This is a genomic window from Micromonospora sp. NPDC023869 (assembly GCF_055559695.1).
Genome location: NZ_JBVHKD010000020.1, coordinates 1 through 88,929, shown reverse-complemented (window position 1 = coordinate 88,929; position 88,929 = coordinate 1). Strand labels below are relative to the sequence as shown.

Sequence of the window (88,929 nt, the reverse complement as noted above, 5' to 3'; positions counted from 1 at the left end):
AGCTGGATCTGTGCGCCGTTGGTGGTGTTCCAGGCGTCGAGGCAGCGGCCGGATTGGACGCCGCTGATGGTGCCGTTGGTGTTGATGTTCCATTGCTGGTTGGTCTGGGTGTGGCAGGCGTAGATCTGGACGGCGGCGCTGTTGGCGGTGCCGGCGGCGTCGAGGCACATGTCGCCGTAGACGCGGAGTTGCTTGGTGGTGCTGTCGTAGGTCCAGGCCTGGTTGGTCTGCTTGTTGCAGTCGTAGAGCTGGACACGGGTGCCGTTGTCCCGCGAGGAGTTGGGGACGTCGACGCACCGGCCGGACTGCGAACCCACGATCTCGCTGGCGGAACCGGACGGAGGGTTGGTGGGCCCCGGCGTGGTGGGCGTGGGGGTGGTTCCGGGACCGGCGCTGTTCAGCGCGTCCAGGGTGGCCGTGTACGCGGCCTTCTTGTTGCCGCTGCCGTCGAAGAGCAGCGGGGTGCCGCCGGAACGCCACGAGTCGGTGTCCCGGATGCCCCACACCGTGATGCCGGTGCAGCGGGGGACCGCGAGACAGTCGTTGACCACACTGCGGTAGGTGTTGGCCTGCGAGGTGCCGGAGCCCTCGATGTCCAGCTCGGTGATCTGCACCTCGACGCCGAGCGCCGCGAAGCTGGACAGCGTGGTGCGGTAGTTGCTGTTGTACGCCGACTGGGCGTTGAAGTGCGACTGGAACCCGACGCAGTCGATCGGTACGCCCCGGTTCTTGAAGTCCTGGACCATCCGGTAGACGGCCTGGGTCTTGGCCCAGTTCCAGTTGTCGGTGTTGTAGTCGTTGTAGCAGAGCTTCGCGCCCGGGTCCGCCGTCCGGGCGGCACGGAAGGCCGCCTCGATCCAGTCGTTGCCGGTGCGCTGCAGGTTCGAGTCGCGCCGGGCACCGCTGTCGCCGTCGGCGAACGCCTCGTTCACCACGTCCCAGGAATGGATCTTGCCCCGGTAGTAGGTCGCGACCCGCGTGACGTGGTTCAGCATCGCGTTACGCAGCTGGGTGCCGGACATGTTCTGCATCCAGCCGGGCTGCTGCGAGTGCCAGGCCAGCGTGTGGCCACGCACCTTCCAGCCCCGGTTGAGAGCGTGGTTGACGATCCGATCCGCGTTGGTGAACGTGAAGTTGCCCTGCTGCGGCTCGGTCGCGTCGATCTTCATTTCGTTCTCGGGCGTGACGCTGTTGAACTCGCGGTTCAGGATCGTCGTGTACGCGCCGTCGCTGAGCTTGTTCGCCGCCACCGCCGCACCGAAGTACCGGCCGGACTGGTTCGCCGCCGCCGCGAGGGTGGTCTCGGCGGCGTGGGCGAGTGTGGGCAGCAGCGATGCGACGAAGACGGCGACCAGCGCGGCGGCTCCGGGAACGTAGAGCGCTCTGAGTCGACGCCTGGGGGGACGGGTCCGGGAGATCATGCTGATCCTCCACTGATGGGATAGGACGTATCTGTCACTGATCGGGTGCGCTCGCCAGAGCGCCCCGCAATGCCGGGTCCGCCGATCGAGGCCAGGACACACGACCGGCACCCGTGCGGTGGTGAGTCGTGTTCGGCTGTCTGATCGGCAGGTGAAGGGTGGCGGTGATCGAGTCCGTCGCCCGCCGGGACGTGGTCGTGGGCGAAGGACTCCGGTGTGGACGTGTCACCCGGATGGTCGGGCCTGGTGACGGTGCGAGACACCTCCCTGGTGAGGAAGATCAATGTTAGCGATCTCATAGATCGGTGCCTATCAGGCTGGCAGAATGTTCCAGGGTTTTCAACCGGTAGTTTCGGAAAGGTGGCGGAAGTGTTTCGGTGACCGGTCGGCACCGCCACGACGCGGGTCACCAGTGCCGAAAGGAACGGTCACAGGGGTCGACTACCCTCGCCGCCGTGGACACTGCGGAGATCGATGCCCCCGTCGTCGGCGTCACCGTCTATCCCGACCGGGCCCGGGTCACCCGTCGTGGCGGTCTCCGGTTGCCGGCCGGTCAGCACCGCGTACGCGTCGCGCCGCTCCCGCTCGGCCTGCGGCGCGACTCGGTCCGGGTCGGCGGTCGGGGCGCGGCCACCGTCCTCGGCGTGGACGTGACCACGTGGCGACAGGCCCGCAGCACCGACGCGCAGGTGGTCGCCCTGGAGCAGCGCCGTCGCGAGGTGACCGACGAGTTGGCCGAGGTCGACGACGCGGACGGCATCGAGGAGCAGCGTGGACAGTTCCTCACCCGGTTGGCCGAGCGGGCCGGTGGCACGTACGCCCGCGCGCTGGCCGCCGGTGACGCCGCGCCCGGCGACGTGGCCGCCTTCACCGATTCGGTGGCCGCTCAGCTCGCCGACTCGCGGGCCCGGCGACGGGGGCTGACCCGTCGACGCACCGAGCTGCGGGAGGAGTCGGCGGCGGTCGGGCGCGATCTCGACGCCCTGCAGGGCAAGCAACAGCCGGACCGGCTGGCCGCCGAGGTGATCGTGGCGGTCGAGGCCGACGACACCGACGTCGAGCTGGAGCTGACCTACCTGGTGGAGGGCGCCCGGTGGCAACCCTCCTACGATCTGCGGCTGGTCGACGAGACGATGACCGTGACATGGTTCGGGATGGTCAGCCAGAGCACCGGTGAGGACTGGCCGGAGTGCGACCTTCGCCTCTCCACCGCCCGGCCGGCGGCGACGACCGGCGTACCGGACCTGTCGCCCTGGTATCTGGACCGGCTCCGGCCGCCACTACCGCGCATGGCGCCGGACATGGTGGCCGGGATGCCGGCGTTCGGCGCTGCGCCGGCCGCCAGCTCGCCCCGTGCCGCGCCGCCGGTCCCGCAGAGGCTGCGGGAGAGCGTCGCCGAGGTCGAGCAGGGGACCATTGCGGCCACCTACCGACCGGCCCGGCCGGTGGCGGTGCCCGCCGACGGCAGCACCCACCGGGCCACCATCGCCGTGCTGGACCTGCCGGCTCGGCTGGACCATGTCACCGCCCCGGTCCGCGCCGCGGAGGCCCACCTGCGGGCCACGATCCGCAACACGTCGGAGCACGCGCTGCTCGCCGGCCCGGCCGCGGTGTTCCACGACGCCGACTTCGTCGCCTCCACCCGGCTGCCGATGTGGGCGCCGGGTGAGGAGACCGAGGTGGCGCTCGGGGTGGACGACCGGATGCGGGTGGAGCGCACGCTGCACCGACGCGCCGAGACCAAGGCCACGCTCGGGTCGACCCGGCGCCGCGAGGTGGAGTACCGGATCACCGTCGACAACCACACGTCCCGCCCGGCGACCGTCGAGGTGCGTGATCAGCTTCCGGTCTCGCGGGACGACGCGGTGGTGGTACGCGAGACGACCGTCGTACCGCCGCCGGTCGAGCGGACGGAGCTGGGCGAGGTGACCTGGCGGCTGGCGCTCGCGCCGGGCGAGAGTGGCGAGATCGCGCTGGGCTTCCGGGTGGACCTGGCCAAGGGGGTCGAGCTGACCGGCTGGCGGGAGTAGGCGCTGCCCGGTCTCACGGCTGCGGCCGTCGTCGCACGACGACCTCGTCGACGTCGTCGCAGGGCACCGTCGGCTCGCCGTGGACGTGCAGGTGTGCTCGGGTGTCGGTCTGGTCTGCCGCGAAGAAGTCACGTTCGACCGCGAGCCAGTCGAGCCACGCATCGCGGTGCTGTTCACCGTCGCGCGCGATGCCGCGCCGCAGCCGCGATGCTTCGGGGGCGTCCACCCAGATCCGGTACGCGTAGCGGTCCGCCACCGCGCGCCGGGTGGACGTGACGCCCTCCACGATGACCAGGGCGCCGGCGGCGGTCGTCACCCACTCGCCGGTGGCGACTCCTGCGGTGTCGGTGGCCCAGTTCCGGGCGCGGAAGTGGGCGTTCCGACCGCTGGCGAGGGGCACCAGGACGTGGTCGACGAAGTAGTCCCACCACGCGGGGTCGTCCCCCCAGGTCCAGAACTCGTCCACCTCGACCAGGACTGCGTCACCGAGCGCTGCCAGCCTCTTCGCCACGGTGCTCTTGCCGCTCGCGCTCGGGCCGTCGATCCCCAGCAGCACGGGGGCGCCGCCATCGGCATGGTCGCGGGCCTGCGACAGCACGTCGACCAGGCGGACCCTACGTGTCGTGACGTCGTCCAGGCGTTCCACGTCGGAGAGTCTAGGAGCCGCCGGGCTCAGGCGAGAAACGCGACCGCGAGGTGGCTGCTGAGTGCGAGCGCGGCCAGCCCCGCCAGGACACTGCCGACGGCGTTGGCGATGGCGCGCAGCGGCGCGCCGGTCTCGGTCAGACGGACCGTCTCGACGGAGAAGGTCGAGTAGGTGCTCAGCGTCGCGCACAGTCCGGGACCGATCAGGTGCTGCACGGCAGGGGGCACGGCGATCGCGGTGCCGACGCCGGTGAGGACGCCGAGGCCGACGCAGGCGAGGAGGTTGACGGTGAGGGTGCCCCACGGGAAGGCGGTGCCGAGCCGGGTCTGGACGGTGCGGTCGATCAGGTAGCGCAGCGGTGCGCCGACGAGGGCGCCGACGATGACCATCAGCCAGTTCATCCGGCGTCTCCGTCTCGGGTGGGGAGGGTCGGGACGAGCAGCCGGGTGAGCGCCGCCGCACCCGACACGGCAGCCAGCGCGGCCAGGAGGGTGACGGCGAGGTAGAGCACCGCGATGCCGGCCCGTCCGCCGTCGATCAGGTGCTGGGCGTCCAGCGCGTAGGTGGAGAACGTGGTGTAGCCGCCGAGCACGCCCGTGCCGAGGAAGGGCCGCACCAGTGGATGCGCGGTGCGCCATTCGGTGATCAGGACCATGAGCGCACCCATCACCGCGCAGCCGGTGATGTTGATCCAGAACGTCGTCCACGGAAACGCGCCGGGCGCGGTCGGAGACAGCACGACGGCGCCGTAGCGGGCGCAGGCGCCGAGCACACCGCCGGCCGCGATCACGGCGAGGATCTCGAACTGTCGCGGTACTCGGCCGGTGCCGGGCGGCCACGGGGGGACGTCGACGTCGGGATCGACCGGTGCGCGCGGCGTGCCGGGAGCGGCGGGATCGCGGTGGTGGTCACGCGGCACGGACACGGGCTCCTACCTGGTCGGTCTCCACGCCCGGGTGTGGGCGTGCACGAGGGTCATCAGGTAGGGACCGTTGGTGGCCGGGAACGGCACGGTTCGGGTACGGCGGGCCCCACCGCCGTGCGGCTGTCTCGGAAGACGGCTGCCCCTCCAGGCTACCGCTGCGCGCCACCGGGGCAGGGGCCACACGACCGGGAGAGAAGCCGCTTCACGATCAAGCGGCCGACACGGTGCGTGACGAGCTTCTCGTGTGGCGCTCTTGCCTGAGATTTCGGATTCGTCGCACCAAGTGGGTTGTTCAGGTACTCCATGGTCGCTATCTCCTCGGTGCCCGGTGAGCGCGACGGGACGTCCAGGGGGCTTTGGCTACTGTCTGTGTTGAGAGGCTGTCGCTCGCACCTCTTGACGTTGTAAAGCGCCTCACAGTAGCGTCCCATATTAAGCAACCGAGACCACAATATGAGCCGCTGAAGTCTGGGGTAGCCATGAGAATGCGCGTAACGGCCGCGGCCGCCGCCCTGCTGATGACCGTCGCCATGGCGGCGTGTTCCGAGAACCAGTCCTCCGGCGAGTCCGGCGGCGACAGCGCCGGCCCCACCCCCGCCGTCAACTTCGGCGTCGGCGTCGACCCGGCGTACTCCCCGATCTATCTCGCCGACCAGGAGAACCTCTTCGACCAGGCCGGGCTCGACGTGACCGTCACCCAGTACCAGGAGGGGACCGGCGGGCTCGACGCGATCCTGGCCAAGCAGGGCCAGGTCACCGCCAGCACCGAATCCAGCCTGCTCAACCGCGCGACCCGAGGCGACATCAAGGGACTCGCGGTCTTCTCGCAGTCGCCCAGCTTCATCAAGCTCGTCGCCCGCTCCGGCATCACCGACGTCGCCGGCATCAAGAAGTACGGCGTCGTCCCCGGCACCGTTAACGAGTACGCCACCAACAAGGTCCTCGACAGCCGCAACATCGCCCGCGACTCGGTCGAGTTCGTCAACGCCTCACCCGCCGAGATGCCGGCACTGCTGCAACGCGGCGACGTCGACGGCTACATCATGTGGGAGCCGTGGCCCTCGCGGGGCGTCGCCAACGGCGGCACCGTACTGCTGACCAGCGGCGAGATCGGGTACGTCTACAACCTCGTGATCGGCGTCGACGGCGCCTGGTACGAGGGCAACAAGGAGACGGCCAAGAAGGTCGTCGACACCATCGCCCAGGCCTGCGAGCAGCTCACCGCCGACCCCGCCAAGGCCGGCACCGTCACCGAGACCGCGATCAAGGTGCCCGCCGCCGAGGCACAGACCCTCCTCGAAGGCGTGCAGTGCCAGGTCCGTGACTTCACCGACGAGGACATCCAGCGCTACAACGAGATCGCCCAGTTCCAGCAGGACAGCAACATCGTCAGCCAGAAGGCCGACCCGGCGACCGTCATGATCAGGGGAGTGGCGTGAACCGTACCGGCTCCCCGGTGTCCGTGAGCGACGTCGACATCCGGTTCGGCGACTTCGTTGCGGTCCGCCAGGCGAACCTGGACATCGCCGCAGGGGAGTTCGTCTGCCTGCTCGGCCCCAGCGGCTGCGGCAAGTCGACACTGCTCAACGCGATCGCCGGCTTCGTCACACCCGTCGGTGGGGAGGTGACCTGCGCGGGTGCGCGGGTCACCGGCCCCGACGTCTCCCGGGGAGTGGTGTTCCAGAGCGCCGAAGCGCTCTTCCCGTGGTTGACGGTCCGACAGAACGTGGACTTCGGTCCGCGGATGCGCGGCGTCGCCAAGGCCCAGCGGGCCGCCGACGTCGACCGTTACCTGGCGATGGTCGGGCTCAGCCACAGCGCCGACCGGTTCCCCGGCCAGCTCTCCGGCGGTATGCGCCAACGCGCCCAACTGGCCCGGGTGCTGGCCAACGAACCGTCGGTCGTGCTGATGGACGAACCCTTCGGCGCCCTGGACGCCCAGACCCGACTGGTCATGCAGGTCGAACTCGACCGGATCTGGCGGGAGACCGGAGCCACCATCGTGTTCGTCACGCACGACATCGGCGAGGCGATCCTGCTCGGCGACCGGATCGTCACCATGACCGCCGGCCCTTCGGCGGCCATCAAGAACGTGTACCCGTGCGACCTGCCCCGACCCCGCGACCTGACCGATCCGGCCAGCGCCGCACTCTTCCGCGAACTCCGCGAGGACATCGGCGCCGAGGTGGCCCGCACCCTGCAGGCCCAGGGCCTCGACGACGGACACGACGGTCGGCAGCGCCCGACACCCGACGGCGCCGACAGGAAGGCACGACGATGAGCGTGGACCTGCGCGCGGTGCCGGAGAAGACCAGCCGCGACACGACCGGCCCGGCCCGCCGACGCACCAGCCGACCCCGGCTGACCCGGATCGGCCTGTCGGCCCTGTCGGTGCTGCTCGGCGTCGTCATCTGGGACCTGGTCAGCCGCAACTACACCGCCTTCTTCCTGCCCTCACCGCTGCTCACCTGGCGCGGTGCGGTCGAACTCATCCAGGACGGCACGCTGGCCAGCTCGATCAGCGCCTCGTCGACCCGGATCCTCACCGGCTGGGCGCTCGGCGTCGTCATCGGCGTACCGGTCGGACTGCTGATGGGCTGCGTACCGTGGCTGCGGTTGATGCTGGACCCGTACATCCAGTTCTTCCGGTTCGTCCCGCCGATCGCCTTCGTCACCCTGGCGATCATCTGGCTCGGACCGGGCGAGGCGTCGAAGATCGCGCTGATCTTCTACACCACCGTTTTCATCGTCGCGCTCAACACCCTGGCCGGCGTCCTGTCCGTCGACGAACTCCGACTGCGCGCCGCCCGCGCGCTCGGCGCCAACGCGGTACGCACCCTGGCCTCGGTGGTGCTGCCGTCGACCGTGCCCCACGTGGTGACCGGCGCCCGGCTGGCCATGGGCAACTCCTTCCTGACGATCGTCTCCGCCGAGATCGTCGCGGCACAGAGCGGCCTCGGATCGCTCATCTGGACCGCCCGCAACTACGCCAAGACCGAGTGGGTCTTCGTCGGCATCATCACCCTCGGCCTGCTCGGCTACCTCTTCGACTGGATCCTGCGGGCCGTCACCAGCAGGACCCTGCGCCGCTACGGCGTCACGTTCTGACCCGCCCGGACCTGACGGCGCGCCGCTGCCGGCCGCCGGAGCCCGCGCGCCCACCACTATCGAAAGGCTCGCCATGCTGTGCATCGGCGTCGACATCGGTGGCACCTTCACCGACGTCATCGTGTACGAGCCGGCCACCGCCCGGCTCGCCGAGGCCAAGACCCTGTCCACGCCCGACGACCCGGCCGCGGCCATCTTCGAGGGACTGGCCAAGCTCGGCGTACGCCTCGACGAGGTCGACCGCTTCGTCCACGGCACCACCCGGGTCACCAACGCGCTGCTGGAAGGCTCCGGCGAGCCGGTCAGCGTGGTCGCCACCGAGGGCTTCCGCGACGTCCTGGAGATGGGACTCGGGCACCGGCCGCAGCTCTACAGCGTCAAGGAGGCGGGACGTCCCCCGCTGACCCCCCGTCGCCTGCGGCACGTCCTGCCCGAGCGCATCGGCGCCGACGGCAGCGTCGTGCGGCCACTGGACACCGCCGCCCTCGACAGCGTGCTGGACCGGGTGGCCGCCGCCGGACCGAAGGCCGTGGCCGTCTGCCTGCTGCACTCCTACCGCAACCCGGCCCACGAGCGGGCCGCCGCCGCCCGCCTCGCCGAACGCTATCCCGACCTGGTCTGCACCATCTCCTCGGACGTGGTGCCGGAACAGGGCGAGTACGAGCGCTTCGCCACCACCGTGCTCAACGCCAGCGTCCGCTCCACCGTCTCCGACTACCTGCGCGGGCTCGGCGACACCCTCGCCACCGGCGGTTACGCCCACCCGCTGTCGATCATGACCAGCAGCGGCGGCGTGGTGTCCACCGAGGAGGCCGGCCGGCTGCCGATCAACCTGGCCCTCTCCGGCCCGGCCGGCGGCGTCGCCGCCAGCGTCCACGTCGCCGGCCTGGCCGGCTACCCGAACGTGATCACCTGCGACATCGGCGGCACCAGCACCGATGTCTGCCTGATCAAGAACGGCACCCCGTTGATGACCAACGACGGGACGATCGCCGGCTACCCGAACCGCACCTTTCAGGTCGAGATCAACACGATCGGTGCCGGCGGCGGCTCGATCGCCTGGCGCGACCTCGGCGGCGAACTGCGCATCGGCCCCCGCAGCGCCGGTTCCACCCCCGGCCCGGCCGCCTACGGCCGGGGCGGCACCGAGCCGACGACCACCGACGCCCACCTGCTCGTCGGCCACCTCGACGCCGAGGAGAGCCTCGGTGGCGAGGTACGCCTCGACGTCGCCGCCGCCCGCACGGCCATGCACCGCCTGGCCACCGAGTTCGGCCTCGACGACCTGGAACTGGCACACGGCATCCTCACCATCGCCACCGCCAAGATGACCAGCGCGATCAAGGAGATCTCGGTCGCCTGCGGCCACGATCCCCGGGACTTCGTGCTGATGCCCTTCGGCGGCGCCGGCCCCATGCACGCCACCGTGCTCGCCGACGACCTGGGCATCCGCCGGGTCCTCGTGCCACCGGTACCGGGCAATTTCTCTGCCCTCGGCTTCGTCACCGCCCAGGCCCGGCACGACTACGTCCGCACCGTGCTGGTGCCGGCCGACGAGAGCGGACTGCACGCCGTCCGCGCCGTGGTGGCCGACCTGCGCGACACCGCACGGGCCCAGCTCAAGGCCGAGGACGGCGTCGAGCCCGACCAGGTCACCTTCGGTCTGTCGGTGGGCATGCGGTTCCGGGGCCAGTCGTTCGACCTCGCCGTCCCCGTCGAGGACGTTCCGGCCACCGTCGAGGACCTGGTTGCGGCCTTCCACGCCGCCTACGCCGACCGGTACGCCTATGCCCGCTCCGGCCACCCGGCCGAGATCGTCAACTGCCGGCTGACCGCCTACGGTCCCCGACCCGCCGTCCGGTTCGCACCTCCGGCCGGCACCACCCCGCAGCCCGAGCCGACCCGCGTCTACGGCGCGCAGGGCTGGGTCGACGCCACCGTCCACCGCCGCACCGACCTGGCTCCCGGCCGCACGGTGTCCGGTCCGGCCGTCATCCGGGAGAGCGGCAGCACGACCGTGGTCGGCGCCGGGTGGACCGCGACCGTCGACGACCACGGAAACCTGCTGCTCGTCAAGGAGTGATCCGGTGATCCACGCCCTCGACGCCACCGTCCTGGAGCACGCCGCCCAGCACCCGGACCGCCCCCTGTACGCCTTCGACCTGGACCGGCCGGTGTCGGCGGGGGAGTTCGCCGACCTCGCCGGCCGACGGGCGGCCACCCTGGCCGCGCTCGACGTCGGCCGGGGCGACCGGATCGCCGTGTGGGCCGAGAACAGCCTCGACTGGCTGGTCCTGCTGGCCGCCGCGGCATGGCGGGGCGCCGCCCTGGTGACCCTGCATCCCGGGCTGAGCACCCCGGAGTTGACCACGGCACTGGCCCGCAGCCGTCCCCGCCGACTCTTCGTCGCCCGCCACATCCGCGACCGCGACGGCGCCGCCACCGCCGCCCAGGCGCTCGCCGCGCTGCCGGCGTCCGCCCGCCCGTACGGCTGGCACGTCCTCGGCCACAACCTGGCCGGGATCGGCGACGGCACCGTGCCCGTCCCCGCCGGCCACCCGGACGCCACCCTGAACATCCAGTTCACCTCCGGCTCGACCGGCCCGCCGAAGATGGTCGCGCTCAGCGCCCGCAACCTGATCGCCAACGCGCGGTGGACGGCCGACGCCGCCGGACTCGGCGCCACCGACCGGATCGCCTCACCGCTGCCCCTGGCCCACGCGGCCGGGCTCAGCAGCGGCGCCGTGCTGGCCCTGGTCACCGGGGCACTGTGGGTGTCGGTGAGCCGCTTCCGCACCGAACCGGTGCTCACCCAGATCGCCCGGCACCGGTGCACCGTGCTCCAGGCCGTCCCGACGATGGCCACCATGCTCGCCGACGCCGTCGAGGCCGTACCGGACCGCTTCGACCTCTCCTCACTGCGGGTCGGCTTCCTCGGTGGCGCGCCGTGCGCCCCGGCGCTGCTCGCCCGCACCCGGCGGGTACTCGGCCTGGAGCGCATCGCCGTGATCTACGGGCAGACCGAGGCCGGCCCGACGATCAGCGTCGACCCCGGCGACGGGAGTTGCGGCAGCCCCGGCGACACCGTCGGACGGATCGTCGCGGACCTGGACGCCGTCGTCGTCACCCCCGGCACCCGCACCGAACTACCCCCCGGCCACGCCGGTGAGCTGCTGGTCCGTGGCGAGTCGGTGACCGCCGGGTACGTCGACGACCCGACCGCCACCCAGGCCGCGATCACCTCCGACGGCTGGCTGCGTACCGGCGACCTGGGCGCGCTCGACACCGACCGGATCCTCACCCTCACCGGCCGGGTCAAGGAACTGATCATCCGAGGCGGCGAGAACATCAGCCCGGCCGAGGTGGAGGCGGCCCTGCTCGACGACGCGGCCGTGGCGCAGGTGTGCGTACTCGGCCTGCCGTCACCGCGCTGGGGCGAAGAGGTCGCCGCCCTCGTCGTCGCCGCCCCGGGCACCACACCCGACCCCGATCGGCTCACCGGGGCGGCCGCCGCCCGACTGGCCCGACACAAGGTGCCGACGCTGATCCGTACGGTGCCGGACCTGCCGTTACTGCCGTCCGGCAAGGTCGACCGGCGCGCCGCGCTCGGCCTGCTCACCGGTGAGGAGCAACGCTGATGCAGCTCGGCTCGTGTTTCCTGGACTCGTTGACCGTCACCAGCTTCTTCGGCAACGCCGAGATGCGTGGCGTCTTCAACGACCGCCAACTCATGCAGTCCTGGCTCGACGTCGAAGCGGCCCTGGCCCGTGCGCAGGCCGGCCTCGGCGTCATCCCGTCGGCCGCCGCCCAGGCGATCACCGACGCGGCCCGGCTCGACCGGCTGGACACCGCGGTGCTCGCCGCCGACGCCGCCGACACCGTGCACCCGCTCGTGCCGCTGGTGCGGGCGCTGACCGCCGCCTGCCAGGGCGACGCCGGCCGCTACGTCCACCTCGGCGCCACCACCCAGGACGTGATGGACACCGGGTTCGTGCTGCGCGCCCGGGCCGGCCTGGACATCGTCTCCCGCCAGGTCGACGAACTGGTCCGCATCCTGCGCCGGCTGGCCCTGCGACACCGGGCCACCCCGATGGCCGCCCGGACCCACGGCCAGCAGGCGCTGCCGACCACGTTCGGCCTGCGCTGCGCGGTATGGCAGAGCGAACTGCAACGGCACCGCACCCGCCTGGTCCAGATGCGCGAACGCCTGCTGGTGACCAGCATGGGCGGCGCCGCCGGCACGATGGCCGGCTACGGTCCACAGGCGTTCGCCCTGGAACGGGCCGTGGCCGACGAACTCGGTCTCGGCGTCGCCGACACCCCGTGGCACGCCACCTCGGACCGGTTCGCCGAGTGCCTGATGGTCCTCGGGCTGGTCGCCTCCAGCGCCGAGAAACTGGCCCGCGAGGTCTACTTCCTCGGGCGTACCGAGGTCGGCGAGGCCCACGAACCGCAGCGCGCCACCCAGGTCGGCAGCAGCACCATGCCGCACAAACGCAACCCGATCCGCTGCGAGGCGGTGATCGCCGCCGCCGGTACGCTGCGGGCCCAGGTGCCGCTGGCGATGCAGACCATGGTGGCGCAGGACGACCGCGACATGGGCGTCGGCATGACGCTGTGGAAACTGCTGCCGGAGTGCTTCATCCTCATCGGCGGTGCCCTGGAACGGCTGGTCGAGGTCTTCGGCGACCTCGGCGTCGATCCGGACCGGATGCGCGCCAACCTCGACCTCACCGGTGGGCTGGTGCTCTCCGAGGCGATCATGCTCCGCCTCGCCGAACCGCTCGGCCGGGAGCAGGCCCACCACCTGGTGATGCGGATCGTCCGCGACAGCCTGGAGCAGAACCGGCCGTTCGTCGACGTGCTGCGCGCCGACCCGCAGGTGGCCGCCGCCCTGCCCGGTCCGGAACTGGCCGGGCTGCTCGACCCGCTGTCGTACGTCGGCCACGCCGCCGCGCTCGTCGACCGCGCCCTCCTGACCTCGGAGTCACCATGACCACTGATCAGTCCGTCCTGCTGCACCGCTCCGGCCGGTTGGCCCGGGTCACCCTGCACCGGCCGCTGCGGCGCAACAGCTTCGACCTCGACATGCTCGCCCGCTTCGAGGACGTGCTGCACGACCTCGGACGCGACCGCACGGTGGAGGTGGTGGTGCTCACCGGCGAGGGCACCGCGTTCTGCGCCGGCACCGACCTGCGCGAGCTGGCCGACCTCGACCCCGAGACCACCATGCACGTCCAGCGGCGCACCGCCGACCTCGTCGAACGCTGGTACCGGCTGGACCAGACCACGGTCGCCGCCTTCAACGGCCCGGCCATCGGCTCGGGCGCCGTCCTCGGGCTCGCCAGCGACCTGCGGGTGGCCGCCGACAGCACGTTCTTCACCTTCCCCGAGGTGACCTACGGCATCCCGCTGACCTGGAGCGGCATGGCGATCCTCGCCGACCTGGTCGGCGCCGACCTGGCCAAGCGTTGGCTGCTGCTCGGCGAGCGGGTCGAACCCGCCGAACTGCTCGACCTGCGCCTGGTCACCCGGGTGGTCGCCGCCGACGACCTGCCCGCCGCCGTGGACGCGATCACCGACCGGCTGCTGGCCACCTCGGTGGTCGGCCGCACGATGACCAAGCGTGCCGCCCGGCTGGCCGGTCCCCGCTTCGACGCGGCGGCCAACGACTCCTTCCTCGGCGCGCTGAGCGTGGCATTGCGCCCGCCCGGCGGCTACCTCGACGGGGACGCGCGGTGAGGGTGTTCGAGGCGATCGCCGACGCCGTCGTGGCCCACGGCGTCGACACCGTCTTCGGTCTGCTCGGCGACGCCAACATGTACCTGGTCGCCGACCTGGTCGAGCGACACGGCGTCCGGTTCGTCGCGGCCCGCAACGAGAACGCCGCCGTGATGATGGCCGACGGGTACGCCCGCACCACCGGCCGCTGCGGCGTCGCCACCGTCACCCAGGGGCCGGGACTGGCGGTCGCCGGGGCGGCGCTGACCATCGCGCGGCAGGCCCGTACCCCGCTGGTCCTGATCGCCGGCGACACTCCGCCCGGCGACCCGCTGCACGTGCAGCACTTCGACCAGCAGCCGTACGCGCTGGCCACGGCGGGCACGTTCGTCCCGGTGCACACCGCCGGCACCGCGATGCGCGACGTCGGGCTGGCGTTCCGGGCCGCCCGCGAGCTGACCGGCCCGGTGGTGCTGAACGTGCCGATCGACCTGGCCGACGAGCAGGTCCCGCAGCACCCGCCCGCCCCGGCGCCGACGGTGCCCCGCGCGCCACGACCACTCGCACCGGACCCCGCCGACGTCGACGCGCTCGCCCACCGGATCCGTACGGCGCACCGCCCGGTGCTGCTCGCCGGCCGGGGCGCCGAACCGGCGGCGGCCGCTATCCGGGACCTCGCCGACCGCAGCGGAGCCCTGCTCGCCACCACGCTGATGGCCGCCGGTCTGTTCCGGGGGCACCCGTACGACCTCGGGGTGGCCGGTGGGCTGTCCCGGCCGCTGACCCGGCGGACCCTGGCCGAGGCGGACCTGGTGGTCACGTTCGGGGCCGGGCTCAACCGGTGGACCGCCGACCACGGTGCGCTCTTCCCGGACGCGGTGCTGGTCGCGGTGGACGTCGACCCGGCCGCGATCGGGGCCCGCTGGCCGGTGACGGCCGGGGTGCTGGGCGACGCGGGGGAGACGGCGCAGGCGGTGTCGGCGGTGCTGACGCCGGTACGCCGACCGCACTGGCGCAGCACGGACCTGGCCGCCGACCTGGCGGCCGCCGATCCGTTCGCGGGCCTGGACATCGAGTCCCGGCCGGGCCGGATCGATCCCCGGGCGTTCATCCGGATCTGCGCCGAACGCCTGCCGCGTGAGCGGACCACGGTGGTCGGCGTCGGTCACTTCGGCGGCTGGCCCAACCTGCTGCTGGACTCGGCCGCCACCGACCGGTCCTTCCTCGCCCCGTGGGAGTTCGGCAGCATCGGCGTCGGACTGCCGTTCGCGGTGGGCGCCGCCGTGGGCCGCCCCGACCGGCCGGTGGTCGCGTTCGAGGGCGACGGCAGCCTGCTCACCGGCCTCGGGGAGCTGGATACCCTGGCCCGGGTCGGTGCACCGGTGCTGCTGGTGCTCCTCGACGACGCCGCGTACGGCGCGGAGGTCCGCAAACTCGCCCCGCGCGGGGTCGACCCCGCGCTGGCCCGTTTCCCCGAGCGGGACCTCGCGGCCGTGGCCCGTGCACTCGGGGTGCCGGCGTGGACGGTCTCCGACGAGGCGGGTGCGCGGGCGGCCTTCGACGAGGTGCTGCCGTTGGCCGGGCCGGCCCTGCTGCACGTACGGGTCCGCCCGGACGTCGTGCAGGAGAAGTTTTGACCGGGTCAGTCGCCCCAGACGTCGCCGAAGCCGTACCCGAGTTGCCGGGACAGCTCGTCGGCGGTGCGGCGGGCCGCCTCGGCCAGCTGCGTCACCCGGGCCTCGTCGAGGCGGAAGATCGGGCCGGAGACGCTGATGGCGCCGGTGACCCGGCCGTGGCGGTCGCGCACCGGCGCGGCCACGACCCGCAGTCCCTCCTCGCTCTCCTGGTCGTTGAGCGCCCAGCCCTGCTCGCGGACGGTCGCCATCCGGGACACGAACGTCTCCAGGTCGGTGATCGTGTTCGCGGTCAGCGCGGTGAAGGGTGCGTCGGCCAGCGTGTCGCGCAGCGCGGCGTCGTCCTGGTCGATGAGCAGCGCCTTACCGGCGGCGCTGCACCACAGCGGGATGCGTCGGCCCAGCCGGGAGACGAGCTGCAGGTTGCGGGTGCCCTGCACGACGTGGATGGAGATCGCGTCGAGGTCCTCCAGGACCGACAGGTTGACGCTCTCGCCCTCCTCCTCGGCCAGCCGGTGCACCAGGGGACGGGCGAGGGTGTGCAGGTCCAGGCCGGCGAGGTAGCGCGCGCCGAGTTCGAAGACGGTGACTCCGAGCCGGTAATTGCCGTTGTCCTCATTGCGGTGCAGGAAGCCGGCGTCGGCCAGCGCGCGGAACAGTCGGCTGGCGGTCGACTTGTGTAGGCCGAGCTCGCGGCTGACGTCGCTGACCTTGCGTTCGGCGTCGTTGCCACGGAAGGCGAGCAGCACGCTGAGGGCGCGGTCGAGCGCCTGTGTGCCGGACTCGCGGGGCGTCGGCGCGTCGTCCGGGCTGGTCTCAGTGGCGTACGACATCTTGCTTCCCACCTTCTCGGTTGCTAGGTTTCATAATATAACCCTAGGACCACAATATGGTCCAGCGCGTTATGGTCCACCCCAGATGGCCCACCCACGGTGGCCCACCCCAGATGGTCCGTTCTCCCACCATCGGGATCGAGCCGGAACCAGTGAGGCATCCGCATGACTGTGAACCCGATCGACCTGGAAGTCGTCACCGAAGGTCTCATCTCGATCGTCCGGGAGATGCGACAAACGATCTTCCGCACCGCGCACTCGCCGGTGATCGCCGACGCGCAGGACTTCTCCTGCGCCCTGTTCGACCCCGAGGGACAGATGGTCGCCCAGGGCCGGGACATGCCCGGCCACGTCATCGCCATGCCGGCCTCGGTCGCCGAGATCTTCGCCGACTTCGCCGACCAGATGCGCCCCGGTGACCTGTACATCGTCAACGACCCCTACCGAGGCGGCAGCCACCTCAACGACGTCACCCTGATCAGCCCGGTCTTCGTCGACGGAGAACTCTTCCTCTTCCCCTGCGTCCGCATGCACTGGGCCGACATCGGCGGCATGACCCCGGGCAGCGTCTCCGGCCAGGCCACCGAGATCCTCCAGGAAGGGCTGCGGATCCCCCCGATCAGGCTCATCGAGCAGGGACGACCCAACCGGGCCGCGTTCGACATCGTCTTCGCCAACGTCCGGATGGCCGAGGAGCGCCGTGGCGACCTCGAATCCAGCATCGCCGCCTGCCACACCGCCGAACGCCGCCTGCGCGAACTCGTCGCCCGGCACGGCACCGACCTGATCCTGGAGTCGGTCGCCGCCAACATGGACCGCACCGAGCACCGCCTGCGCACCATGATCCAGGCGCTGCCCGACGGCACCTACCGCTACGAGGACTACCTCGACCTCTACACCGACGGACACTACGACGCCGCCATCGTGCGCTGCGCGCTCACCGTCGACGGCGACGAGATCGAGGCCGACTTCCGTGGCTCGTCGACCCAGGTCGCCGCCGTGGTCAACTCCTCGCGGGCGATGACCGTCGCCGGTGTCTTCATCGCCGTCAAGTCCGCCCTCGACCCCGGTGGCCTGGTCAACCACGGCGCCTTCCGACCCCTGCGGGTCCACACCGAGCCGGGCACCGTCGTGCACGTCAGCTACCCGGCCCCGGCCAACGCCCACAGCGAGGTCCGCAAACGCGTCATCTCGGCCGTGATGGCCGCACTCAGCCAGGTGGCACCCGACCTCATCGCCGCCGACCAGTTCGGCACCACCTTCCAGAACCTCATCGGTGGCGTCGACGAACACACCGGCCGGCCATACCTCTACTACGACTACCCGGCCGGCGGCAACGGCGGATTCCTCGAATCCGACGGCCCCAGCGCCATGAACCCCGTCGACCTCGGCGACATCTCCACCATCCAGTCCGTCGAACGACTGGAGACCGAGATCCCGATCCTCGTCGAGGCCTGCGAGCTGCGCACCGGCTCCAGCGGCGACGGCGCACGCCGAGGCGGACTCGGCAGCCGCCGCGAGACCCGTCTGCTGGCCAGCGGTGGCGCGTACTCGGTGCAGACCGACCGCACCACCGTCCCGCCCTACGGCCTGCGGCACGGCGGCCCCGGCGCGCCCACCGTGACCCACATCCGACGGGCCGACGGCGAACGCGTCGACTTCGCCACCCCCGGCAAGGTCGCCGGCTTCCCGATGCGCACCGGGGACCTGCTGGTGATGGAGTCCGCCGGCGGCGGAGGCTGGGGTGACCCGCTGGACCGGCTGCCCGAGCACGTCGCCGACGACGTCACCCAGGAGTACCTGACCGCCGCCGAGGCGCGACAGCGTTACGGCGTCGAACTCGACGCCGACGGCCGGGTCGACCCCACCGCGACCGCCGCCACCCGGCAACGGCTCCGCGACCAGCGACGCTGGCTGCGGACCACCGTCACCACCCAGCCGGCCTACACCGGCCAGCGCGGCCGGCGACGCCTGGCCTACGTCGCCCCCGACAGCGGCCTGGCCGAGGACACCCTCGTCGAGGTCCACGGCGGACATCCCGCGCCGCTGCGGGCCTGGATCCGACACGACACCGCACTGGCCGCCGACGAACTCGCCCTCGATGACGACGGGCTGCAGATCCTCGGCACCGCCCCACACGACCGCTCCCACGTGCGGGTACTACGCGGGGAAGGACGCTCATGAGCAAGGTCTTCCGGGTGCCGGTAACACCGGCCCGGGGCGGTGCCACCACCGCCGGACGCACCCCGCCACCGACCACCACGGCACGGCGATGCGGCATCGTCGCCGGCTGCCTCAGCCCGCACCCACCCCACCTGATCTATGCCGAGAACCCGCCACAGAACGAACCACGATCCACCGGTGGCTGGGAGACGCTGCGCTGGGCGTACGAGCGCCTGCGCACACGCATCCGCGAGGTCCACAAGCCGGACGTGCTGATCGTGCACGCCCCGCACTGGATCACGATGGTCGGTCACCACGTCAACTGCGTACCGAACCCGCGCGGCACCTCCGTCGAACCGATCTTCCCGCACCTGTTCCGCTACCACTACGACTTCCGCACCGACGTTGAACTCGGCGAGGCCATCGCCGACGAGGCCAGCGGACTCGGCCTGGTCACCCGCACCCTGCACGACCCGCGCGTCCGCGTGGACTACGCCACCATCGGCGCCCTGCACCTGGCGAACCCGGCCTGGGACATCCCCGTGGTCTCCCTCTCGGCCAACAACAACCCGTACTTCTACTCCGACGCCTCTCTGGAGGAGATGGAGGTCCTCGGCGAAGCCACCCGACGGGCCGTCGAAGCCACCGGCCGCCGCGCCGTCCTGCTCGCCTCCAACTCGCTGTCGCACCTGCACTGGCACGAGGAACCGGAGTTGCCCGAGGACATGGAACGGGAGCACCCCTACAACAACCACCAGTACCGCTGGGACATGAAGCTGCTCGAAGCGATCCGCCGCGGACCGACCGCACCGCTGCGCGAACTCATCCCCGAACACATCGAGGCCACCGCCAGCGAGACCAAGGCCGGCAGCCTCACCTGGATGCTCGCCGCGATGGGCTGGCCCAAGGTGGCGGGCGACGTCCTCGGCTACGGCACGATCATCGGCACCGGCAACGCGGTCGTCGAATGGGTACCCGAGGGGGGTCACCATGGCTGACCGGACCGGAGTCGTCGCCGGCGCGCTGCTGCCCGGCATGCCGCACCTGCTCGCCGGACACGCCGCACCGAGCTGGTCGGCACTGGCCGACGCCGCCCGCGACGTGGGCGCCCGGCTGCGGCGACTCGAACCCGACGTGGTGCTGCTGCTGTCCACCCAGTGGTTCACCGTCCTGGGCCACCAGTTCCAGTGCGACCCCAACCCGCGCGGCCAGCACGTCGACGAGAACTGGTACGCCTACGACTACGGCCTGCTCGACTACGACCTCCGCTTCGACGTCGACTTCACCGAACGCTGGGCCGGCCGGGTCCAGTCCGACGGACTCCAGGCCCGACGGACCCGCTACGACGGATTCCCGATCGACACCGGCACCATCGTCACCTCCGCACTGCTCGACCCCGAGCGGAAACTGCGCTGGGCACAGGTCTCCTGCAACCTCTACGCCGACGCCGACACCCTCGCCACCGTGGGACGCGCCGGTGCCACCGCCGCCCGCGACGCCGGACTGCGCGCCGCCGTCGTCGTGGTGACCGGGATGTCCTCCGGGCTCATCCAACAGTGGATCGAGCCCGACCAGGACCGCATCGGCGCACCCGCCCACGAGCAGTGGAACACCCGGATCCTCGACCTGCTCACCGCCGGCAAGATCGACGAAGCCCTCACCGTACGCGAGGAGTTCGCCCGACAGGCCCAGGCCGACAGCCAGTTCCGGGCCCTGGCCTTCGCCGCGGGCACCGGGGCGAGCACCGGCCCGGCACACCTGCACGCCTACGGCCCCATCTGGGGCACCGGCGGCGCCGTCCTGTCCTGGAACCTGCCCGACCACCACTAGAGGAGACAGCATGCGGAACACAGCCGTGGGCTTCGTCGAAGCCGAAGGCTTCACCCCCATCTTCGACGCCGTCGACGCGATGGTGAAGGCCACCGAGGTCGAGGTGACCAAGGTCGTCCGGCTCGGCGGCGGCATCATCGCCGTCGCCGTCCGCGGTGACCTCGCCACCGTCGAGGAGGCCGTCGACATCGGTGAGGAGACCGCCCGCGCCAAGAGCCGTTCGGTGCGCTCGATCGTCTTCGCCAGCCCCTGCGACGCCGTCAGCGCGCTGGCGGCCGACCCCCAACTCGTCGGCAACTGACAGCCGGTAAGGAGATCCAGACATGTCCTCCGACATCGCCATCGGCATCGTCGAGACCCGCGGCGTCGTCGCCCTCTCCGCGGGCATCGAAGCCATGATCAAGACCGCCGACGTACGCTGCGTCGGCGTCGAACGGGTCACCAGCGGCTACCTCGCCGTCGCCGTACGCGGCACCCTCGCCGCCGTACGTCAGGCGGTCGCCGCCGGCGAGGCCGCCATCCGCGCCCACGGCGACCTGCGCAGCTCGCAGGTCTACCCGAAACCGCACCCGACCACGGCGGCGCTGCTCGACAACCCGGAGACCGCCCGGATCCGCGAGGTCATGGCCGGCCTGCGCGGAGAAGCCTGATGGTGCTCGGCGAGGTCGTCGGCAAGGTGTGGGCGGACCGCATCCTGCCCTCACTCCAGGGCCGACGCCTCGTCCGGGTCCGGGTCCGGCCCGACGGCCCCGAGCTGGTCGCCGTCGACCCGCTCAACGTCGGCGTTGGCACCACCGTGCTGGTCGTCACCGACGAGGCAGCCGCCTCGGTCACCGGTGAGTCCACCGTCGACGCCGCCGTGGTCGCCCTGGTCGCCGAGTCCGGGACCGCCGAAACCCCCGACCCCGCGCCCACCACGTCCTGACCGAAAGGCACGCCTGTGATGACCGACGGGCTCTGGTCCCCGAGTCTGCTCGCCGGCCGACCGGCCGGCGAGCCGACCGTCCTGCCGAACTTCGTCGACGGCGTGTTCGACACGTCCGGCCGGCACTTCGCCAAGGTCTCCCCGGTCACCGGTGAGACCATCCGCCACGTCGCCGAGGCGGACCGATCCACGGTGGACGCCGCCGTGGCCGCCGCACGCTCGGCGTTGCGCGGACCCTGGGGACGGATGGGGGAGCGGGAGCGGGCCGCGGTGCTCTACCGGGTCGCCGACGAACTGGAACGCCGCTTCGACGACCTGGTGGCGGCGGAGGTCGGCGACACCGGCAAGTCCATCTCACAGGCCCGCACCCTGGACATCCCTCGTGGCGCGGCGAACTTCCGCGCGTTCGCCGAGATCGTGTCGACCGCCCCGACGGAGTCCTTCACGACCCTGACCCCCACCGGCGGTCGAGCCCTGAACTACGCCGTGCGCAAACCGGTCGGCGTGGTCGCCGTGATCGTGCCCTGGAACCTGCCCCTGCTGCTGCTGACCTGGAAGGTCGCACCGGCCCTCGCCTGCGGCAACACGGTGGTGGTCAAACCCTCCGAGGAGACACCGTCGTCGGCGACGCTGCTGGCCGAGGTGATGGCGGCGGCCGGAGTGCCCGACGGCGTCTTCAACGTGGTGCACGGCTTCGGACCCGACTCGGCGGGGGAGTTCCTGACCCAGCATCCGGACGTCGACGCGATCACCTTCACCGGAGAGTCGGCCACCGGACAGACGATCATGCGGGCGGCGGCCGACGGCGTGAAGGCGGTCTCGTTCGAACTGGGCGGCAAGAACGCCGGCCTGGTCTTCGCCGACGCCGACCTCGACGCCGCGATCGAGGGCTCGGTGCGTTCCTCGTTCACCAACGGCGGTCAGGTGTGTCTCTGCACCGAACGACTGCTCGTGCAGCGACCGGTCTTCGACGAGTTCGTGACCCGGCTGGCCGCACGCGCCGACGAGCTGACCTTCGGCTGGCCCGCCGACGAGGCGACGGCGAACATGCCGTTGATCTCCCACGCCCACCAGGACAAGGTCCTGGGCTACTACGACCTGGCCCGCACCGAGGGCGCCACCGTGCTCGCCGGCGGCGACATACCGACCTTCGCCGACGCCCGCGACGGCGGCGCCTACGTCCGGCCGACCGTCCTGACCGGCCTGGGGCCCGACGCCCGCGTCAACCGGGAGGAGGTCTTCGGCCCGGTCTGCCACGTGGCGCCGTTCGACGACGAGGACGAGGCGTTCGACCTGGCCAACGACAGCGACTACGGCCTGGCCGCCACCGTCTGGACCCGGGACGTGGGCCGCGCCCACCGGTCCGGCACACGCCTGGAGACCGGCATCGTATGGGTCAACACGTGGTTCCTGCGGGACCTGCGCACCCCGTTCGGTGGGGCCAAGGCCTCCGGTGTCGGCCGGGAGGGCGGCGTCCACTCCCTGAACTTCTACTCCGAACTGACAAACGTCTGTGTGGATCTGTCATGAGTGATGTCGCCCGGTCCGCCCGACTGCTGCGGACCGCCTACGAGACGCGTACCCCCGTCGCGCCGCTGCGCGGCGACCTGATCCCGGTCGGCGACGTCGACGCCGCGTACCAGGTGCAGCAGGCACAGGTCGCGCAGTGGGAGGCGGCGGGCCGCCGCCGGGTCGGCGCGAAGATCGGCCTGACGTCGGCCGCCGTCCAGCAGGCATTCGGCGTCTACCAGCCCGACTTCGGGGTGCTCTTCGCCGACATGGCGGTCCCGGACAGCACCGAGATCGACGTCGGTCGGCTGCTGCAACCCCGGGTGGAGGCCGAGGTCGCCTTCGTGCTCGGCACCGACCTGCCGTTCACGCAGGTGACACCCGCCGACGTCATCCGGGCCACCGACCATGTCCTGCCCGCGATCGAGATCGTCGACTCCCGGATCACCGGTTGGGACATCTCCATCGTGGACACTGTCGCCGACAACGCCTCCTCCGGACTCTTCGTGCTCGGCAACCAGCCCCGCACGCTGGCGGACGTCGACCTCCGACTGGCCGGGATGGTGCTCGAACAGGCCGGCGAACCGGTCTCGGTCGGGGCGGGCGCCGCCTGCCTCGGCAACCCCGTCCACGCGGTGGCCTGGCTCGCGCAGACCCTGGCCGGCGCGGGTACTCCGCTGGCCGCCGGGGACATCGTCCTGTCCGGCGCACTCGGACCGATGGTGCCGGTCACCGTCGGCGCGACGTACGAGGCGCGGATCTCCGGCCTGGGCTCGGTCCGGGCCTGCTTCAGCCCGGCGGAGACGGCATGACCGGGGTGGCCGTGATCGGGCCGGGGAACATCGGCACCGACCTGATGATCAAGGTTCTCCGCCTGTCGGAGTCGCTGCGGATGACGGCGATGGTCGGCGTCGACCCGGCCTCCGACGGCCTCGCCAGAGCCCGCCGGCTCGGCGTGGCCACCACGGCCGACGGGATCGACGGGCTGCTGACGATGCCGGAGTTCGCCGACGTCGGGGTCGTGTTCGACGCCACGTCGGCCGGATCGCACCGCCGTCACGCCGCGCTGCTGCGCGAGCACGGCCGGCTGGTGGTGGACCTGACCCCGGCCGCCGTCGGCCCGTACGTGGTGCCGCCGGTCAACCTCGACGAGCACCTCGACGAGCCCAACGTGAACATGGTGACCTGCGGCGGGCAGGCGACCGTCCCGATCGTCGCCGCCGTCGGCCAGGTGACGCCCGTGCACTACGCGGAGATCGTCGCGTCGATCGCCTCCCGGTCGGCGGGCCCCGGCACCCGGGCCAACATCGACGAGTTCACCGAGACCACGGCACGGGCGATCGAGGTCGTCGGCGGTGCCCGTCGCGGCAAGGCGATCATCGTGCTGAACCCGGCGGAACCCCCGATGATGATGCGCGACACCGTCTACTGCCTCTGCCCCGACCGGGACGTCGACCGGGCCGCCGTCGCGGCGTCGATCGAGACCATGGTCGCCACCGTCGCCGGTTACGTGCCCGGCTACCGGCTGAAACAACGCGTGCAGTTCGACCACGTCGACACGTATGTGCCCGCGCTGGGCACCCGGTTCACCGGCGTACAGGTGTCGGTGTTCCTGGAGGTCTCCGGCGCCGGGCACTACCTGCCCGCGTACGCCGGCAACCTCGACATCATGACCTCCGCCGCACTCCGCACGGCGGAACGAATGGTCGCACCCCGCGCCGACCGGGAGGTGCCGGCATGACCAGGCTCTATCTCCAGGACGTGACACTGCGCGACGGCATGCACGCCGTACGGCACCAGTTCACCGTCGACCAGGTCCGCGCGATCGCCGCCGCCCTCGACGCGGCCGGGGTCGCGGCGATCGAGGTCGCCCACGGCGACGGACTGGCCGGTTCGAGCGTCAACTACGGGCACGGCGCCGCATCCGACGCGGACTGGATCGCCGCGGCGGCCGAGGCGGTCACCACCGCGAGACTGACCACCCTCCTGCTGCCCGGCATCGGCACCATCGCCGACCTCAAGGCCGCCCGCGACCTGGGCGTGACCAGCGTGCGGATCGCCACGCACTGCACTGAGGCGGACATCTCCGCCCAACACATCGGATGGGCCCGCGACAACGGCATGGACGTGTCCGGGTTCCTGATGATGGCGCACATGAACGACCCGGTGGCGCTGGCGGCCCAGGCGAAGCTGATGGAGTCCTACGGCGCGCACTGCGTCTACGTCACCGACTCCGGCGGCCGGCTGCTGACCCGTGACGTCGCCGAGCGCGTCGACGCGTACCGCCAGGTCCTCGATCCGGCCACGCAGATCGGCATCCACGCGCACCACAACCTGTCCCTCGGCGTGGCCAACAGCGTCGCCGCCGTGGAGCACGGCACCACCCGGGTCGACGCCTCCCTGGCCGGGCACGGCGCCGGCGCCGGCAACGCACCCCTGGAGGTGTTCGCGGCCGTCGCCGAACTCCACGGCTGGGACCACGGCTGCGACGTGTTCGCGCTGATGGACGCCGCCGACGACCTGGTCCGGCCGTTGCAGGACCGGCCGGTCCGGGTCGACCGGGAAACGCTGAGCCTGGGCTACGCGGGGGTCTACTCCAGCTTCCTGCGTCATGCCGAGCGGGCCTCGCAGCGCTACGGGATCGACGTCCGCTCGATCCTCGTCGAACTGGGCCGTCGCCGCATGGTCGGCGGACAGGAGGACATGATCGTCGACGTCGCCCTCGACCTGGTCGCCGCCACCGACCGGACCACCGCGACCGGAGGAAACCGATGAGCACCACCGACCACCTCGCCCGACGCCTCGACGCCGCGGCGACCAGCCGTACCGCCATCCCGCAGCTCGGCACCGACACCGCGCTGGACGTGCCCACCGCCTACCGGGTGCAGCAGGCCGTGGTCGACCACCGGCTCTCGCGCGGCGAACGTCCCGTGGGACTGAAGCTCGGGCTGACCAGCCGGGCCAAGATGGCACAGATGGGCGTCGACGAGGTCATCTGGGGTCGGCTCACCGACGCCATGCACATCCCCGACGGCGGCACGCTCCGACTGTCCGCCCACATCCACCCCAAGGTCGAACCGGAGGTCGCCTTCCTGGTCCACGGCGGTGCGATCACGGCGGTCGCGCCGGCCCTCGAGGTGATCGACTCCCGGTACGTCGACTTCCGCTTCACCCTGCCCGAGGTCATCGCCGACAACACCTCCGCGAGCGGCTTCGTCCTCGGCGCCTGGCAACCGCTGCCGGACGGGATCGACAACCTCGGCGTACTGCTGGAGGTGGACGGACGCTCCGTCCAGATCGGATCCACGGCCGCGATCCTCGGCGACCCCCGCCGGGCGATCGCCGAAGCGGTCCGGCTCGCCGCCGCCAGCGGTGTGGACCTGGCCGACGGCGCGATCCTGCTCGCCGGTGCGGCCACCGCCGCCGTACCGCTGCGGGCCGGATCACACGTCCGGGTGACCGTCGACAAGCTCGGCACCGCGTCCCTGCGGGTCGCGTCGTGACCCCACACAACGAGAACGGCGCCCGACGCGACAGTCGGCCCGACGGTGTGGTGCCCGGCATGGCCACGCCGCGCGGCCGGTTCCCGCACGTCAAGGTCGCCGGCGACCTGATCTTCGTCTCGGGTACGTCCAGCCGCCGGCCGGACAACACGATCGTCGGCGCCGCAGCGGACCCGATGGGCGTCACCGACCTCGACATCCGCGCGCAGACCCGGGCGGTCATCGACAACGTCCGCGACATCCTGCGCTCGGTCGGCGCCGACCTCGACGACCTCGTCCAGATCACCACCTACCTGGTCAACATGAACGACTTCGGCGGCTACAACGAGGTCTACGCCGAGTACTTCGACGAGACCGGCCCGACCCGCACCACCGTCGCCGTGCACCAGTTGCCCCACCCGCACCTGCTCATCGAGATCCAGGCGGTGGCCCGACGACCGTCCTGACCTCGACCCGGGTGGGTGACCTCGTCGGGCTTGCCGGGCCGGCCGTCCCGCAGCCGGCCCGGCACCCGAGCGGTCAGGCGAGGGCACGGCGGGCCCAGGTGCGGAAGTCCGTGGTGGGCAGGCCGAGGACAACGCAACCGCGCGCTGATCGTCACGGCGGCCAGTGGGGCGGTCGCCCGGGACGGCGCGTACGCGTTTGGAGGAGATCGCCCGAACCGCCGGTGTGGGCTCGGCGACCCTGCACCGGCACTTCCCGAGGCCGCGGGCGTTCAGGCGTTCATCAGTGAATCGCGCAGATATCGTACGGCGTAATGGGCGCGCGACTTCACGGTCCCGGCCGGAATGCCGAGCGCGGCGGCGGCCTCGTCGATGGAATGCCCATGCACGTACAGTTCCAACAGGACGGACCGGTGGGTCGCGCCGAGTTCACCGACGGCGCGCCGCAGCGTGAGCGACGCGATCGCCGTCTCCGCCGCCGCGTTGACCGGGTGCGCGAGGTCCGCCTCGGCAAGGCCGACCTCGACGGGCCGTCTCTGCCGTCTGCGGTACGCGTCGATCGCGAGACGCCGGGCGACGGTGAACAGCCAGCGCCGTTGCGGCTCGGGACCCGGGGGCATCTGGTCGAGGCTGCGCCAAGCCCGCAGCATCGTCTCCTGTAGCAGGTCCTCGGCGGTGCAGGGGGACCCCGGTGGTGTCAGCCTCCGCAGGTAGTGCAGCAGCACGCCACCGTTGTCGCGGTGTAGTTCCCGCATGAGATCCTCGGTCGCGGTGACTGTCGACATCGAATTCCCCGTCCGTTCCCAGCGCGTCCGGAGAAGCCTACGAGTGGCCTGTTAATTTCTACTGTATTGTCATTCGATCATCCTCTTTGCTGCTCGGGTAATTGCGCGGAAAGGGCGTCGCGCAGTCCCGCTCGCGCCGTTATGCCAAGCTTCGGGAAAATGCGATAGAGGTGGGCGCCGACCGTGCGATGGGAGATATAGAGGCGCTCGGCGATCTGCTTGTTGGTCAGGCCGCCGGCAGCCAGTCCGGCGATCTCCAGCTCCTGACTGGTGAGACCGGCGAGACCGACTGTCGACTGCTCCGCGACGACCGGCCGGTAGCCGGTGGCGCGCAGCTCGGCCGTGGTGCGGGCGAGCCACGGCTCGGCGCCCATGGCGGCGAAACCGTCGCGGGCGGCGAGGAGATGGGTGCGGGCGGCCGACGGATCCCGATGGCGGCGCAGCTTCTCGGCGTAGGCGAGCCGGATCCGCGACGCCTCGAACAACCAGCGCTCGGAGGCCGGGTCGTCAAGGGTCTGCGCGAGCCGGGCACCGGCGTCGTCGCTGTCGAGCACGAGCGCGTCGACGCCGTGCTGCAACAGCGTCATGCGGCTCGACAGGGCGGCCACGTCCGCCTCGCGCATGGCGTCGGCGTGTGCCCGGGCCTCCGTCATGCGCCCGGTGCGGACGGCGGCCTCCACCAGGTCGAACATCAGATAGGTGCAGTTCGGCACGTACCGGGCGAGGACACCGGGAGGACTGGAGGCGGCGGCGTGCCGGTACGCGGACTCGAAGTCGCCCTGTGCGGCGGCGGCCAGCGTACGCGGGTGATGGGCGATGGCCGCCGCTCCCGCGACCCCGCGCGGCAGCGCCCAGTGGGTGATTTCGTCGGCCAGCTCGAAGGCTTCGCCGGACCGGCCCCGGCCGGCCGCGACGATGGCCCGGTTGTACAGGAAGTACCACGTCAGGAACACCAGACCGCTGTCGCCGCAGACCTGCTGCGCCTCGACGGCCAACGCCTCCGTCTCGTCCCACCGGCCGGTGAGGAAGCCGTCCAGGCAGAGATGCATCATGGCGGCCAACTGCCGCCGTGGCGCCCCGCCGTCGCGTCCCTGCCGCACGAGCCGCCACGAATACTCGCGGTTCTCGCCCAACCGGTCAAGATAGACCGAGGCGGTGCCGATCCGCATGGCCCGGGTCAGATCCTCCTCCTCGGGCAACGACGCGATCAGCGTTTCCAGGTCCGGCAACGCCGCGGCCCCGGTGCGTACCGGATCGGGGAAGGTCCTGCTCAGCACCGAGAGGATGTCGGACGGACCCGGCCTGAACATCCCCAGCAGCCGATGGAAGACGGCCCAGTGGTCGGGACTGCCGGCGTACCAGGACAGCAACAGCAGCGTGTGCATCGCCTCGTCGAGCGCCGCATCGTCCGCCCGCCAGCCGTGCTCGCCCGTCTCGATCGCGCCGGCGAGCAGACGGTGTGCGGTGTGCACGTCGCCGTCACCGTTGATCATCAGCAGGGCCGCAGCGCCGGCGGCGTGCAGCGCACCGGCCGAGCCGCCGCTCATCTCCCGCGATCGGGCGAGCAGGCTGGTCGCGTCACCCGAGCCGCCGGCCTCCGCGCCGATGTACGCCGCCTGCGCCAGTCGTCGTGCGGTGCTCTGCGGAGTGGCGCTCAACTCCGCCGCACGCATCAGGGCGGCGATGGCGGCCAGCGAGTCGCCCCGCTGCATGACGCGATGGGAGGCCCGCTCCAGTTCTGCCGCCACTGCCTCGTCCGGACCGGCGGCGGCTGCGGCCAGATGCCAGCTCCGACGTTCCGGATCGTCCGGCAACGCCTCGGCGATGGCCAGATGAGCCCGGCGCCGCTCCTCGTGCGTGGACGACGCCACGATCGCGGACTGGATGAGGGGATGCCGGAAGGTGATCCGCCCGGTCGCGTCGTCGACCCGTACCAACTGGTGTCGCTCGGCCGGTGCCAGATGGGTCAGGTCGGTCATGCCCCGCAGGGTGCGGACGTCACCGCTGCCCTCGAACGTGGCGAGCAGCAGCAACAACCGGCTGGGCTCGGGCAGACCGGCGATGCGGTGGGCGAAGCCGGCCTGGAGCCGGTCGCTGAGCGGCACCACGTCCGTGATCGTCGAAGGCTGCGCCGGACCGGCCAGGGTCGCCGGCAGTTCGACCAGGGCCAGCGGGTTGCCTCGGGCGAGGTCGAGCAGGCGTCGCCGGGAACGCGGCGTCATGGTGGGGAAGTGCGAGTCCACCAGCCGGGTGGAGGCTTCGGTGCTCAGCGGCTCGACGGTGACCTCGGTGAGGCCACGGCGGTCGAGGAAGCTCTCGGTGCCGGTCCGGAAGGCGGCGATCACGCCGACCGGTGACCTCGCCACCCGTCGGGCGATGAAGCCGAGCGCGACGGCGCTGGACCGGTCGACCCACTGCACGTCGTCCACGATCAGCAGGACGGGCGCCTTCTTGGCGACGGTGGTGAGCAGGGACCGGGCGGCATTGCAGACCAGTAGCGCCGCAGGCGTCGGGCCGGAGCCGAAACCGAGCGCGACGGTGAGCGCGTCGCGCAGCGCCGGGGGCAGTCGCCGAATCTCGGCGTACAGCGGCAGCAGTAGTTGGTTGAGCGAGGAGTAGCTGACGTCCGCCTCGAACTCCGAGCCGGACGCCCGCAACACCTGCAAGCCGGCCGCCTCGCCCAGGTCCGCCGCCGCGTCCAACAACGCCGACTTGCCGACACCGGGCTCGCCGCGAACCAACCGGACATCCCCGTCGCGTCGCACCGATTGCAGGAAACGGCCGATGCACGCCAGCTCCACCTCGCGTCCAAACAACAGCTCATGCGATGACGTCACACCGGGCACTACGACTGCGGGCGGTCAGGGTTCAGTCGCGTCGCCGACAGACGAAGACCCGGTGTCACGAGGCCCTTAAGCTGAGAGTCGTGATCATCGACCGCTCGCGATGCTGATGGGTTCCGGAACTCCGAACGACGGTCCGCTCGTACGCTTCGCCGTGCTGGGGCCGGTGCGGGTCTGGCGCGGCGATCGCGAGGTCGATCCGGGCTCACGCCAGCAGCGGCTGATCCTGGCGCTGCTCCTGGCGCGGGCCGGACGGCCGGTCGGCATCACGGACTTCGTCACGCTGCTGTGGGATCAGCGACCACCCCGTAGCGCGGTCAACATCGTGCACCTGCACCTGGGCACCCTCCGGCGGCTGTTCGAGCCCGGCCTGCGTCCCCGCGCACCCGGACGCTGGATCGCCGGTGACGCGGCCGGCTACCGGATGACGGTCGACGCGGACGGGCTGGACCTGCTGCACTTCCGTGACCTGGTACGACTGGCACGGGCGGCCGACGACCCCGCACAGGCGGTGACGACCTACGTGGCGGCACTGCACCTGTCGCGCGGGCCGTGCGGCGGCGCACCGGACCTGCTCAGCCGTCCCGTCGCCGACTTCGAGGCGGTGGACAACGAGTACGCGGACGTGGTGGGCGAGGCCACCGATCTGGCACTGCGTACCGGCACGGCCCGACTGGTGTTGCCGATGCTGCGGCGCGTCGCCGCGCAGCGCCCGCTGGACGAAGCCGTGCAGGCCCGGTTGCTCCTCACGTTGTCCGAGGTCGGGCAGCAGGCCGAAGCAATCACTGTCTACCAGGAACTCCGCAACCGGCTCTCCGACGATCTCGGGATCGATCCGGGTCGGGAGCTCCAGGAGGCGTACCGGACGGTCCTGCGGCACGGTGCCGCCGACCTGTCGCAGGATTCGCCGTCCGACGAGAGCCCGTCGGCGGACGGCTTCTTCGTCAGCCCGGCCCAACTGCCACCGGAACTGCCCCACTTCACGGGCCGCCGGGAGAGCCTGCGCCGGACGTTGGCGCTCATCCACGGCCGGGCCGCCGCCGGTGCCCTGCGCATCGTGGTCATCGAGGGCATCCCCGGCGTCGGCAAGACCAGCCTGGCGACCCACCTCGCCTACCGGTTGACCGACGAGTTCCCGGACGGCCAGCTCTACGCCGACCTCAGGGGCCTGGACCGGGACGCCGCGTTGCCCCCGGGAGAGGTGCTGCAGGCGTTCCTGCACGCGCTGGGCGTCCGCGGCCCGGATATCCCGTCCAGCGACCTGGCCCGGTCCGGGCTCTACCGCAGCGTCCTGGCGGAGCGCCGGGTGCTGATCGTCCTGGACAACGTCCGCGACGCCGACCAGGTCCGGCCCCTGCTGCCCGGTGCTCCGGGAAGCCTCGTCCTGGTCACCAGCCGGTACTGCCTGTCCGGTCTCGCCGCGACACACGGGGCGCACGTGCTCGGGCTCGACGTCCTGCCGGACGACGAAGCGCGCGAGCTCGTGGTCTCGCGCGTCGGGGCGGCGCGTGCCCTGGCGGACCGGCAGGCACTGGACGAGATCGTCGAGCGCTGCGCGGGGCTTCCGCTGGCACTGGCCGTGGTGGCCGCCCGGACCCTGGCCCGCCCCGGACAGCGGTTGTCGGCCGTCGCGCGTGAGCTGCGCGACGCCCAGGGTGGCCTCGACGGGTTCGGCCTCGACGATCCCGACAGCGACCTGCGGGCCATCTTCTCCTGGTCCTATCGTGGCCTCACTCCGTCGGCGGCTCGTCTCTTCCGTCTGCTGGCCCTGCATCCCGGCCCGGACATCACACTGTCCGCCGCGGCGAGCCTCGCCGGCCTGGCCGTGCCGGATGCCCGCGACGTGGTCGAGGAACTGCTGCGGAGCAGGCTCGTCACGGAACGCCGGACCGGCCGGTACGGTGCCCACGACCTGATCGCCGCGTACGCGCGGGAGCTGCTGGCCGAGGCCGACTCCGACGTGGAGCGCGAGGCGGCGACGGACCGGCTGCTCCGCTACTACCGACGTGCCGCCCACGCGGCCAATCTCCACCTCAATCGGGAGATCGACGCGGATCTGCCCGCCGCGCACGACGGGGTGGTCGACGAGAACCCGACCGACGGCAGGGAGGCCTCCGAGTGGTTCGCCGCCGAACGCGAGGTACTCAAAGCCGTGATGCGGCAGGCCAACCAGACCGGCCGGGTGTACGACGCCTGGCAGTTGGAGCTCACGGTGCAGGGCTTCTATCAGCGCGACGGGTGGTGGCAGGAGTGGGCGACCGTGGTCCGCGAGTGCCTGGACGCGGCGGAAGCCGCCGGTGACTCGGCCGGTACGGCGAACATGCTGCGCAGCCTGGCCGGCGCGCGCTTCTCCCTCGGTGACAGCGCCGCCGCCCTGACCCTGCTCGAACGTGCTCTCGTGATCTTCGTCGACCTGGGTGACGCGTCCCGGGAATCGTTGACACTGCGCAACCTCGGCGAGGTGAGCTTCGCGGTCGGTGACCACGACCGGTCGGTCTCCTGTCTCCACCAGGCGCTACGGATCGCCGAATCGCTCGGCGAGCAGGTAGCCCAGGTGGATGTGCTGTCCCGTCTCGCCGACACGCAGTACGAAATCGGGGCACGCGCGAAGAGTTTCGAGACCATCGGCCGGGCCCTGGCCATGAGCGAGCAACTCTCCCACGGTGTCCGCCGAAGCCAATGCCACCTCCGGCGCGCGAACCTGTATCTGCGCGAGCGGCGGTATGCCGAGTCCCTGGCGGACTTCACCGCAGCCGACGAACTGGCCACGACCGTCGGCGGCCGCGTGCTCATGGTCAAGGCGAAGCTGGGCCTGGGGGACACCGCCTACGCGATGGACGACTGGCCCGCCGCCCGGGTGGCATGGCTGGCGGCGCTGAGCCTGGCCAACGACTCGGACCGGCAACAGGAGGCCGCGATCCGGCGCCGTCTGGCGAAGCTGAGCTGAGGTAAGGAGGGGTCCCCTGCTAACGCCTGGTGAATAGCAGGGGACCCCTCCTCACAGCTCCGGCCGCGCGATGAGTACCGGTCGCGCAGCGCCTCGGCAAGCGGTCAGAACGAGTACGCCCGGAAGGACTGGTACTTGCCGGGGGTGAAGGTCCGGAACGTGCCGAGGTTCCACTGGAGGCCGGTGCAGTTGGGCCCGCTGAACGCGCTGACCTGTTCGACGATACGTTCTCCGGTGAGCGACGCCGCGGTCGGCGGCATGGCCAGGCAGGTGCCGTCGGGCTCGGCGACGTGCAGCAGCAGCGTGGCGAACGTGCCCTCGAAGATGCTCAGGCCCGAGGGCGGTACGTCGACGGCGGCCTGCGCGGGCTGAGCGTGCAGACCGACCGTGGCGGCGATGCCGGCCACGGTCAGGCCCGCGACGGTACGAATTCTTCGGCCCATGGTGATGCCTCCCTGGATCGAGGTCCGTGTGGCGTGGTGTGGGTGCGCCACGGTCAGCTTTTCGCGGGCTCACGGGAGTCGGCAATGGTATGAGTCGATGACTATGTAGACAGAAAATGATGGTCACCTGCGTGAACTTCGTGCGGCGAGACACGTAGCCCGACCGGACGCCGCGCGGCGACGTGGGGGAACAGCGGCCGGCGGGGAAGCGTGCCGGGCATCCGTCGAATGACCTAACCGAGCCGTGCGCCGCCGCCGACCGTCGGGCGCGCGTGGGTGGGCCGCGCCGGTCGGAAGCAACCATCGAGAGCGGACAATCCCGGCGAAAGGCACGTCATCCTGCGTCTCTTCCGCGCCGCGCCGACGTCTACGGCAGGCGGATGACTGATTCGGCGAGCGGCCCGGAAGCCGATCGTGGATTCGTCAGCGGCCGCCGTAGAAGCCGCCACCGTCCACGTCGAGGAGACACCTGATGAAGCCCACCATCGTCCTGATCCACGGTGCCTTCGCCGAGTCCGCCAGCTGGAACGGCGTGATTAGTCGCCTGCAGGCTGCGGGACACCGCACCATCGCGGCCGCGAATCCGCTGCGCAGCCTCTCCGGGGACGCCGCCGCGGTGTCCGACCTGCTGGCCACGATCGAGGGCCCGATCGTGCTGGTCGGCCACTCCTACGGCGGCGCCGTCGCCTCGAACGCCGCGACCGGCAACGACAACGTCAAGGCCCTCGTCTACGTGGCCGCGCTGGCTCCGGACAAGGGCGAGAACGTGCCCGACCTGACCGGCAAGTTCCCGGGCGCCACCCTCGGCGAGCACCTCTACCAGGTGCCTCTGCGCGACGGCACCGCCGACGTCTACGTCCGCCCGGAGAGCTACCACGAGCACTTCGGCGCGGACCTCACGGCGGAGCAGGCCGCCCTGGACGCCGCCACCCAGCGGCCGTTCAACACCACCGCCCTCAATGAGGGGTCCGGCGAGCCGGCCTGGAAGACGATCCCGTCCTGGTTCGTCTCCCCGGAGCGGGACCTCGCCATCCCGATCGAGGTGTTCCGCTTCATGGCCGAGCGCGCCAACGCCCGGGAGGCCGTGGAGGTGGCCGGCGCCTCGCACGCGCTTCCGGCGTCGCAGCCGCAGGCGGTGGCCGACGTCATCCTCCGCGCCGCGGCTGCCGTCTGACATCTCGTCCAGACCCGACACCCGGCCTGCGGGCCGCATCCGATCGAAAGGTTCCACCCATGAAGATCAACCTTCCCTTCCTGTCGAGGCGCGTGGCCCCCTGGACGGCCGTCGCCGCAGGAGTGGCGGTGGCCGCGCTGGTCGCCGGTTCCGCGCAGGCGGTGGCGGGGCACCGCCCCTGGACCAAGCCCACGGTGGTGCTGGTGCACGGCGCGTTCGCCGACTCGTCGAGCTGGAACGGCGTCATCACGCACCTCAAACGGGACGGCTATCCGGTGGTCGCGGCCGCCAATCCGCTGCGCGGCCTGCACGCCGACGCGGAACACCTGCGCAGTGTGCTGGACAGCGTGCGAGGCCCGATCGTGCTGGCCGGTCACTCCTACGGCGGATCGGTGATGAGCGAGGCCGCCGACGGCGACACCGACGTCACCGCACTGGTCTACATCGCGAGTTTCGCCCCGGAGCAGGGGGAGAGCACCTCGGCCCTGGCCGCGAAGTTCCCGGGCGGGCAACTGGGCCCGGCCCTGGACTCCGTGCCGGTGTCGATCCCGGGCGCTGGTACGGGCACCGACCTCTACATCAGGCAGGAGCAGTTCCGGCGGGTGTTCGCAGCCGACGTCCCACGGAACGTCACCGATCTGATGGCCGTCACCCAGCGGCCGATCACCAGTGCCGCGCTGGACGACACGGCCACCAGGACGGCGTGGAAGTCCATCCGGTCCTGGTTCATGGTGACCACGCAGGACCTGGCCATCCCCGCCGACTCGATGCGCTTCATGGCCGAGCGGGCCGGGTCGCACACCGTCGAGATCACGGCCTCCCACGCGGTCACGGTCTCGCAGCCGCGTGCGGTGGCCGATCTGATCGACAGAGCGGCCCGCGCCACCACGCGCTGACCGACCGAGCCTGTTCGCGACACCCGTCCCCTGTCGGCGGCGCGCTGGGATCAGCGCGCCGCCGACGGCGTACTGGTCAGAACGTGGCGATCGGGTTGACCGGGCTGCCGGACGTCCCGGCCAGGCGGATCGGCGCGACGGCGAGCTGGAAGTCCCACTGACCGAGGTCGGTGGCGGTCGTCGCGCACGCTTCCAGGTCGCAGTTGTCGAGCAGCCACAGACCCATCGCCACGAGGCTCACGGCGTGCACCGGCATCAAGACGTCGTCGTATCCCGACGGCTGGACATCCTGCGGAGTGTCCGCGCCGATCAGTGCGACCTGGCGCTCGTGCAGCCACGGCAGGCAGGACGCGTGCCAGCCGGCCTGGGTGACACCGCCGGCCGTACCGCCCTCGTGGCGGACCCGGCCACGGCCGGTCCGCAACAGCACCGCGTCGCCGGACCCCACCCGTACGCCCTGCCGGCGCTCGGCCTCCTCGAGATCCTCGGGGAACACGGCCTGCCCCGGCTCCCACCACGGCACGTCCCGGGCCCTCGCCACGTCGAGCAGGACACCACGGGTGACGATCCCGTTCGCCGCCGCCGTGACGGCCGCCCACGCCGAACCCGTGGCGGCGTCCACCAACGCGTGCGACCGCCCGTTGTACATCACGCCGTCCCAGAAGATGTGACACGGCGAGTCGAGGTGGGTGACGGTGTTGCCGTGGAACGAGAGGCTGAGCCGCTCGGCCGAGAAGCCCCAGCGTCGGTCGGCGTGGAAGGCGGGCGGCATGTTCTCGGCACCCGGCATGTCGGCGGCGCACGGGCACGCCGTCGTCGACCGCTCCATCTCTCCCGGCACGGCGACCTCCCACGCGCACGACACGCTCCGGCCGTGGCGTACGGCCCGCGCCGCCGCCAACCGGACGTCGTCGGTGATGTGGTTGAGCGTGCCGAGCTCGTCGTCGTCGCCCCACCGACCCCAGTTCGACAGCCTGTCGAAGTACCCGAGCACGTCCTCCTGGGTCGGCATCGGCCGCTCTGCCGTCATCGAAGCATCGACTCCTCCGGTCACGCGCGGTCGCCGGACACCGCAGGCAGGCTATCCCCTCCCTCCCGCACACCTGCCACACCGCGCCGGGAGGGACGACTCATGGGACCATCCGGTGTCGTACGAACAGGGACGTGCCGGGTGCGCGAAGCGCTCTGGCGGAGACGCTCGCCGGTGTGGCAGCATCGGCAGCGGTCATGAGTGTCAGCGTCAAGGCCCCGGCCTGCTGACCGGCAACCCTCGTACATCCGCGGTGGGGTGCCTCCGGGTGAGGACCAGGCCGCCGGCGATCGCCGGAGAGGCAAGCGCGGACCCGCACGGGTCCACCGTCACGAAGGACCAGTGTGCCCACGATCGCTCCTGCCGTGCTCGGCGACGACCTTCCCGTCCGCCTCTCCGACGGCACCACCGTCGCGTACGCCAACCTCGACTACGCCGCCACCGCACCCTGTCTCGCCGCGGTCGCCGCCGCGGTCACCGAGCTGCTGCCCTGGTACGCCAGCGTGCACCGGGGCGCCGGCACCGCCTCGCGCCGATGCACGCTGGCATACGAGCAGTCCCGTCAGACCGTTGCGGACTTCCTCGACATCCGGCCGGACGACCACGTGATCTTCACCCGGAACACCACCGATGCGATGAACCTGCTCGCCCGGGCCCTACCAGCGCACACCACCGTGGTGACCTGGGCCGGCGAACATCACGCGAACCTCCTGGCCTGGCCGAACGTGCACCGACTGCCGGTGCCCACCGACCTGCCCGAGGTGACGTCCGGGCTGACCCGTGCACTGGCCGACCTGGGCAGCGCGGGGCCGGTGCTGGTGGCGGTCACCGGCGCGTCCAACGTCACCGGAGAAGTCTGGCCGATAGCCGAGATCGCGGAGATCGCGCATCGGCACGGCGCGCGGATCGTCGTCGACGCCGCCCAGTTGGCCCCGCACCGCGCGGTCTCCATGGCCGACGCCGACATCGACTACCTGGCGCTGTCCGGGCACAAGCTGTACGCGCCGTTCGGCGCGGGAGTCCTGGCCGGCCGCGCCGACTGGCTCGACGCCGCCGACCCGTACCTGTCCGGTGGCGGAGCCACCAGGCACGTCGGCGACGAGCCCGCCGAGGTGCAGTGGCAGACCGGCCCGGCGCGCCACGAGGCCGGCACACCGAACCTGCTAGGCGCGGTGGCGCTCGCCGCCGCATGCGCCACGATCTCCGCCGCCGCGCCGGACGTTCTCGCCCGCCACGAGCAGGAGCTGTTGACCCGGTTGCGCGACGGGCTCGGCGCCCTGCCGCAGGTGGCGGAGCTGCGCACGTTCGACGCCGACCACAACCGGGTCGGCATCGTCAGCTTCACCGTCGCCGACCGGCAGGCAGCCGACATCACCCACCGGCTCTCCGCCGAGCACGGGATCGGCGTACGCGACGGCTTGTTCTGCGCCCACCCGCTCAGCCGGAAGCTGCTGGCCGACGCCGCCGCGCGGCTCGGCCGCCCCACCGACGGGTATGCGATCCGGGCCAGCATCGGCATCGGCACGACCGCCGAGCACGTCGACCGACTCCTGCACGGGCTACGCGAGGTGATCAACACGCCCCGGGGGCGGTGAGTCGTCAGGTGCTGAGGTGGGCGGCGAGGCGCATGGCCAGCGCCGCCAACGTCAGCGTCGGGTTGGCCGCCGGTGAGTTGGGGAAGACGGACAGGTCGCAGACATAGAGGTTGCGGTGGCCGACGACGCGCAGGTCCTCGTCGACCACCCCCGGCCGCTCCCGGCCCGGTGTGCCGCGACCCATCCGCATGGTGCCGACCTCGTGCGACACGCCGCCGAGCGGAGCCCAGAGCTGCTCGTACACCTCGCCTCCGAAGGCGGACACGACATCGGCGGTGATCGTGTCGAGGGCGTCCTGGACCTGGTGGGCGCGCGGACTGGGATGGATGCGGATGGTGGGCAGCGCGGCGGGCTTCACGCCGTCCGGCCGGGTCTCGGTCCGGGTGACGGCGTTCTGCTCGACCAGCGGCGCCTCGACCATGAACACCAGCTCGCCCGGCATCTTCCCGTCGACGGTGGCCAGGTTCGCGCCGGTGAACTCCAGGGCGTTGACGAAGCGGAACTGGTTGAGGTTCGCGCCCAGGTCCAGCGTGACGCTGTACGGATGCGCGGGGTCGGTGTCGGTGACGTCGGTGAGGTGCCGGGAGACGGTCTTGCTGGAGTCGAACCGGCTGTACCAGTCGCCGCCCTGCCGCACCCAGAACTTGATCACGTGGATCGGGTGGTCGGTGATGCCGCGCCCGACCAGCGGATTGTCCTCGGCGAGGCCGGACGACTGCGCGACGGCGGCAGAGCCGACCGTGCCGGCGGCCAGCACCACCACGCCGTCGTCGGCCAGTCGGTAGGTGCGGTCCCGGCCGGCCAGGTGGTCGTACGCGACCACACCGGTGACCTCGCCCGACGCCCGCTCGATCCCGACCACCTCGTGGTTCAGGTGGACCCGCAGGTTGCCGAAGCGATCGTCCTGCATGGCCCGGCTGAGCAGCAGCTCGGCCGCCGACCAGATACCCGCCGGCACCGCCCCGGGAACCGGGCCGCAGTACTCGATCGCCATCGGCGGATCGAAGTGCCGGAACTCGGCCAACGCGGGCAACTCCCGCAGCCTCGCCTTGACCATCGTCTGGTACGACGACGGGACCAGGGGAGTGACACGGGTCAGTTGCTCCGCGCGGTCGTACCAGACGTCGCACAGCTCGTCGCGGACCGTCTCCGGCCAGTCGCGGAACTCCCAGCGGTGCATCCGGGGCGCCGAGGCTCCCCAGAAGAGGGTCCGGCCGCCGAGGTTGAAGCCCTGTGCGATCCGCGCCCTGGCGCTCTCGGCGTCGGCGGCCCGCCAGCGCCGTCGCCCGAAGGCACCCCAGTGGTGGAAGATGTTGGGGTACACGTCGGGACCGACCGGTTGGTACCGGGCCAGGTTGCCGGTGTGCGTACCGAACAGATAGCTGCCGGCCTCCAGCAGCAGGACGCGCGGTGGTCGGCCGCCCCGCCACGGCGTCTCGGCGAGTTGGTACGCCAGGGTGCCGCCGCCCGCGCCGGAGCCGACGACGATGACGTCGTAGCGCTGGTCGGAGTCCGGGTCGCCGGGGAAGAAGTGCCGGGCGACGTGCGTCTCGCCGACGAGGATGTCGTGGTGCCGTGCGAAGTGGACCCGCCCGTCGAGGCGGCAGGTCGGGGCGGCCAGGTCGGCGGCGGTCAGGTGCAGCGGCCCGTCGAGCTGGGGGTCGCCGTCGAGGACGACGAAGCCGTCGAGGCCGTCGGGATGCGCCGCCGGATCGAGCGTGGTCGTCCATTCGCCGGACGGCTCGTCGTACCGGAAGTCCTGCGTGTCGCCGCCGACGATCCGCAACCGGAGGTGGTCGTCCGGCCGCAGCGCCGGCATCCGTAGGACCACCGTGCACACCGCGTCCGTGCTCACGCTCCGTCACCCCCTCTCGCTCCCGCCGGCATGCCCTCGCGGCTGTGCCGGTGATCCGTGTCCGGCTCCTGCGTCGGATGACGCCGGATCTCCTCGACGGCCTGCCGCAGCACCCGCACCTCGGTGTCGAAGATCCGCTCCAGGCGCGGCATGGCCTCCTCGTCGAACCGGGAGGACCGTCCCTTCTGCTCGTGCCACAGCATCCCGTTGCGCAACGCCACCGCGTCGGTCTGCATCGCACGGCAGTCGTCCACCAGCGGGGCCAGTGCCGGGGCGAGTTCGGCCAGGCGGACGAACCGCTCCGTCATCAGCCGCTTGTGCTCCCACAACACGTGCAGGTACCGGATGTCGTACGCGGCGTCGCCGGTGAGGTAGTCGCGCAGATATCCACGGATCGGCGCGTAGGAGTCGACACCGTACGCCCGGTCCCACTCCTCCTGGAGCATGTCGACGCGGCGGCTCGGATTGGCACCGGACAGGTACTCCTCGAACGCGCCGCCCACCACGTGCAGCCGCATCCGATAGCTGGCGTCCGGTCGTAACCGGTAGAAGTAGACCTGGAAGCAGTCGTTCTCCACCTCGTCCAGGCTCGCGTACGCGCGGGCGACGTCGTCCTGCCCGACCGTGGTGGTCCGCAGCGACCCGTTGGCCGTGTAGCCGTAGATGGTGAAGGTGCCCTCCTCGTCGTCGACGCCGCTGAGCAGCACGTCGTGGGTCTGGTGCCACTGCTGGTAGGGCGCCCGGCCGGGCAGGTGGTGCTCGTCCAGGTTGAGATAGGGGTAGTAGCCGGCGCCGATGGAGTCGCGGCAGAGCGCGACAATGTCCGCGCCGACGCAGGCGACCCACTCGCGGCTGGTCCGGACCACCTCCAGCCACGGACTGATCGCGTGGTCATAGAGATAGAAGCCGAACGGCACCGGTGAGTCCGGCGCCTTCGGGTCGAAGGCGACGTGGATGTAGTTGCTCAGGATCCAGTCCCGGGCCCGTGCCTCGGTGGCCAGGATCGCCAACGGGAAGGCATAGAACTGGTAGCCCCGCGCCAGCGGCTCACCGAGCGGTAGCTGTCTTCTCATGCCGATGCCTCTCCTCTCAGCTACCGGTCATCTCGTACCGGCGGATGCCCATGCTCCAGATGCCGTAGCCGACGCCCAGCGCGCCCGCCGCCACCAGCGGGGTGAGCCACACCAACCGGCCGTCGCCGCCGAGCAGGAACTCCACCGGGATGTACGCGGTGAACGCGAACGGCAGCACCCACGTCAACACGTGCCGTAGCACGCCCGGGTAGATCTCCAGCGGGAACGCGGCGAACTCGGAGAGCTGGTTGGCGGCGTGCATCGCGGGTTGGCTGGTGATCGTCCAGAAGGCGATCGAGGCGAAGACGAGCTTGATCCCGGTGTAGATCAGCGTGCCGCAGACGACCAGACCGGCACCGACCAGGACCATCTCGGCGTCGACGTCCAGCCCCAGCCGCCGACCTGCGTACCCGAGCAGCGCGAACCCGACCAGCAGCTCACCGAGCGCGTCGGGCCAGAAGAAGCGCTCCGACAGGACGCTGAACAGCGGGTTCACCGGCCGGATGAGGTGCCGGTAGAAGTCGCCGCTGCGGATCAACTGCCAGGCGACCACCCACAGGTAGTCGGTGAAGAGCCGGTCCAGCCCGCGCGGCAGCAGCGCGAAGCCGAGCAGGAACAGCACCCTGTCCAGGGACCAACCGCCGACCGTGGGCACCAACTGGAAGATGCTGCCGATCAGCAGGACCTGGACGCCGACCCGGAGCAGGAAACCGACGCCGCCGAGCAGGAAGTCGGTGCGGTACGCGACGAGTCGCCGGAGGCTGACGCCGCCGAGGAACCAGGTCAGCCGCGCGTAGCGCAGCGGCGTACGACCGGGGCGGGTCATCCGCCGAGCACCTGTACGCGTCGGACGAACACCCGCCACAGCACCGCGCACGCGCCGGCGAGCAGCACCGCCCAGCCCACCTGCCCGGCCAGGATGACCGCCGCGTCGGGCGCGCCGTCGTACCGGCCGGTGAGCAGGCGGACCGGCGCGTACACCATGGACTGGAAGGGCAGGACCGAGGCGACGGCGGCCAGCGGCGCCGGCATCAGGTCGAGTGGTACGAGCTGACCGGCGAAGAACACCACGACGCTCTCCTTGACGATGCGGATGCCCCAGATGTTGGTGGTGACGATGCCGCAGAGCCCGACCAGCATGTTGAGGCTGAACGCGATGACCGCCGAGGACGGCACCGCCGCCAGGAACAGCAGCAGGTCCACCGGGGCCGGGGACTGCAGGGGGAAGAGCACCGCAAAGATCAGCAGCGTGGGCAGGCCCACCATCAGCAGATTCGTGATCAGCACCGGCAGGGCGGTGAAGATCCGCATCACCGGGTAGCTGACCGGGCGGATCAGCGCGACGGCGATGTCGCCGCGCAGGATGTCCTGCCCGATCTCGCTGTCGACCTGGTTGGCGTGCAGCACGCCGAGCACCTGGGCGGCGATCAGATAGGTGGTGATGCCCTCGATCCCGAAACCGCCGGGACCCGCGTCGGGGCTGGCCGCATAGACCGCCCGCCACAGGAAGACCACCACCGCCGTACTGGTCGCCGTGGTGGCCAGGCTGACGAAGAAGCTCGCGCGGTACTGCAGGGTCGCCTGCAGACCGCTGACCGCGAACGGCAGGTAGCGGCGAAGTCGGGGAGAGCGGACACCGACCGTCATTCAGCCGTGCTCCGCCGGCTGACGACCACCGTAGATCTCCCGCAGCACCGTCTGCAGGTCCGGCTCCGGCGCGAAACAGTCGGTCACGTCGAAGCGGTGCAGCACCCAGGTGAGCACCTCCCGGGCGGTGAGCCGGTCGACGGGGAAGTCGATCGTCACCCGCCGTTGGTCGTCGACGGTGACGGTGGTGCCGGTCAGTGCCTCCTCGATCTGGGCCGCCACCTGTTCGGGCGACTCGTCTCCCCGGTGGTCGAAGTGCACCGCCCGGTGGCGGGCCGTCCGCAGCAGCGCCGCGAGCGTGCCCTGGTGCACGATCCGGCCCTGGTCGACCACCAGCACCTGGTCGCAGATGGCGGAGATGTCACTGATGTCGTGGCTGGTGAGGAAGATCGTCGTGCCGTGTTCCCGGTTGATCTGGTTGGCCAGGGCCCGGACGGCCTCCTTGAGCACCAGATCCAGACCGATCGTGGGTTCGTCCCAGAAGACCACGGCGGGGGTGTGCAGCAGGCTGGCGGCGATCTCGGCGCGCATCCGCTGCCCGAGGCTGAGCTCCCTGATCGGGGTGTTGCCCAGCGCGTCGATGTCGAGCACGTCCCGGAACAGCGAGAGGTTGCGCCGGTAGACGGCCTCGTCGATGTCGTAGATGTGCTTGAGGATCCGGAAGGAGTCCGGCACCGACAGGTCCCACCACAGTTGGCTGCGATGGCCGAACACGACACCGATGTTGCCGCTGTTGCGGACCCGCTCGCGGTACGGCTCGATCCCGTCGACCGTGCACCGCCCGCTGGTCGGGGTCGTCACGCCGGTCAGCAGCTTGACCGTGGTGGACTTGCCGGCGCCGTTCGCCCCGAGGTACGCCACCCGGGTCCCGGCCGCCACCTCGAAGGAGACCTCGTCCACCGCCGTCACCGTGGTGTGACGCCGGCTGAACAGGGTCCGCAGGCTGCCCAGCACGCCCGGCTCGCGCTCGTACCGCCGGAACGTCTTGGAGAGCCCTTCCGCCCTGATCACCGCGCGTCGACCCGGCCGTGAACATCCGTCGTGACAGCGGATCGGCCCGGTCGAGTCAGCATTGCCAGACGATATGGGGTGGCCGTCGAGCGAGCAATACCCATTGATCGTCGTTCCCGGTCATGGGTGACCGGCGTGAATTGGTTGATCACGCCCTCTGTTATCGTGACTCGATGCAGGCGGACTCGGTGATCGCGATCGACGAGGCGGAACGGATCGCCCACGCGATCGGGCAACGGGTGGTGGACGCGGTCCGTGTCCGGCGTGGATATTCCAACAACCGGCGGTGGCTCGCCCGGCTCGACGACGGCCGCTCCGTCTTTGTCAAACACGCCGACGACGAGCCAGGCGCGATCTGGTTGCGCCGCGAGCACGCCGTCTACCAGCAGTTGCACGCGCCGTTCATGCCGGAGCTGCTCGGCTGGTACGACGACGGTGAGCTGCCCGTACTCGTGCTGGAGGATCTCTCCGACTCGACCTGGCCGCCGCCCTGGTCACCCGAGCAGCTCCGGGCGGTCCGGGACACGCTGCGCGACCTGGCGGCGCGCCCCGCCATCGACGGTCTAATCCCCGCCTCGCACACCCAGTACGGCCAGGGCGGCTGGCCCGAGATCGCCCGCGACCCGGCGCAGTTCCTGGCGTTGCGGGTCTGTTCCCCGCAGTGGCTGGACAAGTGCCTGCCCACCATTCTCGACGCCGCCGACTTCGCCGGCATGGACGGCGACTCGGTCACCCACCTCGACGTCCGCAGTGACAACCTCTGTTTTCGCGGCAGCCAACCGGTGCTGTTCGACTGGAATCATGCCGCCCTCGGCAATCCGCAGTTCGACCTCGCGTTCTGGCTGCCCAGTCTCACCCTGGAGGGCGGGCCGCAGCCCGCAGAGGTGCTCACCGATCCCGACCCGAGGGTGGTCACCCTGGTCACCGGCTTCTTCGCCAGCCGGGCCGGTCTGCCGTTCCTGCCGAAGCTGCCGCTGGTCCGCGAGTTCCAGCTGCGCCAACTCCAGGTCGCGCTGCCGTGGATGACCGCGGTGCTGGGGCTGCCCCCGGCGGAGTCAGTCGACTGAGCTGCCGGCCCGGTGCGCCAGGATCTCCTCGGCCCGGGCCCGGCCGCGCAGCACCGCGTCGTCCGAGTTGATATAGAGCCACTCGCCGAACCGGCCCGCACAGTGGATCCGACGCCGCTGGAACTCCTCCAGCAGGTGCGCGCGCGCCTCGACGGTCGCCGACGTCTGCACCGGGTACGCCCGAGGCACGGTGACCACACTCGCGGCGCTGACCTGGTCGTCGGCTCCGGCGATGCCGATTCGCCGTAGCGCGGACAGCACCCGCTCCGGCAGGCCCTCCGGGTCGACCCGTTTGTGCGCGGAGAAGCTCACCTCGGCCTGGATGCCGAAGCACGGGCGTGCGCGCAGCTCGGGGTTGGAGTTCGAGTTGAGCACCAGCTTGTGGAACGGGATGTCGGGATCGGCGCAGTACACCCGCTGCATCTCGGTCATGGCCGGCCGGTCGAAGACCAGGTTCACCAGATGGAGGCTGTTGTGGCGCAGTTCGTTCGCGGCGTTCCGGCAGCAGTCGTCGAGACCGTCGGTACGCCGCACCAACTCGTCCAGCGGCATGGTGGAGACGAGGTGGTCGTAGCCGATCGTGGCGTCACCCTCGACCCGGACCATCGACTCCCCGGGGCGGACCTCGACGACGCTGTGCCGCCGGATCCGGTCGCCGACCGTACGCAGGAAGCCCTGGTAGAGGTTGGCGAAGCCGCCGGTGGCGGGATACCGCACGACGGCGTTCGGGAAGTCGGAGAAACGGTCCGGGCGCAGCGCCCCGCCGACGATCGCCGCCACGTCCGGAGTGACCACCCGGTTGCTGGTCCAGCCCGGCGCGATGTCCGTCAGCGGAAAGGCCCACAGCTTCTCGTTGTAGGGCAACAGGAAGCGGGCCGCGATACCGGGCCCGAAGGTCAGCTCGATCCACTCCCGTAGGTTCGCCGGTGGCGCGGCGAGCGGTTGCCGACCTGCGGCCTCGTAGAGGCCCACCAGGCACTCCTCCACCACCTCCGACGGCAGCCCGTGCAGGTGGCTCTGGAAGGGGTACCGGACGAAGGTGTCGTGGCTGTGCACCCACGCCTCGCGGGGCTGCGCGAACACCCCCGGCTCGCAGAGCTGCTCGACGAGTTCCCGGACGTAGTCGTGCTTGGTGAAGAAGGCGTGCCCACCGAGGTCGAAGGTGGCGCCCCCCAGGTCGAAGGAGCGACAGAGGCCACCCGGCTCCTCCTCCGACTCCAGGACGGTGTACTCCTCGTCGCCGAGGTGATAGGCCGCCGACAGACCGGCCGGTCCGGCTCCGATGATGACGATCACGTGTCTCGTCCCTCCTGCCCGACCGGTGCCGGCCGTCGTCTCGTCATGGCTGCCACCGGGGCTTGCGCAGGTAACCGTCGGGCGAGGCGATGGCGAGCTGGAACCAGCCGGAGACCAGGGTCGGGTCGAGCCGGCAGTCCAGGACGTACGGCCCCTCCGGGCGGGCGATCCAGTCCCGGATCGCCACCAGGTCGGAGACGTCCCGGACCACCGTCCCGGCCGCCCCCAACGCCCGGCCGACGGCGGCGAAGTCGGTGGTCGGGAAGAGCGCGTCGGTGATGGGCAGGCCGCGCATCTCCAACTCCCGCGCCTCCGCGCCGTAGGCGCTGTCGTTGAGCACCAGCAGCAGGATCGGCAACCGGTGGCGGACCGCCGTCTCCAGCTCGCCGAGGGCCATCAGCGCGCCGCCGTCACCGACGGCGGCGACCGTGGGGGCGTCGGGACGGCCCACGGCGGTGCCGACGGCGGTCGCCAGACCCAATCCGATCGACTCGAAGTCGAACGTGCTGACCCGTGCCCGGGGCGCGGCCACCCGCAGGTGACCCACCGCGTTCCCAGCCGCGTGGCTGCTCTCCTGCACCACCGAGCGGTGCGCCGGCAGCCAGGCGTCCAGCGTGGACAGCAACTCGGTGAGGTCGACGAAGCCGGGTGCGGGCACGCCGGTCGCGGGTGCCGGGGACGGCGGCGGAGGGTCCCACGGGCCGGTCCGGAACCCGGTGGCCCGGTGTCCGCTCCGCCGCAACTCGGCGGCGAGCGAACGGGCGGTGGCCGTGGTGTCCCCGGTCAGTCGGACGGTGACCGGCGCCGAGGCGCTACGCCGGGGATCCAGCTCGCAGTGCACGATCTCCCGCACCTGCGGGAACAGGTGCCCGCCCCGGGTGGTGTACCGGTCCAGTCCGGTACCGAAGGCGATGATCGTGTCCGCCGTCGCACTCAACTCGGCGGCGTACGCGGTGCCGTGTGCGCCGAGCAACCCGACGTTCCACGGCTCACCGGCGAACAGCCCGTCGGCGTGCAGGGTCGTGCCGAGCACCGCGCCGGCCCGTTCGGCCAGCTCGATCAGCGCGGCCCGGGCCTGCGGCGCGAGCGCGCCACGGCCCGCGACCAGCACCGGTCGACGGCTACGCCGGATCACCTCGACCGCAGCGTCCAGGGCGGCGGCGTCCGGGAGCGGGTGCGGTGCCGGCTCGGGCGGCCCGACCGGCTCGACCAACGTCTCGACCGGCTCGCGTTGCACGTCCAGCGGCACCGTCAACACCACCGGCCGACGCTCGTGCACGGCACGCCGGGCCGCCTCGGCGATCTCCGGGCCGATCCGGTGCGGCGCGTCGAGCCGACGGTGGGCGACCCCGACCGCGTCGAGCAGCGGCGCCTGAGCCAGGAACTGCCCGTAGTCCCCGTGCGTGGTGACGGTGTCCCCGGCGAACAGCAACAGCGGCGTCTGGCCCCGCGCGCTCTCCAGGATCCCGGTCAGCGCGTTGCTGAACGCCGGACCGACACTGACCGTCGCGACACCGAGCCGACCGGTGCTGCGCGCGTACGCGTCGGCCATGGTGACCGCGTTCGTCTCGTGCCGCGCGCCGATGTAGCCGATCCCGTGCCGGTGCACCAGGTCGAGCAGGAATCCCATGTTGCCCCGGCCCATCAGGCCGAAGACGTGCCGAACCCCGAGCCGGTGGACCGAGGCGGCGATCGCTTCCTGCACCCGCATTCAGGACTCCCTGACATCGAGGCGGACCGGCAGCAGGGCCGTGGACGGTTCGGCTCGGACCGGGCTCGGAGGTCTTTGCGAAAGACAGTTCTCGATATGATTGACCTTATGATCCATTCCGAGAAGCTGTCAACGACGGCCCCGACGATCCGCATCGGCGACCGGATCAGGGAACTGGCCGCCCGGCATCCCGAGCGGACGGCGGTCACCGTGCCGGACGCCGTCGGGACCCGCTCGCTGACCTGGGGTGAGCTGGACCGGACCAGCGACGCGGCGGCCGGTCGACTGGCAGCCGCCGGAGTGGGCCCCGGCGTGCTCGTCGCGGTACGCCTGCCGATGGGCCTGGACCATGTGGTGGCCACCCTCGCCGCCTGGAAGCTGAGCGCCACCGTGCTGCCGCTGGACCCCGAGTCGACCGAACGGGAGTTCGCCGTCCTGCTCGACACCGCCCACCCGGCCGTCGTCGTGGCCACCGCACCGCACGACGCGGTGACCACCGTGCCGGCGGCGGAGCTGTGGACGGCACCGCAGGTCGACTGCGCGGCGTTCCCCGCCGGCACCCCACGTTCCGCACACGCCACCGGCGGCAGCACCGGACGCCCCCGGATCATCCTGCGCCGACCCGACTGGGTGTACGCCGCCGAGAACTTCCCGTCGGCCGGCGACCGGGCGGTGGGCCTGGACGTCGGGCAGGTCCAGCTCGCCATGATCCCGCTGCACCACGCGGGGTTCACAAAGCTCTACCACGGCTTGGCGCTCGGCCACACCGTGGTGCTGGTGCCGCAGGTGGTGCCGGCCCGGATCCCCGAACTCATCGAGCGGTACCGGGTCAACTACTTCATCATCGTGCCCAGCCTAATGCGTCGGCTGCTGGCCGTACCGGCCCTGCGCGAAGTCGACGTCTCCTCGGTGACCACCGTGCACCAGAGTTCGGCAGGTGCCCCGCCGGAGCTCAAGCGCGCCTGGATGGAGGTGTTCCCGCCGGAGACCCTCTACGAGGGCTACTCCAGCCAGGAGCGCATCGGCGCGTTGTGGATCCGGGGCGACGAGTGGTTGCGGCACCCGGGCAGCGTCGGACGACCGGTGGACTGCGAGGTGCGGGTGTACCGCGAGGACGGCGGCGTCGCGGCGGCGGGCGAGGTGGGGGAGGTCTTCCTACGCTCCCGCTTCACCCGGCAGCCCAGCTACCTCGGCGACGGGCCGGCCCTGCCGGAGCGCGACGGCTTCATGAGCCTCGGTGACGCCGGCTTCCTCGACGAGGAGGGCTACCTGCACATCGTCGGCCGACGCGCCGAGATGATCAACGTCGGCGGGGTGAAGGTGTATCCGGCCGAGGTGGAGGAGGTGCTACGCCAACACCCCGGGGTCGCGGACGTGGCCGTCGCCGCCCGCCCGCACGCCGTACTCGGGCAGGCCGTCCACGCGGTGGTGGTCCCGGCGGTCGCTGACGCGCCACCGGCGAAGGCGGACCTGCGGCGGCACTGCCAGCTTCTGCTCTCCACCGCGAAGATGCCGCTGACCTACGAGTTCCGGGAGACGATCCCGCACACCGACACCGGCAAGCTACGCCGCTCCACCCTGGTCGGCTCGACCGTCGACACCAACGGCTGACCGGGCCGGCGGGACCGGACCGTCCGGCCGGACGATCCGGTCCGCCAACCGTTCCATGTAGCGCGCGTCCAACGGCACCGGCGGCGGCTGGTACCTCGGATAGCCGTGGTGGTCCCGCCCGGTGCAGGACGGAATGCCGGTCTCGGCGCAGAGCGCGGCCCACTCGGCGGTGGCGTGGCTGTCGTGCCGGGGGGTGTGCACCTCGATCGCGTCGAGCAGCGGCAGCACCGCCCGCATCCGCTCCGGGCTGCGGGACCGTCCCGGGTGCGCCCACACCAGCAGTCCGCCCGCGTGGTGCACCACCTCGGCGATCTCCACCGGCTCCGGCATTCCCGCGTACGCCTCGGGAGGCTGTCGGGCCAGCGCGTCGTTGATGACCTGCCAGACCTGCGGGTGGGTCGCCCGGCCGGTCCGGATCACGTCCCGCGCCACACTGTGCGGCATGACGAGGGCGTCGCCGTCGTCGTACGCGGCGCTGTCCGGCACCGTCAACCCGGCCTCGCGCAGCGCCGCGCGGGCGGCCAGCGCGTCCCGTCGCCAGATCCGCCGGTTGGTGGCCAGCAACGCGGCCAGGTCGGGGTCGTCAGCGCGTACGCCGTGCGCCAACAGATGGTTGTCGTGCCGCACCGGAGCCGCCGTGATCTCCACACCGACCACGTAGGACAGACCGAGCTCGGCGGCCCGGGCCGCTGCGGCGGCGGTGCCGGTCAGCGTGTCGTGGTCGGTCAGCGACACCAACTCGACACCGGCGCGGGCCTGCACGGTGACCAGTTCGGCGGGACGGTTCCAGCCGTCCGAGAGCCGGGAGTGCCCGTGCAGGTCGGCGATGACGCCGGTCGGCTCAGTCGGCACGCAGGTGCCATTCCGCCTGGGCCCGCACCCCGTCGCGCAGCCCGACCCGGGGCGCCCAGCCCAACAGTTCCCGCGCCCGGTCGATGCACCCGCCGGTGCGGGACACGTCGCCCGGGGGCGCCCCGCCGTCGCGCACCGGCACGGAGCGGCCGGTCACCTCCTCGACGAGCGCGATCAGGTCGGTCAGGGACCGTGCCGACCCGCCGGCCACGTTCAGCACGCTGCCGGGCGGCACCGGACGCGTCCCGGCGGCCAGCGTCGCGGCCACCACGTCGTCGACGTAGGTGAAGTCGCGTAGTTGCCCGCCGCTGCCGTAGACCGGGAACTCCCGGCCGGTGGCCAGGGCGTCGAACATCCGGTGCAACGCCATGTCCGGCCGTTGCCGGGGCCCGTAGACGGTGAAGTACCGCAGCACCACGGTGGGGACCCGGCGCAGGTCGGCGTAGACCCGGCACAGGTGTTCCGCGGCGAGCTTGGTGACGCCGTACGGGCTGACCGGCCGTGCCGGTGCGTCCTCCGGCGTCGGCCATCGGTGCCCCTCGCCGTACACCGAGGAACTGGAGGCCATCACGACGCGGGGGGCCGGGTCGGTCGCGGCGGCGGCTTCCAGCACCCGCTGGGTGACGAGCACGTTGTGCGTCACGTAGTCGCCGAACCCGTTGCCCCAGGAGGTCCGCACACCGGGCTGACCGGCCAGGTGGAAGACCACGTCCACCCCGTCCAGCAGGGGAGCGGCCGGCGTACCGGCGAGGTCGACGGTCTCCAGGTCGAAACGGGGATGGTGCCGGACGGCGGCCAGGTTGGCCAGCTTCGTCGCGGGTGGGTAGCCGGAGGTGAGGCAGTCGATGCCGCGAACCTCGTCGCCACGGGCGAGCAGGCGTTCCACCAGATGGCTGCCGATGAAGCCGGCCGCTCCGGTCACCAGGACGCGCATCGGGGTCCTCGCCACCGGTGTCGTCGACCGTTGTAGATCGAGATCATCGGCATGATAATAGTGGAATCTATCGATGCCGTCGACCAGTCCCGGCACGCCGGACCGAAGGATCGGAGCACCGTGGGCGAGCAGCCGTACGACCACATCGTCTTCGTCTCGATCGACACACTGCGCGGCGACGCGATCGCCGCCAACCCGCTGAACCTCTGGCGGCGACGCTTTCCGGACCTGCCGGCGCCACCCACCGCCGTCCTCGACGACCTCGTCGGCCGGGGCGCGTTCTTCCCGAACACGATCACCGCGGCCCCCTACACCGCCGCCGCGCACGGCGCGCTGCTCACCGGCCGCTACCCCCTGCACAACGGCCTGCACGAGTTCTACAACGGCCGGCTGCGGGCACCGTCGATCTTCACCCACGGCAGGCGGGCCGGCAAACAGACCATCATGAAGGTCGACTTCCCGATCATCCTCGGCCCCGAACTCGGCTTCACCCCGGACGTCGACGTCTATCTCGACGAGGACGACGACGCCTTCGTCGACGCTGTCGCCGCCTCCGAGGGCTGCGTCGCGCTGGCCCACTTCGGCGGCGTGCACATCCCCTACGGCTTCCACAACCTCCGCTTCGGCGGCCAGGCCTTCCGCGACAAGGTCGACGAACTGGAGGCGATGCTGCCGGCGGAGAAGCCGGCGTTCGTCGACCGGCTCGTGGAGAGCCACCGCGACCCGGAGGACGCCGAGCTGCTGTTCCGCTACAAGCGGGCCGCCGGCCACCTCTACGAGACCGGCGCGTACGACCTGCTGATGCGGCTGTACCTGGACGGCGTCGCGCACTTCCTGACCACCCGGCTGGAACCCTTCCTCGACCGGCTCACCCGTCGGGTCGCCGCCGCCGGCCGGCGCATGCTGCTGGTCGTCTTCAGCGACCACGGCGAGGAGTTCGACGAGCACACCAACGGGCACTTCAACTCGATGGCGGAGGCGGTGCTGCGGGTGCCCGTCGTCCTGGTCGGTGACGGCGTCGCCGCCGGCCTGCACCGGGACCGGATCCGCACCGTCGACATCGTGCCCACCGTGCTCGACCTCGCCGGTCTGCGCCCGGACCCGGACGACGCCCTGGACGGGCGAAGCCTGGCCGACGCGGCCCGGGGGACCGGAGGCCCGCCTCCCGACGCGGAGGCCCTCGCCGAGGCGTACACCTCCGACCTCGGCGAGTTCATCGCCTTCCAGGAACGGCAGCGGGCCGGCGAGGCGCAGGGCCCACTGCGCCACGTCCTGGTCGGGCAGGCCGCCTATCAGGGTCGGCACCGTCTCGTTCGGGTTCCCCGCAGGTACCGCAAGTCCTACGCGGGCATCGACGAGGTCCAGACGGCCTGGGTCGAACGGTTCGACGACGACCTGGTGCCACACGTCGATCCCACCGCCGACGACCGCGACCTGCGAGCATTACTGGACGCCTACACGCTGGCCCGGAGCACCCCCGAGCCGGTGCCCGCCACCGTCGACATCCGCGCCCAGCTCCGGTCACTCGGGTACGCGATCTGACCGGTCCCGGCGGGCGCGCACCGCGACCGGTTCACCCGGCCGGGCGCGCCACCGGGGCCGGGTGCGCCGACACCCCCTCCCGCGCCAACTCGTCGAGGATCCCCACGATCCTCGGCCGGGCCCGACGCGGGTCCGGCTCGGCCGTGGGCAGCATGGCCAGGCGCTCCACCAGCTTCTCCAGCCGGAAGTTGGTCCGGGCGTCACGCCAGGGGATCAGCGGCGTCTCGTAGTCCTTCTGCCAGAGCAGGTGGACCGCCGTGTCGCTGCCCCACCGCACCTGCTCCAGCGTCTGCCGCCACAACTGCCGCGCCTGGTGGATGTCCATGCCGTTGTGCCGCCAGGAGTAGTCCGGCGCCTCCGGGTCGTCGACCTCGATGCCGAGCTGCTCGGCGTCCTCCCAGACCGGCATCGTCTCGTCCTGGAGCGAGAAGATGCTCAGCGTGAAGTGACCGGCGTACTCGTCCCGCAGGAACGTGGCCGTCTCGCCGAAGTCGTCCGGCGTCTCCCCGGGATAGCCGAGGATGAACGAGCAGCGGTAACCCAGGTCGCTGCGGGACAGCAACTGGAACGCGCGGCGGTTGGCGGTGGCGGTCACCTGCTTCTTCATCAGCATCAGCGTCCGGTCGCTCATCGACTCGAAGCCGATCGACAACCACCGGCAATGCGCGGCGAGCAGCCGGTCGACCGTCTCCGCGTCCCGGATGGCGTTGGCCCGGGCGAACGCCTCCCACCCGATGCCCACCTCCGGCAGCAGGTCGAACAGTTCCCGCAGTCGGGTCGGTGGCACCGTGAAGGTGGAGTCGGACGCCCTGATGTGCCGGGCTCCGTTGACCTCGGCATACCCGGCCCAGTCGGTGGCGATCTTCTTCGCCGACTTGTACCGCCACTTCGGCGAGGCGGCCGGGAACGAGCAGAACTTGCAGCTGAAGGGACACCCGCGCATCGACTCGTACGGCACGATCGGGCGGCGCCCCCGCATGGTGGGCGAGGGGTGGGCCTCGATGTCCACGTACCGGAAGTCGGTGTGCGCGATGCGACCGTCGTCGGTGCGTACCACCAGGTTCGGCACGTCGCGCCAGTCGCCGCCGCCCGCGACGGCCCGCAGCAGCAGCGGCAACGCCTCCTCCGCGTCGCCGCGCACCACGCAGGTGACCTCCGGGTGGGCCGCCATGATCTTCAGGTACTTGAGGTTGCTGTACTGGCCGCCCAGCACGATCGGCACGGCGGGGTAACGGTCCGCTGCCCACCGGATCGCCCGGGACATCGAGCGCTGGTCCCAGATGAAGGTGGTGGACAGGAGCACCACGTGCACCCGGGACGACGGGGTGACCGGCTCCCGGTCGCCCCGCCACACCCCGGACAGGTCGAACGCCTCGTAGTCCGTGGCGGCGGCGTCGAGGATAGACTCCAAGGTGGCCGTGGTCAGGTGCGGCACGGGCGCGGCGGTGATCCCGTCGAGCCCGTCGATCCGCAGCGAGCTGGACCCCCGCCCGTGCGCCGGACGCAGCAACGGATGACGGCGGCCGTCGCGCTCGAACCCCAGGTCGGCCAGGGTCAGGTCGGGGTAGTAGTCGGTGCGGAGGCGGTCCACGCTGTCCGGGTCGAACAGCGTGCCGCGCAGCACCCCCTCGTTCATGAAGGCCGGGCCGAGCCCTGACAGCAGCAGTGCGGTCATCGCGTTCCTCTCGACGGTGGTGCGCCCGTCGGGTAGGCGACGGGCGCGCCGGCAGCGGAGGGTCAGCGCACGAAGCGGTCGGTGGGGTCCTCGTGGTGCGGCAAGCAGTACGGCGGCTCCAGCAGCGCCTGCTGACGGGGACTCAGGGACTGCCGCAACTCGGCCGCCCAATCCAGGTAGACCTTGCTCCACGCGAGATGCCCCGGCGCGTACTTGAACATCACCGACCGACGTTCGTGATCGGCGTGCCAGGGATGGGTGCCGTGCGCCATCGCCCCGTTGAAGACCAGCACGTCACCGGCGGCCATCGGCACGTGGTGCACCGCCTCGGCCCGGTAGTCCCAGGACTTCGGCAGCGGGTGGTTGCTCTTGTGACTGCCCGGGATGCACACGAAGCCGCCCTGGCCGGCCAGCATGTCGGTGAGCGCCCAGCTGACCGTGATCACACCGTTGGCCATCCGGCCGTGGTGGAAGTGGTAGAACTCCGACTGGCCGTCGGCCTCGAGCGCCCCGCCGTGCAGGGGCAGGCCGGTGGTGCCGGCCCGCATCCGGATGCCGTAGTAGCGGTCCAGTCGGGGCCGGTGCAGCAGCGTGGTCACGATCGGGAAGACCCGCTCGTGGTCGAGCAGGTCGGTGAAGGCCGGCCCCCAACTCAGGAAGCCGGAGAAGATCTGGTCGGCGAACGTGTCACCGGGCGGCGGAAGCTCCTGGCCGTCGATGATCCGATTGACCTCGCCCAGTTGCTCCGGACCGAGCACCTCGCGGAGGACCACGAAGCCCCGCAGGTCGAACAGAAAGCGCTCCTCATCGGTGAGCACCTCGTCACATCCTCTCCCGAAACGCCGCGACAAAGATCGATGGTAGACGAAGTCCGAAGTCGACACGACAGTTACCGCCGTGGATATCTTGCTCTTGCCTCGGCCCCCGCGAAGCGCTGTAGGATCCGCCCTCAGAGGGATGCGGACGGCCCACGGCGTCGCGTAGCCGCCACGGCCGGCCCGGCAGGATCGGACGCTCGGGGAGGTTCCCGCTTGGATCCGGAGTTCGTGCCACAGGGACTCGACCTCACCCAGAACCGGCGGGCGCTGGCGACCATTCGGGACGCCATGGAGCAGACCATGGGGCTCGCCGCGAGCGTCCTGGTCCGGATTCCCGCCACCGCGCAGAAACTGGCGCTGTCCCGGGAGATCTGGGCGTTGGCCCAGAGCGCGCAGCTTATCGACGAGCGGATCGTCACCCTGCGCACCAGCACCTCCGACGGCGTCACCCCGGACACCGCACGGATACGCCTGCTCAACCGCCTGACCCGGATACCCGACCCGGAGCGGCAACGGACGGCACTGGTGGGTGTCTGCTACCCCGACCTGCGGGACCAGGTGTTCGCGCACCGCTCCCGACTACTGAGCGCCGCCGACGAGCCCACCGTCGCCTGCCTCACCGACGTGCTGCACCGCATCGACGTGCTGCCCTACGAGCCCACCCTGCGGCAGGACGTCCTGTCCCGGCTGCCGACCGGACCCGTCGCGGACACCCCCTGCCCGCCCCTTGCGGTGATCCCGACACGGCCCGGACGCGAACCCGACCTGCGCGAGGGTCGGGCGGTGCCCCCGGACGGACCGGGCCGCTACGGCACGATCCTCTACGACATGGCGTACCGCATCGAACTGTGCGCGACCGAGGTGTGCGCGGCGGTCCTGGCCCACCACCCCGAGGCGCCGTGGGGCCTGCGCTACGACCTCGCCAAGCAGATCCGGGACGAGGCCCGCCACTTCGAGCTGTTCATGCAGCGCGCCCACGAGTGCGGGCTGAGCCCCGGCGACCAGCCGGTGCAGTACGAGGTGTGGGACAAGTTCGCTCTCGGCCGCGACCTCGCGGAACGGCTCATCATCGAACAGCGGATCGGTGAGGGCGCGGCGCTGGACAGCGCGGAGAACGTGCACCGCCGGCTCAAGGCCGACGGCGAGGACCACATCGCGATGGTGTTCGAGTACATCACCGCCGACGAGGTGACCCACGTGGCCAACGGCAACCGCTGGTTGCGCCACCTGCTGGGTAGCGAAGAGGCTGTCCAGGAGGCCGAGGAGCGGGTGTACCGGCTCCTGGAGGCCAACGACGCCGGGGCACCGTACAAACACCCGATCAACGCCGAGGCCCGCCGGCTCTCCGGCTTCAGTCCCGCCGAGTTGGCGCGGCTACGGCGGCGGACCGGGACCGCGGACCACTGACCGTCTGCGGCGGCGGATCGGCCGGCCACCACCGCTCCAGCACACCGGCCACACCGTCCTCGCTGTTGGACCCGACCACCTCGTCGGCGACCGCCCGCACGTCGGGATGCGCGTTCGCGACCGCGTACGACCGCCCCGCCCACTCCATCATCGGCAGGTCGTTCGGCATGTCACCGAAGGCGATCACCTCGGACCGGTCGATGCCGAGTTCCTCGGCGAGAGCGGCCAGCGCGGTGGCCTTGGTGACACCCACCGCGGAGATCTCCATCCGGGCGTCACCCGATCCGTGAGTCACCACCGCGAGGTCCCCGACCGCCGGCCGTACCAGCGCGAACATCGCGTCCGCCCCGAGTTCGGCGTGCCGCACCAGGAGCTTCACCGCCGGGCGGGCGAGCACCACGGTCAGGTCGACGATGCTCACCTCGGGCAGATCGATGTCCCACCGGGGCCGGTACCCGGGCTCGTGGACGAACGCGTCACCGTACTCGGCCGCGAACGCCGCGTCCGGCAGGATGCGCCGGATGTTCTCGGCGACCGCCCGCAGGCACTCCACCTCCATCGGGTACGACCGCAACACCCGCTGCGTCGGTACGTCGTAGAGCATCGCCCCGTTCGCGCAGACCACCGGCCCACGGTGCGCCGTCTGGGCCAGCACCGGACGCAGCCAGCGCGGCGGACGGCCGGTGACCAGGGCCAACGGCGTGCCCGAGCGGGCCACGGCGGCGAGCGTACGACCGGTGCGGGCGGAGACCGTCTCGTCCGGGCGCAGCAGGGTCCCGTCCACGTCGGTGGCGATCAGGCGAGGCGTCATCGTGTTCCCTCCCGGCCGGCACGGCGGCACCACGGTCCCGCCCCGGCGTCACAGCCGTCCGGGCAGCACCACGCCGTAACCGGACAGTCGAAGGTGTATCGCACCGACCAGGATGATCGCCAGCCCGCCCAGCACGGCGACGTCCCGAGCGGTCATCACCGGAGTGCGGTAGCTGGTCCGGCTGCCCCGCACGGTGAACCCCCGGGCCTCCATCGCCAGCGACATCATCGACCCGTGTCGCAGCGCATAGACGATCAACGGCACCACCACGGGCAGGAGCTGGCGGACCCGGCGTACCGGATTGCGGCTGTCCGCCACGAAGCCCCGCGCCGTCTGCGCCTCGATCACCGTGCCGGTCGCGGTGACGAACGCCGGCACCAGGCGCAGCGTGGTGGAGACCACGAACGCCACGGTGTACGGCAGCCGCAGGTGCACCAGCCCGACGGTGACGTCCTCGGTGCTGGTGCAGGAGACGAAGAGGGTCCCGACCATCAGCACGACGACGAAGCGCAGCGCCGCGGCGATGCCGTACAGCAGCGCCTCCCGGGTGACGGTGACCGGACCCAGCGTGAAGAGCGTGGTGGTGCCGTCGATGGTGAACTGCCACAGGACGACGTTCACCACGAACACCAGCAGGTACACGTTGCGGAAGCGGCGCAGGTTGCCCAGGCACCCGGCGACGGCGGAGAGCCCCAGCACGAGCAACCCGACCACCGCCACGTAGCGGGGATCGTTGAAGGCGAACGGCAGCCCGGCCAGGGCGAGCAGGCCCAGCAGCTTGGCCCGTGGATCGAGGGCGTGCACCGGTGACGACCGGTGGAGATAGAGGCTCTGGTACACGTCTCACCCGCCCACTCGGACGGCGGCGGCGAGTTCGTCGACCGTGAGCGCGTCCACCCGCAGCTCGTCGGCGAGGTCCACCACGGGCGGCGGCAGCACCGACGCGGCGGCGAGCACGTCGCGACGCCGGAACACCACCTCGGGCGGCCCGTCGAGGACGATGCGCCCGTCGGTCATCACCACGAGTCGGTCGGCGTACTCGGCGACGAGGTTGGCGTGATGGGTGACCATGACCACCGTCAGGTCGGCCCGATTGAGGCGGCGCAGCAACCGCATGACCGACTGCTGCTGCCGTTCGTCGAGGCCGGTGGTCGGCTCGTCCAGCACGATCACCCGAGGCCCCATGGCCAGCACCGCCGCCACGGCCAGGCGCTGCCGGTCGCCCTTGCGTAACAGGAACGGATCGGTCCGGCGCAGTTCGGTCAGGCCGACGTCGGCCATCGCGGCGTCCACCCGGTCGCGTACCTCGTCGTCCGGAAGGCCGAAGTTGCGCGGACCGAAGGCGATCTCGTCCGCCACGGTCGCCGAGAAGAGCTGGTGGTCGGGGTTCTGGAAGACGTAACCCACCTGGCGGGCCACCTCGGCCCGGGGCAGCCCCCGCAGATCCCTGCCCAGCACGTCGACCTGCCCCGCATCGGGCACGAGCAACCCGCTGAGCACCTTGGCCAAGGTCGTCTTGCCGGACCCGTTGCGCCCCATGATGGCGGTGAACTGTCCCTCGTGGATCTCCACCGACACGTCGCGCAGGGCCAGCGTCCTACCGTCGGGATACTCGTGGTCGAGGTGCCGCGCGCTGACCACGGCCGGTCCGGGCACCGCGCGCGCCCGGGCGGGCCCCGCCGAGGAACGCAGTGAGCCGATCAGCGGCACCGCCTCGGCCACGGTGAGGGCGATCTCGGGCAGCCCGAGCCGGTCGCACACGTCGGCGACCTGTGGTGGCCGGACCCCGTGCCGGCGCAGGAGCGCGGGGTCCCGCAGGACGGTGTCGGCGGGGCCGTCCACCGCCACCCGGCCCGCCTCCAGCAGCACCACCCGGTCCGCACCGGGGCCGCCGGGCGGGCCCAGCACCGCCTCGGTGTCGTGTTCCACCAGCACGAGGGTGCGCGGCCGTCCACCCCACCAGCGCGCCGCGCGGATCACCTCGATGCGGCTGGCCGCGTCGAGGTCGGTGGTCGGCTCGTCCAGGATCAGGATCTCCGGTTCGAGGGCCAGGGCAGCGGCCAGTGCCAGCCGTTGCTTCTGGCCGCCGGAGAGGGTGGCCGGCTCCCGGTCGCGCAGCTCGGTCAGCCGAAGCAGGCGCAGGTAGTCCTCGACCCGCTGGCGCATCTCGGTGGTCTCGACCGCGAGGTTCTCCAGCCCGAAGGCGAGTTCCAGGACGACGCTGGTGGCGAAGAGCTGACTCTCGAAGTCCTGGAAGACGATGCCGATGTGCTGCGCCACCTCGGCGGCGGTCAGCTCGGTGAGATCCCGGCCGTCGAGGTGCACCGTGCCCTCCCGGCGTCCCCGGACACTGCGCGGGATCAGGCCGGTCAGCGCCATGGCGAGGGTGGACTTCCCGGCGCCGGCCGCGCCCAGCAGCGCGGTGAACTGCTCAGGTGGCAGGCGCAGGTCCACCCCGGTCAGTGCCGGGGTGGAGGACCGCCGATAGGTGAAGCCCAGTTGCTTCGCGGTCAACGAGGAGGACATCGTCCCGTCAGAGGAGGGCCGCGCCGAGGAGCACCGCCACGAAGGCGACGCCGACGACCGGGGTGAGCAGGTCGGAACCGCCGAGCTGGAGGCCGACGAGCCAACCCGCGATGCCGCCGACCGCGACGAGCGCCGTGCCCAGCAGCGCGCGCGGCCCTCGGCCCGGTGGCTGGTCCAGATCCATGATCTCGTCCCAGGTCACGCCCATCGCCCGTACCCGCCGGTGCAGGAGCAGGTACAGCAGGCCGCCGACCCAGTTGCCGATCACGAAGTTCGCCGCCAGGGTGACCGCGACCACCCGGAACGGCACGAAACCGAGCAGGTCGAGGCCCCAGGCCAGCACGACCGCGCTCGCCGCCGCCGCGACGACACCGATGGCCAGGTAGGTCAGCACTGGGCGGACCCGGTCGCCGGCCGGTGCGTCCTCGGTGTCGGCGTCGAGCTGCGCCGGACGGGGACCGAAGCGGGACCAGAGGGTGAAACCGAGGTATCCGAGCAGGGCGTTCGACAGGAAACCGAATACCGAGCCGAGTGCGAGACTGCCCGTGAACAGGTCACCGACAATGTTTCCGATGCCGAGGCCCCATGCCCCGGCCGGACCGAACAGGATTCCGAAAACCATCGGGAAGATGGTGCGGATCGAGAAGCTGAGGACGCCCGGCACCAGATCGATGCTGAACGGCGACAACGCGATGTACGCCGTCGCGTACAGGGCGGCAGTGACGGCCGTGAGGACCACCATCTGCGGGTATTTCCACATCAGGATGCACGACCGCATTACGCCCCCCTAAGCCGATGGCGACGAACATAGCTCCATCGATGATCACCGTCAACGTGTCAACGGTGGACCACTTCCGTGGTCGTCAATGAACGTATCGATCAGGTACGATCTCCCGACTGCCCGTAGCCAGCGAGGGGGTTCTCGTGGACCGGCCCAGTGTCCTTTTCGTCTCGCTCGACACCGTCCGCGCCGACGTCGCGTATTCCGGGAAGTTCCCCGGCGTGGAGGGGCTCCGCCGCAGGGGTGTCACGTTCCGTCAGGCCGTGTCGTCCTGTCCGCTGACTCCGGTCAGCCATGCCACGGTCTTCACCGGGCTGCAACCACCGAACCACGGCATCCGTCACCTGTTCCGTGAGCAACTCCGCGCCGACGTGCCCACACTGGCCGAGCGGCTGCGCGAGGTCGGCTACCGGACCGGTGCCGTGGTCTCCTGCCCCGGTCTCAACAAGTGGTACGGCATCGACCGCGGCTTCGACTTCTACGACGACGAGATCCCGTTGCTGCCCGACGGGCGGGACCCCCTCGCGGTGGGCGACGTGAAGCTGCGCGGGCTGGCCCTCAAGCGAGCGCCGATGGTCGCCGAGCGGGCCGGCGACTGGCTGGCCGAACAGAACAGCCCGTTCTTCCTGTTCGCCCACTTCTTCGACGCGCACTGGCCGTACGAGCCGCCGGAGGACGTCGGCGTGGCCGTCGACAACCCCTACGAGGGCGAGGTCGCCTACAGCGACCACTACCTCGGTGTGCTGCTCGACCGGTTGGCCGCCGCCGGGCACGACATCGACTCGATGCTCGTCGTCTGCTTCTCCGACCACGGCGAGGACCTCGGTGGCTGGTACTCCAACGACCACGCGGGGGAGCGGGGGCACCCGTACGAGGAGGGGCACGGCTGCCTGCTGCACGACGCCACCCAGCACGTGCCGATGATCTTCTCCGGGCCGGGGGTGCCGACCGGCCGGGAGTTCCACGAGCAGGTGCGGCTGGTCGACATCATGCCCACCGTGCTGGACCTGCTGGGACTGCCGGCGACCCCTACCGACGGCGAGTCCATGGTGTCGTTCTTCCGGGACCTGGCCGGCACCTCCCGGCCCGCGTACTCGGAGACCTACTTCCCGCAGGAGAAGCGCGAGGCCAGCGAGTACCGCGAGTTGCGGGCGCTGGCGTCGGTCCGCACCGACGGCCGCAGCAAGACGATCTGGCAGCCCGTGGAGGGCGGCGCCGTCGACTGGTACGACCTGACGGCCGACCCGGACGAGTTCCACCCCGTCCCGTTGGTGTCCCCGACGGTCGCGCCGCCCGCCGTCTCACCGGTGGTGGACTGAGCGCACGTGGTCCCCGGCCGACGGGGCAGAGGCGCCCATCGTCGGCCGTGGACGGCCCTCACGTCAGTCCCCGGCGGGGCGACCCGCCGCGATCTCGAAGAGCATCCGGTCGATGATCCGCCCGTCGGTCTGCTCCACCGCGTGCAGCCGACGGAACTCCGGCGACATGGACCGGTACACCTGGCGGATCGCCTCCCTGGAGTCCTCGTCGATGGCGCCGTTGTCCGACCAGACGTCGACGTCCTCGACCGAGACGTACCTGCGGGTCTCCACCTCCACGCAGCCCGCCTCGCGCAGCAGGTCCGCGAGGTCGCCCGGCAGGAAGAAGTGTCGACGTACCGGGTTGCGCAACCGCAGGATCTCGAAGTACTCGTCACGGTCGGCGGTGCCGTAGGCGCAGAGGTTGATCAGGACGACCCGGCCGCCGGGCCGGGTCACCCGGGTCATCTCGGCGACCGCGGCCGGCAGTTCCATGAACTGGATGCCCTGCCGGCAGACCGTGATGTCGAAGGAGTCGTCGGGGAAGGGCAGGTCCTCGGCGGGGGCGAGGACGAGGTCGTCCAGCGACGGCCGGGCCTGCTCCGCCATGGCCGCGGTCACGTCGACGCCGACGAGTCGCGCCACCCGGCCGCTGAACAGCCGGGAGACCAGTCCGGTGCCGCAGGCCACGTCGAGCACCTCGTGCTCCGGCCCGGGCGTGGTCAGGTCGAGAACCAGGCGGCCGAGTTCGGTGTCCGTGCACCAGGCGCTGGAGCGGTCGTAGCCCTGCGCCCGTGCGGTGAAGTGGTCGACGACGTCCTGATCGCTAATTGTCACTGCTCCCCCTGTCGTTTCCACAATTCGGGACCGGCCGCGCCGGCACGGGACCGCTGTGCGGTAGCGCGCGGCGGCGATGAGGAACCCCCGCAAGGCTTCCGAGCGGCCCTGCCGAAGGCTCACTGACATTGACGTTGGACTCTAGACGGGTGATGGTCGACGCGTCTATAGTTCTGACCACCGGGCCTGGTGAGCCGGGCAGTGATGTGCCTGGTCAACGTTAGACGGCGATTCGGGGGGCACCGCTCCCGCACCCTTTCGGCCAATTGAATCCCGATACCGACTCCGGCGTTTTCCGCTCCGGACGGCAAATGCTCAGAATCATTCGGGGGAGTGGAACGGCATAATGAGTGCGCTCACCGAGGAATTGTTCGACGCGATCCGCGCGGCGTTCATCGCGGAAGCATCGACCGTCCTGCGTTTCCAGTATTTCGCCCAGGTGTCCGAGATCGAGGGCTCGCTCGACTCCGCCCGGCTGTTCACCGAACTCGCCGAGAGCGCGGCCTGCGTGGCACACGGGCATCTCGACTTCCTGCAGGCCGTGGCAGACCCGGCCACCGGGCGGCCGCTGGGCGACACCGACCTCAACCTCGCCGCGGCGCTGAGCAGCGAGATGGAGGCCGCGACCGCCCGCTACCCCGCGCTGGTCCAGCAGGCGCACGAGGAGGGACTGGCCGATGTCGCGAGCTGGCTGGAAACCCTGCGCGCCCTCAAGCACGCGCACCTGGCCAAGCTGAGCGCCGCCCACGAGGCGCTGCGCGGCGTACCGGCCGGGCCGCTCGGCGAGCCGGTCGCCGGATGACCACCGGCCCGCAGACCGCCGATCAGGAAGTGAGCCAGCCGATGGAGTCCACGCAGGCCGCCCCGACGCAGTCCCCGGCACCCGCCGACACCAGGTACGACGCCAGCACGATCAGGGTCCTCTCCGGCCTCGACGGAGTACGCCGACACCCGTCGATGTACATCGGCTCGGTCGGGGTGGCCGGCTGGCACCACCTGGTCAGCGAGCTGGTCGACAACGCGGTCGACGAGGCGGAGGCGGGACACTGCCGCGACGTCGAGGTCGTCCTGCACCGCGACGGCTCCTGCTCGGTCGGCGACGACGGCCGGGGCATCCCCGTCGACCCGCACCCGGAGCACCAGCGCCCGGCGGCCGAGGTGCTGCTGACCACCCTGCACTCCGGCGGCAAGTTCGAGGCCGGTTCCTACCGCACCTCGGCCGGGTTGCACGGCGTCGGCCTCTCCTGCGTCAACGCCCTGTCCGAGCGGCTGGAGCTGGACGTCTGGCGCGACGGCACCCACCACCGGCAGACCTACGCGCGAGGCGCGCCGATCGGCGACCTCGCGCGGGTCGGCGCATCGGACCGCACCGGCACCCGGATCCGTTTCCTCCCCGACGAGACGGTCCTGGAGACCGCGCAGTTCTCCGCCGCCCTGATCCGCAGCCGGCTGGAGGAGGTCGCCTTCCTGCACCCGGCGCTGACCCTGCGGCTGCGCGACGAGCGCACCGGGGAGGACGTCCGGCTCAGCTACCAGTCCGGGGTGGGTGGGTTCCTGCGGCACCGGCACCGCGACGCGGTGTGGGTGCACCCGGACCCGCTGGCCGTCCGGCACGAGACCGACGACCTGGCGCTCGACGCCGCCTTCTGCTGGACCGAGGGCTACACCGAGGACATCCAGAGCTTCGTCAACACCGTCCGGACCGACCACCACGGCACCCACGTGGACGGGTTGCGCGCCGCGCTGGCCGAGGTGATCAACGAGTACGCGACCAGCCGTGGCCTGCTCGACCCGACCGCGGGAGAACGGATCACCACGGTCGACATCCTGGAAGGGCTGGCCGCGGTCGTGGCGGTCCGGATGCGCAGCCCCCGCTTCGACGGACAGACCAAGAAGCGGTTGCAGAGCAGCGAGGTCGCCGGCTTCGTCCGCGCCGCCGTGTCGGCCGAGCTGACCCGACAGTTGGCGCTCGACGACGACCTGGGGCAGCGGTTGGTCAAACGGACGCTCGACTCCGCCCGCGCCCGGCTCGCCGCCCGGCTGGCCAGCCGCACCGCACAGGTCCGGCGCCGCCGCATCGAGGTCGACTACGCCGTCTACCAGCGCCAGTTCGGCATCCGCTCCCGCAACTGGCACGACTCCTGCTCCTGGCTCACCGACGAGGGCCTGCTGGCCCAGCACGCGGCGCTGTGCGACGTCGCCCCGGACGCCCGGATGCTGGACGTCTGCTGCGGCAGCGGAGTGGTCGGCAACGCCTTCCGGGGCCGCGTCGGCGAGATGATCGGCCTGGACATCACCCCGGAGATGGTGGCGCTCGCCTCCACCCGGCTCGACAAGGTCCACCAGGGCACCGTCTACGACCTGCCCTTCCCGGACGCCAGCTTCGACCTCGTCGTCAACCGCGAGGTCCTGCACCTGCTGCCGAACCCGGAGAAGCCGGTGTCGGAGGTCTTCCGGGTCCTCAAACCGGGCGGGCAGTTCATCGTCGGCCAGATCGTCCCGTACGCCGACGAGGACGCGTACTGGATGTTCCGGATCTTCAAGAAGAAGCAGCCGTTGCTGTTCCAGATGTTCCGTGAGCCGGACTTCCGGCGGCTCCTGCTGGGCGCCGGCTTCACCGACCTGGCGATGGAGGAGTACCTGCTCTGGGAGTCGATCGACAAGTGGATCGACACCCACGAGACGACCCCCGCGGCTCGCCAGGAGATCTACCGCCTGTTCTACAACGCCCCGGCCCAGGTGCGCGCGGTGCACCCGTTCGAGGTCGCCGCCGACGGATCGGTACGCGACCAGTGGCGCTGGTGCGTGTATTCGGTACGGAAACCGGTGTGTTGACCGGCACCGCGCCCGGGCTCGCCGGTAACGCCCACCTGGCGGACCGGCTGACCGAGCTGCGCCGACTGCGGCGCCCCGTGGTGCGGGACTTCACCGGCCGGGTGCGGGACCTGGTGGTGCTGGCCTCCAGCTCGCGCAGTGGCTCCAGCATGCTCGCCGAGATGCTGCGCCGCACGCCCGCGCTGCTGCACCTGCGCGCGGAGTTCAACCCGTACCTGCGGCTGGCCGGCCTGGTGCCGCCGGCCAGCGGGACCGGCTCCGATCAGCTCGACGCCGCGCACCTGGCCGCCCTGCCGCCCGCCCGGCGCCGGGTCTTCGACGAGGAGCTGTCGCTGGACGTCGGCCGACCGGACCCGACGGTCTCGCCGGAACAGTTCCTCCTGGACGCGGCCTGGCGGTTCACCATCCAGTGGCCGACCCTGGAGATCGACCTGGCCGACTGGCTCGACACGGCCCGCCGGGTGCTGGCGGAGCTCCGGTCGCAGCCCGACTTCGATCCCGCCCGCCTGTCGCACGCGGCCCGGTTCCACGCCCGGCTGCACGCCGCCCTCGCCGTGCGCGGCGTGCCCGTCCGCACCGGCTACTACGACATGCCACCGCATCTCGCCGGACCGCCGTGGCGGCAGGACGTCCGGGGTGCGCCCGGCGAACTGCTGGTGGAGGAGCCGCCCTTCGTGCTCACCGTCGGTTGGCGCTACGCCACCGCACACGACCTCGCCACCCGCCCACTGGTGATCAAGACCCCGAGCAACGCCTACCGCCTGGGCTTCCTCCGCGCACTGTTCCCGAACGCCCGGATGCGCGTGCTGCACCTGACCCGCAACCCGGCCGGATCCATCAACGGCCTGTACGACGGCTGGCTCTATCACGGCTTCCACGCGCACCGGATGGACCGGCCGCTGAACATCACCGGCTACGGGCGGGACCGGCCGGAGGACCGCTGGTGGTGGAAGTTCGACCTGCCGCAGGGCTGGCAGGACTACACGCGGGCGCCCCTGCCGGACGTCTGCGCCCTGCAGTGGCGCTCCTGCCACCGGGCGATCCTCGACGACGCCGCCGCGCTGCGACTGCCCTACCTGCGGGTGCGGTTCGAGGACCTGGTGCGCACACCGCAGAGCCGGGCGGGCGTGCTGACCCGGATCACCGACTGGCTCGGGGTGCCGATGGACGGGCCGCTCCGCGCGATCGCGGCCGACGGACTGCGGGACCCGGTGGTCGCCACCGCGCCGCCGCAGCCCGGCCGGTGGCGGCGGCGGGCGGAGCTGGTGCGCGCCGCGATCGGGGGACCGGAGCGGCGACTGGCCGAGGAGCTCGGATATGACGACGACGAATCCTGGATCTGAGACCACCGCGCCGCCGCGCCCCAGCACCCTCGGCGGTGCCGGCTGGTCGCCCCGGCCGACCAGCCACGAACAGGAGGTGGCGGACGGCCGGCTCTGGGCCCGCTGCGGCTACCGGTCGGAGTCCGCGCCGCTGCGGGCGGTGCTGCTCGGCTGGCCGCCGGAGAGCCTGGCGCGGATCACCGATCCGGCCGCCGCACTCATGACCGCGCGGGTGGACCTCGGTGCCATGCGCGCGGAGACCGAGGCGGTCGCCGCGGCGTTCGCGGACGCGGGCGTCGAGGTGGTGCTGGCCCGCACGGCGGCGGACACGCCACCGAACTTCGTCTTCACCCGTGACCTGTTCGTCGCCACCCCGGCGGGCGTGGTGGTGGGCCGTATGGCCGCCGCGCAACGGGCCGGCGAGGAGCGGTACGCCGCCGCCGCGCTCGCCACCGCCGGATACCCGGTGCTGGTCACCGTAACGGGCACCGCCACGTTGGAGGGCGCGGACGCGCTGTGGCTGGACCGCGGCACGGTGATGGTCGGAGTGGGGTTCCGGACGAGCGCTGCCGGGGCGGAGTGTCTCCGCCGTGTGCTGTCGGCCCAGGGCGTGCAGGTGGTCACCGTCCGCCTCGGTCCGGGTGTCCAGCACCTCCTCGGCGCGGTGACCTTTCTCGACGAGCGGTTGGCGGCGGTGCACGCCGCCGCCGCGACCGACGAGCTGCGGGCGCTGCTGCGCTCCCGGGACGTGCGGCTGGTGGAGTTCGCGCCGGACGACGAGCTGCTGCGGCGACGGGGGATGAACCTGGTGGCGCTGGGTCCCCGGCGGGTCCTGATGCCGACCGGCGCGCCGGGCATCCGGCGTCGTCTGGAGGGCGTCGGCGTGACCGTGACCGAGGTCGGCGTCGACCAGCACGTCCGTGCCGCCGGGGCACTGGGCTGTATGACGGGCATCCTGCACCGGGCGGACTGACGGGCGCCCTGCACGAGGCGGACTGAGCACGCAAGCAGCGACGTGGGAGGCGAGATGACCACATCGGCGTCGGAGCGCAACGTCGGCGGGGAACCGGCCGAGGAGCCGCTCGTCCGCCTGGAACGCTGGCACGCCACCTGGCCGGAGGACGACCCGCACGCCAACTTCCGCGACGAGGTGATGCGGTACGGCATGCTCGACCCGCTGGTCACCCTGCGCGGGATGTCGCGCAACCTGGGCATCCCGGTCGGTGTCCTGGCCCGCTACGTGCTTGCCCGCTGGGCGACCGGCGGCAGTGAAGGGCTGTTGGAGATCGGCCCGGTCATGGTGCGGCGACTGTGGAAGCCGATCGCCGAGGCGGAGGCCGCGGACGACGACGCCCGTCGGCTGGCCGCGTACCACCAGGTGCGTCAGATGATCTCGTGGCTGAAGGTCCCCCTCGACGATCCGAGCGTCTATCCGGTGGCCGGTGAGTCCGGCCCGGGAGACGACGAGACGCCTCTAGATCGACAAAGCTCGATATAATCGTGCTCAATCGCCGGGTGTCCCGACCGGACGGCCCGGCGGCGACGACAGGAAGGTCTCAAGTCATGCCTCGTGTCCTTTCCCTCGCTCCCGAGCTGTACGCCAACGCCACGAACTCCGTCGACCACCGCTACCAGGAACAGATGCGGGAGCAGGACAAGACGCCGGTACCCACCGACCCCACCCTGCCCCGGTTCACCCTGGTCGTCGGCCCGTCACCGTTCACCATGCCGCGTGGTTGGGAGTTCTTCCTGACGTCCCCCTACGAGGGGGCCTCCTACATCTCCACCGTCCTGCACAACGCCGGCTACCCGGTGCGCATCGTCGACGTCCGATACACCCCGAACCCCCTCCAGGCCGCCTACGACCAGATCATCGGCCAGACCGACGTCCTGGGCATCTGCACCTTCGAGGACAACTTCCCGTTCTGCAACGAGCTGATGGCCATGGTCCGGGACAACGCACCCGAGATCCCCATCATCTGCGGGGGCTCGCTGGTCACCTCGGTGCCCAACCTGTTCATGGAACACACCGCCTGCGACATCGCGGTGATCAGCGAGGGCGAGATCACCATCCTCGACCTGATGGAGAGCTACGCGGCCGGCCGCTGGGCACAGGACCTACCGACCATCCGCGGCATCCTCTATCGCAGCCCGGAAGGCGTCGTGAAGCGCACCCCGCCGCGCGGACAGATGATGGACCTCGACGCGCTGCCCCGGATGCGCCTGGAACTGTGGCCGCAGGCGCAGAGCCCGATGGGCCTCCAGCCGCAGATCATCTCCTCCTACAGCCGTGGCTGCAAGATGGACTGCTCCTTCTGCTACCGGACCACCCCCCAGGTACGCGCCAAGTCACCCGAGAAGATGGACGCCGACCTGGCCTGGCTCAAGAGCCGCTACGGCATCGAGTTCAGCTTCTTCGTCGACCTCACGTTCAGCTCCCACCGCCGGCAGACCATCGAGATCTGCGACGTCATCAAGGACCACGACCTGCGCTGGACCTGCCTGACCCGGTGCGCCGACATGGACAAGCCCAGGATCGACGCGATGCGGGACGCGGGCGCCGACATCATCCTCTACGGCGTCGAGTCCCTCGGCTCCGAGGTGCTGCGCGAGGCCCGCAAGGGCAACTCGGAGAACATCACCGTCCGGGCCATGCGGACCACGTTCGACGGCGGCGTACGGTTCGGTGCCCTGCTCATCGTCGGCCTGCCCAACGAGAGCGAGGAGTCGCTCAACCACATGGTCGAGTTCGCCGAGACGTACAACCACGTGACCCGGGTCAAGTACCTCTCCGCGATGCCCGGCACCACCGTCTACCAGCAGGCGCTCCAGTCCGGCCTGATGCGCAGCGAACTGGACCACGTCAACTGGCTCTCCATCGAGCAGGCCCTGCACGAGGACGAGTTCCTCAACGTCAGCGGACTGTCCGAGCAGGCCTGCCGCGACGCCTACAAGCGCGTCTACGACGCGTACCAGCCTGGCCCGGTGATGGACTTCCAGCACTGGCCCGAGAACTTCACCCACTTCCACCCCAACCCCGACGACGGGCTGACCCGCTCCACCTCGTACGCCGGCTCGGGCTGGCGGGCGCAGGCCAGCTCCGCGGGCGCGCCGCTGGTGCCCGGCTCCGAGCGGTACACCCTGGACCAGGTGGCCTCGCCGGAGGTGGCCGCCGCCGGAAGCAGCCTGATGGCCTGCGGTGCGAAGAAGGTGACCGGAGGGCTGGTCACCGCCGGCGCGGCGTGACCACGGACGGCACCGGGCGGAGCGGGCGCACCCGGAGCCCGGTACTCATCATCGGCACCGAACGCTCCGGCTCGAACCTGCTCCGCCTGGTGCTGAACGCACACTCCCGCATCGCCGTCCCGCACCCGCCGCACTTCATGCGCTACCTGGCCCCGGTGGCCGACTGCTACGGCGATCTCACCGACGAGGGCAACCGGCGACGGCTCGTCCACGACGCCTGCCTCCTGCTCGACCGGCACATCTCCCCGTGGCCGCACCGCGTCGACCCCGACCTGGCGGTGGCCCGGGCGAGTCCCACCCTCTTCGGGGTGGTCGCCGAACTCTACGAGCAGTACCGCGAGGCGGAGGGGAAGGCCCGCTGGGGCTGCAAGAGCACCTTCATGGTCGACCACGTGGCCGACGTGCTGGCCGAGTACCCGGCGGCCCGGTTCGTCTGGCTGGTCCGCGACCCCCGGGACGTGGCCGCCTCCGCTCGCCGCGCGGTGTTCGGGCACTGCCACCCCTACCTCACTGGGCAGCTCTGGGCCCGGCAGCAGACCTCGGCCGCCGACGCGCTGGCCCGCCACGGCTCCGACACGGTCCACCTGCTGCGCTACGAGGACCTGGTGCGGCAGCCCCAGGACATGATCACGCAGCTCTGCGCCTGGCTGGGGGAGTCGCCGGAACCCGCGCTGTTCGCCCACGACCGCACCCCGACGGCCCGGGCCCTGGCCAGCCTCTCGGAGTCCTGGCGCAACGCCGGCCGACCGGTGACCACCAGCAGCGTCGGCACCTGGCGCAGCCGCCTGGACCCCGCCGAGGTCGGCATGGTGGAGGCCGCCGCCGGGCCGGTGATGGCCGAACTGGGCTACCCCGCCGACGTCGCCGGGCCCGCCGCACCACCCCATCCGGCCCTGCTGCGCCTGCGCGAGGGCGCCCTGCGCGCCGGCGTCGAGTACCGATCGCTGCGGCAGGACCGCAACGCCGTACGCCGGTGGCGGCGCGACGCGACCGTGCGCTGGATCCACACCCGCGCCCGCCTCACCCGCCTGGGCGTGTAAGGAGGGGTCCCCTGCTAACGCCTAGTGCATAGCAGGGGACCCTTCCTAACCCCAAGCCGGCACCGGCGACCGGCGACCGGCACGCCGGTCAGCGTCGTCCGGCGTAGCCCGCCAGCACCTCCAGCAGCGCGTCGGCGTGCCGCTCGAAGGTGTACTCCCGCCGCCGGGCCAGCACGTCGGCACCGAGCCGGTCCAGTCGCGCCCGGTCGTGCAGCACGTCGGCCAGGTCGTCGTACCCGTCGAACAGGAAACCGATCCCCTCCTGCCGCACGATGCGCTCCATGGCCTCCTGGCCGCCGCGCTGCTGCGCCACCGGCAACCCGGCGGCCAGGTACGGCACCAGCCGGTTCGGCCGGTTCATCCGCTGGAAACCCACCTCGTGAGTGCCCTGCGCCACCACGTGCATCAACCCGGCGTCGTACCGGGACCACTCGGCGACGAACCGCTCCGGCGGAATGTGGTCGTGCAGATGCACGTAACCGCTCTCGGCGAGCCGGGCGTACTCGGCGCGGGCGTGCGCGTTGTCCACACTCCAGATCGACTGGGCGTTCGGGCCGATGTACTTGCCGCCGTAGATGTGCACATGGACCCGGCGGCGGCTCAACGCCGCACACAGCTCGCGGATGTCGGTACGGCCCCGGGTGCTGGACACCCCACCGGCCACCAGCAGATGCGGCTCTGAGTCGCGGGCGTGCAGCTTGCCGGTCAGCTCGTCGGTGAAGTACCTCGCCGGCAGGTAGTCCGGGTCCAGCAGGTGCGCCGATGCGTCGCTGACCCCGTACGCACCACGGAAGTAGTCCAGCGACTCCTGGTTGATGTAGATCTGCCCGGCGGTCTCGGTCAACGCCCGCCGCTCCAGCTCGGCCGACTCGCAGAAGTGCTCCTTGTGGTGCCGCACCACCGGTCCCACCCCGGCGTCGAGCAACTCGCCGAGCAACTGCAACGACCCGTCCCAGACGTTCTTCAGGCTGTAGACCACGTCCACGCGGTGCTCCGCCGCGATCCGGGTCAACTCCGCACCGGCCGGCCCCGCCGGCAGCCGGTACTGCGGCACACTCGACGGCAGCACGTCCGGCGTGGGCCGCTGCACCGGCGCCGGCATCGTGACGTACGTCAACCGGTGCCCCCGCTCGGCCAACGTCATGATCCGCTCCGGGTACCGGCCGAGCCGCCCGGCCACCAGGATGTTCACGCCGTTCCCTCCGTCGGGATCGACTCCGACCCGCCCGCACCCGACCCGCCCGCACCCGACCCGCCCGCACCCGACCCGCCCGCACCCGAGGCGCCCGCACCCGACCCGCCCGCACCCGAGGCGTCGGCCGCCGCCGGCACCTCGATGCCGAGACCGGCGGCCACCGTGCACAGGTCCCGCCACGTGGCGTCGGGCAGCACCACCCCGTCGGCCGACGCCCGGGCGCGCTGCTCCGGCTCGCCCGGCACCAGCACCTCGCCGGAGTCCGGATCGGCCGGCACGGCCTTGAGCCGCCGCACCGTCGCCTCGACGAAGTCGTGCAACCGTTCCGGTGGTCCGAACCGGGCCGGGTCGACGGCGAGCACGAACAGGCAACTCGACCGCTCGGCACCGGCGAACCGGTCACCGTCGCTGAGCCCGACGGCGAGCAGTTCGGCGATCACCGCGAGCGCGAAACCCTTGTGGCCCCCGAACGGCAACAGGTGCCCGCCGGTGAAGAAGTCCTCCAGGCGGACACTCGGAGCGCCCTGCGCGTCCAGCAGCCACCCCGGAGGCACGGTCTGCGCTCCGGCGGCCCGCGCGATCTGCAGCTTCCCGATGGAGACCATGCTGGTGGCGAAGTCCAACACCACCGGAGGTCGGCCCGCCGCGCGCGGGATGGCCCAGGTGACCGGGTTGGTGGCCAGGGCGCCGTCCGTCCCGCCGTGCGGCGCGACCTTCCACGGACCCTGACCCTCTCCGCCGGTCAACAAGCCGATCAGGCCGGCGTCGGCGATGCGCTCGGACCAGCCGCCCAGCCGCCCGGTGTGGTGCGCGTGCGACATCACCACCGCCGCCAGTCCGCTGTGGGCGGCCTTCTCCACCACCAGATCGACGGCGTACCGGGCGGCCAGGTGACCGAAGCCGCCCGCGCCGTCGACCACGGCGGTCGCGGGCGCGTCGTCGACGACGAAGGGCCGCGCGGTCGGCTTCAGCCGGCCCTGGGCGATGTCCCGCAGGTACGACGGCAGCTTGAGCACACCGTGCGAGCCGTGCCCGGCCAGGTCGGCGCCGATCAGCGAATCGGCGACGACCTCCGCGACGTCGTCCGGCGCGCCGGCCTGACCGAGCAGTGCGAGTACCAGTCGACGAAGGTCTTCGACGGCGATGAGGGCCATGGGCGTCCTGTCGGATGTCGGGTGTCGAGGGCAGACAGCCTTCTTAACCCATCACCGACCCACCGGGCAATCCATCCCCATGGATGAGCGCGATCGACCCTGGTCGACCCCTGCTCAGCCCCGACCGGCGGTCGCGTCGGCCTCCTGCGGGGTGAGCAGCGCCCGGACCTGGTCGGCACCGAGCGTCAGCAACAGGGTCGGCAGCCGAGGGCCGGTGTCGCGGTGCACCAGGAGCTGATACACGAGACTGAAGAACGCCCGCTGGGCGGCCCGCAGCTCGGGAGTGGGCGCGGTGTCCAGCGGAAGCCCGAGCTGCTGCTTCGGCACCCCGTAGACCAGGGTGGTCAGCCCGTCCAGCGTCCAGTTCTCCGTCAGCCCCTCGGCTAGCAACCGCAACCCCTCACGCTGCACCGAGTCGAGGGAGGCCAGCAGCTCCCGGTCCGGCTCCGTCCGCACCTGCGTACGCTCCGCCGGCGCGACGTGCGTGGCGACCCAGTCCGCCGCGCGGTCGAGCCGGGGACGTACCTCGTCCAACGAACCCACCGGATCCTGCGGCGTCATGTCCCGCAGGATCCGCAGCGTCTGCTCCTCGGTGCCGGCGGTGATGTCGTACACCGACGCCAGGGTGCGGAAGGACATCGGCCGCGCGGTCTGCGGCAGCTCCACCTCGGCCGTACGCAGCGAGCGGTCCAGCACCACCGCGTCGACCTCCGACGCGGTGCCCGCCCGAACCCGCCCCACCAGGGCGTCCCACTCGTCGTAGAGCCGGCTCACCTCCTGGTCGAAGGCCACCGTGATGGACTGGTTCGGCCGACGCCGCACGTACAACCAGCGCACCAGGGCCGGTTCCAGAATCCGCAACGCGTCGTCCGGCGTCGGGGCGGCACCGGCGGAACCGCTGAGCTTGGCCGCCCCCTTGGTGCCGACGAACGAGTAGCCCCGATAGACCGGCGCCTTGCCGCCGTAGACCCGGTCGACCACCTCGCCGCCGACGGTGTAGCTGGAGCCGGGGGAGGAGTGGTCCACTCCGGCCGCCTCGAACAGGACCTGCTCGTACGCCCACCGCATCGGCCAGTCGACCTTCCAGACCAGCTTCCCCGGATCCTGCCGGTCCAGCCGGGCCTGGTCGGAGTGCCCGCAGGCGCAGGTGTAGCGGATCTGGGTGGTCTCGTCGTCGAAGGACACGATCGTGGTGTCGTCGCGCCGGCAGACCGCGCAGTAGACCTTGTACGGGTAGTAGGTGTCGTCGGCGGTCAGCCCCTCCTCGGACTCGCCCTGGTCGACCTTGGTGCGGTATCTGCCCAGCACCGAGCCGATCAGCTCCCGAGCCCGCATGGCCGTGACGACCTGCTCGCGGTATCGGCCGCTGGTGTACATGGCGGTCTGCGAGATCTCGTCGACGACCACACCGAGCTGACGCAGCGCCGCCCGGAACGGGGCCTTGAAGTGCTCGGCCCAGTTCTCGTGCTCCCCGCACGGGTCCGGCACCCCGGTCAGCGGACGGCCGACGTACTCCGCGAAGGAGGGGTCGACCCCGGCCGGAACCTTGCGCAGCCGGTCGTAGTCGTCCCAGGAGAGCAGATGCCTGCTCGGCAACCCACGCCGCCCCAACTCGTCGGCGACGAAGTGCTGGACCATGATCTCGCGCAGGTTACCCAGGTGGATCGGCCCGGACGGACTGATCCCCGAGGCACAGACGAGCACCGGTGTCCCGGGTCGGCGCTCCCACTCCGCCACCACGTCGTCGGCCACTCGCGCCACCCAGTCGCCGGCATCAACCTCAGCCACCGAACTCCCCTCCAGCCGTGTCGGCCCACCACACTAGTGCCGGCACACCGCCGTTGTCCGGACGCCTCACGAACACGCTGAGTCGCCGGCGCGCCGGTCCTGCCGTACCGCCGGACGTGGTCAGTGGGAGCCGGAACGGCCCGCCGCCGGCCGGACGCCGACGACCTGACCCGCCTGCCGCATGTCGAGATCGCCGACCGCTGCGGCGACCAGCAGCGACTCGATTCCGGCCAGCATCCGCCGGGCGTCCTCGACTCCCACGTACGCGGTGTCCACCCGCAGCTGCAACGCGGCCGCACCCGGCGCGTCCGAGACACTGAGGAACACCGTCAGGTCCTGCTGGTCCCAGCCGGTCACGTACGTGATCCGGGTGTCGCGGCACAGCGCGGCGAGATCCTCGGCCAGCTGCTGCGGATCGGACCGCACCTGCGGCAGCCCCGACCACCGCTGCTGCTCCCGGGCGTCGTTGAAGAAGACGCCGACCTGCGGCACGAACCCCCGGCGCGCCGCCACCCGCTGCCGCGCCTCGGCCAGCTCGGCGGTGTCGTGGTTGCCGTGCTGATAGGTCAGCAGGGCCTGCCGGTAGCAGCGGGTGACCAGATCGGCGAACGAACCCGTCCCGACGTCGACCCGGAACAGACCGTTCTGCACCACCGGGCCGATCATCGTCTGGAGTCGACGTTCCACCCGCCCACCGACGATCAGGGTGAGGAACACCGGATCCACGCCGGTGTGCTGGGAGACCACCGCTGCCTGGGCGGCGAGCAGGACCGCGCTGGTGCTCACCCGTTGCCGGTCGGCGAGCAGCTCCGCGGCCACCGCGACGGCCGACGACTCGATGTCGACCTGCACGATCCGCGGCGTGTGCGGCGGCTCGGACGACGGCGGCACGAGTGACTCGGGCACCTCGCCGAGCAGGTCCTCGCGGAACCGCACCGCCCGCCGGCTGCGCCTGCGTCCCGGCTCGCTCGCCTCGTACGCGGCCTGATCCAGCGGCTGCCACCTCGACTCGACCGGCTCGACCGGCACACCCGCCAGAGCGTCGCGCAGCTCCGCCTTGAGCAGCGCCAACCCGCTCGCGTCGACGGCCGCGTGCGAGACGTTCAGCACCAGCGCGGCGGGCGTCTCGTCGGCCAGGACCAGGGCGAACCGCACCGGCCACTGCCGGGCCAGGTCGAACACCGCTGCGGTCATCGCCGCGACCAACTCCTTGGCGTCCGCTGTCACCCGGTCGGGCGCCGCCGACCAGACCGGCACCGTCAGGGTGCCGGACCCGTCGACCTCCTGCCGCAGACCCGTTGCGCCCATGACCAGCCGGGTGCGGAGCACGTCGACGCGCGCGACGGCCTCCTCCAGCGCACGCCGCACCCCGGCGAGCGTGACACCCGGCGGAACCGGCACCATCTCGCGCATCGTGAAGCTCTGCGGCTGATCACCCAACCAGTCGATGACGTCCCAGATCTCCCGCTGCGCCCAGGTGGCCGCCGCCTGCGCCTGCCGTGCCTCTCGCACCGTCACCACGAGATCGTGGCCGGGCTTCCTCTCCATACCGGGATCCCCCGCTCCGGTCTGGGCGGCGGCACCACCTGTCCGGCGATGCCGCTTATGGCCGGAAGGTAGCCTATGAAGCCACTTCGGCCACTGTCAATATCGTCGGACGTCGCGGTGCCACACGGCACCTCCGGTCCATCGACGGCGGGCCATACTGGTTCCGCCCGCGATCGCGGGCGGCCCCGACTGGAGAGCGAGATGACTGAGCTGAGCCCCTCCGCCGCACCGACCGACACCGAACGCCGACTCGTCACCGAAGTGGTCGAACCCCTCCTCGGATTCACCCCCGACGAGATGAGCCAGGACCTCATCGCGCTGGGCGCCGACAGCATGCAACTGGTCCACATGCTCGCCCAGGCGGAGGACCTCTTCGACGTCGAACTCTCCGCCGTCGAGCTGATGGACAACGTGAGCGTCGCCGGGCTCGCCGCGCTCATCGACCGTCAGCTCGCCACCGGCGGCTGATCTTCACCGGACGGACCGTACGCGCGCGCCTGCATCAGGTACAGCTCCGCGTACAGCCCACCACTGGCCAGCAGATCGGCGTGTGACCCGGACTCGCGCACCGTGCCGTCCTGGAGCACCACGATCAGATCCACCATCTGCAGGGTGGAGAAGCGGTGGGAGACGAAGACGGTGATCCCGCCACGTCGCTGTGCCCGCTGGGCCGACTCGGCGTACCGGACGAAGATCGCATGCTCGGCGGCGGCGTCCAACGCCGCCGCCGGTTCGTCCAACGCCAACAGGAGCGGCTCGGTCCGCATCTGGGACCGGGCCAGCCCCAACGACTGCCACTGACCACCCGACAGCTCCTGCCCGTCGGTGAAGCCGGTGCCCAGGTATCCGTCCAGCCCACCTTCCACCGCGTCGACGACGCGCTGCGCCCCCGACGAGTCGATTGCCCGACGCACCGCCTCCTCGTCGTCGATCCGCTGCACCGCACCGATCCCGACGTTCTCCCGCAGCGTCAACTCCAGCCGGGCGAAGTCCTGGAACATCGCCGACGTCCGTGACCGCCACTGCGCGGCGTCCACCTCGTCCAGTGGCACACCGTCGACGAGGATCCGGCCCTGCGTCGGCCGGTACAGGCCGTACAGCAGCTTCACCAGCGTGCTCTTGCCCGCACCGTTCTCACCGACGATCGCCACGGTCTTGCCCGCCGGCAACTCGAAGGTCACGTCCCGCAACACCGACCGGGTGGCCCCCGGATAACGGAAACCCACCCCCTCGAACCGGATGCCCTCGCCGAGCCGGGTCGGTGCCGCCGACCCGGTCGACTCCGACGCGCCGTCCGGCACCGCACTGGCCGCCCGCAGCCACTCCAGCCGGCGTACCGTCGTGCCGAACCCCTGGAGCGTGCCGAGCAGCCCCAGACCGTTGGCGACCTGCAGACTCACCTGCACCGCAAGCGTCACCGCCAACACCACGTCGCCGACGCTGCCCCGACCGTCGGCGACGTCCCGGACCACCAGCCAGAGCGCCGCCCCGTAGCTGAGCGCGAAGAACGCCTGCCCGGCCGCACGGACCGCCGCCCCGCTCGCCTGCGCCCGCCAGACCGTCGACGTCACCGCCGCCATCGTGGCCTGCTGACGACGCACCAGGTCCGGACCGGTGCCGAACAGCCGCAACTCCTTCACCGACGACGCCGAGGTGGCCACCTGCAACAGGTGCTGCGAGCGCCGGATCCCCTCCGCCGTCTCGTCCTTGGCCCGATCCACCAGCCGCTGCGCCCGCCGCGCCAACAGCACCGGCGGCACCGCCGCCAGCGGCAGCAGCGCCAACCAGGGATTCAACAACCCCAGGAGTACGGTGGTGACCACGAGCTGACCGACCACGCCCGCCAGTTGTAGCAGCCCCTCCACCGGGACCTGCATCGGCGAGATGTCATCCCGCACCACCTGCAGTTCGTCGGCGAACCGGGAGTCGTCGAGCTGAGCCAGGTCCACGCTGCCGTTGGCCCGCTCAATCAGCTCGCCGTGCAGCTTCAACTCCATCAACTCGGCGAGCTCGAAGTACTGAAGATGCGCGAAGTGCGCCATCATCAGCTCGACGACCAGCACCACGGCCACCGCCGCCGCCAGCGTCACCGCCACGTCCGTCTGCGCCGCCAGCGCCGCGTCGACCAACCGACCGAGCAGCACCGCCACCATCGGCGAGGCCAGATAGCCCGCCGCGATCATGACGGCGGCCAGCCCGGCCCGCCGCCGGTCGGTCCGCAGCGCCAGCACCACCAGGAACCGGGCCGCCCGCCCCAACCCGCTCATCGGCCCGCCTCCGCGTCGGCGAACCGGTCGGCCTGCAGCCGGAACAACGTGGCGTAACCGCCCCCGGCGGCCACCAACTCGTCGTGGGTGCCCTGCTCCTGCACCACCCCGTCGGCCACCACCACGATGTGGTCGGCCCGACGGACCGTCGAGAACCGGTGCGAGATGACCACCGTCGTCAACCCCCGGCTGATCTCCAGGAAACGGTCGAAGAAGTCCACCTCGGCGCGGACGTCGAGTTGGCTCGTGGGCTCGTCCAGCACGATCATCGACGCCCCCGCGGCGACCTTGCGCATCGCCCTGGCCAACGCCACCCGCTGCCACTGCCCACCGGAGAGGTCCTGCCCACCGGCGTACCGGCTCGACAGCGTCGTCCACAGACCGGCGTCCAGCCCCTCGACCACCTCACGCGCTCCCGCCCGATCCAGCGCCGCCCACAGCGGCGACTCGTCGTCCGGGTCGGCACCGGCCGCCAGGTCGACGTTCTCCGCCGCGCTCAGCTCCAGCCGGACGAAGTCCTGGAACACCACCGCGATCCGGGACTGCCACTGCGCCACGTCGTACTCGCGCAGATCCCGCCCGTCCACCGTGATCCGGCCCGCCACCGGGTCGTACAACCGGGTCAGCAACTTGACCAGCGTGGTCTTGCCGGCGCCGTTGAGCCCGACGATCGCCGTCGACCGGCCCGCCGGCAACGTCAGATCCAACCCCCGCAGGACCTCCGCACCCTGCGGGGCGTACCGGAACCGCACCTGCTCGAACCGCACCTCCCGCTCCGGGCGGTCGGCCGCCGTCTCACCGGTGACCGGCGCCGCCAACGCCGCCCGCGACCGGGCCGACTGCGCGAAGTCGGTCATCGCCTCGTACGACTGGAGCCCGTACTGCGTCGGCACGTCGCTCTCCGGGAAGTGCACCCCGAAGCGGATCGGGATCAGCGCCGCCTGCACCGCCAGCCCCAGTTCCAGCACGCTCAGCCGTCCACCGGCGGCGGCCTGCGCGATCAGCACGAAGACGACCGTCGCCCCGACGAGGCCGACCGCCGCGTACCCGAGGAAGGGACGCAGGTTGATCCGCCGCCGTCCCGCCCAGAACTGCCGCAGGTAGTCCAGGTACTCCGAGCGGTGCCGCTCCCGGACCCAGCCGATCAGACCGAACACCCGGATCTCCTTGGCGAACGCCGCCCCCGCCGCCATCGACCGCACATAGGACGCGTGCCGCCAGGTCGGGAAGAGACCCTTGAGGAACGTCCCGAACCGCCCCAGCGCCCCACGCTGACCGAAGCGCACCACGAGCGCCGTCACCCCGGCCACGACCGCCGCCCACGGCGACAACGCCACCCAGAGCACCACCACCGCCCCGCCGAGTTGCCCGTACCGGGGCAGCAACGCCAGCGCACCGGCGGCGGCGTCACCCGGGGTCGGCATGGTCCGGCCGAACGCCTCCCGGGCCCGACTCAGCCGATCCAGCTCCGTCGCGTCCTCCAACGCCGAGATCGGCGCGTCCACCAACGCCGAGGTCATCAGGCGACGCGTGCACCACGCGTCCACCCGCCACGTCACCAGGTGCCCCAACGCCGTCTGCGCCGGTGCGAGCACCTGCTGGAGGAAGAAGGCCAGCGCGGCGAGACCCAACGCGAGCACCGTCGCGCTCCACGCCTGCTCGTCGCCGCCGATCGCCTCGGCGAGCCGTTGCACCATCACGCTCGTGGCCACGATGAACCCGATCGGCAGCAGACCGAGCAGGACGTTCACCGCGAGGGCCGCGCCCAGCGTCGGCACACCCGCGTGTGGGAGGAGACGGGCGATGGACAGCCAGCGGTCGAGCCGTGACCGGGCACCGCGCCACACCGCCGAGAACCGTGCCATCCGCATCCGAACCTCCGCAGGCGTCGATCGTCGGCCGATCATATCGACGGTCGTATCGATGTGTCGGTGTCGGCTTTGCCTAGCCGATCGCCGCCCTGGTCACCGGTCGAACGCCTGGGATCGTCGGCCGAGAGGGCCGGTAGCTCCGGTGGGGCAGGATGTGTCCGTGATCCTGATGGTCCCCGCGAATCCGATGCGCCCACGCCAACCCGACGACCACTTCACGGCGGAGGCGCAGGCGGCACGTGCCCTCGGATTCACGGCGGCGGTGGTCGACCACGACGCGGTGGCCCGGGGCGGGGACGCACGCCGGGCGGTCGCCCCGGTCCAGGGCCCCGGCACGGCCGTGTACCGGGGCTGGATGCTGCGCAGCGAGCAGTACGCCATGTTCGCCGAGGCGCTCGCCGAGCGCGGCGTGGTGCTGCGGACCGACGCTGCGCAGTACCGGCGGGCGCACGAACTGCCCGGCTGGTACGCCGCACTCGCTCCGGTCACCCCGCGCTCGGTCTGGACCACGGGCGCGGAGCGTGCCGACTTCGACCGCGCCCGTGTCGCACTGGGCGCGGGACCGGCGGTACTGCGCGACTACAGCAAGTCGATGAAGCACCACTGGGACGAGGCCGCGTACATTCCCGACCTCGCCGACGGCGCGGCGGCGTGGCGCGTCGCGCGCCGGTTCCTGGAGCTGCGCGAGGACGACTTCGTGGGCGGATTCGTGCTGCGGCGCTTCGAACACTTCACCTCCGCCGAGGTCCGCACCTGGTGGGTCGACGGCGAGTGCGTCCTGATCGGACCGCACCCCGACAGCCCGGACGCCGCCGCGACGGCCGAGGTCGACCTGGCCCCGGTCGCACCGCTGATCGCCGGGCTCGGCCTACCCTTCGTCACCGTGGACCTCGCGCTGCGCGCCGACGGTGTGTGGCGGGTCGTCGAACTCGGCGACGGACAGGTCAGCGACCGGCCCGCCACCGTCGCACCGCAGACACTGATCGCGGCCCTGTCCACCCAGCCCCGCTGACCGGCGGTACGCGTCCACAGCGAGTGGTCGGGCCTCAGCTTCGGGGAAGCACGGTGATGGCCGCGACGGCGCTGTTGACGACGGCGGCCGTCACGGTGCGGGTCACGGCCTCCGCTGCGGCGGTGGCGCCCCAGTCGCCCCGTTCGAGGTCCTTTGCGCGCTCGATCACCGGCGACGTCCACGGGATCTCACGATCGAACTGGGGAAGCGTTCCACTGGCGGAGAGCAGTGCCGCGAGCGCCGCGACCCGGACCGACGGCTCCGCACCTTCCACGAGGACCTGCCGGACCTCGGCCAGCAGGCGTGCACGCCGGTCGGTGCCGCCGTCCCGCAGGGTCGTGGAGCGGAACAGACCGAGCACGGTGCGCGCTTCCTGGCGGATGTCGCCACGTCGGACGAGTCGGTCCAGCACCGGCTGGCGTAGGCCGGGGCCGATCGCCGCCAGGACGGTCTGCGCGCTGCGGGGCTTGTCCGAGACGTAGTCCCAGGTCGAGCGCAGGAGGTCGTCGGAGGGTTCGTGCTCCGCGACGCCGCCGATCAGGCCCTTCGCCGTGGTCGCCAGGTGACCGCCGAGCGCGAGGTCGGCGAGGACGGCTCCGGCGAGGACGTAGAAGAGGGTGTTCTCTCCGGCGACGGTGCCGGACCGGGGCTGGAAGAGAAGCAGGAGAAGATCCTCGGCCAGGGTCGGCGGGTCCGAGGGCTTCCAGGTGTCGACGGTCATCGGCGGGGCTCCCAGCGGAAGAGTCGGGTGGCGAGGGCGACGGCGACGGCGACCCATCCCAGCGTGGGCGCCAGCAGGAGCAGGGAGTCGGCCACGGCGACGCCGCCGTTCCACGCGTTCATGGTCAGCTCGGTGGCCGCGCCGCCGGGCAGCAGCCGCTTGAGCCAGGCGAGGTCCGCCGTGCCGGTGATGCCCACCCAGCTTGCCGCGGCGATCACGCCGAGCGTGACCGGAAGCGTGGTGACCTGGGCGTGCTCGGGTGAGTTCGTCAGGCCTGCGGTGGCCAGCGCCAAGCCGACCATCATGGCGAGGGTGGCGATGGTCGCCACCATGAGCAGGAGGACGTCGGAGGGCTGACCGGCGACGACGGCCAGGGCGATGAGGATGGCGGTCACCTGCACCACGGCGAGGACGACGACGGGAAGCAACAGACCGGCGAGGATGCCGGTGTCGCTCTCGGCGGTGGAGCGCAACCGCTTGAGGAACAGGTTCTGCCGCCGCGAGGCCAGGGTGGTGACGGCGGTGGCGTAGAGCCCGAACGCGGCCACGGTGAACATCACGATCGCCGCGATGTAGCCGAGGCTGCCGATGGCGGCGAAGGTCTCGTGCTGGCGGACGAAGAACACACAGACCGCGACCGGGACGATGAGGCTGGTGATCAGGACCAGCCGGTTGCGGAAGATCTGGATCAGCTCGCTGGACGCGATGGACAACACGGTGACACTCCTGTCGAAGGTGCGGTCAGTTACCGAGGGCGCGGAACACGTCGTCGAGCCGGGTCGGTCCGGCCGTGAGGTCCCGCAGCTCCACGGCCTGGTCCTCGGCCCACCGCAGCAGCAGGTGCAGGTCCTTCTGCAGGGCGAAGGTCTCGGCCACGACCGTGCCGTCGGCGTCGACGACCGCCGCCAGCGGCAGCGCCGGCACCGCCGTGGGCAGGGTGAAGCGGATGACCGCCGGCAGGGTACGGGTCAGCTCCGTGACGCTGCCCTCGCGGTGCAGACGGCCCTGGTGCATCAACCCGATCCGGTCGGCGCGCTGCTGCGCCTCCTCCAGGTAGTGCGTGGTGAGCACGATGGTCGCACCGTTCTCCCGCATCCGGTCCACTGTCGCCCAGACGTCGTCGCGGGACTGGATGTCCAGGCCGGTCGTCGGCTCGTCCAGGAACATCAGCTCGGGGGTGCCGTAGGCGGCGGTGGCGAAGTCGAGCCGCCGCTTCTCACCGCCGGAGAGCTGCGAGACCCGCCGGCCGGCCCGCCCGGTGAGGTCCACCAGGTCGAGTACCCGGTCGACATCGTCCGTGCGCCGGGTGAGCCGGCCGACCAGACCGACGGACTCACGAACCGTGAGGTCCGGGGAGAATCCGCTCTCCTGGAGCATCACGCCCATCCGGGGACGTACCGCGCGGCGGTCCTGCGGGCTGTGCCCGAAGACACGCACCGTGCCGGAGGTCGGCTTCCGGTGCCCCTCGACGACCTCCAGGGTCGAGGTCTTCCCGGCCCCGTTGGTGCCGAGCAGTGCGTACAGTTCGCCGCGCCGGACCTGGAAGGAGAGGTCCCGTACGGCGTGGAAGTCGCCGTAAGTAAGGTTGAGTCGTTCGACGTCGATGACTGGTGTGCTGGACATGCCTCCATGACAGCGTCGATCGTCGTCACCCGTCAGTGCGATCACGTCATGACCGGATGTGACGTGGTGTCACTGGTCGGGACCGGTCACTGCCGGATACTGGGGTGGTGACTGCAAGATCGGCGCGCTTCACCGAGTCGACGCGGGGACGGCTGCGTCGGATCAACCTCATCACCTCCCTCCCGCCGGTGGTGCTCGCCGCGCTGCTCCTGCTGTACCTCGACTCGCGTACCTGGTGGCACGCTCTCGTCCTGGCCCCGGGGGTGGTGGCGGCCCTGGTCGCCTTCGAGCGGTGGACCGCGGACGACCTCGCGCGGGTCGCCCTGCCCTGCCTGATCGTCGCGGCAGCGGTGTGGCCGGTCGGTGCGCTGGTCACCGGCAGTCCGAACGCCTGGTGGGGGGTCTGCGCCGTGGGCTCCCTCGCCCTGCGCGAGGTGAGACGGCGCGTGCTGGCGGCGGTCGCGCTGCTGGCCTACGTCGCCGCCGTCGGTGCGACACGACTCCTGGTGGAGCGCGACGACGTACGCCAGGTCCTGGTCGCCTACGTCCTCGTTCCGGCCGCCCTCACCGTCGTCGTGACGCTGATGACGGTGGTGGGGGAACGGTTCTACGACCTGATCCGGGAACTCGAGCAGACCCGGGAACGCGAGGCGGAGTTGGCGGTCGTGCGGGAACGGTTCCGCTTCGCCAGCGACCTGCACGACATCCAGGGCCACACCCTGCATGTGGTCAAGCTGAAGATCGCGTTGGCGCAGAAGCTGATGGTCCGCGACACCGCACGGGCGGAGAAGGAACTGCGGGAGACGTACGCGCTGGTCAGCGACACCATCGCGCAGACCAAGGAACTCGCCCACGCGTCTCGGCGGCTCAACCTCACCGCGGAGATCGAGAACGCGAAGAACCTCTTCGAGGCCGCCAGTATCCGAGTCCGGGTGACCCGGGAGGGCGAGGTCGACTCCCGGGTCGGTGAGCTACTCGGCCAGGTGTTGCGCGAGACGACCACCAACATCCTGCGGCACGCGCAGGCGACCCAGGTCCAGATCACCCTCTCCGCGTCGGGCATCACCATCGTCAACGACGGCGTGACCGGGGACGGACCCGCCGAACTCAGCGGACTGTCCGTTCTCGGCAAGCGGGTGGCGGACGACGGAGGCGAGTTGACCGTGCAACAGCGACAAGGGCGGTTCCGGACCGCCGCGACGTTTCCGCCGGTTCCCGTCGGCACCCCCTCGACCGTGGGCAGGGACGAGCGATGACCACCATCGTGCTCGCCGACGACGAGGTGCTGCTGCGGTCGGCCCTGGCCGCACTGCTTCCCCTGGAAGGGGACATCACCGTCCTGGCCGAGGCGCACGACGGCCAGTCCGCCGTCGAGGCCACCCTGCGGCACCGGCCGGACGTACTCGTCATCGACCTGGAGATGCCCGGCGTCGACGGCCTCGGCGCGGTCGCGGAGATCCGGCGCACGCTACCGGACCAGGTGGTCCTCATGCTGACCCGGCACGCCCGTCCCGGCGTGCTGCGCAAGGCGCTGCGGCTCGGCGTCCAGGGCTTCGTCAGCAAGTCCGCCGAACCGGCCCACATCACCTCGGTCGTGGCCACCCTGCACGCGGGCAAACGCTGGATCGACCCGGACGTGTCCGCACTGGCCATCACCGAGGACTGCCCGCTCACCGAACGCGAGGCCGACGTGCTGCGGGTCACCGGCGAGGGCTACTCGGTCGCCGACATCGCCGTCCGACTGCACCTCGCGCCCGGAACCGTCCGCAACTACCTCTCCAACGCGATGCGCAAGACGCAGACCCGGACCCGCCACGAAGCGGCCCGGTACGCCCGCGAACACGACTGGCTCTGAGTCGGGCCGGAGAGTCGAGGACCGGCAGACCGGCGGACGGACTGCAGTGGACGGCCTGCCCGGCGGACGTGGTGGTGCCGCCGGCGGTACAGGCACAGGTGCAGTGCACGACGGTGCCGGTCCCGCTCGACTACGGCGACCCGGACGGCACCCAGATCGAGATCATGGTGTAGCGGATCGCGAGCACGAAGCTGGAGAAGCGGCGTGGTGTGCTGATGTTCAACCCGGGCGGGCCGGGTGGCACCGGCCTGGACCAGCCGGGGTTACTCATCGGGCAGGGACTGCCGGCCAGCGTCATGGACGCCTACGACCTGATCGGAATGGACACCCGAGGCGTCGGGCATTCCGCGTCGATGAGCTGCAACTTCACCGCCGCCGACGACTACTGGGCGAACATCCCCCCGTACGCGGTCGACGACGCGGCCGTCATCCGGCAGGCGGAGATCGCCGAAGAGGTCGCCGCCCGCTGTGCGGCGAACGACCCCGACGGGCGGCTGCGACACCTGACCACCGCCAACATGACCCGCGACCTGGACCTGATCCGCGCCACGCTCGACGAGACGAAGGCCAGCTTCTACGGGGCGTCCTACGGCTCGGCGCTGGGTGCGGCGTACGCCTCGATGTTCCCGGCCAGCACCGACCGGATCGTGCTGGACAGCAACCTCGGCGACACCCACCTCGACCGGGACGGACTGCGCCGGTTCGCGCTCGGCATGGAGCAGACCTTTTCCGACTTCGCGACGTGGGCGGCGGCACGGCACGACTCCTACGGGCTCGGCCGGACGCCGCAGCAGGTACGCAAGACCTACTTCGCCATCGCCGAGCGGCTCGATCGAACGCCATCGCCCGACGGGCTCACCGGCCCCATCTTCCGTTACCTGACCTTCGCCCACCTCTACGGAAAGATGCAGTACGGCAACCTCGCCCGGACCTGGCAGGCGTACCTCGACCCCTTCGAGACGCCGCAGCTGGCGGCGGCGGAAACCCCGAGCCCGAACGACAACGCCTTCACCGTGTTCCTCGCCGTGACCTGCAACGACGTCGGATGGGCCGAGGACGTGGACACCTACCGCCGCGCCGTGGCCGAGGACCGCAAGCGGTACCCGCTGTTCGGTGCCGCCAGTGCGAACATCACCCCCTGCGCCTACTGGACGCACGAGCCGTCCGAACCGCCCGTCGCGATCAGCACCGAGGGACCGCGCAACGTGCTGATCCTGCAGAACCGACAGGACCCGGTCACCCCGTTGGCGGGCGGCAAGCTGCTGCGCGAGAAGTTCGGGCAGCGTGCTCGGCTGGTGACCGCCAACGAGAGCGGGCACGGCGTCTACGTGCTCGGCGGCAACGCCTGCGCCCTGAACCTGACCACGTCGTACCTGGTCCACGGCACGATGCCGACCACCCACAGGACCTGCCGATGATTCCGCTTCACGCGTTAAGGCCAGATCGAATAGGCACCTTGCCGCCGCTGTCGGCCATGCGACACCTTTCTGCTCTGCAGGAATTGCGGAAGCAAACGGCATGATCGCTTCGTGCATAACCGGACCAGGATCCTTGCTCTCGCCCTTGTCGCGCTCAGCGTCGCCGGCTGCGGCGACAATCAGCCCAATACACCCACCGCGCCCGCTGCAGTCGGGTCCAGTACTTCCCCTGCAGCCTCTGCTTCCGCCCCGGCCACGCGGTGGGACGCGAGCGCCGTTCTCGACAGGTTGACCGGCGCAAGAGTTGGCCTGACCAGAGGGGCGGTCCAGGATGAAGACACTGATCCCAACGACCTTCTCGGCCGTCCCAACGGCTACACGTCCCGGGCCTCAGCTGACCTCCCTAGCGGAGACAAGGATGGCGAGAAATACACCGTCGATCGCGGCCTTGTGATAGAGGTCTTTCCAACGAAGGACGACGTCGACCGGCGCTCGACATACATCCAGGACGCGTTGAAGGCGCTGCCGGTTCTGGGTACTGAGTACCACTATCGGGCCGACGAAGGCCGAGTGCTGGTGCGCGTGTCAGGAAAGGTGAAGCCGTCGGCGGCCAAGAAGATCGAGCAGGCTGTCGCCGATTTGTAACCGGTCATGAGGCGTGAGGCTCCCGCATGCCGATGTCGTCAAGTGGGATGCCTCGCCTCTATGTGCGTCGGAGCAAGTGGAGACCGCTGCTGGCCGTACCCAGGCTCCACTCACGAGCGGTTGTTCAGCGCCATGTCGCCTAGTACTCCAACGTCACTTCGCCTGTCTGCGCTGGTAGTGGGATCGTCGGGCTTGGGCTTGGGATGTTCGCCGCCAGTATGACCAGTGCAGGG

General features: G+C 71.3%; 77 protein-coding genes, 1 pseudogene and 1 riboswitch. Of the genes and pseudogenes, 44 read left to right on the top strand and 34 right to left on the bottom strand.

Features of this window, described 5'->3' with window-relative positions:
* On the bottom strand, positions 1-1,421 hold a 1,421-nt coding region (locus tag ACZ31C_RS31870; RefSeq protein ID WP_465798445.1), incomplete at its 3' end, for an endo-1,4-beta-xylanase.
* Positions 1,422-1,876: 455 nt separating this feature from the next.
* Here ACZ31C_RS31870 and ACZ31C_RS31865 point away from each other — a divergent pair.
* The gene (locus tag ACZ31C_RS31865) at positions 1,877-3,451 is read left to right on the top strand and encodes a mucoidy inhibitor MuiA family protein (RefSeq protein WP_465798444.1); all 1,575 of its coding nucleotides are present in this window, start codon (positions 1,877-1,879) and stop codon (positions 3,449-3,451) included.
* A gap of 13 nt (positions 3,452-3,464) precedes the next feature.
* Here the strand turns inward: ACZ31C_RS31865 and ACZ31C_RS31860 are convergent, their stop codons facing one another.
* From ACZ31C_RS31860 to crcB (ACZ31C_RS31850), 3 genes are read right to left on the bottom strand one after another with little or no spacing between them, the layout of a single operon-like run.
* Complete coding sequence (locus ACZ31C_RS31860; protein ID WP_465798443.1) at positions 3,465-4,097, bottom strand: uridine kinase family protein; 633 nt, start codon at positions 4,095-4,097, stop codon at positions 3,465-3,467.
* A gap of 26 nt (positions 4,098-4,123) precedes the next feature.
* Entirely contained in the window at positions 4,124-4,498 is a 375-nt protein-coding gene (gene crcB / locus ACZ31C_RS31855) for a fluoride efflux transporter CrcB (RefSeq protein ID WP_465798442.1), read from the bottom strand.
* Complete coding sequence (gene crcB / locus ACZ31C_RS31850; protein WP_465798441.1) at positions 4,495-5,022, bottom strand: fluoride efflux transporter CrcB; 528 nt, start codon at positions 5,020-5,022, stop codon at positions 4,495-4,497. The genes crcB (ACZ31C_RS31855) and crcB (ACZ31C_RS31850) overlap by 4 nt, the downstream gene beginning before the upstream one ends.
* Positions 5,023-5,501: 479 nt before the next feature.
* Here crcB (ACZ31C_RS31850) and ACZ31C_RS31845 point away from each other — a divergent pair, with 479 nt between their 5' ends.
* The 8 genes from ACZ31C_RS31845 to ACZ31C_RS31810 all read left to right on the top strand — a co-directional run bounded on the left by ACZ31C_RS31845 (position 5,502) and on the right by ACZ31C_RS31810 (position 15,488).
* Entirely contained in the window at positions 5,502-6,461 is a 960-nt protein-coding gene (locus tag ACZ31C_RS31845) for an ABC transporter substrate-binding protein (protein WP_465798440.1), read from the top strand.
* Between the two features lie 17 nt (positions 6,462-6,478).
* Positions 6,479-7,303 (top strand): ABC transporter ATP-binding protein, encoded by an 825-nt coding sequence (locus ACZ31C_RS31840; RefSeq protein ID WP_465798439.1) that lies wholly within the window; start codon positions 6,479-6,481, stop codon positions 7,301-7,303.
* Positions 7,300-8,130: an ABC transporter permease gene (locus tag ACZ31C_RS31835; RefSeq protein ID WP_465798438.1), complete on the top strand. Its 831-nt coding sequence runs from the start codon at positions 7,300-7,302 to the stop codon at positions 8,128-8,130. Before ACZ31C_RS31840 ends, ACZ31C_RS31835 begins: the two co-directional genes overlap by 4 nt.
* A gap of 73 nt (positions 8,131-8,203) precedes the next feature.
* Complete coding sequence (locus ACZ31C_RS31830; RefSeq protein WP_465798437.1) at positions 8,204-10,213, top strand: hydantoinase/oxoprolinase family protein; 2,010 nt, start codon at positions 8,204-8,206, stop codon at positions 10,211-10,213.
* 4 nt (positions 10,214-10,217) lie between these two features.
* Positions 10,218-11,768 carry a class I adenylate-forming enzyme family protein gene (locus ACZ31C_RS31825; protein ID WP_465798436.1) on the top strand — a complete coding sequence of 517 codons (1,551 nt, stop codon included), beginning with the start codon at positions 10,218-10,220 and terminating at the stop codon, positions 11,766-11,768.
* A complete protein-coding gene (gene purB / locus ACZ31C_RS31820) occupies positions 11,768-13,126 on the top strand; it encodes an adenylosuccinate lyase (RefSeq protein WP_465798435.1) in 1,359 nt (452 codons plus the stop codon). The genes ACZ31C_RS31825 and purB overlap by 1 nt, the downstream gene beginning before the upstream one ends.
* Positions 13,123-13,872, top strand: coding sequence for an enoyl-CoA hydratase/isomerase family protein (locus tag ACZ31C_RS31815; RefSeq protein ID WP_465798434.1), 750 nt, complete (start codon positions 13,123-13,125; stop codon positions 13,870-13,872). Before purB ends, ACZ31C_RS31815 begins: the two co-directional genes overlap by 4 nt.
* Positions 13,869-15,488 (top strand): thiamine pyrophosphate-binding protein, encoded by a 1,620-nt coding sequence (locus ACZ31C_RS31810; RefSeq protein WP_465798433.1) that lies wholly within the window; start codon positions 13,869-13,871, stop codon positions 15,486-15,488. The genes ACZ31C_RS31815 and ACZ31C_RS31810 overlap by 4 nt, the downstream gene beginning before the upstream one ends.
* A 5-nt stretch (positions 15,489-15,493) precedes the next feature.
* On the opposite strand, the gene ACZ31C_RS31805 is transcribed toward ACZ31C_RS31810, so the two are convergent.
* Positions 15,494-16,318, bottom strand: coding sequence for an IclR family transcriptional regulator (locus ACZ31C_RS31805; protein WP_465798432.1), 825 nt, complete (start codon positions 16,316-16,318; stop codon positions 15,494-15,496).
* A 165-nt stretch (positions 16,319-16,483) separates the two neighbouring features.
* Between ACZ31C_RS31805 and ACZ31C_RS31800 the strand changes: the two genes are divergently transcribed.
* The 13 genes and pseudogenes from ACZ31C_RS31800 to ACZ31C_RS31740 form a co-directional block, all read left to right on the top strand.
* A complete protein-coding gene (locus tag ACZ31C_RS31800) occupies positions 16,484-18,502 on the top strand; it encodes a hydantoinase B/oxoprolinase family protein (protein ID WP_465798431.1) in 2,019 nt (672 codons plus the stop codon).
* Positions 18,499-19,479, top strand: coding sequence for a DODA-type extradiol aromatic ring-opening family dioxygenase (locus tag ACZ31C_RS31795; RefSeq protein ID WP_465798430.1), 981 nt, complete (start codon positions 18,499-18,501; stop codon positions 19,477-19,479). The genes ACZ31C_RS31800 and ACZ31C_RS31795 overlap by 4 nt, the downstream gene beginning before the upstream one ends.
* Positions 19,472-20,311, top strand: a complete 840-nt coding sequence (locus ACZ31C_RS31790; RefSeq protein WP_465798429.1) for a DODA-type extradiol aromatic ring-opening family dioxygenase — start codon at positions 19,472-19,474, stop codon at positions 20,309-20,311. Before ACZ31C_RS31795 ends, ACZ31C_RS31790 begins: the two co-directional genes overlap by 8 nt.
* Positions 20,312-20,321: 10 nt before the next feature.
* Complete coding sequence (locus ACZ31C_RS31785; RefSeq protein ID WP_117230022.1) at positions 20,322-20,612, top strand: BMC domain-containing protein; 291 nt, start codon at positions 20,322-20,324, stop codon at positions 20,610-20,612.
* A gap of 22 nt (positions 20,613-20,634) precedes the next feature.
* Complete coding sequence (locus ACZ31C_RS31780; RefSeq protein ID WP_396694474.1) at positions 20,635-20,961, top strand: BMC domain-containing protein; 327 nt, start codon at positions 20,635-20,637, stop codon at positions 20,959-20,961.
* Positions 20,961-21,236, top strand: a complete 276-nt coding sequence (locus ACZ31C_RS31775; RefSeq protein WP_465798428.1) for a EutN/CcmL family microcompartment protein — start codon at positions 20,961-20,963, stop codon at positions 21,234-21,236. The genes ACZ31C_RS31780 and ACZ31C_RS31775 overlap by 1 nt, the downstream gene beginning before the upstream one ends.
* Before the next feature lie 18 nt (positions 21,237-21,254).
* Entirely contained in the window at positions 21,255-22,766 is a 1,512-nt protein-coding gene (locus tag ACZ31C_RS31770) for a 2-hydroxymuconic semialdehyde dehydrogenase (RefSeq protein ID WP_465798427.1), read from the top strand.
* The gene (locus ACZ31C_RS31765) at positions 22,763-23,557 is read left to right on the top strand and encodes a 2-keto-4-pentenoate hydratase (RefSeq protein WP_465798426.1); all 795 of its coding nucleotides are present in this window, start codon (positions 22,763-22,765) and stop codon (positions 23,555-23,557) included. Before ACZ31C_RS31770 ends, ACZ31C_RS31765 begins: the two co-directional genes overlap by 4 nt.
* Positions 23,554-24,486, top strand: a complete 933-nt coding sequence (locus ACZ31C_RS31760; RefSeq protein ID WP_465798425.1) for an acetaldehyde dehydrogenase (acetylating) — start codon at positions 23,554-23,556, stop codon at positions 24,484-24,486. Before ACZ31C_RS31765 ends, ACZ31C_RS31760 begins: the two co-directional genes overlap by 4 nt.
* Entirely contained in the window at positions 24,483-25,520 is a 1,038-nt protein-coding gene (gene dmpG / locus ACZ31C_RS31755; protein WP_465798424.1) for a 4-hydroxy-2-oxovalerate aldolase, read from the top strand. Before ACZ31C_RS31760 ends, dmpG begins: the two co-directional genes overlap by 4 nt.
* Complete coding sequence (locus ACZ31C_RS31750; RefSeq protein ID WP_465798423.1) at positions 25,517-26,248, top strand: 2-keto-4-pentenoate hydratase; 732 nt, start codon at positions 25,517-25,519, stop codon at positions 26,246-26,248. Before dmpG ends, ACZ31C_RS31750 begins: the two co-directional genes overlap by 4 nt.
* 59 nt (positions 26,249-26,307) lie before the next feature.
* A complete protein-coding gene (locus tag ACZ31C_RS31745) occupies positions 26,308-26,694 on the top strand; it encodes a RidA family protein (RefSeq protein ID WP_449946251.1) in 387 nt (128 codons plus the stop codon).
* 163 nt (positions 26,695-26,857) lie between these two features.
* Positions 26,858-26,938: pseudogene (locus ACZ31C_RS31740) on the top strand (hypothetical protein); the annotation flags it as partial.
* A gap of 25 nt (positions 26,939-26,963) precedes the next feature.
* On the opposite strand, the gene ACZ31C_RS31735 reads toward ACZ31C_RS31740, so the two are convergent.
* Together ACZ31C_RS31735 and ACZ31C_RS31730 are read right to left on the bottom strand one after the other, a co-directional pair.
* Positions 26,964-27,446, bottom strand: coding sequence for a sigma-70 family RNA polymerase sigma factor (locus ACZ31C_RS31735; protein WP_465798448.1), 483 nt, complete (start codon positions 27,444-27,446; stop codon positions 26,964-26,966).
* A 107-nt stretch (positions 27,447-27,553) separates the two neighbouring features.
* The gene (locus tag ACZ31C_RS31730) at positions 27,554-30,313 is read right to left on the bottom strand and encodes a helix-turn-helix transcriptional regulator (RefSeq protein WP_465798422.1); all 2,760 of its coding nucleotides are present in this window, start codon (positions 30,311-30,313) and stop codon (positions 27,554-27,556) included.
* A gap of 115 nt (positions 30,314-30,428) precedes the next feature.
* Between ACZ31C_RS31730 and ACZ31C_RS31725 the strand changes: the two genes are divergently transcribed.
* Complete coding sequence (locus ACZ31C_RS31725) at positions 30,429-33,266, top strand: AfsR/SARP family transcriptional regulator (protein ID WP_465798421.1); 2,838 nt, start codon at positions 30,429-30,431, stop codon at positions 33,264-33,266.
* 104 nt (positions 33,267-33,370) lie between these two features.
* Here the strand turns inward: ACZ31C_RS31725 and ACZ31C_RS31720 are convergent, their stop codons facing one another.
* Positions 33,371-33,709 carry a hypothetical protein gene (locus ACZ31C_RS31720; RefSeq protein ID WP_465798420.1) on the bottom strand — a complete coding sequence of 113 codons (339 nt, stop codon included), beginning with the start codon at positions 33,707-33,709 and terminating at the stop codon, positions 33,371-33,373.
* Between the two features lie 472 nt (positions 33,710-34,181).
* Between ACZ31C_RS31720 and ACZ31C_RS31715 the strand changes: the two genes are divergently transcribed.
* Positions 34,182-34,883, top strand: a complete 702-nt coding sequence (locus ACZ31C_RS31715) for an alpha/beta fold hydrolase (protein ID WP_465798419.1) — start codon at positions 34,182-34,184, stop codon at positions 34,881-34,883.
* Positions 34,884-34,942: 59 nt separating this feature from the next.
* A complete protein-coding gene (locus ACZ31C_RS31710) occupies positions 34,943-35,779 on the top strand; it encodes an alpha/beta fold hydrolase (protein WP_465798418.1) in 837 nt (278 codons plus the stop codon).
* Positions 35,780-35,855: 76 nt separating this feature from the next.
* Here ACZ31C_RS31710 and ACZ31C_RS31705 read toward each other — a convergent pair whose 3' ends face one another.
* Entirely contained in the window at positions 35,856-36,809 is a 954-nt protein-coding gene (locus tag ACZ31C_RS31705; RefSeq protein ID WP_465798417.1) for a cyclase family protein, read from the bottom strand.
* 193 nt (positions 36,810-37,002) lie between these two features.
* Positions 37,003-37,123: riboswitch (SAM riboswitch) on the top strand.
* A gap of 51 nt (positions 37,124-37,174) precedes the next feature.
* On the opposite strand from ACZ31C_RS31705, the gene ACZ31C_RS31700 reads away from it, so the two are divergent.
* Positions 37,175-38,404, top strand: a complete 1,230-nt coding sequence (locus tag ACZ31C_RS31700; RefSeq protein ID WP_465798447.1) for an aminotransferase class V-fold PLP-dependent enzyme — start codon at positions 37,175-37,177, stop codon at positions 38,402-38,404.
* Between the two features lie 4 nt (positions 38,405-38,408).
* Here the strand turns inward: ACZ31C_RS31700 and ACZ31C_RS31695 are convergent, their stop codons facing one another.
* Genes ACZ31C_RS31695 through ACZ31C_RS31675 form a run of 5 tightly spaced genes read right to left on the bottom strand, consistent with a single transcriptional unit; the run spans position 38,409 to position 43,990 of the window.
* Positions 38,409-40,259, bottom strand: a complete 1,851-nt coding sequence (locus ACZ31C_RS31695) for a GMC oxidoreductase (RefSeq protein WP_465798416.1) — start codon at positions 40,257-40,259, stop codon at positions 38,409-38,411.
* Positions 40,256-41,332: a hypothetical protein gene (locus ACZ31C_RS31690; RefSeq protein ID WP_465798415.1), complete on the bottom strand. Its 1,077-nt coding sequence runs from the start codon at positions 41,330-41,332 to the stop codon at positions 40,256-40,258. Before ACZ31C_RS31690 ends, ACZ31C_RS31695 begins: the two co-directional genes overlap by 4 nt.
* 16 nt (positions 41,333-41,348) lie before the next feature.
* On the bottom strand, positions 41,349-42,158 hold the full coding sequence (locus ACZ31C_RS31685; protein WP_465798414.1) for an ABC transporter permease: 810 nt from the start codon (positions 42,156-42,158) through the stop codon (positions 41,349-41,351).
* Entirely contained in the window at positions 42,155-42,979 is an 825-nt protein-coding gene (locus tag ACZ31C_RS31680; RefSeq protein WP_465798412.1) for an ABC transporter permease, read from the bottom strand. The genes ACZ31C_RS31685 and ACZ31C_RS31680 overlap by 4 nt, the downstream gene beginning before the upstream one ends.
* Complete coding sequence (locus ACZ31C_RS31675) at positions 42,980-43,990, bottom strand: ABC transporter ATP-binding protein (RefSeq protein ID WP_465798411.1); 1,011 nt, start codon at positions 43,988-43,990, stop codon at positions 42,980-42,982.
* A gap of 173 nt (positions 43,991-44,163) precedes the next feature.
* On the opposite strand from ACZ31C_RS31675, the gene ACZ31C_RS31670 reads away from it, so the two are divergent.
* The gene (locus tag ACZ31C_RS31670; protein ID WP_465798410.1) at positions 44,164-45,057 is read left to right on the top strand and encodes an aminoglycoside phosphotransferase family protein; all 894 of its coding nucleotides are present in this window, start codon (positions 44,164-44,166) and stop codon (positions 45,055-45,057) included.
* Here the strand turns inward: ACZ31C_RS31670 and ACZ31C_RS31665 are convergent.
* Together ACZ31C_RS31665 and ACZ31C_RS31660 are read right to left on the bottom strand one after the other, a co-directional pair.
* Positions 45,046-46,353 (bottom strand): protoporphyrinogen/coproporphyrinogen oxidase, encoded by a 1,308-nt coding sequence (locus ACZ31C_RS31665; protein WP_465798409.1) that lies wholly within the window; start codon positions 46,351-46,353, stop codon positions 45,046-45,048. The genes ACZ31C_RS31670 and ACZ31C_RS31665 overlap by 12 nt on opposite strands.
* A 43-nt stretch (positions 46,354-46,396) precedes the next feature.
* Positions 46,397-48,064: a thiamine pyrophosphate-binding protein gene (locus ACZ31C_RS31660; RefSeq protein ID WP_465798408.1), complete on the bottom strand. Its 1,668-nt coding sequence runs from the start codon at positions 48,062-48,064 to the stop codon at positions 46,397-46,399.
* 108 nt (positions 48,065-48,172) lie between these two features.
* Here ACZ31C_RS31660 and ACZ31C_RS31655 point away from each other — a divergent pair, with 108 nt between their 5' ends.
* Positions 48,173-49,675, top strand: coding sequence for a class I adenylate-forming enzyme family protein (locus ACZ31C_RS31655; protein WP_465798407.1), 1,503 nt, complete (start codon positions 48,173-48,175; stop codon positions 49,673-49,675).
* On the opposite strand, the gene ACZ31C_RS31650 is transcribed toward ACZ31C_RS31655, so the two are convergent.
* Together ACZ31C_RS31650 and ACZ31C_RS31645 are read right to left on the bottom strand one after the other, a co-directional pair.
* Positions 49,628-50,527 (bottom strand): PHP domain-containing protein, encoded by a 900-nt coding sequence (locus tag ACZ31C_RS31650; RefSeq protein ID WP_465798406.1) that lies wholly within the window; start codon positions 50,525-50,527, stop codon positions 49,628-49,630. The genes ACZ31C_RS31655 and ACZ31C_RS31650 overlap by 48 nt on opposite strands.
* Positions 50,517-51,461 (bottom strand): NAD-dependent epimerase/dehydratase family protein, encoded by a 945-nt coding sequence (locus ACZ31C_RS31645; protein ID WP_465798405.1) that lies wholly within the window; start codon positions 51,459-51,461, stop codon positions 50,517-50,519. Before ACZ31C_RS31645 ends, ACZ31C_RS31650 begins: the two co-directional genes overlap by 11 nt.
* Before the next feature lie 120 nt (positions 51,462-51,581).
* Here ACZ31C_RS31645 and ACZ31C_RS31640 point away from each other — a divergent pair, with 120 nt between their 5' ends.
* Entirely contained in the window at positions 51,582-53,003 is a 1,422-nt protein-coding gene (locus ACZ31C_RS31640; RefSeq protein ID WP_465798404.1) for a sulfatase-like hydrolase/transferase, read from the top strand.
* Positions 53,004-53,034: 31 nt separating this feature from the next.
* On the opposite strand, the gene ACZ31C_RS31635 is transcribed toward ACZ31C_RS31640, so the two are convergent.
* Positions 53,035-54,678 carry a B12-binding domain-containing radical SAM protein gene (locus ACZ31C_RS31635; protein ID WP_465798403.1) on the bottom strand — a complete coding sequence of 548 codons (1,644 nt, stop codon included), beginning with the start codon at positions 54,676-54,678 and terminating at the stop codon, positions 53,035-53,037.
* A gap of 62 nt (positions 54,679-54,740) precedes the next feature.
* The gene (locus tag ACZ31C_RS31630; protein ID WP_449946154.1) at positions 54,741-55,496 is read right to left on the bottom strand and encodes a phytanoyl-CoA dioxygenase family protein; all 756 of its coding nucleotides are present in this window, start codon (positions 55,494-55,496) and stop codon (positions 54,741-54,743) included.
* A 213-nt stretch (positions 55,497-55,709) separates the two neighbouring features.
* On the opposite strand from ACZ31C_RS31630, the gene ACZ31C_RS31625 reads away from it, so the two are divergent.
* A complete protein-coding gene (locus ACZ31C_RS31625; RefSeq protein WP_465798402.1) occupies positions 55,710-56,903 on the top strand; it encodes a DUF455 family protein in 1,194 nt (397 codons plus the stop codon).
* Here ACZ31C_RS31625 and ACZ31C_RS31620 read toward each other — a convergent pair.
* The 4 genes from ACZ31C_RS31620 to ACZ31C_RS31605 are packed head-to-tail and all read right to left on the bottom strand — an operon-like array spanning position 56,848 to position 61,018.
* Entirely contained in the window at positions 56,848-57,714 is an 867-nt protein-coding gene (locus ACZ31C_RS31620; protein WP_396749852.1) for an HAD family hydrolase, read from the bottom strand. The genes ACZ31C_RS31625 and ACZ31C_RS31620 overlap by 56 nt on opposite strands.
* Positions 57,715-57,762: 48 nt before the next feature.
* Positions 57,763-58,554: an energy-coupling factor transporter transmembrane component T family protein gene (locus ACZ31C_RS31615; protein ID WP_465798401.1), complete on the bottom strand. Its 792-nt coding sequence runs from the start codon at positions 58,552-58,554 to the stop codon at positions 57,763-57,765.
* Positions 58,555-58,557: 3 nt separating this feature from the next.
* Positions 58,558-60,240 (bottom strand): ABC transporter ATP-binding protein, encoded by a 1,683-nt coding sequence (locus ACZ31C_RS31610; protein WP_465798400.1) that lies wholly within the window; start codon positions 60,238-60,240, stop codon positions 58,558-58,560.
* A 7-nt stretch (positions 60,241-60,247) separates the two neighbouring features.
* Positions 60,248-61,018: a QueT transporter family protein gene (locus ACZ31C_RS31605; protein ID WP_465798399.1), complete on the bottom strand. Its 771-nt coding sequence runs from the start codon at positions 61,016-61,018 to the stop codon at positions 60,248-60,250.
* 146 nt (positions 61,019-61,164) lie between these two features.
* Here ACZ31C_RS31605 and ACZ31C_RS31600 point away from each other — a divergent pair, with 146 nt between their 5' ends.
* On the top strand, positions 61,165-62,340 hold the full coding sequence (locus ACZ31C_RS31600) for a sulfatase (protein ID WP_465798398.1): 1,176 nt from the start codon (positions 61,165-61,167) through the stop codon (positions 62,338-62,340).
* 63 nt (positions 62,341-62,403) lie between these two features.
* On the opposite strand, the gene ACZ31C_RS31595 is transcribed toward ACZ31C_RS31600, so the two are convergent.
* Complete coding sequence (locus ACZ31C_RS31595; RefSeq protein ID WP_465798397.1) at positions 62,404-63,156, bottom strand: class I SAM-dependent methyltransferase; 753 nt, start codon at positions 63,154-63,156, stop codon at positions 62,404-62,406.
* Between the two features lie 346 nt (positions 63,157-63,502).
* Here ACZ31C_RS31595 and ACZ31C_RS31590 point away from each other — a divergent pair, with 346 nt between their 5' ends.
* The 7 genes from ACZ31C_RS31590 (at position 63,503) to ACZ31C_RS31560 (ending at position 71,599) form a co-directional block, all read left to right on the top strand.
* A complete protein-coding gene (locus ACZ31C_RS31590) occupies positions 63,503-63,958 on the top strand; it encodes a ferritin family protein (protein WP_465798396.1) in 456 nt (151 codons plus the stop codon).
* Positions 63,959-63,999: 41 nt separating this feature from the next.
* Positions 64,000-65,991 carry a methyltransferase domain-containing protein gene (locus ACZ31C_RS31585; protein ID WP_465798395.1) on the top strand — a complete coding sequence of 664 codons (1,992 nt, stop codon included), beginning with the start codon at positions 64,000-64,002 and terminating at the stop codon, positions 65,989-65,991.
* Positions 65,985-67,334, top strand: coding sequence for a sulfotransferase (locus ACZ31C_RS31580; RefSeq protein WP_465798394.1), 1,350 nt, complete (start codon positions 65,985-65,987; stop codon positions 67,332-67,334). Before ACZ31C_RS31585 ends, ACZ31C_RS31580 begins: the two co-directional genes overlap by 7 nt.
* A complete protein-coding gene (locus ACZ31C_RS31575) occupies positions 67,309-68,286 on the top strand; it encodes a dimethylarginine dimethylaminohydrolase family protein (protein WP_465798393.1) in 978 nt (325 codons plus the stop codon). The genes ACZ31C_RS31580 and ACZ31C_RS31575 overlap by 26 nt, the downstream gene beginning before the upstream one ends.
* Positions 68,287-68,340: 54 nt before the next feature.
* Positions 68,341-68,811, top strand: a complete 471-nt coding sequence (locus ACZ31C_RS31570; protein ID WP_350699636.1) for a DUF6027 family protein — start codon at positions 68,341-68,343, stop codon at positions 68,809-68,811.
* 65 nt (positions 68,812-68,876) lie between these two features.
* Positions 68,877-70,559 carry a B12-binding domain-containing radical SAM protein gene (locus ACZ31C_RS31565; protein ID WP_465798392.1) on the top strand — a complete coding sequence of 561 codons (1,683 nt, stop codon included), beginning with the start codon at positions 68,877-68,879 and terminating at the stop codon, positions 70,557-70,559.
* Complete coding sequence (locus tag ACZ31C_RS31560) at positions 70,556-71,599, top strand: sulfotransferase family protein (protein WP_465798391.1); 1,044 nt, start codon at positions 70,556-70,558, stop codon at positions 71,597-71,599. Before ACZ31C_RS31565 ends, ACZ31C_RS31560 begins: the two co-directional genes overlap by 4 nt.
* An 88-nt stretch (positions 71,600-71,687) precedes the next feature.
* Here the strand turns inward: ACZ31C_RS31560 and ACZ31C_RS31555 are convergent, their stop codons facing one another.
* The 4 genes from ACZ31C_RS31555 to ACZ31C_RS31540 all read right to left on the bottom strand — a co-directional run bounded on the left by ACZ31C_RS31555 (position 71,688) and on the right by ACZ31C_RS31540 (position 77,254).
* Positions 71,688-72,791 carry a glycosyltransferase family protein gene (locus ACZ31C_RS31555; RefSeq protein ID WP_465798390.1) on the bottom strand — a complete coding sequence of 368 codons (1,104 nt, stop codon included), beginning with the start codon at positions 72,789-72,791 and terminating at the stop codon, positions 71,688-71,690.
* Positions 72,788-73,948 carry an Ldh family oxidoreductase gene (locus tag ACZ31C_RS31550; RefSeq protein WP_465798389.1) on the bottom strand — a complete coding sequence of 387 codons (1,161 nt, stop codon included), beginning with the start codon at positions 73,946-73,948 and terminating at the stop codon, positions 72,788-72,790. The genes ACZ31C_RS31555 and ACZ31C_RS31550 overlap by 4 nt, the downstream gene beginning before the upstream one ends.
* A gap of 114 nt (positions 73,949-74,062) precedes the next feature.
* Positions 74,063-75,736 (bottom strand): lysine--tRNA ligase, encoded by a 1,674-nt coding sequence (gene lysS / locus ACZ31C_RS31545; RefSeq protein WP_465798388.1) that lies wholly within the window; start codon positions 75,734-75,736, stop codon positions 74,063-74,065.
* Positions 75,737-75,856: 120 nt separating this feature from the next.
* A complete protein-coding gene (locus ACZ31C_RS31540; RefSeq protein WP_465798387.1) occupies positions 75,857-77,254 on the bottom strand; it encodes a condensation domain-containing protein in 1,398 nt (465 codons plus the stop codon).
* A 231-nt stretch (positions 77,255-77,485) separates the two neighbouring features.
* Between ACZ31C_RS31540 and ACZ31C_RS31535 the strand changes: the two genes are divergently transcribed.
* Entirely contained in the window at positions 77,486-77,752 is a 267-nt protein-coding gene (locus tag ACZ31C_RS31535) for an acyl carrier protein (protein WP_350699624.1), read from the top strand.
* On the opposite strand, the gene ACZ31C_RS31530 is transcribed toward ACZ31C_RS31535, so the two are convergent.
* Together ACZ31C_RS31530 and ACZ31C_RS31525 are read right to left on the bottom strand one after the other, a co-directional pair.
* A complete protein-coding gene (locus tag ACZ31C_RS31530; RefSeq protein WP_465798386.1) occupies positions 77,731-79,551 on the bottom strand; it encodes an ABC transporter ATP-binding protein in 1,821 nt (606 codons plus the stop codon). The two genes, ACZ31C_RS31535 and ACZ31C_RS31530, sit on opposite strands and share 22 nt — an antisense overlap.
* The gene (locus ACZ31C_RS31525) at positions 79,548-81,422 is read right to left on the bottom strand and encodes an ABC transporter ATP-binding protein (protein WP_465798385.1); all 1,875 of its coding nucleotides are present in this window, start codon (positions 81,420-81,422) and stop codon (positions 79,548-79,550) included. Before ACZ31C_RS31525 ends, ACZ31C_RS31530 begins: the two co-directional genes overlap by 4 nt.
* 169 nt (positions 81,423-81,591) lie before the next feature.
* Between ACZ31C_RS31525 and ACZ31C_RS31520 the strand changes: the two genes are divergently transcribed.
* Positions 81,592-82,434, top strand: a complete 843-nt coding sequence (locus ACZ31C_RS31520; RefSeq protein ID WP_465798446.1) for an ATP-grasp domain-containing protein — start codon at positions 81,592-81,594, stop codon at positions 82,432-82,434.
* Positions 82,435-82,468: 34 nt separating this feature from the next.
* Here ACZ31C_RS31520 and ACZ31C_RS31515 read toward each other — a convergent pair whose 3' ends face one another.
* From ACZ31C_RS31515 to ACZ31C_RS31505, 3 genes are read right to left on the bottom strand one after another with little or no spacing between them, the layout of a single operon-like run.
* Positions 82,469-83,155, bottom strand: a complete 687-nt coding sequence (locus ACZ31C_RS31515) for a GOLPH3/VPS74 family protein (protein WP_465798384.1) — start codon at positions 83,153-83,155, stop codon at positions 82,469-82,471.
* The gene (locus ACZ31C_RS31510; RefSeq protein WP_465798383.1) at positions 83,152-83,871 is read right to left on the bottom strand and encodes a hypothetical protein; all 720 of its coding nucleotides are present in this window, start codon (positions 83,869-83,871) and stop codon (positions 83,152-83,154) included. Before ACZ31C_RS31510 ends, ACZ31C_RS31515 begins: the two co-directional genes overlap by 4 nt.
* Before the next feature lie 25 nt (positions 83,872-83,896).
* Positions 83,897-84,778 carry an ABC transporter ATP-binding protein gene (locus ACZ31C_RS31505; RefSeq protein ID WP_465798382.1) on the bottom strand — a complete coding sequence of 294 codons (882 nt, stop codon included), beginning with the start codon at positions 84,776-84,778 and terminating at the stop codon, positions 83,897-83,899.
* A 107-nt stretch (positions 84,779-84,885) separates the two neighbouring features.
* Here ACZ31C_RS31505 and ACZ31C_RS31500 point away from each other — a divergent pair, with 107 nt between their 5' ends.
* From ACZ31C_RS31500 to ACZ31C_RS31485, 4 genes are all read left to right on the top strand, one after another.
* A complete protein-coding gene (locus ACZ31C_RS31500) occupies positions 84,886-86,034 on the top strand; it encodes a sensor histidine kinase (RefSeq protein ID WP_465798381.1) in 1,149 nt (382 codons plus the stop codon).
* Complete coding sequence (locus ACZ31C_RS31495) at positions 86,031-86,633, top strand: response regulator (protein ID WP_465798380.1); 603 nt, start codon at positions 86,031-86,033, stop codon at positions 86,631-86,633. The genes ACZ31C_RS31500 and ACZ31C_RS31495 overlap by 4 nt, the downstream gene beginning before the upstream one ends.
* Positions 86,634-86,848: 215 nt before the next feature.
* Entirely contained in the window at positions 86,849-88,051 is a 1,203-nt protein-coding gene (locus tag ACZ31C_RS31490) for an alpha/beta hydrolase (protein ID WP_465798379.1), read from the top strand.
* 111 nt (positions 88,052-88,162) lie between these two features.
* Positions 88,163-88,696, top strand: a complete 534-nt coding sequence (locus tag ACZ31C_RS31485) for a hypothetical protein (protein ID WP_465798378.1) — start codon at positions 88,163-88,165, stop codon at positions 88,694-88,696.
* Positions 88,697-88,929: the final 233 nt, after the last annotated feature.

What these genes read in the sequence shown, in the direction of transcription:
- ACZ31C_RS31715 (WP_465798419.1), top strand. Translation starts at nt 34,182, where the DNA reads ATGAAGCCCACCATCGTCCTGATCCACGGTGCCTTCGCCGAGTCCGCC.
- ACZ31C_RS31750 (WP_465798423.1), top strand. Translation starts at nt 25,517, where the DNA reads ATGAGCACCACCGACCACCTCGCCCGACGCCTCGACGCCGCGGCGACC.
- purB (WP_465798435.1), top strand. Translation starts at nt 11,768, where the DNA reads ATGCAGCTCGGCTCGTGTTTCCTGGACTCGTTGACCGTCACCAGCTTC.
- ACZ31C_RS31570 (WP_350699636.1), top strand. Translation starts at nt 68,341, where the DNA reads ATGACCACATCGGCGTCGGAGCGCAACGTCGGCGGGGAACCGGCCGAG.
- ACZ31C_RS31685 (WP_465798414.1), bottom strand. Translation starts at nt 42,158, where the DNA reads ATGACCCGCCCCGGTCGTACGCCGCTGCGCTACGCGCGGCTGACCTGG.
- ACZ31C_RS31530 (WP_465798386.1), bottom strand. Translation starts at nt 79,551, where the DNA reads ATGAGCGGGTTGGGGCGGGCGGCCCGGTTCCTGGTGGTGCTGGCGCTG.
- ACZ31C_RS31760 (WP_465798425.1), top strand. Translation starts at nt 23,554, where the DNA reads ATGACCGGGGTGGCCGTGATCGGGCCGGGGAACATCGGCACCGACCTG.
- ACZ31C_RS31845 (WP_465798440.1), top strand. Translation starts at nt 5,502, where the DNA reads ATGAGAATGCGCGTAACGGCCGCGGCCGCCGCCCTGCTGATGACCGTC.
- crcB (WP_465798442.1), bottom strand. Translation starts at nt 4,498, where the DNA reads ATGAACTGGCTGATGGTCATCGTCGGCGCCCTCGTCGGCGCACCGCTG.
- ACZ31C_RS31610 (WP_465798400.1), bottom strand. Translation starts at nt 60,240, where the DNA reads ATGTCCTCCTCGTTGACCGCGAAGCAACTGGGCTTCACCTATCGGCGG.
- ACZ31C_RS31775 (WP_465798428.1), top strand. Translation starts at nt 20,961, where the DNA reads ATGGTGCTCGGCGAGGTCGTCGGCAAGGTGTGGGCGGACCGCATCCTG.
- ACZ31C_RS31565 (WP_465798392.1), top strand. Translation starts at nt 68,877, where the DNA reads ATGCCTCGTGTCCTTTCCCTCGCTCCCGAGCTGTACGCCAACGCCACG.
- ACZ31C_RS31680 (WP_465798412.1), bottom strand. Translation starts at nt 42,979, where the DNA reads ATGACGGTCGGTGTCCGCTCTCCCCGACTTCGCCGCTACCTGCCGTTC.
- ACZ31C_RS31550 (WP_465798389.1), bottom strand. Translation starts at nt 73,948, where the DNA reads ATGGCCCTCATCGCCGTCGAAGACCTTCGTCGACTGGTACTCGCACTG.
- ACZ31C_RS31490 (WP_465798379.1), top strand. Translation starts at nt 86,849, where the DNA reads ATGTTCAACCCGGGCGGGCCGGGTGGCACCGGCCTGGACCAGCCGGGG.
- ACZ31C_RS31590 (WP_465798396.1), top strand. Translation starts at nt 63,503, where the DNA reads ATGAGTGCGCTCACCGAGGAATTGTTCGACGCGATCCGCGCGGCGTTC.
- ACZ31C_RS31585 (WP_465798395.1), top strand. Translation starts at nt 64,000, where the DNA reads ATGGAGTCCACGCAGGCCGCCCCGACGCAGTCCCCGGCACCCGCCGAC.
- ACZ31C_RS31705 (WP_465798417.1), bottom strand. Translation starts at nt 36,809, where the DNA reads ATGACGGCAGAGCGGCCGATGCCGACCCAGGAGGACGTGCTCGGGTAC.
- ACZ31C_RS31655 (WP_465798407.1), top strand. Translation starts at nt 48,173, where the DNA reads ATGATCCATTCCGAGAAGCTGTCAACGACGGCCCCGACGATCCGCATC.
- ACZ31C_RS31525 (WP_465798385.1), bottom strand. Translation starts at nt 81,422, where the DNA reads ATGCGGATGGCACGGTTCTCGGCGGTGTGGCGCGGTGCCCGGTCACGG.
- ACZ31C_RS31605 (WP_465798399.1), bottom strand. Translation starts at nt 61,018, where the DNA reads ATGCGGTCGTGCATCCTGATGTGGAAATACCCGCAGATGGTGGTCCTC.
- ACZ31C_RS31790 (WP_465798429.1), top strand. Translation starts at nt 19,472, where the DNA reads ATGGCTGACCGGACCGGAGTCGTCGCCGGCGCGCTGCTGCCCGGCATG.
- ACZ31C_RS31795 (WP_465798430.1), top strand. Translation starts at nt 18,499, where the DNA reads ATGAGCAAGGTCTTCCGGGTGCCGGTAACACCGGCCCGGGGCGGTGCC.
- ACZ31C_RS31725 (WP_465798421.1), top strand. Translation starts at nt 30,429, where the DNA reads ATGGGTTCCGGAACTCCGAACGACGGTCCGCTCGTACGCTTCGCCGTG.
- ACZ31C_RS31835 (WP_465798438.1), top strand. Translation starts at nt 7,300, where the DNA reads ATGAGCGTGGACCTGCGCGCGGTGCCGGAGAAGACCAGCCGCGACACG.
- ACZ31C_RS31690 (WP_465798415.1), bottom strand. Translation starts at nt 41,332, where the DNA reads ATGAGAAGACAGCTACCGCTCGGTGAGCCGCTGGCGCGGGGCTACCAG.
- ACZ31C_RS31645 (WP_465798405.1), bottom strand. Translation starts at nt 51,461, where the DNA reads ATGCGCGTCCTGGTGACCGGAGCGGCCGGCTTCATCGGCAGCCATCTG.
- dmpG (WP_465798424.1), top strand. Translation starts at nt 24,483, where the DNA reads ATGACCAGGCTCTATCTCCAGGACGTGACACTGCGCGACGGCATGCAC.
- ACZ31C_RS31815 (WP_465798434.1), top strand. Translation starts at nt 13,123, where the DNA reads ATGACCACTGATCAGTCCGTCCTGCTGCACCGCTCCGGCCGGTTGGCC.
- ACZ31C_RS31535 (WP_350699624.1), top strand. Translation starts at nt 77,486, where the DNA reads ATGACTGAGCTGAGCCCCTCCGCCGCACCGACCGACACCGAACGCCGA.
- ACZ31C_RS31785 (WP_117230022.1), top strand. Translation starts at nt 20,322, where the DNA reads ATGCGGAACACAGCCGTGGGCTTCGTCGAAGCCGAAGGCTTCACCCCC.
- ACZ31C_RS31505 (WP_465798382.1), bottom strand. Translation starts at nt 84,778, where the DNA reads ATGTCCAGCACACCAGTCATCGACGTCGAACGACTCAACCTTACTTAC.
- ACZ31C_RS31635 (WP_465798403.1), bottom strand. Translation starts at nt 54,678, where the DNA reads ATGACCGCACTGCTGCTGTCAGGGCTCGGCCCGGCCTTCATGAACGAG.
- ACZ31C_RS31515 (WP_465798384.1), bottom strand. Translation starts at nt 83,155, where the DNA reads ATGACCGTCGACACCTGGAAGCCCTCGGACCCGCCGACCCTGGCCGAG.
- ACZ31C_RS31830 (WP_465798437.1), top strand. Translation starts at nt 8,204, where the DNA reads ATGCTGTGCATCGGCGTCGACATCGGTGGCACCTTCACCGACGTCATC.
- ACZ31C_RS31520 (WP_465798446.1), top strand. Translation starts at nt 81,592, where the DNA reads ATGGTCCCCGCGAATCCGATGCGCCCACGCCAACCCGACGACCACTTC.
- ACZ31C_RS31575 (WP_465798393.1), top strand. Translation starts at nt 67,309, where the DNA reads ATGACGACGACGAATCCTGGATCTGAGACCACCGCGCCGCCGCGCCCC.
- ACZ31C_RS31620 (WP_396749852.1), bottom strand. Translation starts at nt 57,714, where the DNA reads ATGACGCCTCGCCTGATCGCCACCGACGTGGACGGGACCCTGCTGCGC.
- ACZ31C_RS31720 (WP_465798420.1), bottom strand. Translation starts at nt 33,709, where the DNA reads ATGGGCCGAAGAATTCGTACCGTCGCGGGCCTGACCGTGGCCGGCATC.
- ACZ31C_RS31780 (WP_396694474.1), top strand. Translation starts at nt 20,635, where the DNA reads ATGTCCTCCGACATCGCCATCGGCATCGTCGAGACCCGCGGCGTCGTC.
- ACZ31C_RS31765 (WP_465798426.1), top strand. Translation starts at nt 22,763, where the DNA reads ATGAGTGATGTCGCCCGGTCCGCCCGACTGCTGCGGACCGCCTACGAG.
- ACZ31C_RS31670 (WP_465798410.1), top strand. Translation starts at nt 44,164, where the DNA reads ATGCAGGCGGACTCGGTGATCGCGATCGACGAGGCGGAACGGATCGCC.
- ACZ31C_RS31660 (WP_465798408.1), bottom strand. Translation starts at nt 48,064, where the DNA reads ATGCGGGTGCAGGAAGCGATCGCCGCCTCGGTCCACCGGCTCGGGGTT.
- ACZ31C_RS31745 (WP_449946251.1), top strand. Translation starts at nt 26,308, where the DNA reads ATGGCCACGCCGCGCGGCCGGTTCCCGCACGTCAAGGTCGCCGGCGAC.
- ACZ31C_RS31710 (WP_465798418.1), top strand. Translation starts at nt 34,943, where the DNA reads ATGAAGATCAACCTTCCCTTCCTGTCGAGGCGCGTGGCCCCCTGGACG.
- ACZ31C_RS31800 (WP_465798431.1), top strand. Translation starts at nt 16,484, where the DNA reads ATGACTGTGAACCCGATCGACCTGGAAGTCGTCACCGAAGGTCTCATC.
- ACZ31C_RS31805 (WP_465798432.1), bottom strand. Translation starts at nt 16,318, where the DNA reads ATGTCGTACGCCACTGAGACCAGCCCGGACGACGCGCCGACGCCCCGC.
- ACZ31C_RS31495 (WP_465798380.1), top strand. Translation starts at nt 86,031, where the DNA reads ATGACCACCATCGTGCTCGCCGACGACGAGGTGCTGCTGCGGTCGGCC.
- ACZ31C_RS31735 (WP_465798448.1), bottom strand. Translation starts at nt 27,446, where the DNA reads ATGCGGGAACTACACCGCGACAACGGTGGCGTGCTGCTGCACTACCTG.
- ACZ31C_RS31770 (WP_465798427.1), top strand. Translation starts at nt 21,255, where the DNA reads ATGACCGACGGGCTCTGGTCCCCGAGTCTGCTCGCCGGCCGACCGGCC.